The sequence below is a fragment of the Colwellia sp. C2M11 genome, assembly GCF_018860915.1.
Taxonomy (GTDB): domain Bacteria; phylum Pseudomonadota; class Gammaproteobacteria; order Enterobacterales; family Alteromonadaceae; genus Colwellia.
This window is the reverse complement of the sequence record NZ_JAHKQD010000018.1, coordinates 57,672-160,298: the sequence shown is the minus strand read 5'-3', so window position 1 is coordinate 160,298 and position 102,627 is coordinate 57,672. Positions and strand designations below refer to the sequence as shown.

Annotated in this window: 80 protein-coding genes; 28 read left to right on the top strand and 52 right to left on the bottom strand. The window is 35.3% G+C overall.

The window, feature by feature from the left end:
• Window positions 1-215: 215 nt before the first annotated feature.
• From KO509_RS06655 to KO509_RS06645, 3 genes are all read right to left on the bottom strand, one after another.
• The gene (locus KO509_RS06655; protein ID WP_215972504.1) at window positions 216-1,433 is read right to left on the bottom strand and encodes a hypothetical protein; all 1,218 of its coding nucleotides are present in this window, start codon (window positions 1,431-1,433) and stop codon (window positions 216-218) included.
• Window positions 1,434-1,577: 144 nt separating this feature from the next.
• Window positions 1,578-3,266: a DUF262 domain-containing protein gene (locus KO509_RS06650; protein WP_215972503.1), complete on the bottom strand. Its 1,689-nt coding sequence runs from the start codon at window positions 3,264-3,266 to the stop codon at window positions 1,578-1,580.
• Window positions 3,267-3,533: 267 nt separating this feature from the next.
• The gene (locus tag KO509_RS06645) at window positions 3,534-4,475 is read right to left on the bottom strand and encodes a nuclease-related domain-containing protein (protein ID WP_215972502.1); all 942 of its coding nucleotides are present in this window, start codon (window positions 4,473-4,475) and stop codon (window positions 3,534-3,536) included.
• A 481-nt stretch (window positions 4,476-4,956) separates the two neighbouring features.
• Between KO509_RS06645 and KO509_RS06640 the strand changes: the two genes are divergently transcribed.
• A complete protein-coding gene (locus KO509_RS06640; RefSeq protein WP_215972501.1) occupies window positions 4,957-5,673 on the top strand; it encodes a PEP-CTERM sorting domain-containing protein in 717 nt (238 codons plus the stop codon).
• Window positions 5,674-6,124: 451 nt separating this feature from the next.
• On the opposite strand, the gene KO509_RS06635 is transcribed toward KO509_RS06640, so the two are convergent.
• From KO509_RS06635 to KO509_RS06620, 4 genes are all read right to left on the bottom strand, one after another.
• Complete coding sequence (locus KO509_RS06635; RefSeq protein WP_215972500.1) at window positions 6,125-7,405, bottom strand: cystathionine gamma-synthase family protein; 1,281 nt, start codon at window positions 7,403-7,405, stop codon at window positions 6,125-6,127.
• Between the two features lie 263 nt (window positions 7,406-7,668).
• Window positions 7,669-8,184, bottom strand: a complete 516-nt coding sequence (locus KO509_RS06630; protein ID WP_215972499.1) for a hypothetical protein — start codon at window positions 8,182-8,184, stop codon at window positions 7,669-7,671.
• 201 nt (window positions 8,185-8,385) lie between these two features.
• Window positions 8,386-10,206, bottom strand: a complete 1,821-nt coding sequence (locus KO509_RS06625) for a bifunctional diguanylate cyclase/phosphodiesterase (protein ID WP_215972498.1) — start codon at window positions 10,204-10,206, stop codon at window positions 8,386-8,388.
• Between the two features lie 25 nt (window positions 10,207-10,231).
• Window positions 10,232-11,368, bottom strand: a complete 1,137-nt coding sequence (locus KO509_RS06620; RefSeq protein WP_215972497.1) for an FIST C-terminal domain-containing protein — start codon at window positions 11,366-11,368, stop codon at window positions 10,232-10,234.
• A gap of 265 nt (window positions 11,369-11,633) precedes the next feature.
• Here KO509_RS06620 and KO509_RS06615 point away from each other — a divergent pair, with 265 nt between their 5' ends.
• Window positions 11,634-12,800: a GGDEF domain-containing protein gene (locus KO509_RS06615; protein ID WP_252727425.1), complete on the top strand. Its 1,167-nt coding sequence runs from the start codon at window positions 11,634-11,636 to the stop codon at window positions 12,798-12,800.
• Between the two features lie 144 nt (window positions 12,801-12,944).
• Entirely contained in the window at window positions 12,945-13,625 is a 681-nt protein-coding gene (locus tag KO509_RS06610; protein ID WP_215972495.1) for a phosphoglycolate phosphatase, read from the top strand.
• A gap of 125 nt (window positions 13,626-13,750) precedes the next feature.
• Here the strand turns inward: KO509_RS06610 and KO509_RS06605 are convergent, their stop codons facing one another.
• Entirely contained in the window at window positions 13,751-15,256 is a 1,506-nt protein-coding gene (locus KO509_RS06605) for an FAD-dependent oxidoreductase (protein ID WP_215972494.1), read from the bottom strand.
• A gap of 561 nt (window positions 15,257-15,817) precedes the next feature.
• On the opposite strand from KO509_RS06605, the gene KO509_RS06600 reads away from it, so the two are divergent.
• The gene (locus KO509_RS06600; protein WP_215972493.1) at window positions 15,818-17,614 is read left to right on the top strand and encodes a DUF885 domain-containing protein; all 1,797 of its coding nucleotides are present in this window, start codon (window positions 15,818-15,820) and stop codon (window positions 17,612-17,614) included.
• 228 nt (window positions 17,615-17,842) lie between these two features.
• On the opposite strand, the gene KO509_RS06595 is transcribed toward KO509_RS06600, so the two are convergent.
• Window positions 17,843-18,415, bottom strand: coding sequence for a DNA-J related domain-containing protein (locus KO509_RS06595; protein ID WP_215972492.1), 573 nt, complete (start codon window positions 18,413-18,415; stop codon window positions 17,843-17,845).
• Between the two features lie 224 nt (window positions 18,416-18,639).
• Here KO509_RS06595 and KO509_RS06590 point away from each other — a divergent pair, with 224 nt between their 5' ends.
• Window positions 18,640-19,344: a PEP-CTERM sorting domain-containing protein gene (locus tag KO509_RS06590; RefSeq protein ID WP_252727424.1), complete on the top strand. Its 705-nt coding sequence runs from the start codon at window positions 18,640-18,642 to the stop codon at window positions 19,342-19,344.
• Between the two features lie 153 nt (window positions 19,345-19,497).
• Here KO509_RS06590 and KO509_RS06585 read toward each other — a convergent pair whose 3' ends face one another.
• The gene (locus KO509_RS06585) at window positions 19,498-22,875 is read right to left on the bottom strand and encodes a tetratricopeptide repeat protein (RefSeq protein WP_215972491.1); all 3,378 of its coding nucleotides are present in this window, start codon (window positions 22,873-22,875) and stop codon (window positions 19,498-19,500) included.
• Between the two features lie 298 nt (window positions 22,876-23,173).
• Here KO509_RS06585 and KO509_RS06580 point away from each other — a divergent pair, with 298 nt between their 5' ends.
• Window positions 23,174-23,827, top strand: a complete 654-nt coding sequence (locus KO509_RS06580) for a hypothetical protein (protein WP_215972490.1) — start codon at window positions 23,174-23,176, stop codon at window positions 23,825-23,827.
• Window positions 23,828-23,847: 20 nt separating this feature from the next.
• On the opposite strand, the gene KO509_RS06575 is transcribed toward KO509_RS06580, so the two are convergent.
• The 8 genes from KO509_RS06575 to KO509_RS06540 form a co-directional block, all read right to left on the bottom strand.
• Window positions 23,848-24,303 carry a hypothetical protein gene (locus tag KO509_RS06575; protein WP_215972489.1) on the bottom strand — a complete coding sequence of 152 codons (456 nt, stop codon included), beginning with the start codon at window positions 24,301-24,303 and terminating at the stop codon, window positions 23,848-23,850.
• 126 nt (window positions 24,304-24,429) lie between these two features.
• Window positions 24,430-25,449: an NAD(P)/FAD-dependent oxidoreductase gene (locus KO509_RS06570; protein ID WP_215972488.1), complete on the bottom strand. Its 1,020-nt coding sequence runs from the start codon at window positions 25,447-25,449 to the stop codon at window positions 24,430-24,432.
• Window positions 25,450-25,843: 394 nt separating this feature from the next.
• Window positions 25,844-26,449, bottom strand: a complete 606-nt coding sequence (locus tag KO509_RS06565) for a DUF1294 domain-containing protein (protein WP_215972487.1) — start codon at window positions 26,447-26,449, stop codon at window positions 25,844-25,846.
• A 108-nt stretch (window positions 26,450-26,557) separates the two neighbouring features.
• A complete protein-coding gene (locus tag KO509_RS06560; RefSeq protein WP_159820768.1) occupies window positions 26,558-27,325 on the bottom strand; it encodes a YchF/TatD family DNA exonuclease in 768 nt (255 codons plus the stop codon).
• Window positions 27,326-27,431: 106 nt separating this feature from the next.
• Window positions 27,432-27,758, bottom strand: coding sequence for a PilZ domain-containing protein (locus KO509_RS06555; RefSeq protein ID WP_215972486.1), 327 nt, complete (start codon window positions 27,756-27,758; stop codon window positions 27,432-27,434).
• A 10-nt stretch (window positions 27,759-27,768) separates the two neighbouring features.
• The gene (locus tag KO509_RS06550; protein ID WP_215972485.1) at window positions 27,769-28,731 is read right to left on the bottom strand and encodes a DNA polymerase III subunit delta'; all 963 of its coding nucleotides are present in this window, start codon (window positions 28,729-28,731) and stop codon (window positions 27,769-27,771) included.
• 1 nt (window position 28,732) lies between these two features.
• The gene (gene tmk, locus KO509_RS06545) at window positions 28,733-29,380 is read right to left on the bottom strand and encodes a dTMP kinase (protein WP_215972484.1); all 648 of its coding nucleotides are present in this window, start codon (window positions 29,378-29,380) and stop codon (window positions 28,733-28,735) included.
• A 193-nt stretch (window positions 29,381-29,573) separates the two neighbouring features.
• Window positions 29,574-30,599, bottom strand: coding sequence for a CNNM domain-containing protein (locus tag KO509_RS06540; RefSeq protein ID WP_215972483.1), 1,026 nt, complete (start codon window positions 30,597-30,599; stop codon window positions 29,574-29,576).
• A gap of 323 nt (window positions 30,600-30,922) precedes the next feature.
• Here KO509_RS06540 and KO509_RS06535 point away from each other — a divergent pair, with 323 nt between their 5' ends.
• The 4 genes from KO509_RS06535 to KO509_RS06520 all read left to right on the top strand — a co-directional run bounded on the left by KO509_RS06535 (window position 30,923) and on the right by KO509_RS06520 (window position 38,346).
• A complete protein-coding gene (locus KO509_RS06535; protein WP_215972482.1) occupies window positions 30,923-31,708 on the top strand; it encodes a hypothetical protein in 786 nt (261 codons plus the stop codon).
• 7 nt (window positions 31,709-31,715) lie between these two features.
• Window positions 31,716-32,585: a mechanosensitive ion channel family protein gene (locus KO509_RS06530; RefSeq protein ID WP_215972481.1), complete on the top strand. Its 870-nt coding sequence runs from the start codon at window positions 31,716-31,718 to the stop codon at window positions 32,583-32,585.
• Between the two features lie 206 nt (window positions 32,586-32,791).
• The gene (locus KO509_RS06525) at window positions 32,792-34,630 is read left to right on the top strand and encodes an autotransporter assembly complex family protein (RefSeq protein WP_215972480.1); all 1,839 of its coding nucleotides are present in this window, start codon (window positions 32,792-32,794) and stop codon (window positions 34,628-34,630) included.
• The gene (locus KO509_RS06520) at window positions 34,627-38,346 is read left to right on the top strand and encodes a translocation/assembly module TamB domain-containing protein (RefSeq protein WP_215972479.1); all 3,720 of its coding nucleotides are present in this window, start codon (window positions 34,627-34,629) and stop codon (window positions 38,344-38,346) included. The genes KO509_RS06525 and KO509_RS06520 overlap by 4 nt, the downstream gene beginning before the upstream one ends.
• Before the next feature lie 201 nt (window positions 38,347-38,547).
• On the opposite strand, the gene mltG is transcribed toward KO509_RS06520, so the two are convergent.
• The 9 genes from mltG to yceD form a co-directional block, all read right to left on the bottom strand.
• The gene (gene mltG / locus KO509_RS06515) at window positions 38,548-39,552 is read right to left on the bottom strand and encodes an endolytic transglycosylase MltG (protein ID WP_215972478.1); all 1,005 of its coding nucleotides are present in this window, start codon (window positions 39,550-39,552) and stop codon (window positions 38,548-38,550) included.
• An 18-nt stretch (window positions 39,553-39,570) separates the two neighbouring features.
• Complete coding sequence (gene pabC / locus KO509_RS06510; protein WP_215972477.1) at window positions 39,571-40,383, bottom strand: aminodeoxychorismate lyase; 813 nt, start codon at window positions 40,381-40,383, stop codon at window positions 39,571-39,573.
• Between the two features lie 128 nt (window positions 40,384-40,511).
• A complete protein-coding gene (fabF, locus tag KO509_RS06505) occupies window positions 40,512-41,747 on the bottom strand; it encodes a beta-ketoacyl-ACP synthase II (protein WP_215972476.1) in 1,236 nt (411 codons plus the stop codon).
• Between the two features lie 120 nt (window positions 41,748-41,867).
• Complete coding sequence (gene acpP, locus KO509_RS06500; protein ID WP_159820781.1) at window positions 41,868-42,101, bottom strand: acyl carrier protein; 234 nt, start codon at window positions 42,099-42,101, stop codon at window positions 41,868-41,870.
• A gap of 163 nt (window positions 42,102-42,264) precedes the next feature.
• Window positions 42,265-42,999 carry a 3-oxoacyl-ACP reductase FabG gene (gene fabG, locus KO509_RS06495; RefSeq protein ID WP_215972475.1) on the bottom strand — a complete coding sequence of 245 codons (735 nt, stop codon included), beginning with the start codon at window positions 42,997-42,999 and terminating at the stop codon, window positions 42,265-42,267.
• 34 nt (window positions 43,000-43,033) lie between these two features.
• Entirely contained in the window at window positions 43,034-44,002 is a 969-nt protein-coding gene (gene fabD / locus KO509_RS06490) for an ACP S-malonyltransferase (RefSeq protein ID WP_215972474.1), read from the bottom strand.
• Window positions 44,003-44,054: 52 nt separating this feature from the next.
• The gene (plsX, locus tag KO509_RS06485) at window positions 44,055-45,104 is read right to left on the bottom strand and encodes a phosphate acyltransferase PlsX (protein WP_289847526.1); all 1,050 of its coding nucleotides are present in this window, start codon (window positions 45,102-45,104) and stop codon (window positions 44,055-44,057) included.
• 44 nt (window positions 45,105-45,148) lie between these two features.
• The gene (rpmF, locus tag KO509_RS06480; protein ID WP_215972473.1) at window positions 45,149-45,319 is read right to left on the bottom strand and encodes a 50S ribosomal protein L32; all 171 of its coding nucleotides are present in this window, start codon (window positions 45,317-45,319) and stop codon (window positions 45,149-45,151) included.
• 48 nt (window positions 45,320-45,367) lie between these two features.
• Window positions 45,368-45,880 (bottom strand): 23S rRNA accumulation protein YceD, encoded by a 513-nt coding sequence (yceD, locus tag KO509_RS06475; protein ID WP_215972472.1) that lies wholly within the window; start codon window positions 45,878-45,880, stop codon window positions 45,368-45,370.
• 157 nt (window positions 45,881-46,037) lie between these two features.
• Between yceD and KO509_RS06470 the strand changes: the two genes are divergently transcribed.
• From KO509_RS06470 to KO509_RS06460, 3 genes are all read left to right on the top strand, one after another.
• A complete protein-coding gene (locus tag KO509_RS06470) occupies window positions 46,038-46,637 on the top strand; it encodes a nucleoside triphosphate pyrophosphatase (RefSeq protein ID WP_215972471.1) in 600 nt (199 codons plus the stop codon).
• Window positions 46,638-46,971: 334 nt separating this feature from the next.
• Window positions 46,972-47,550, top strand: coding sequence for a YceI family protein (locus KO509_RS06465; protein ID WP_215972470.1), 579 nt, complete (start codon window positions 46,972-46,974; stop codon window positions 47,548-47,550).
• Between the two features lie 51 nt (window positions 47,551-47,601).
• Window positions 47,602-47,973 carry a hypothetical protein gene (locus KO509_RS06460; RefSeq protein ID WP_215972469.1) on the top strand — a complete coding sequence of 124 codons (372 nt, stop codon included), beginning with the start codon at window positions 47,602-47,604 and terminating at the stop codon, window positions 47,971-47,973.
• A gap of 67 nt (window positions 47,974-48,040) precedes the next feature.
• Here KO509_RS06460 and KO509_RS06455 read toward each other — a convergent pair whose 3' ends face one another.
• Complete coding sequence (locus tag KO509_RS06455) at window positions 48,041-48,688, bottom strand: HAD-IA family hydrolase (RefSeq protein WP_215972468.1); 648 nt, start codon at window positions 48,686-48,688, stop codon at window positions 48,041-48,043.
• Between the two features lie 25 nt (window positions 48,689-48,713).
• Window positions 48,714-49,724, bottom strand: coding sequence for a 23S rRNA pseudouridine(955/2504/2580) synthase RluC (gene rluC / locus KO509_RS06450; protein ID WP_215972467.1), 1,011 nt, complete (start codon window positions 49,722-49,724; stop codon window positions 48,714-48,716).
• Between the two features lie 728 nt (window positions 49,725-50,452).
• Here rluC and rne point away from each other — a divergent pair.
• Window positions 50,453-53,728 carry a ribonuclease E gene (rne, locus tag KO509_RS06445; RefSeq protein WP_215972466.1) on the top strand — a complete coding sequence of 1,092 codons (3,276 nt, stop codon included), beginning with the start codon at window positions 50,453-50,455 and terminating at the stop codon, window positions 53,726-53,728.
• A 329-nt stretch (window positions 53,729-54,057) separates the two neighbouring features.
• Here rne and KO509_RS06440 read toward each other — a convergent pair whose 3' ends face one another.
• Window positions 54,058-55,212 carry a PLP-dependent aminotransferase family protein gene (locus KO509_RS06440; protein WP_215972465.1) on the bottom strand — a complete coding sequence of 385 codons (1,155 nt, stop codon included), beginning with the start codon at window positions 55,210-55,212 and terminating at the stop codon, window positions 54,058-54,060.
• A gap of 110 nt (window positions 55,213-55,322) precedes the next feature.
• Between KO509_RS06440 and KO509_RS06435 the strand changes: the two genes are divergently transcribed.
• Window positions 55,323-56,207, top strand: a complete 885-nt coding sequence (locus tag KO509_RS06435; protein WP_252727423.1) for a GyrI-like domain-containing protein — start codon at window positions 55,323-55,325, stop codon at window positions 56,205-56,207.
• A 32-nt stretch (window positions 56,208-56,239) separates the two neighbouring features.
• Here KO509_RS06435 and KO509_RS06430 read toward each other — a convergent pair whose 3' ends face one another.
• Window positions 56,240-56,863: a LysE family translocator gene (locus KO509_RS06430; protein WP_215972464.1), complete on the bottom strand. Its 624-nt coding sequence runs from the start codon at window positions 56,861-56,863 to the stop codon at window positions 56,240-56,242.
• Between the two features lie 262 nt (window positions 56,864-57,125).
• Here KO509_RS06430 and KO509_RS06425 point away from each other — a divergent pair, with 262 nt between their 5' ends.
• A complete protein-coding gene (locus tag KO509_RS06425) occupies window positions 57,126-58,835 on the top strand; it encodes a proline--tRNA ligase (protein ID WP_215972463.1) in 1,710 nt (569 codons plus the stop codon).
• A gap of 206 nt (window positions 58,836-59,041) precedes the next feature.
• Window positions 59,042-60,259: a pyridoxal phosphate-dependent aminotransferase gene (locus tag KO509_RS06420; protein WP_215972462.1), complete on the top strand. Its 1,218-nt coding sequence runs from the start codon at window positions 59,042-59,044 to the stop codon at window positions 60,257-60,259.
• A 58-nt stretch (window positions 60,260-60,317) separates the two neighbouring features.
• Here the strand turns inward: KO509_RS06420 and yfbR are convergent, their stop codons facing one another.
• The 3 genes from yfbR to KO509_RS06405 all read right to left on the bottom strand — a co-directional run bounded on the left by yfbR (window position 60,318) and on the right by KO509_RS06405 (window position 63,172).
• Entirely contained in the window at window positions 60,318-60,932 is a 615-nt protein-coding gene (yfbR, locus tag KO509_RS06415; protein WP_215972461.1) for a 5'-deoxynucleotidase, read from the bottom strand.
• Window positions 60,933-60,944: 12 nt separating this feature from the next.
• Entirely contained in the window at window positions 60,945-62,486 is a 1,542-nt protein-coding gene (locus tag KO509_RS06410; protein WP_215972460.1) for a response regulator, read from the bottom strand.
• Between the two features lie 122 nt (window positions 62,487-62,608).
• Window positions 62,609-63,172, bottom strand: coding sequence for a DUF4136 domain-containing protein (locus KO509_RS06405; protein ID WP_215972459.1), 564 nt, complete (start codon window positions 63,170-63,172; stop codon window positions 62,609-62,611).
• Between the two features lie 511 nt (window positions 63,173-63,683).
• Here KO509_RS06405 and KO509_RS06400 point away from each other — a divergent pair.
• From KO509_RS06400 to KO509_RS06390, 3 genes are all read left to right on the top strand, one after another.
• Complete coding sequence (locus KO509_RS06400; RefSeq protein ID WP_215972458.1) at window positions 63,684-65,411, top strand: acetolactate synthase 3 large subunit; 1,728 nt, start codon at window positions 63,684-63,686, stop codon at window positions 65,409-65,411.
• 85 nt (window positions 65,412-65,496) lie between these two features.
• Window positions 65,497-65,994: an acetolactate synthase small subunit gene (gene ilvN, locus KO509_RS06395; protein ID WP_215972457.1), complete on the top strand. Its 498-nt coding sequence runs from the start codon at window positions 65,497-65,499 to the stop codon at window positions 65,992-65,994.
• A gap of 88 nt (window positions 65,995-66,082) precedes the next feature.
• Entirely contained in the window at window positions 66,083-66,292 is a 210-nt protein-coding gene (locus KO509_RS06390; protein WP_215972456.1) for a DUF1653 domain-containing protein, read from the top strand.
• A 39-nt stretch (window positions 66,293-66,331) separates the two neighbouring features.
• Here the strand turns inward: KO509_RS06390 and KO509_RS06385 are convergent, their stop codons facing one another.
• The 7 genes from KO509_RS06385 to KO509_RS06355 form a co-directional block, all read right to left on the bottom strand.
• Window positions 66,332-66,601: an acylphosphatase gene (locus KO509_RS06385; protein WP_215972455.1), complete on the bottom strand. Its 270-nt coding sequence runs from the start codon at window positions 66,599-66,601 to the stop codon at window positions 66,332-66,334.
• Window positions 66,602-66,692: 91 nt separating this feature from the next.
• Entirely contained in the window at window positions 66,693-67,547 is an 855-nt protein-coding gene (locus KO509_RS06380; protein ID WP_215972454.1) for a LytTR family DNA-binding domain-containing protein, read from the bottom strand.
• Window positions 67,548-67,591: 44 nt separating this feature from the next.
• Window positions 67,592-68,656 (bottom strand): histidine kinase, encoded by a 1,065-nt coding sequence (locus KO509_RS06375; protein WP_215972453.1) that lies wholly within the window; start codon window positions 68,654-68,656, stop codon window positions 67,592-67,594.
• Window positions 68,657-68,777: 121 nt separating this feature from the next.
• A complete protein-coding gene (locus KO509_RS06370; protein WP_215972452.1) occupies window positions 68,778-69,128 on the bottom strand; it encodes an HIT domain-containing protein in 351 nt (116 codons plus the stop codon).
• 205 nt (window positions 69,129-69,333) lie between these two features.
• Window positions 69,334-70,635 (bottom strand): thymidine phosphorylase, encoded by a 1,302-nt coding sequence (gene deoA / locus KO509_RS06365; protein ID WP_215972451.1) that lies wholly within the window; start codon window positions 70,633-70,635, stop codon window positions 69,334-69,336.
• A 56-nt stretch (window positions 70,636-70,691) separates the two neighbouring features.
• Window positions 70,692-71,192, bottom strand: a complete 501-nt coding sequence (locus KO509_RS06360; RefSeq protein ID WP_354668414.1) for a cytidine deaminase — start codon at window positions 71,190-71,192, stop codon at window positions 70,692-70,694.
• A gap of 130 nt (window positions 71,193-71,322) precedes the next feature.
• On the bottom strand, window positions 71,323-74,442 hold the full coding sequence (locus tag KO509_RS06355) for a TonB-dependent receptor (protein ID WP_215972449.1): 3,120 nt from the start codon (window positions 74,440-74,442) through the stop codon (window positions 71,323-71,325).
• A gap of 482 nt (window positions 74,443-74,924) precedes the next feature.
• On the opposite strand from KO509_RS06355, the gene KO509_RS06350 reads away from it, so the two are divergent.
• The 3 genes from KO509_RS06350 to KO509_RS06340 all read left to right on the top strand — a co-directional run bounded on the left by KO509_RS06350 (window position 74,925) and on the right by KO509_RS06340 (window position 78,248).
• On the top strand, window positions 74,925-75,548 hold the full coding sequence (locus KO509_RS06350) for a TetR/AcrR family transcriptional regulator (RefSeq protein ID WP_215972448.1): 624 nt from the start codon (window positions 74,925-74,927) through the stop codon (window positions 75,546-75,548).
• 77 nt (window positions 75,549-75,625) lie between these two features.
• Window positions 75,626-76,786: an endonuclease/exonuclease/phosphatase family protein gene (locus KO509_RS06345; RefSeq protein WP_215972508.1), complete on the top strand. Its 1,161-nt coding sequence runs from the start codon at window positions 75,626-75,628 to the stop codon at window positions 76,784-76,786.
• A gap of 22 nt (window positions 76,787-76,808) precedes the next feature.
• Window positions 76,809-78,248: an alkaline phosphatase gene (locus tag KO509_RS06340; protein ID WP_215972447.1), complete on the top strand. Its 1,440-nt coding sequence runs from the start codon at window positions 76,809-76,811 to the stop codon at window positions 78,246-78,248.
• Window positions 78,249-78,334: 86 nt separating this feature from the next.
• Here the strand turns inward: KO509_RS06340 and KO509_RS06335 are convergent, their stop codons facing one another.
• From KO509_RS06335 to KO509_RS06325, 3 genes are all read right to left on the bottom strand, one after another.
• A complete protein-coding gene (locus KO509_RS06335; RefSeq protein ID WP_215972446.1) occupies window positions 78,335-79,507 on the bottom strand; it encodes a cystathionine beta-lyase in 1,173 nt (390 codons plus the stop codon).
• A 220-nt stretch (window positions 79,508-79,727) separates the two neighbouring features.
• Window positions 79,728-80,288, bottom strand: a complete 561-nt coding sequence (locus KO509_RS06330) for a hypothetical protein (protein ID WP_215972445.1) — start codon at window positions 80,286-80,288, stop codon at window positions 79,728-79,730.
• A gap of 215 nt (window positions 80,289-80,503) precedes the next feature.
• Window positions 80,504-82,954: a DNA polymerase II gene (locus KO509_RS06325; protein WP_215972444.1), complete on the bottom strand. Its 2,451-nt coding sequence runs from the start codon at window positions 82,952-82,954 to the stop codon at window positions 80,504-80,506.
• Between the two features lie 90 nt (window positions 82,955-83,044).
• Here KO509_RS06325 and dinG point away from each other — a divergent pair, with 90 nt between their 5' ends.
• Window positions 83,045-85,174, top strand: a complete 2,130-nt coding sequence (dinG, locus tag KO509_RS06320) for an ATP-dependent DNA helicase DinG (protein ID WP_215972443.1) — start codon at window positions 83,045-83,047, stop codon at window positions 85,172-85,174.
• A 20-nt stretch (window positions 85,175-85,194) separates the two neighbouring features.
• On the opposite strand, the gene KO509_RS06315 is transcribed toward dinG, so the two are convergent.
• The 3 genes from KO509_RS06315 to KO509_RS06305 form a co-directional block, all read right to left on the bottom strand.
• Window positions 85,195-86,382 (bottom strand): YbfB/YjiJ family MFS transporter, encoded by a 1,188-nt coding sequence (locus tag KO509_RS06315; RefSeq protein ID WP_215972442.1) that lies wholly within the window; start codon window positions 86,380-86,382, stop codon window positions 85,195-85,197.
• A gap of 561 nt (window positions 86,383-86,943) precedes the next feature.
• Window positions 86,944-87,564: a PEP-CTERM sorting domain-containing protein gene (locus KO509_RS06310; protein WP_215972441.1), complete on the bottom strand. Its 621-nt coding sequence runs from the start codon at window positions 87,562-87,564 to the stop codon at window positions 86,944-86,946.
• 146 nt (window positions 87,565-87,710) lie between these two features.
• Window positions 87,711-88,349, bottom strand: coding sequence for a PEP-CTERM sorting domain-containing protein (locus tag KO509_RS06305; RefSeq protein WP_215972440.1), 639 nt, complete (start codon window positions 88,347-88,349; stop codon window positions 87,711-87,713).
• A 671-nt stretch (window positions 88,350-89,020) separates the two neighbouring features.
• Here KO509_RS06305 and KO509_RS06300 point away from each other — a divergent pair.
• Window positions 89,021-89,218 carry a hypothetical protein gene (locus tag KO509_RS06300; RefSeq protein WP_215972439.1) on the top strand — a complete coding sequence of 66 codons (198 nt, stop codon included), beginning with the start codon at window positions 89,021-89,023 and terminating at the stop codon, window positions 89,216-89,218.
• A 262-nt stretch (window positions 89,219-89,480) separates the two neighbouring features.
• Here KO509_RS06300 and KO509_RS06295 read toward each other — a convergent pair whose 3' ends face one another.
• Window positions 89,481-90,476: a helix-turn-helix transcriptional regulator gene (locus KO509_RS06295; RefSeq protein ID WP_215972438.1), complete on the bottom strand. Its 996-nt coding sequence runs from the start codon at window positions 90,474-90,476 to the stop codon at window positions 89,481-89,483.
• Between the two features lie 126 nt (window positions 90,477-90,602).
• Between KO509_RS06295 and KO509_RS06290 the strand changes: the two genes are divergently transcribed.
• A complete protein-coding gene (locus KO509_RS06290) occupies window positions 90,603-92,264 on the top strand; it encodes an FAD-dependent oxidoreductase (RefSeq protein WP_252727422.1) in 1,662 nt (553 codons plus the stop codon).
• Window positions 92,264-94,000 (top strand): thiamine pyrophosphate-binding protein, encoded by a 1,737-nt coding sequence (locus KO509_RS06285; protein WP_215972437.1) that lies wholly within the window; start codon window positions 92,264-92,266, stop codon window positions 93,998-94,000. Before KO509_RS06290 ends, KO509_RS06285 begins: the two co-directional genes overlap by 1 nt.
• Here the strand turns inward: KO509_RS06285 and KO509_RS06280 are convergent, their stop codons facing one another.
• Window positions 94,001-96,025: a tetratricopeptide repeat-containing sulfotransferase family protein gene (locus tag KO509_RS06280; protein WP_215972436.1), complete on the bottom strand. Its 2,025-nt coding sequence runs from the start codon at window positions 96,023-96,025 to the stop codon at window positions 94,001-94,003.
• Between the two features lie 165 nt (window positions 96,026-96,190).
• Window positions 96,191-98,842, bottom strand: coding sequence for a TonB-dependent receptor (locus KO509_RS06275; RefSeq protein ID WP_215972435.1), 2,652 nt, complete (start codon window positions 98,840-98,842; stop codon window positions 96,191-96,193).
• A gap of 228 nt (window positions 98,843-99,070) precedes the next feature.
• On the opposite strand from KO509_RS06275, the gene betT reads away from it, so the two are divergent.
• A complete protein-coding gene (gene betT / locus KO509_RS06270) occupies window positions 99,071-101,020 on the top strand; it encodes a choline BCCT transporter BetT (RefSeq protein WP_215972434.1) in 1,950 nt (649 codons plus the stop codon).
• 2 nt (window positions 101,021-101,022) lie between these two features.
• Here the strand turns inward: betT and KO509_RS06265 are convergent, their stop codons facing one another.
• Window positions 101,023-101,520 carry a MarR family transcriptional regulator gene (locus tag KO509_RS06265; protein WP_215972433.1) on the bottom strand — a complete coding sequence of 166 codons (498 nt, stop codon included), beginning with the start codon at window positions 101,518-101,520 and terminating at the stop codon, window positions 101,023-101,025.
• A gap of 158 nt (window positions 101,521-101,678) precedes the next feature.
• Entirely contained in the window at window positions 101,679-102,551 is an 873-nt protein-coding gene (gene pdsO, locus KO509_RS06260) for a sortase-associated OmpA-like protein PdsO (RefSeq protein ID WP_215972432.1), read from the bottom strand.
• Between the last annotated feature and the right edge of the window lie 76 nt (window positions 102,552-102,627).

The window sequence follows — 102,627 nt, the reverse complement described above, 5'->3', positions numbered from 1 at the left end:
GGCCATGATATTTTGCTATCGGTGAATAATATCTATTAGATCACAGCGAGGAACTTGCTTCAAGCTTAAAAAACAAACAATTGAGGAAATATAAAAAAAGACGTAAATACGTCTTTTTGGAGAAATTCTACAGCCTCAACGCCGCAAATCACCGGCAGCAAAAGCAGTGCGAAACGGCGCTTTTTTCTGTCCGAGTGCATTTGCCTTGTTAGCCGTCATTGCGTGAACATCTCCGAGACACCAAGATCGTGAATCAAAACCTGACCAGAGACTATTTCATGGCGAATGACTCGCTGCTCTCGAATCGCTGGCTTTTCACGAAATTCTGCAAATCTATCATTACTGACTATAAAGGTAGTCTTATCAGTTCCGGCGAGATCAAGAACCGTTTCATCCGCCTTAACGCTAGTCGCAACGACATGTACTTGAATATCGTTACCTAACACATCCCTTATATCGGAATCACTACTACCAAGTGCCCGGCGAATTGAAGCGTCGAATACCAATACAACCTCATATTCATTAGCAAGAATTGGCACTAATGATTTCAAGGCGGCAAGCCCTATGAAAATGTTTCCTTGGTAGCTTAGATTGTTACCATCGAGTATAAGCTTTTTAATATTTCTAGCTGCTTTGTCTGCTACAGTTTTCGCCCGCTTCTGTAACTTTTCGAGATCACGTCCGAGGCGACGAATTTCGGAGTCCTTCTGTGAAATCACCTTCTTTGGACTGCCTGTTCCGAATTTCTCCTCACTCTTTTGATGCGCCATAGCCCGTTCATACGAATTGTCTGCATTCGATAATTCTTCATCCAAACTTTGAGCCTGACGCCTGATAGAAGCAGCTTCGGATTTTTTTTGCTCCGTATCGTGAATTTGTGCGACTATCGGCGCTAGCGCATCATCTACTTGATGTTTTCTGTCAGAAATTCGTTCAACTTCCCTCTTCTGCTGAGATAGTTCATTAGCGAGTATCATACGATCCTTGCTTTTGGTGTCGAAATTGAAGTCTTTGTATCTCTCAATTTCTGCAATCTTGGCACTCATTCGTTGTTTTATGTTTTGTAGCTGTCCTTGTGCTTTTGAGGAGTTCTTGTTTACTTCTTTCAGTGACCTTTCCAATACTGATGCGCGACCACGAAGATCCCGCTGTTGTGAATCAAACCAATTTTTAGGATTCCAAAGGCTATTAATTGATTCGGACAGTTTATTAATGTTTGCTTCGATCTGTTGGACCTCGCCGCGTAAATGTGTGCAGCTTAGAGACTGCTTCTCCAGTTTATTTTGAAGTTCATTGCGACTATCGGTTAAAACTGTTAGATCTGTGCCTCCATACCAATCAATCTCATTTTTAACGGCATTGAGGATGGAGCCTAGCTCTAACTCTCTAGCTTTGGCACTCTCGAGTTGTTTGTCAAATGGGTTGAATGTCATATTGTTTATCTTGAGTCCATTTTTTGTGAAGCTGTAAAGGCTAACGCTTTACTAAGCGGCAATAAAATAGCTGGCTAAAATTAGCGAGGAACGAGCAAAAGCCAGCTGTTTTTTGTCCGTTTAAGCAACTTGTTAGTTTTTACTTTACGCGTAAGGTAGATGCCATATTGCTTTAGCTTGTTTTGCTAAATATTTTTGTCTGGCTTTAAGATTTTCTTGATTCCACTTTTGAAACCCAAATCTTTTCGTTAATTCATATCTACTTGTTTTATAGACTTCAGATTTATGCTCAAAGTTTTTGTTGCCGATAACCCGATTCTTATCTGGCTCTAGTAATGTGAAGTTGCCAAGCCTATAAATAAAACTTTCTTCAATGTCTTTAGGGAAGTTTTCATTCCATTCAGAAGACGGATTTTCAGGTAATACATGCTCAAGTGAGCCATTATCATACTCAAAATCAAATGAATGCTCAGATAAATGATTTTCGATGCTATAAACTATATATCTAGCTAATTTCGCCGATCTTTTAGTTCTAATTGATTTGGATTCAAAATTACGTTCGAAATCTTCATCGCTGACATAAAGTGGTTGTAATATAAGAAATATGTCTCTTGCCGTTTTGGCAGCTCCTGCATTCATTGCTTTACATGCCTCATTATATTTAGACTCTAGCGCATTTGGGTTTAACCCTGAGACAACCATGTATCTAAACGAAATTACAGAGCAAATCCTTAAAGTAGCGATCCAATCATCATGTTCTAAATACAAATAAGCATTAATTAACAATGGATAACATTGCGTAACGTTAAATAAGCTTAATTCTCTAATATGCCTTTTAACTTTTTCTTCGCCTTCCCATAATTGATGAGTTGAGTCACTTAAAGCGGCGTAAACCTCTGAAACTTCGCTCATACTATTTAACAAGTCAAAAGCTGTACTAGGTGTATTGATGTGTCTTTTGACGGTTTTAAACAACTCTTTTTCTTGAATCAAACCATTTTGCATCATCCAGTAATGGCGCAAAAACTTCGGGAAGCCCGAATATGAAACGTGATTTATCGTTACATCCCAAATATTTTTAACATGACTTTTATCTGTCTCATCAACTATGGAAAATAGATAGTTCTTCAATAAATCAGTAACTGATAAATCTAAACCTCGATCATTAAGTGTTTCGAAAATAAGGTAAGCACTTAAATCATCAGTTGCAGTAATCTGGATAAACAACAAGCTATCAGAAATATACTCAACAAAAGAAATTAATGAAGAAACATCTTCATCCATAAAAATTTCTTCTTTGATCAATTCTTTATAATAATTAAAACAATCGAAAAGTAATTTATTACTTTTAATGGTTGATTTGATATTTACGGGTTTTCTAAAATTGGTAAGGTAAGTCGAAAAGAAAGGATTATTACTTTCGTTTAATTCAATTTTATTTTCGTAATTTAATGAAGACAGTGATTTTTTACCAATGAAGTCAGTTATTAATAGCTCAATTCTCTTTTCATTGTTTTCAACATCTATTTCTCGTTTAACTAAATCATTCAATGTATCAACGACAGCTAATACCAATATAGTAAGAGTTGTTAATCGTTGCTGACCGTCGATGATATCATATTGTTTTTTGTGTTTAGATACTAAAACAACAGATCCCATGTAATGTTTAGAGTCATTTTTCCTGTTAGTTTCTATATCTAACCACAGATCATTCCAATGCGTTTTATTCCAAGAATAGTCTCTTTGATAAAGGGGAACTTTGAATTTATTATCACCTTTGATGATCCCACCAAAAGTATCAGTCTCTGCATTTAAAAAATTTTCTGCTGACAATGCCAACTCTCCTTGTAAAAACTAACAGTATATTATCCATAATTCACGATAGTAACGGATTATGAAATAAAAAATAACAAAACAGTAATAATTAAATTATTACTTGTCAAAATTATACAGGACAGTCACTCAAATTTGAACAACACTGGCATTTCAACTCATGCTTTATAAGCGAGTGTCCTCATTAAACTTGCCTATGTTAATTAAAGCCCGCGACAATACACACTGGTTTATGCCCTCAGATAAAAAAGGCTATAGGCACATAAATTATATAAGTATTGTTAGTTGCTCACAGTCACTACAAACAAGCGTATAGGTTTCTTTCTTTTTAGATACTTTTGTATTTTTACTTCCACAACTCACACAAGGTATTTTCATTGCGGTATTGGTTTCACATTTATTACATTTGATAAAATAACCATATTTACCATACTGCGGTGAATAATCAGATTTTTCACCACAAGACTTACATTGTAAAATGCTATCAACATTAATTTTAGTTTTTATCTTTACTGGCTCTTGTACTACTGCTTGTTTTATTATCGATTTAGCATATTTAGTATCGGCAAGTTGAGCCATAAGAAATGATGTGATTGATTTTAACTCTTCGTCACTGAAACTCGGTCGTGTATCAAAAGGATTAAGCTTGGTAATGACATGGGTTTTCAATTTCATTAGCTCGCTGAGCTTATCAATCAAGAACTCTGTTTTAACTAGCTGCTTTGATACTTTATTAGGCATTGAATCACGGTCGATAATAGCGTTACTTGATACAGCACAAACATTACTCCAGCAACGCATTCCAAATGATTGTTGCTTAATACCTAGTACTTTCCCCAAAATACTTTCTCGATTAGCATGAAGCATTTCTCGAAGCAGTTTTTGTTGTAATTCTACTTGTTTAATTGGTGAAGCCATACCAGACCATTTATTCCTTAAGCTACGAGTCCATTCACCTAAGCCATTAACTTTCACTTCACCTGTAATACTTTTAGATTCAATTAAAACAAAGCCATATGTGTAAACAATTAAATGGTCTATTTGGGCTGTTTCATCATTATAAGTAAACTTGAAATCATTGATAACATACACTTGTTGGTGCTCTTTAAAAGCACGCCTTAAAAAGAAAGCGACATCCTGTTCTTGTTTCTGGCCAGCTTTTGCTATTGGAGATACAGCATTTTGAAGAGTTTTATCTTTTAGAATCATACAACAACATCGTCCATGAACATCGAATCATAATTAACATAAATCATACCGTAAATAATTACCATTATTAAGACCTATCATCGACTAAAACCGCTTTATAGGCAGTAAAGTACACTTATCAACAATATAAATAATTAAGCTATATTGCAAAAGTTTAGACAAAGGACCTGTCTATTACATTATTGGACAAGACATAATTAGCTGATAACTACCTTCTTATAGCCGTTATAAACAGTACATGAGCTTGCCAAATGATAACATTACTTTGCCTATAAATTTCATCTCGAACTTACAGCTAATGAATAGAATCAATAAAAAGTAAATATAAAACACATCTGTCAGATTGCTTTACAGCCAATAAATAACTCATTACCAAGACACAAACAAAAACACATAACACACTGAATAAAAACATAATTCACACAGTGGCTTGACTATTGCTTAACACTGACAAAATAACTGATTACTCTTTGGAAACCTTGTGAATTTTATTAAAACTACGCTTGTATCAACTTTGTTAGCAATTTCGCCCGTAACGTTAGCGGGACTTATAGATTTTGAAGATTATGCTTCAGGTACGATTATTGATAATGAATATTATGTATCAGATGGCATTACTTTTAACGGCATAAACATTGCCAAAAACTCGGAGAACCTTGCTGTTTTATTTGATACAAATAACTATACCGGTGGCGACAGAGACCTTGCAGCGCCTTTTTTTAACAATGAAAATTTAGGCGAAATAAGTCCTGGTAATGTGTTAATTATTCATGAACACCCTGACGAATGTGATGCATTTACTTGTGTTGATCCTGATGACGAAGGTAGTCGACCAGCAGCATATTTCAGTATTAATTTCTCTGAAGCTGTGACATTAAATAGTATTGATTTTTTTGATGTTGAAAGTGAAGAGTATGGTACAAGTGAAAATAACTTAATTTCTTTCTTTGACAGTAACAATGTCGAAATTCTTCCAAATACTTTTTACACACCTAATACAGGTGGCGATAACCAATGGGCAAGACTCGACTTTGGTGTGTCTGGAGTCTCATCAATAAAAATTAGCCTTTATGGTTCAGGCGCAATAGACAATATAAACTATACAAAGGTGCCAGAGCCAACCACACTCGCGATATTTGCATTAGGTATTATAGGTTTAGCATCACGTCGCTCTTTGTTAGCAAAGAATAAACTGTAATCTAACTATTGCGAAATACTATAAAGCACCACTTATCTTTAAAAAGTCACTGGTGCTTTTTTATTGCCTGTAATTCACCACACAATAATCTAATCAGTTGTTCTAACCACTTAGCCAAAAGTAATTTGTGCTTATTTTAAGTCAACCAATAAGGCATTAGATAAAAGTAACAATACTCACTGATTCATATCCTAAGATAAAAAATGTTACCACTATATTCGTTACAATTATAATGGACAGTCACTCAAATTTGAACAACACTGGCATTTCAACTAATGCTTTATAAGCAAGTGTCCCCGTTAAATTAGTAGGATTTTTAGTGCTGCTTTTAGTCACGTATGGTGGTTAGATTAAAAGGTCGGTGATATTCAAGAATGAAAACACTATTCATTTATCACTGACCTCTTTCTTATGTTAATAACTACCTGAATTAACACCGTATATCAAGCTGTTACAACTCGCTCATTGCCTGTGCTAAATCGGCAATAATATCAGCAGGCTCTTCAATTCCTATTGAAATCCTAATTAACCCATCGGTAACACCAATTAATTCTCGACGTGCCTTTGGTACACCTGAATGAGTCATCGCAGCAGGATGCTGTGCTAAGCTTTCAGTTCCTCCTAGACTAACCGCAAGTTTAACTAATTTTAGTTTATTCAATACGTTAAATGCAGATTTTTCACCACCTTTAATTTCAAAAGAAAACGTTGAGCCCGCGCCCGTACATTGTTTTTTATAGATTTGATATTGTGGATCACCTTCGGTTAATAATCCTGGGTAATCAATTCGTGTTACTTGTTTATGCGTATTTAAATAATCAACCACTTGTTTTGCACCAATGGCTGATGCTTGCATACGAATTTTTAATGTTTCTAAAGAACGTAATATCAACCAAGCTGTATGTGAATCCATGGTTGTGCCGATGCAATTTCTGATTTTTCTGATTTTGGCGATCAAATCTTTATTACCTGAACAACTACCACCAATAAGATCGGAATGACCGCCAACATACTTGGTTAACGAATAGAGACATAAATCAGCACCATGCTTTAACGGTTGTTGCCATAATGGTCCTAGCATAGTGTTATCTATTGCCAATATCGGTCTAACGAGTTGTTTTTCAGATATTTCATCAATAAGATGACGACACTTAATTAAATCAACAAGGTTGTTTGTTGGGTTATCAGGAGTTTCAAGCATAACCACAGAAATGTTCCCCATTTCACTGGCGGTCTTTAATGCTTCTTCCAGCCCTTTAGTGCCTTCACTCGATATAAAACCGACCGCTTTAATATTCATTTGCGTTAACATACCGTTAATCAAGGTATCTGTGCCACCATAAATAGGTTCAGAATAAACAATGACATCGCCAGGTTTAGAAAGTGCTAACAGCGTTGTTGAGATAGCTGACATACCACTACCGGTTACTATACAGTCTTGTGCATTATCCCAGATGGCAATACGATTTTCTGCAATTTCAATGGTTGGATTATTGAATCGTGAATAGACTAAGCCGGCTTTTTCGCCTTCCTCAAGTTGGATACGCCCAGAAGACACATCAAATAGATGCTTACCTTGCTCTGCTGATTCAAAGACAAACGTTGATGTTTGAAAATTAGGACATTTAATTGCACCTTCCGATAGCTTTGGATCATATCCATAGCCCATCATTAACGATTCAGGTTGCAGTTTATGCTCACCTATTGCGGTTTTTTTGTAATTAGTTGGCATGTTTAATTCTCAGTTAACTAAAGTCTATTGTCGGTACTGGTATTCCGGTACTGGTATTATAGAGAGCGTTTATCTCTATTCTATCTATTGATTTATCATTTAAAATATCTACATTAATACTTATAATTATTGGTATTTATGACCTTTAAGAAGGATATGTATATTCATTTATACCCCACCCTTCTATTAATTGAAGTCAATATTAATTTTACTGAGTAAGTTTACATATCACTACTTAAAATCCATCAACAGTAATGTCAATTTCATCGTTCAGCCTGCTTTATAAAGTTTTTTCTATCGGCAGCTGTTGCGCTCTCATTACACTCACCATGTATAGTGTAAATTGACTTGTTAAGTGTACGATTCAGTTCAAAAAATCCTTTTCGGCAGTAACCATTTTCTTCAAGTTTTTCAACTAAACGAGTTTCAAGTTCATTGGTCATTTGACTGTCTCGTTTGTTACTTTTATTCGAGCTTTTTGATTTTTGTTTATTAGGTCGCTCGCCGCCTTTATCTCCCCTTTTGCCTTTTCCCTTTTCTTTGACTTGCTTGTGTGATTTACCCTCGTTGCTATCGTCTTGTGGCGTAGTCTTGTATACAAAAATTAATGAAAAAGAAAACATTTTTGTATCATCTACAATATTACTTCTAAACACTTCTGTTATCTTATTGTCATATTTACTACTGCAACCAGATAAAATAAATAAAGTTATTAAAAAAACGACAATCGAATTTTTTAATGAAGTAGCATGTAGAAAGTTAGCGTGAATAAAGGTCATATAATGTAATCATAATAAAAAGAAGAGTAGATAAATATAATACTCCTTATTTAGTAAAGAAACGTAAAGCGGGTTATTTAATTAAACAACTAGCCAATTAACACTAACTAGCATGTCGGCTATATCAATACCTTAATACCTGAACAGTCAAAAAGAGAAAACTTGATTCTAAGGTAAAGTGAGCTTAGCTTTAATGTTATCTTATTTTTGTGCATCGAATAACTGGCAGAATTCTTCAAAAGGTAACGCTTTATTAAAAAAGTACCCTTGATATTGATAACAGCCGAGTTTTTTCAAACAATTTAATTCTTCTAGGGTTTCAACGCCTTCGGCTAAAACAGCCATATTCAGCGCCTTCCCCAAACTGATAATCATATTAACAATCGCTAGGCTTTCATCACTTTCTTCTATGCTGGACACGAAAGATCGATCTATTTTTAATATACTTGCGGGTATAAGCTTTAAGTAAGTTAAAGACGAATAACCCGTGCCAAAATCATCAATACCACACGCGACTCCTTTGGCTTTTAAAGATGCAATCAATTCAATGGAATCAGTAATATTTTCTATTAATAAGCTCTCTGTTAATTCCAAAGCTAAACGATTAGCCGAAATATTGTTTTGCTCAATAGCCGTCATGATTTTACTTTGAAAATTGTTTTCTATTAATTGTTTAGCGCTGACATTAATAGAGATTGCACCAAAACTATGAGGTACCCCACGTTGTTCTAGTTTTTTAATATCACGACATGCTTGTTCAAGCACCCATTGACCAATATATAAAATTAAATCACTTTCTTCAGCGATAGGAATATAGATAGCAGGGGATTCAATACCATGTTCTGGGTGATTCCAACGTAATAATGCTTCTGCCCCAATAATTTCATTATGATGGTTAAATTGAGGCTGGTAATACAATTCAAACTCTTTTGCTGTTAATCCTTTTTTCATATCGTCGACATAAGCAAGTCGTTTGTTTATTTTGTCTGACATTGCAGGTTGATATTGCTTGCCTTGCAAATTCTTTTCACGTTTTGCTTCATACATGGCAATATCAGCAAATTTAATTAGGCTACTAGCAGTACTCTTTTGTAATGGAAAAAACACATAGCCAATACTACAATTAAGCTTATATGAATTATCTTTAATAATGAAAGGTTCATCTATCACTTGATTAATTTCTTTAATAAATAAATTAGCTACCTTTTGATAATTTTGATCTAGCCCCTGCAAAATAATGACGAACTCATCCCCACCAAAACGTCCAACATGAACATTTTCATTACTTAAAGAATTAAGTCTATTTGCTAAGGTTAGTAGTATGAGGTCGCCAATACTATGCCCCATAGCATCATTAATAGGCTTAAACTTATTTAAATCAATAAATATAGTACAACCATACTCTGCTTTGATACTGGTCTGCTCAATAGCATTTTTAAGTAGTTTCTTAATATGTTGTCGATTGAATAAGCCAGTTAAGCCATCATGTTGTGATTGAAAAGCAAGTTTTTCTTCAATAAGCTGTCTAGAGTGTATTTCTTTCACCAAAGAATCATGTATTAAGGACGCATAACAACTTGTCGCTAATTTATTTAAAATAGGAGATAACGCCTTTTGAACATCCATAGCAAGAATATAATGCGTTTCAAAAACTAAAAAACCATGTCCAGGTACGATAAAACCATATAATTGATGGCCATTATCGTATTCCATTGCTATCGTCTCTTGCTGCTTATTTAATTGTTTAACAAAGTTTGATAATTTCAAGCAGTCTTGCCATGGTTTACCTGAATTGATTTTTGGGATACTTAATAAATTACGATAATCACTTTCTGCTATTGTTTCTATTTTCCTCGGAGCGCCATTTTCATCGCAATAAACATAAAAGTGAGTACTGGTTAAATTTAAACGGCTAAAGCACACTTTTAAAAATACTTTTACCATGGCTTTTAAGTCAAGTTTATTGCCAATAGCCATGGCGAGTTCATGTTGCAACGAAATAAGTGATAAGGCTTTATTCATAAATTACCTATTTATTAGCTATTTATTACCAGGTACTAATGACAATTGATCGGTTAAGAAGACTAAGCGCACCACTTTGACCGTTAGCAATTTCGCCAATGGAGAGTACACCAAATAATTCAGAAGATTTATTGTGTTTACTAATGACTTGTAGCTCCTGATTATACCTATCTTCCATATATAACACTCTACTTACACAGTCGAACATCATTGATGCTTGTTGGCTAACATTGATGTTTGAAAAAACTTCAATTGCGGCTTCTTCAGCTGCATTAATTAAGTTATCTTCACTGCCATGAAGTAAATATACCATAGAGTTAATAGCTATTTTACCAACACATTGTAAGTGACCATTAATCGCTAAAACAGGATCGCGAACAATTAAATTATTATTGATATCTTCAATACCTAATGGAAAGTGTTTGGTAATATCGTGAAAGTTACCGCTATCAAACTTGTAATGACTATTAATTTCTATAGCTTGGGCATAAACGTCAAATGCTGCTTGATAATTTAAGCTTAGTACTGTTTGTTCGTGTACCTCCGAGGCTAAAAAAGGCCCTTCCAATATTTGCCAACCATGAGCAATACTTGTCGTTATTTTAGAAGGTAAGGAAACGAGCAATACTGAATTACTATAGATACCGTTATTGGTAATAACACTTGGCCGTTGAACGAAATCTAAATAGCCCGCTCCACCTCCAGCAATAGAAATAGTATGATCGAGACAATCAAAAAGGCAATCAATGAAATCTTCGATATTAGTCATTAAGCCATCATAAAACATTAAGAAATCATCTTGATGATTAAGATTTTCATTTTTTTCTAATACTCTATTGATCTGTTCTTCTAATTCATCTTCATCACTGACTTGATCTAAGTCAGAAAAAAGTGACGTTTGATAAACCTCTTTAAAACCTATAATTAAAGCTCCTTGTTTATACAAAGCAGTTTGGTGAGTAATCATAGGATACATTCCGCCAAAAACGGGTAACGAACAACCTGTTAACAATAACGTCAGTGCTTTTTCGTTGTATTCATTTTGGCTACAAATTAGCAGCATTAAGCTTTTTGCTCCTTTACCCTGAGCTAGCTGTAAACCTTTATTTAAATCATCAAGTGCTACACTTTCAATATACAAAGTGAATAATTCTTTATTCATATACTGGTATCCATCTGCATCTACCCATTTTTTTGTTATCAAAAATGCTTTTATTATATAAAAGTAGCGCTAATGCATAAAATTGTCTAGCTAATAGTAATCTCAAAACCTAGCCCCCCTTTTTTATTTCGCCTTAAAATAACCGACTTCAGAGCGTGTATTTTTTTTATCGAATCTAAAACTAGAAAAGCAATTAGTATATCAATACAATGGTGACTTTATTTAAGTAGAAGTTTTGGAGTATCAGTTGGTTAAGTTAAAAGGGATGAAGTCTACATTTTTATGTTTAATGGCAGTTACAGGCTTATTCTCATTATTAATTCACTTTCAAATACAGTGGCAAAGTCAATTAACGTTAATCAATTATTTGGTTTATCCATTACTGATCGTTACTGCTATCTTTGCAACCCAATTTAATCGCAGTAGAATTGCTATTTTATGCGGCTTATGGCTAGTATTTTTAGTTACTACAAACTCCCCATCTATTAACACCAAACCTTTAATGCTAAATACACAATGGCTACTTTTATATGGCGCTAGTTTATTTATGCTATTGGCTTTAATAAAAGATCGCGCCCTTTTATCTGTTCATATCATCAGTAGGCTTATATTTATTGGTTTGTGTGGCGTAATCACCTTTTTTTGGCTACAGCTGAGCCAAAGTTTACATAGCTTAATACCACAAACGCCATTATGGACATCAGTTTTACCTTACGTTCCTATTATCATACCACTTGGCTTGTTGGGCCTTTTATTGGTATGGCGTAGTATTAGTAATCACGATTTAACACTCACAGCGCTACTGATTACCTTTATTGTTTGGTGTCTAAATCAGCTAAATATTATTGCTTTACCTTGGACGCTTATTGCCATAGTGATGTCTGCACTATATTTACTTGCCGTTAGCACTGACTCGTACTATTTAGCTTACCGCGATGATTTAACTGGATTACCTACTCGTCGTGCATTAAACCAACTCGCCTTATCACTGGGGCGTAAATACACAGTGGCTATGCTTGATATTGATCATTTTAAAAAATTTAATGATACCTACGGACATGACATTGGTGATGAAGTGCTAAAACTGGTAGCAACAAGAATGGCTGAAATGCGTAGTAGTGGTAAAATTTATCGCTATGGCGGCGAAGAATTTACTGTTGTTTTTCCAAGAAAAACAGCCGAGCAAGCTATTCCTGAGCTAGACAAACTACGTCAAAGTATTGCTAATTACGACATGGTGATTCGTAGCGATAAACGAACAGATAAAAAGAGTAGGAACACCAAAAAGAATAATAACAAAACGGTCAATGTTGCAGTATCAATTGGTGTAGCACAAAGAGAGCCAAAACAAAGTTTTGAGCAAGCATTAAAAAATGCTGATTTAGCACTATATCGCGCTAAAAAGAAAGGGCGAAATAATGTCAGTCAGTAGCATTATAACTTTTCTACTTAAGCTCGTGTAATACTAGCTTTAACATAAAGTTTTCAAACACTGTTATATTTTTCATATACGATGAAGCCTCAATGATATAATCGTGTAAATAAACACTAAATTAAAATGTTAATTGAGATCTTCATGAGTATAAAACAAAAACAGGTATTACTTTTCGATCTTGACGGCACATTGGTTGATAGCGCGCCCGATATTGCTCTGGCAGTTAATAGCACCCTAAAAGATCTAAATAAACCGGCATTTGATGAAAATACTATTCGTCAGTGGGTAGGTAATGGCGCTAAAGCATTAATAGAGCGTGCGTTATCTGGCTCAACCAATATTAATAAAGAACTCGATCGCACAGTAGTTGAAGATACTTTAGCTATTTTCTTAAGGCATTATCAACAATGTATATGTGTCAATTCTGTTTTATATTATGGTGTTAAAGAAGGTTTGCTTACTTTAAAAAAAGCGGGTTTTCGTTTAGGGATAATCACCAATAAACCTGAAAAGTTAATTCAGCCAATACTCTCAGGCTTAGGTATTGGTGATATGTTCGAAATATTGATTGGTGGCGACACCTTACCAGAAAAGAAACCTAACCCTGCACCACTTTTATTAGCCTTAAAGCAGCTTGATGTTACCGCAGACCAGTGCTTAATGATTGGTGATTCTAAAAATGATATTCTAGCCGCAAAAGCAGCTAACATAGACAGTGTTGGTTTTACTTATGGTTATAATTACGGTGAAGATATCGCACAATATAATCCACAATGGTGTTTTAATACTTTCCCTGAATTCACTTCAGCAGCTTTTGATTAAGCAATATAAGCTAAGTGTTAATTGCGTCATACTAATTAAAACTTAGATTCAAATAACAAACTGACTTACGCTAAGCGCCAAATCGCCAAATCGCCAAATCGCCAAATCGCCAAATCAATTATAGATTAAAGATTCTTCGCTAACGCCACAGGATAATCTCGCTGCTGTGCTAACGCTATAGCTCGCTCTGTTACTTCAGTTTCAGAGCATTTCAAGCTAACAGGAAAGTAATGTTCTGTTAAATAGTTTATGCCTATTTTTGCTAATTTCTCATCTGCATACATTAATTGCTCAGCAATAAGTCCACAATCAATAAAATTCTTTAAGATCGCATCGGCGGCGTCTAAAGCTGAAGAGGCTTTCACTATTTCAGCACGAGCGTAATGTTGACCATAAAAAGATACATCTGCAGTCCGTAAATTAGCATCTTCGCCTGGAATTTGTTGTGCCCCAAAAAGTGGTTTTGCCGCCACAGTCGCTGAACTAAATTCTGGCAGAAACTGCGCCATATGTTCAATTGAACCTAGCGTTCTGTTTTGAATTAATTGCTCAGGCCACTGTTTATCAATTTTTTCTATAAAGCGTTTGGCTAATTTAGGCTGAGCACTATTAACCGAGCTAGCCACTAAACCTTGATCAAAAAGTGTGATGTCTTGCGTCATGCCATGTAATTGAAAATATCCGTCTGGGTAAGGCGTTAATTGTGCCATACCTTGCGGCGTTCCCCGCTCACCATAAAAGACAATTTCAGGCCATATACCATGACATTGCGGCCAATGTGCAACATAAGCGGCTTTAAATTCAACCATGCGCTTACGTTTGGCACTTACCATGTCATCAATTTCACCGGTTTTGAAACCGCAGGCATTAATGACATAATCATAATTTTTATGCTGAACAATATCACTGCCATGTTGCTTTGTTGATACCTGCCAACCTGGTTTATCTGTTTGTTGAGTGAGCCCAACAACTTGATTATTTGTTTGCAGGTGACACGTAGGTAAACGCTCTATAGCTAAACTAACAATGGCTGCAAAACGAAATGCGGACAAGCCATATTCTTGTACTAACAACACCGGAAACTTAAGCTTGTTTAAATCAACGTTTTGCGCAAATGAAATTAACCAATCACTCGCATCTGCCGCTTTTTCTGGTATTGCTTTTCGCTGTAATACCTCAAGCTCAGCACGAGAATAAAAGCGAAAATAATCCGCTGGTTTACCCAATACTTGATTACGATTGTCTTTATTAACTAATTCTTGATATTTAGCACGCAATTTTTCTAAACGGGGTAATAAGTCTTCTGGCTCACCATTGTCTGTTTTAGGTAACGCAATCACCGTGGGGCGAATATTGACACTGTGAGGGTAAACTTTAACCGTATCAATTGATTGCTGCAATAAAACCAAACACTGCTCATCACTGATTTCACGATATAGGTTGCCACCCGCATGTAAATGACAAATAGGAGGGCCGTTAACCAAACTCGGTCCTTTTTCTATCAAGGTAGTATCTAAACCTAATTCAGCAAAACGTAATGCAATAGTCGATCCTGCAACGCCGCCGCCAATAATGGCAATTTTAATTTTAGAGTTGGATAAAGGTTGCTGAGTAATTAAAGGTTTATGCATATTTTCGGGTAATGTTATATCAAGTGAGTTAATTCAACTTGAACTTGCAGCTTTATCGATAAATTAACTTATCGTTTAATAAGTAACCTGAGTTCGGTTTAATAAATTAAAAACATCTTAAACCGAGTTCAGGATAAGTAATATCAACGTGATAAATAATATTTTACTACCTTTATAGCAAAGTTAAGGTCTTTGCAAAGGATCTACTAAATTAGGCGAGATTATACAGTAATGTTGTTAAGGGTGGTACTTATCACGTTTGTTTAATCACTACCCTACCGCTCTTTAATCCTATGTCTAATAAGTCATATTATTACGACAGATAAAAATAAAGCTCAAGTAGGTAGATCAACTTACCTATAAACAATACAATCTATTAATAAAGAGTCATTAGCTAAAAAGATTAAGCTAATTGGTCTGGCTAACAAGAACGACTAGCGTCATTGTTAAAGACCTAAAATGTAAGCCTCTCTTCATAGTAAATATGCTCAAATAGTATTGTTAATCTCGATTACTTTAATTACCTTAAAATATTTATACCTGCAAAAAATTAGGAAAACAATGAAATACAATAACGTAACTAAAAATTATAAAATCCGAAGTTTGCTTACCTGTCTCTGGCTTTTTGTTTATAGCAGCTGTTCCTTTGCTAATGAACAAGTAACTATTAATGCCAATGAAAAACTAACTGAAATAATTAATGAAAGGTGGGATTATTCTTTAAAGGAGAATCCATTATCAGCGACTCGTTCTGGATTAAGTGAATATAATCATTTACTTCCTCGTGTATCACCAAAAGATAACAATAATCGCCTTGTCGCAGAACAGGAATTTCTTAGCCGATTATCGAGCATAGACATTGAACAACTTACTGAAGAAAATCGAATCAACCATCAGTTATTAAAATGGGTGATTGAAGATGCCATTAGTCGTTATCAGTTAAACTTATCTCGTATCCCATTAAATACTTTTAGTAGCTTTTTTCTATCGGTTCTTAGTATGGGTAATGGCTTAGTAATGAGTAATGCTAAAGACTATCAAGACTATATTGCTCGATTAAATGAAATTCCAAGATATTTCCATGAAAACATCGATAATATGCGCACCGGCATTGAAACCAATTTTACCCTACCAAAAATAGTTATTGAAGGCATCCTTCCTACTGTTAAAGCGCAAATTTATAAAGATCCGACGAAAAGCAGTTTATATAAACCGTTTTTAAAGATGAATAATACGCTTTCAGAAGAAACAAAAACACAACTTAGAGCAAGCGCCAAACAAGCAATCGCAAAATCGGCGATACCGGCGTTTGAAACATTTGCTGAATTTTTTGGTGGTGAATACTTAAAAGCAGCGCCTGAAAACCTTGGCGCAGAACAAATGAATAATGGCAAAGCCTATTATGCTCACCAAATTAAAACCTACACCACATTAACAGACATTACGGCACAAGAAATACATCAAATAGGGCTTAACGAAGTAAAGCGTATTCGTGAAGAAATGGACCAAATCATCAAGGACCTTAACTTCAAAGGCTCTTTTGAAGAGTTTACTCAATTTCTTCGAACTGATCCGCAATTCTATGCTAAATCTGCGAAAGACTTATTAAAAGAAGCTTCTTATGTTGCCAAACGTATTGATTATGTGATGCCTGAGTTCTTTGGGAAACTACCACGTTTACCCTACGGCGTAGTACCGGTACCTAAAGAGATAGCGCCCAATTATACAACTGCTTCATATAATGGTGCAGTAGTTGGTGGTAATCGTGGCGGCGCATACTGGTTAAATACTTATCAACTGGATCAACGCCCTTTATACGAACTTACCGCACTTACATTACATGAAGCGGTACCAGGTCATCATCATCAGTCAGCTATTTCAAGTGAACTAAAAAATGTACCTAAATTTCGTTTAGGGCTTTATTTTAGTGCATATGGTGAAGGTTGGGGATTATATTCAGAAAAGTTAGGTGTTGAAATGGGCGTTTACGACACACCCTATGATCATTTTGGCCGCTTAAGTTACGAAATGTGGCGAGCCTGTCGTTTGGTTATTGATACAGGCATACATTCTCAAGGTTGGAGTAGACAGCAAGGTATCGATTTTCTTGCCAGTAACACTTCGTTATCTGAAGCGAATGTAAGAGCTGAAGTAGATCGCTATATATCGTGGCCTGGACAAGCACTTTCATATAAATTAGGCGAGATTGCTATTTGGAAGCTTAGAAATAAAGCAGAAACAGCACTAGGCGAAAAATTTAACCTTCCTGATTTTCATGATGCTTTACTAGGTAATGGTGCATTACCACTAACCATGGTTGAAGCTGAAATTAACCGATTTATAGCAGCTAGTAAGTGAGTTGATTTCAAATTAAATAAGTTAAATTCTACTACGTTAACGTTGATAAAATTTAATTGGAAAAATTAGGTAGTAAAAATAAAATATCATAAACTGCTCAGCAAACGGTTGTGCAGTTTATGCGTGATAACGATTAAAAAACACACTTATTGATTATCTTAAAATGCCCTGAAAACCTTGTTGTTACATAAAGTTTACTCGTTGCAGAGTCCTTTTTAAATGTAGCATTCAACTTCGATAACTAACGCTTAATATTTCATAAGCTTTACGAATTTCAATAAAATCTTCTGGACAGCCTCCTTTATCTGGGTGGCTCATAGTGACTTTGCTTTTGTAAGCCTGACGAATATCCAGCCAATTTACATCTTTCTCTAGGCCTAATATAGTCAACGCTGCATCAACTTTATCCACAGCACGATACTTTTGCCAAAAGCTTACAAAGAGTGCATCAATATCGTCAGCAGTGATGTTATTCAAATTAGACCAGTCTAAATAATAGTAAGCTAGATCACTATCTCGTGTGGTTAAGCTATGTTCATTTGCTGCGTTTTTAGCAATAAGACAAATTTCTAATGGAAAAATAGTGAGTAAGAAACCTTCCGTTTGAATATCACGTTGAATTTGATATAAGGCGTTCATAACAAAAAAGTTCTTCTGAAAAAGAATAACTTGAGGGTCTTCTTCTTTACCAATAAGGGAAATAAGATCATCTTTACAAAGGTTAACTAAATCAATTAATGAGCATGCACTATGTTGTTTTTTTAAATATTCTAAAATAGGAATAATCAAAGGATTGGTCATTAATTTAGCTTCCTTTAAATGAGTTTCTGAAATGCAAAACCATTGCACTATGTTTGATAGCAATTTGTTAATAAACACGATTGAATAAATGTCAGATTACTTTACACTTTTAATTTTTCCCTTCATCTAAGAAAGTAATTAACTGATAAATAAAAGTTTTAATTTTTGGTATATAACCTGCTTAAATTATGGAGGAACATTAAAAATTACTAAAGGATAATAAAATGAATATAAACTTTTTTAAAGCAACTATTGTTACCTTAGCATTAACTGTAAGTAGTTTTGCAAATTCATCTCTAATTACTCATGAATTTAATGATGGAGACTCTTTAGCTGCTTGGTCTGTAGATCGTACAGCGCCTGATGGATTTGAAATTATAAATAATGAACTTGTTATGTCATTAACAGGGCCAGTTCACCCTACAAATACTTTTTATGATACGCACGGCATGAATCTTGATATTGGTCAATCAAACTATGTATCTATTGATGTTTTCATTGATAAGGATTGGATTAACGCTGAGCGATATGGTGGTGTGTGGGCTGAATCTTTTAACGCAGCTGATGTCACTACAGGTTGGCCTATTGTTGAATTTAGTGGGATAAGCGGAGTACAAGCTTGGGATAATGGTGGTTGGCAAGCATTTACAACTAACTTTATTACTGGCGAATTTAATAACTTTAAACTTCAAGTAACTTCTAATGGTGTAGAGTACTCATTAAACGATACTGTTTTTTATACTGATACTGTTGTAGATACCCAATATTTTGGCAAAGTATTTTTGAATGCTAAATATGAAGGAAATGATTTTTCAGTAAGATATGACAACTTAGTTTATGGAACGGTTAACGTTCCAGAGCCTTCAACCTTTGCTATTTTCGCATTAGGTATTTTGGGCTTAGCGTCACGTAAATTTAACAAGCAATAAGCTGATCGGTTATACACGCTTACATTCAAGTAAATGAATAGACTAAAAAGCACCATTTTTTGGTGCTTTTTATTTACTTTAATTTAACGAGTTCATTATGCCTGTATGAATTACGTACTAAAAACAACGCAACAGGACCTTTTTATAAGACTATTATTGTAAAGATGCTAACACTTTTTGATAAAAAAGCTCCTTATCATTATTACTTGTTTGAGTAAAATGAATAATGAATGCGTTCAATGTTTTAATAAGCTCTTCATCCGTAATATTTTTGTTTTCTTTCATTATTGTTAAGCATCGTGTTAAATAGATTTCAGCTTTGTCACTGTCGCCTGTTAATAAATAGAACCGTGCTAAACCAATTAAAGGACCTCTTAGCTCAGGGTGGTGCTCACCTAAGACCTCAATCTTAAAGTTAAGCCCTTCCTGATATAAGCTTAGTGCTTTATCCAACTGATTACTATCGAGATAAAGATTAGCAAGCTCCTGTGATGCAGTTAACGTGGTTGGGTGCTTTATACCTAATTTGGAGGTTAATTTTTTTACCGTATCTTCAATTAAAGGTCGTGCTTCGTCATAGCTTGCATTCAAGCGTAATAAACGTGAAAATTTCATTTGCGTTTGTAAGGTTTCAATATGGCTTTGACCTAGAATATCTTGTCTTAATTGCAATGTTTTTCTAAATAACCGTTCAGCCTCTGCTACTTTACCTAAACCACGGTAACTATCAGCAAGGTTATGCATTGATCTTAATACCGTAATATGACGTTCTCCAAAGACCACTGATGCATGCTGAATATGTGCTTTAATCATAGGCACTGCTAATTGATATTGCCCCATAGCTTCATATAATGAACCTAAGCTACTGGAACATACTAATGTTAATGGATCATATTCACCTAAAAGAACTCGACTATTTTCAATACACAAGTTGTACATCTTTTTAGCTTCTTCGTAGTCTCCTAGCCAGTAAGCTATCGTGCCCAATTGATTTAATGAACGAATGCTATCTTTATTTTTATTACCAAAAAGGTTTTTTCGTTTTTCATAAACTTGTGTATATATTATTTTTGCTTTCTCTAGCGATCCCGTATCCTGATAAAAACCACCTAAATTACTTAAATAACCAAGGTATATACTACTTTTTTCACCATACAGCTCTTTACTTAGCGTGATAGACTCTTTAATTAATGGTAATTGAATGTTGAATTCAAATTTATTACCATAAAAACGAATGTACTGATTTAAAAAATTTAAATACTCTTTAGTTTGCTTTAATTGAGTGTCGTTATAGAATATTGACGCTGTAGTTAAATGCTTTTCTGCTGCGTCGAGTAACCCTAAATCTATATAAATACCAGCAATGACTGTTTGAATAGTCGCGTCAATTTCAGGGTGTTTTTTTAAAGCATTATCAGCAGTAATATTTTCACTGGCTTTTACCAGAATATCTTTAACTAATACTTCTTTACCCTTTGCTTTTTGGGGTTGGATTTCCTTAAACATATTAGTTAAAAATGTGGCTATTGCATCAGCTTTTTTACTTTGATATAAAGCGACATCACGTTCATAACCAACCTGCCTTGATTGATACCACGTTAAAAGACTAAAACCAATCATGACTAAGACAAACAGAGTAATGAAATTATTTTTTCTGTTTTCGTGCCGCTTAGATTTGGAAATAAACTCGATTTCATTAGCATTTAGATGAATACCAGAGCGTTTACTTAATTCAATATCGTCTAAAATCTTTTGCTTTGAATTGAGTAGAGTGTCTGTAGACTTATTACTTTCTAACCAATATAAACAATCATCCGCCAATTGTTCACGCTTATAAATTGCTTCACTATTTTCATTAACCCATTTGCTAATTCTATGCCAATGCTTTAATAAGGCTTCATGAGCAATAGTGATAAATTGTACTTCACTATTTATTTTTTCATTTTTAGCTTTTGAAGGAAAGTAACGCTGCTCCCCTGTTGATGTCTGAAGTATTGTTACGAAAAGATGCGCATCAAGAAAGCTTTGAATAAATTGTTTTTCGGCTGGATCAACAAAAATAGCTATTGGTGCTTTTCGTGCCGTAATACTCTGTTTATTACGGTAGTCTATTTTGACTAAAGCGTGCATTATACTATCCCAGCATTTTTGCGCAGATGGTGATAAAAGATTAAAGGTGATTTCTGCTTGCTGAGCTATCGCCCCTTCCATTCCCCCCATATCATGATAAACGCTAAGCAGTAATTTGTTATCTTTACTACGTTGCTGGTATAGCAAGTCAAGTGTGTACTCTAACAGTGGTAAAGCATCGTGGTTTTTAACCGCTGCGGCCAGTAATATCTCATCCAATTGTTCGCCGCTTATTTCATCTTTTTCAAATGTTAAGCCTGCAGCTATGGCTGGATTACGTATCATCCTTGTAATTTCAATGGGGCTGGCGGCTTGTAAGTCGTATTGACGCCCATTATCTTTTAAATCAGGAAAACCATTAACGTCGATACATTCTGCATAAAAATCATTTCGTAACATGGCAATGCATAATAAATTTTCGCATTGTGCTAACTGCTTTATACAAAGAACCAGGTTTTCTTTCAAACGCGTATCTAAATTATCATCCAGTAAAAATTGTTCAAACTGATCAATAACCAATAATTGGTAATTTTTTACTTTATTTGGACCGTCAATGTTTTCTGTTAATTCGCCAGTGTGTACTAGGCCGTTTTGAACGAGACTTTTTGTATATAATCCTGACGTTAGTTTGCGTGGTGTTTGTTCTACTTCCTTTATAAAGTTCGTCAATTCAATATCAGGCTTTAATAGAGATAATGTACTTAAAGCATTGATAATTGTAGCCGTAGGTGATTCATGAATACTTTGGTTGGGCGTTATAATATGATGTTGTTTTACGCGCAATTGAGCAAAGCCAGTTTCGCTGTTCAAATAAGGTAATACCCCTGCTCGAATCAATGACGATTTACCACTACCACTTTTCCCCAATAATAATAAAAAATGACAACGGCGTTCAATACAATGCTTTAAACTTTGAATAACTTCCGCAATCGCTTTTGTTCTGCCAAAGTAGATAGGCGTATGACTTTCATCAAACGTATTCAAACCCATATATGGTGAACCATGGGTCCATTGTGTAAGACTCTGCCGTGGAGCAAAGTGTGATGCTTCATTTTTAAAAACAACATCACTAATAATTCGATAACCGCGTCGATATATAGTTTCAATATATATCGGCTGCTTAGCATTACAACCTAACTTTTTTCTTAGACCCGCAATACATTTTTGGACAGGAGCATCGCCATAGAAAGTACCTGACCAACAAGCGATTAACAACTGTTCTGCGCTAATAGTTTGACCCGCGTTTTGACATAGATAAATGAGTACATCCATCATTTTAGGCTCAATGGTAAAACTATTATCTTTACTTATGAGTTGATTTGAACCGCTATCTACGGCCCATTCACCTAAGGTAAAAGAGTATTGTTTATCGGTTGCATTTAACTGATCTTTGCTTGCCATTCTAGTACCAGTAACTTAATAAGCCTTATCTATTGATATAAAGCTTATAGTATCAACAACGTCTTTACCATAAACATTACATAAAAAATAAAAACCAAAAACAACACCCTAAACCATTGATAATAAATAAATTTAATTAAAACCATCATGGTAAGGAAATCGTAAGGTTCTCTATATTCGCTTTATTGCAATATGGTAAGGAAGTCGTAAGTACTTTTACATAATAATTAGTAATAATAGTTCAGATGCAGGGGGAAGTATAAATTAACAAAGAACAAATCCATAAAGGAGAAAGGCAATGAAAACTATATTTGGTCTACTATTAATATCTGTTTTTTTATTGGTGGGTACAGTAACTAATGCTAACAACTTTAATATAAAAGTTAACACAAACGTTAATAATAAAAACTTGATTGATGTTTGGAATAATGACTTTTCTCAAAAAGCTTTTTTTAATGAGAAAAATAATACCACCTACTTAACTATTTATAATCAGCAAAATGAACGCGTCGCTGAACACCTTATACCAAGAGCAAAAAAACTGAAGAATATTACTTGGTCTACAAACAACAAATACCTAACCTTTACCGAAAATGATCAAAATTTATGGGTGTATAGCATTGAACACAATGCGAGTAAATTAATTGAAAACAACGTTATTAATACCAAAGAAAATAAATTTAGTGTGCAATGGTCGCCAAATAGTGAATGGATTCAATATTTATCGCATGTAAACTCTCGAAATAAAGCAAAAATCTATTCATTAAAACGCCATCGCTCTTTTATCTTACCTATAAATTCAAGCCAAATATCATCTATAAACTGGCAAGATTATGACAATAAACTCATCATCAATTCCCCGTTTATGGAGCCAGAAAAACCTGAACAGATGATTATTTATGGAATTAAGTTGGTATTACAAGCTGACTCTCAGGTTGCACGCTTACACTAATTTATAAAACCAGTATTTATTTAGATATCATCCATACGATTAGCAGCATGTATAATTTGTTGAGATTTTGCCGATTGGAGTTCAATTAAATTTTCAAGGTGCGTTTTCACTGTTTCACTTGGCATTAGTGCCTTGATAACGTTTAACCACTCGTTTAGCTGAACTCTTATTTGTGTCGTTACATCGAGTACAGTAGTAATGTTAACATCCGAATTTTCTTTAAAACTGATAATGCTTTCTGAGACCTTATGTTCAATATCTTCATCAATCCACGTACTAAGAACACCAATAGCTTCATCGCTAATTAACTTTTGAATATCAAGAATATTTTCTGCTTGCTTTTCAATAATGTAATGAAGAAAAATACGTGTTCGTTCATCCTTTGTGTTTTCTAAAAAATGGGCATATAAATCATTTAATTCTTGGTTTATTTCCACTACGTGCTGATAAATGTCTTTTAATTGATGATATCTCATTATGTTTCCTTAAATTTATAATAAATGGTATCGCTTTTGATAGTCATGTTTGAATTTACAATACCATGTTAACTATTGAAGTAACTATCAATCTCAATATTAAAAAAATATGTCACAACACTTACTTTAAGAGTTAAGCAATTTTTGTAAAATAGGACTTGTGGTTGTATACAGTGTCGCAACACGTTTTGTAGTATCCATTGACTGCTTAATAGCAAAAGCGGCTAATGCTGATTCATGAAAGCCACTTAAAATTAAATTTCTTTTACCTGGATAATAATTTATATCGCCGACAGCATATATACCCGTAATAGACGTTTGAAACTTTTCCGTATCTACACAAATTTGATGACGGTTCATTTCAAGATTCCAGTTAGCTATGGGACCAATTTTGGGTGATAAACCAAACATAACAAGTAAAGAATCAACATCAACGGTTCTTTTTATACCTGAAGATTGAATTATAAGCTTACTTAGTGAGTCTCCCTCTTTTTTATAATCAACCACTTGTCCACATAAAAATTGCATTTCATAATTTGTGCATAACTGCTCCATTTTATTAATACTCGCTTCTGAGGCTCTAAAATTAGTACTTCGATGAATCATCAAAACACTTTGTGCTATAGGTTGTAATGTCAGTGCCCAATCAAATGCACTATCACCACCACCTAATACCACAACATTTTTATCTTTAAAGGCATTTTTATCTTTTACTCTATAAAAAAGTTGGCGATCTTCAAATGCCTCAATCCCCTTAACTTTTAAACGAACAGGTTCGAAAGCACCACTGCCTGCGGCAATAATTACTGCTCTACATTCGATTAAAATATCTCTATCCGTTTTAACAAAAAACAAATCATCTCTTTCTTTATGTATCTCTATAACCTTTTGAGATAACAAATATTCTGGATTAAATGGTGAGGCTTGCTTTTCTAACGCCTCAATTATCGACTGCGCGGAAGCGACAGGAATAGCGGGAATATCATAAATAGGTTTGTCTGGGTAAAGTTGTGAACACTGGCCTCCTATTTCAGGAACGCTATCAACAACAATAGCTTTCAGACCTTGTAAACCTAATTCAAATATTTGAAATATTCCTACAGGGCCGGCACCAATAATAACAACATCTGTCTTTAAGTTTTCCATATTGAGTATTCCTAATATCTACGAATCTTTCAAGTTAAACTAAGCAAGAACAAGGCGGTAAATTTTTCTTTAAGCTATCTCTAAATTATTTAATAAAAGCAGTGTCATTGGTTCCATAAACTATATCATGAAGCCCATTATTGTATAACCCTAGTATCTTCATTGTTTATAGCGAAAAATACTCAGTATTTTGATAAAACGTTTGTAAAACAAAAGTCTTAAGGAAGTGGTTTTTCTTTAAAATATAATAACTTAGTAAAGAGAACTATTGACGTTTCAAAGCATTCGCACCTAGTTATTTTAATGTTAGGGTTGATAGCTTTAGCTTCACCTAAATTTAAAAACAGTACGTTAATCTGTTTACTCGTTTACATTCATGATTTTACTCATACTATTAGTCTAGAATTTGTAACACCGTCTGCCCTTTTGGTGTAAAAAGCCACACTAATACAGCTAAATTTACAAATACCGTCAGCCAAAAAATTCTTCTAAATTCTTTCTTTTGAGATTTATGCCTTAATACTTGCTGTGCTATAGCGGCGCCTGGCCAACCACCAATCAAGGCAAGCATATGTAAAGAGCTTTCTGGTGTTCGCCAAACCTTGCGCTTTGCTTTTGACTTATCTGATGCATAAACTAAAAAGGTAATAGCACTAGCGCCTACATATAGGAATATAAGCTTCTGAGGAAAGTATTCGAACAGATAAAATATTATAATCGAGGTAATAAAAACAACCGACAAATAAATTGAAAAACGATTCATTTTTTTGGCTGCCTTTACCTTTAATTTTTCACCCGAAAATGTCGCTTGATCTGCACAAATTCGGCCTTGCCTATCTTTTGATAAAGAAAAGGTAATAACATCATTTATTTGAGGTGTTCGATGTCGGTTGATTAACGCCTTTTTATGAATAAAAACCTGTTCACCACCACCATTAGGCGCGATAAAACCAAAAGCCTTGTCTTCATTCCATTTAATTAACTTACCTTTTGAGCGCATGCTCAACTCCTTATTAATCACTACACTATGCGATAATTTACCAGCGTTTGATAATTAATAAAGAGCTTTTCATTTTAAAAAAGGTCTTCGAAAATTGGTTTTTATAAGTTATAGCTTAAAAAGGCGATTAAAGTTGTCGGTTGATAATTTAGCAATAGTTTCAACCGATTGACCACGAATACTTGCTAAGTGTTTAGCGACTTCTACTACATACGCTGGTTGATTCTCTTTACCTCGATGTGGCACAGGGGCAAGGTATGGTGAATCTGTTTCAATCAAAAATCTATCATCAGGCACAAGTTTAGCAACTTCTCTTAGTTCATTCGCATTTTTAAATGTAACAATACCGGAGAATGAAATATAAAAACCTAGTTCAATTGCTTGCTTAGCCATATCCCAAGACTCTGTAAAACAATGTAAAATACCGCCAACTTCTGCTGCATTTTCAGAGCGTAATAAATCTAAGGTATCTTGCTGAGCAGCGCGTGTGTGTATAATTAAAGGTTTATTCAGCTCTTTAGCAACAATGATATGTTTTTTAAACGAGTCTAGTTGTACCGCTTTAGTTTCTGGCGCGTAGTGATAGTCTAACCCTGTTTCACCCACCGCAATAACAGCAGGGTCGCTGGCTAAGGTGCGTAACTCATCAATATTGACTTCATCTTCTTGATTTAATGGGTGCATACCACACGTAAGCATTACATTATCAAAGCCTTTAGTTTGTTCAGCCATGGCAGGAAAGTCTTTCAAAGTAACACTAACACACAAAAGCTTATCTACTTTTACATCTTTTGCTGCCTGTACTACATTCGCTAAACTGTCACCATGAAGCGATAAATTTAAACGGTCTAAATGGCAATGTGAATCTATAAACAATGGAAAACTCCGATAATACTAAATTGATTAGGTTGGTGTAACTTACTAAAAAAAAAGCCCTAATAATAACTAAAGGGCTTAGTAACAAATTGATAAAATTATGCTATTACATGGTTAATGTTGCTTCTGACGAACTTAGCTGTCGTGCAATTGCTTTTTCAATTTGAAAACGTACTTTGTCAGGATCATCCCTAAAGCTTACCCCAATTCCTGCAGGTGTTCCGTTTTGTGCTCCTGTTGGTGTTAACCAGCACACTTCACCGGTAATTAATGAAGGCTCTAAAGAGTCAGGTAATAATATATTTAGCTCAACCTCGGCACCTAAATCATAAGGCTCTACAGTACGAACAAACAAACCACCTTCTTTTAAAAAGGGCATATAAGAAATATATAAATCGTGTTCTGATTGAAATTCAATATTAATTGGGATCAAAATCGATATCCTACTCGTTAACTTTCGCTTGCTCAAGCACGTCACTTATCGCCATGATAAGTTTTTCATAAACAAACTGTTTGTTTGCTTGAGTATATGATTTTATTACTTTACACCCATTTATGATGACTTTGTAGAGGTTATTCAAAACTTCAGGGTCTAATGTTAATTTATTCGAAGGCTCGGTCGTAAGAATGAACTGATCACGATATAAATTCACAGTAATTTGCTCTAACCAACGCAAACCATGTTCATTACTTTGTAGCTGTGCAAGTAATTGAGGTTCTACTTGCTGCCCATCAAGAAAATTTACATAACATGTTTTGAACTGTTGAAAAGCATCATTAATAACCGTATTTGTTAACTCAGGTAACTGAGTTAAATTGATAAATGGACTGTTCAGTTCAGTATTAGCGTCAATACTAACTCCTTGCTCTGACATACTTTGCAGTAAAGCTTGCCCCACTTTCGGTCTAATATTAATAACTCTACATCGACTAATAATGGTTGGTAGCAGCATTTCAATGTCATTCGTTAATAAAATAATAACGCTATTATCACTGGGCTCTTCAAGAGTTTTTAACAAGGCATTTGCGGCAGCTTGAGTCATTGTTTGTGCATGTTCAATTAAAACCGTTTTAAATTTCCCCAAATGAGCTGTTTGTTGTAAAAAGCGATTAGCATTACGAACGTCATCTACACCTAAATTACTTTTTTCTGCAATAAGCGCTAGGTGATCTGGGTATGTTTTACTTTTTAATAATAAACATGACTTACATTGACCACAGCTAACTAACACCTCGGTTTGATTAACCGTTTGCGGTTGCTTACAGCTTAGTAAATGCAATAACCACTGCGCAAACTCAAGTTTACCTGAGCCGGTCACACCATTAATTAAAATGGCATGAGGCAAAATATTACGACGGAACTGATTGCTAAATATTTGTTGGTGAGAAAGTAGCCATGGTTTCATATTAAGAGTGCTTTTCTTGTTGCTGACTAAGCAAAACATCAATGATGTTGATTACATCTGATAATACTTTTTCTTTTGATTGAGCCGCATCAACCACTTCAAACTTTTCTGGTGATTGCTCTGCTTGCTTTAAATAACCATTGCGAGCACGAATTAAAAAGTCAGCCTTTTCATCTTCTAAGCGGTCAAGCCCTTCTCCACGACTCTGCACTCTTTTCAAGCCTTCAGCAGGGTCTAAGTCTAAAATAATATTCATATCAGGGCTAAAACCATTTAATGCTAAATCATTTATTTTGGTAATAGTATCAATATCAATGCCTCTCGCATAATGCTGAAAGCTAAAGGTAGCCGCATCGAATCGATCAGAGATAACAACTTTGCCTGCCGATAACGCCGGTATTATTTTTTCTTGAATATGCTGTGCGCGACCAGCACCAAATAGCATTAATTCGGTCATGAAAGACATTTCAGGTGTTTTAGGATCTAAAATAACGTCTCTAATTTTTTCACCTATCGGTGTTCCTCCCGGCTCTCTGGTAAGTAAAACATCAACACCCTTTGAAATGAGGTATTTTTCAATGCTTTGTATAACGGTAGTTTTACCTGCGCCATTACTACCATCAAAAACAACCATAAAACCTTTTTTCATATAATTTCTCTATGTTTCAACTAAAATATTCAAGGAGTATATTCAAAATGAATAGTTCCTATTGAATACGTATCTTGTTGACTTTAATTGGTTACAGTAACCTTATTCGCTGTATTTTCTCAAATTCACCGAGTAAATACAAACAACGGGTAGCTATACTAACACTCAACAATTTAATAAATTATGAACTTAGCTACCTAGTGCTCGGTAACATTCCTTTAAGCAGTAAGCCAAAAATATCTGCTCCGGTGATAATGCGTTTACTTTCGCCCCAAATAAGTAAAACATCATAATCTATAACGCCATCAAAGTTTTTATCGGTCGATCTATTAATTTTCATTTGCAGCATTGCTTCATTTAATGGGGTTGTTTCATCGGTGATAACAACAGGACGATGACAATAGTTATAAGGGTCAAAGTTATCTGTTTGATATAATGCAGCCCTTGATAAACCGTCGGCATCTAATATTAATAATGGATAACCTTCTAAATTAGTTAGAATGACCCAACTATGATTTGTTTCGTTAACTTGCATCAGAAAAGGATCATCTGGGCTTTGTTTTATTGGCGGTATCATGGGTAAATCTAACTTAGTTGGTAAAGCGATGATTGACTTAGGATCAATAATTTCACCTTCTTCTGTTACATGTATTTCATCTAAAGCAAAAAAGTTTAATGCACCGATTCCTTCTACTTGATTAAGATCGGCTTCTTCGGCTGTAATATGTTGACGTATGATATTTCTAAGTTCGCTTTCTTCTAAGTAGGTTATACCTTCTTTTCCTAACCAAGCATCAAGAATCAGTGCAGTAGGTTTAGCAACAGGATAAAAAACAAACTGATAAAAACGAATAACTGGCGCTAAAATACTGCCCATTTTTAAAGCATTACGTGAAAAGTATGCTTGTGGAGTAATTTCACCAATAATGGTAATCGCGATAGTTGAAAATAAAAAAGCACTAACGCCGGTTAACACTGAATCTGACAACATAGTTAATAAAACATTAATACCAACATTACCCCATAAAATGGTAGATAAAAGAAAATTGGAATCATCTCTAAGCTTTAAAACTTTTTCAGCAGCTTTGTTACCTTTTTTAACTTCAACTTCTAAATGAAGCCGACTGATAGAGAAAAATGCAAGGTTTAAGCCTGAAAAAACAGCTGAATGTGTGATACAAATTGCGATAGCACACCAAGTAATAATGTCAGTTGACATATCAGATCCCTAAAATTAATTTTAAAGCATGTATTAATGCGAAATATTAACTGAACCTGCTTAGATCACAACTAATCATTTGCTATTTACTGCTTTATATTGCTTATAATGTTGTATATTTACTTCATCATTATGTTATACAGCAATGAATAATACTGACCTATTTATAATAAATGATTTTTACTTGTTTCTTTAATATAAGTTGCGGATACGATGGCGATTCTTTCTCTTGGTATTACCATTTTCATTTAAAATACGATAATGAAGACCATTAAAGATGACTTGGCGTTTTATTTTTTAAATTACGATCTAATGAGTGAGCTATGAAGAACAATAATTGGTGGGGGGAATTTACTTTTGCCCTACAAGAGCAGAAGTGTTGGAGCGTAGGTGAGCGAGCAATTGTCCTTAGGCGTGAAGCAGCTGAATGGAATACCTGGAATATTGAAAGCGAAGAGGAAGATAACGATATTGTCGTGTCTGACGGTGCGTGTGTTAATGTAGACAATTTGACAATCACCGGTCGATTTTTAGAAAAAAACACCTCAGAAAAAATAAAGGTATCTCCTTTATTAGCAGACCGCACCGTTATTGCTCGCCCTTCATCCCCGTTAACACTTCTTGCAGGAGAAAAAATTCAATTATTTATTAGTACGCCTATTTGGTTTTACGCTGAAACATTTCCAAACGGAAAATGTTTGGTAGATTTACCTTTTTGGCGACCATCAGACTCATGGTTTGGCAGCTCTACTATTGATGGACAACTATGCTATGCAAAATATACTTCGGCAAAAACTAAAATTGAAGAGCTAGAGCTCCATCCACATAAAGCGACAACGCCCATTATGGTTATTAATAGCCACAATAAAGAATTAACAATTAATAGAATTAATGTGCCGGTAAATCATTTGAATTTGTACCATGATGATAAAAACCGACTGTGGACATCTCGAATCACCATTGAAATAGCAGACGACTCAGCGGATATTGAATTAATTATTGATAAAAATGTTTCTGCTGAATTCGAACCTCTTACGTTTATCAGTAGTCCACGAATATCTTCAGAGCATGGAAGATTAATCCGCAGAATTAGTAACTTATTTGGGTAAACAGTTTATGGAAGTCATTAGCGAATTTTTTAATATGTTTGAATCATCTCATTGGTACGCCTTAATACAGGCATTAATTTTATTTGTTGTCGGTTACTTTGTTGCTAAAGCATTAAGTAGTGCAGCTGAAAAACTTGCCGCAAAAAAAATGACAACACATGGTCTTTTTTTATTAAAAAGAACCATTTTTTATACTGTATTAATATTGTTCCTATTGTCTGCTTTAAAACATATTGGTATCGATCTAACAATCTTACTTGGCGCAGCAGGAATTTTCACTGTTGCTGTTGGTTTTGCCTCACAAACATCTGCTTCAAATTTGATAAGTGGCTTGTTTTTAATGATAGAAAGACCTTTCTCTATTGGTGACGTTATTAAGGTCGATGGTTATACCGGTGAAGTTATTTCTATTGATTTATTATCAGTAAAATTAAGAACATTTGATAACTTGTTTGTTCGAATACCTAATGAGAGTATGATTAAAAGTGCCGTCACAACCTTGACTAAGTTTCCTATAAGAAGAGCTGACTTAAAATTAGGAATTGCCTATAAAGAAGACATTGAAAGAGTTAGACGTGTTTTATTAAACATTGCTGAAAAAAATGTTATTTGTTTAGAAGAGCCTGCACCTTTATTTATTTTAACTGGTTTTGGAGAATCATCTGTTGATATTCAATTTTCAGTTTGGTCAAAAAGAGAAAACTACCTCACACTTAAAAATGAAATGTATCAAAATATTAAAAAAACGTTTGATGAACAAGGTATTGAAATACCCTTTCCTCACGTTAGCTTATACGCTGGTATGCAAAGCAAACCTTTCGATATTGTTTTAGCACCCCCAAAAAAAGGCGCTGAAGATAGCGTAAACAAAGAATAATCGTTAATTAACCATTTGAATAACGGCTAAAATAAGTATTTAAACCGTTCGATTATTCGCTAATTAGTTTCATAAAGCACTTGATGAACTTGTCATACAAGAAAAGATATAAACATTTTTTGTAATGAAAGTTAGCATGGTGATATTGCATTTGCTGTTATGCTATGTGCTTCTTTAATAATTAAAATGTTTATTGAATCGTTAAAATGCAATACATAGTTCAAAGCGCAATACAAAGCGTAGCTCCAAAAGTACGACAAAAAACATTGCAAAAAATTAGCAAGCTTAATCTAGTGAAAAAAACTACGTCTTTGTTTTTTGCACTATGCTTAATTTCGCCCTACGCCTTATCAAATACGCTTTTAGTTGAACTCCCAGATAAACTACCTCGTGAAGTTGTGCAAAATATCCATGCCTATTTAGGCAAATTACCCAAAGAGAGTAATGAGCGAGCTGCATTTATATTTACTGCGAAAAAAAAGGTTACCAATGCACTCAATGCTTTAGGGTATTACCGTGCAGTAGTAACCAATGTAATTAATAAAGCTACCGACAAAGATGTTTGGACACTAACTTTTAATATCGTGTTAAATGAACCAACACGAATAAAAAAATTACAGCTTAATATTGTTGGTGATGCAAATAAAGATTCCGCTTTTTCAGCAATAGTTAACAATATTCCGATACTAACCGGGGATGTGCTGCATCATGGAAAATACGAAAAATTTAAAGAAGACTTAACCTCGCTTGGATTAGAGCGTGGCTATTTCGATATTAAATTTACTAAGTCGACTATCGCAATACATCAAGATTTACAAACAGCGGATATTATTCTTAATTTAGATAGTGGTGTCCGTTATCAGTTTGGTGAAGTAAAGTTTACCCCATTCGAGCTAAACTCTGATGTTTTAGCGCCATTAATTCCTTTTAAGAAAGAAGATTATTACCAACAAGATTTATTGCAAAATTTACAAAATGAACTCGATGAAACTCAATATTTTAGTAATGTAATTGTTTGGCCTAATACCGAAAAAATTATTGATCATACTTTACCCATTGATATTTCATTAGAGCCAGCAACACGACATCAATTCGATTTAGGCCTAGGTTATTCAACAGATACAAAAGAAAACTTTTCTTTTGTATGGAAAACTCCCTTGGTTAACCGTTATGGACATCGACAAGAAACGAAGTTGTCTTATTCAAAAATAAATCCGACAGGATATTTTATTTACGGTATTCCTTTATCGCACCCTAATAATGATGTTTTACAATTAAAAGCCTTACTAGAAGAAAATGATTTCGCAGACTTAACAAGTAAATTCCTTTCTTTCCAAGTGGGTCGTGTTTACCTAAAAGATAGCATGTTGCGCCAGCCTTACCTTAGACACCTTTCTGAAGACTGGAGTACCGATGGTATAGATGATGATGCTAAATATTATATTCCTGGTTTTACTTGGTCTGATAAAGAATGGCAAGGCTCAGTTTTAGATCCAAGTACTGGTTTCCGCCAATATTATAATATAGAGGGAAGCTATGATAAGTTGGACTCTAAAACTTCATTTTTGCGCTTTAATGCACGTTGGAAATATATATCATCGATAGCACCAAAACATCGTATTGTGACCCGAGCTGAAATTGGCTATGCCATTGTTAAAGATGATATAGAAGCAGAGCTTTCACCGTCACTGCGTTTTTATGCTGGTGGCGATCAAAGTATTAGAGGTTTCGGTTATCAATCGGTTGGCCCTAAAATAACGCTTACCCAAGGAGATAACACTGAAGAAGAGATCGTTGTTGGCGGAACGAATATGGTTGTTGCTAGTGTAGAGTATCAATACTACTTTACCCCCGAATGGCGAGGTGCACTGTTCACCGATGGCGGTAGTGTGAATAATAAAGACAAATTAGACTTTGTTTATTCTATTGGAACGGGCATTCATTATATTTCTCCTATTGGCCCCATCCGATTTGCCCTAGGTTATCCATTAAGTGAAGATGAGTCGTCATGGCGCATTCACTTTAGCATTGGCGCAGAACTATGATTTATAAACGTGTTAGCTTCTACTTGACTACAATATTTACGGGAATACTCTGTTTATTCGCCATATTACTTTCAACACCTTGGGGAACTCAACTAACCCTTTATTTTGTTGGCGATATTTCTCCTATACAAGTTAAATATCGCAGCGGTGCATTTTTAAAAGATTTACAGTTAAGCCACTTAGCCATTAACAATGAGCAAATGGAGGTTAATGCAACAGACATACGTTTAACATTAAATTTACGCTGTCTTTGGAAAAAACAAGTATGCATTGATGAACTGAGTCTTGCGTCTGTGCAAGTACTTTTAAATGAAAATAGCGCCACGTCGTCAGATCAACTTATGGCAGAAATTATTATTCCGCCTATTTTCACCTTACCTTTTTCCATTAAAGTGAAACAGTTCAATTTAGCAAGAGCTCAAATAGAAAATCCAAACCTACAGGTAAAGTTAACTGATTTCTCGAGTATTTTAGAAATCAATGACGCGGCGCTAACAATAGAAAAATTCAGCCTGGCTGCTGCACATATAACCTTAGTTAGATCAGATACTGTTCCAGCTAATACCACTAAAACAGCTTGGCCTTTGGCTTCGTTACCAAAGGTATATTTACCTTTCAAATTTAATGTAAAGTCATTTACCGTTAAAGAGCTTATTGTTAATGAGTTAATAACTACTGGTGATGAGGAAACGTTAGTACATATAGAAGATGCAGTAGCACGCTTATCTTGGTTTAAAACAAAACTCACTATTGACACACTGTCATCAAACATTCAAAAAATGGGATCTTTTTCTTTAAAAGGTAAGCTTGATTTTGTTCCACCTTATAATGTTGATATAACAGTGGAAAACACAATTAAGGACAACGAAATAGTACCTGAGTTAAATGATTCTAGACAACAAACGTTACTCCAAGGAAACCTATCTCATTTAGCTATAACAGTAAGTAGCGAAGGAACCTTAGCATTAACCGCTGATGCAAAAATAGATCTAACCGATGCTAACTTACCTTATGAATTAACCACCCAGGTAATGCAATATACGTTACCTAGTGATATTACCCAAGTCATTACTCCTGCAATGTTTGTATTGCAAAGTCAAGGTGATCTTAATCAACAGACAATCGAATTTAACAGTGAATTCAGTGGGTTTGGTTATCAAAATGTCGCCGTTGAATTAAGTGCAAACTTGCAAAAAGATCTGCTTAAGATAAATACTTTTTATCTAAAAGATTTCAACGCAGATAATGAACTAAATTTAGTAGGCGAATTACAGTTAGGAGACAAATTATCTTGGGATATCAACCTTGATACCTCAGGCTTTACTTTGCCCAATATCGACAAACGTTTATCCGGACGTATACAGGGTAATATTGCCAGTAAAGGTTTTTGGCATGGTGATGAATGGGCATTAAGTTTAGTAAATTCCAAGCTTACAGGACAAATTAATAATATAAAGCTTTTGGCTGAAGCTAACATTGAACTTAACCATCAAGGTAAATTAGCACCAAGTAAGGTGTTTATTGATTATGGTGATATCGCACTTAACCTTAACGGCTATAGCGATGAAAATTGGCACGTTAATGGACGAGTAAATGTTGACAGTGCCAACTTATGGTTAAAAGATATTGAAAGTAGCTTACGTTCAACAATTGATATTTCGGGACCTATTCAAGATCCTGAAATAACTTTACAAGGTGAGATTGAAAAACTCGTTATGGCAAACTTTTCAAGTGATGCCATTCATTTTAATGCCGCCTATCGCCCTTTGAATAATCATGAACATAAAGTGGCGTTTACCAGTATGCTAATGAACCTAAATCAACACACAATTAAAGAGGTGAGCTTTTCAAGTAATGGTGACTTAGCACAACAACAAATTAATTTAGCCTGGCTTGGCGATTCATCACTTAATTTATCACTCGACAGTCAATATTCCCCTACAGATGAGCAATTAACGATACAAGCAGCTAATACTACTTTTTCTTTAGGTGAACAAGTGTTCAAATCAAGTCAGCCTATTCATCTGCTTTATAATAATAAACTAAATACACTAGCCATTAATCAGCATTGTTGGTTAGGAAGTTTGTCGCAATTATGTTTAAACGATAATACTGTTTTAAATTTGACTAAGGGAGATTTGACGGTAGCACTTCAGTTAGATACCGCACTGTTAAAACCTTTTATACCTGAAGAATTTCGCTTTGATAATACCATAAATGGCAATATTTCTATTGGCTGGCAACCAGATGCTACCCCATCTATTGATGCACAATTACTGATCAACGCCGGATTACTACAAATAAATAAAGAAAATGAATTACATAAGTTGCTCGAATGGGAACAAGGCCAATTAAACTTACAAATGAACGACAACAGTATAAAAGGAAACATGACCTTGTCGACCGCTGTTGATAATACTGAATTATTAAATGCAAGTACGTCCATTTCGTTAACTGATAACAGTATTAAAGATAGCCATATTACCATTAATAATTTTAACCTTTCGCCAATACAAGTTTTTGTTCCCGAGCTCTCTTCATTAGACGGAATATTAAATACCAATATCACGGTTAATGGGATGTTAGATAAACCCATTATAAATGGCGAAATGAAATTAACCGATGGAAAAATAAAAGTTGCAAGCAATATGAATACGCTAGAAAACATTAATATGGCTTTTGACTTCAAAGGACAACAAGCCATTGTTTCAGGTGGTGTTGATGTTAATAAAGTAACTGCAAACCTTACCGGTGATGCTGATTGGCAAAATGAATTACAAGGTAACTTTAATCTTGCTGGCGAAGCCATAAGCTTTTCTGTTCCCCCAGATCTAGCATTAACTATTTCCCCTCACCTTAATGCACAAATAAATGCCTCAGAGCTTAAGTTATCGGGTCGCATAGAAGTGCTTAAAGGAAAGTTAGCCATCAACAAGTTGCCTCAAGGCAGTGTTAGCTTAAGCAAAGATGTCATTATTGTTAATGATGATGGTGAACAAGTCACCCTTGAGAAACCTTTTAATATTTTAACCAATGTTCGTGTTGTTATCGCTGACGCTTTCCAAATTGAAGGGCAAGGGTTTGTGGGACGCCTCGGTGGCGAATTACAAGTAAGTCAGCAACCGCAACAACCTTTACAGTTATTTGGTAGTTTAAAAATTCCAGAAGGCCGTTATCGAGCTTATGGACAAGACTTATCAATCACAAAAGGGAATATATCTTTTAATGGCCCGGCCAATACGCCTTATGTCTCAATGCAAGCGACACGTAGTATTGAAAAAGAAGACATCATTGTTGGCATTGACGCTAAAGGTTTAGCGAATAGTTTACATATTACACTGTTTTCAAAACCTACTATGCAGCAATCAGAAGCCTTATCATATTTAGTTAGAGGCCGAGGCTTAGATGCTAAAACGAATAATAGTAATGCTGCAATAGGTGTGGCCTTAGGAACGGCAATAACAAACTTTTCGGGAGTACTAACTCAAATAGAAAAGCTACCCTTGCTCAATAAACTTGAAATTGACGGAGACGATGAACAAGCTTCTATTGCCGGATATTTAGGTGATCAAGTTTATGTGAAATACGGCGTAGGCGTAACTGAACCAATTAAAGAGCTGACGGTTAGGTTTTATATCTATAGTCGTTTATGGGTTGAAGCGGTTTCTGGTTTAGAAAACTCGGCGAATATTTACTATTCATTTGATATAAAGTAAATCGGATGTCGTTAACTGACGGGAGTACCCCACAAAAAATGACATTAATAAGCATATTCTTGCCAATTGACGTCTGTTAAATGCATTTTTGATGAACGGACAGGTAATTATCCTTCGAATAAACTATGCCATAAGCAACGTAATAAGCAATATAGTAAAGAAAAGCTGTTACAGGCTCAAAATTACGCTTATTTTTTGCGCTTACTGTTTTGCTCTTAGCTGTTTCAAATAATCTCTAACGGCACTATTATGCTCCGCTAGCGTTCGGCTAAAAACATGTTTTCCATTCCCTTCGCTAACAAAGTAGTAATAATCACTCTCTTGGGGATTAAGTGCTGCTTTAATAGCTGATAACCCCGGCATTGCTATAGGACTTGGTGGTAAACCATTTATACGATAAGTGTTATAAGCTGTTTTCTCTCTTAAATGCGCCTTAGTAATGTCTCCCTTATAACGTTCACCTAAGCCATAAATAACCGTAGGATCGGTTTGTAATCGCATTTTTTTCGCTAACCGATTCATAAAGACCGAGGCGATCAAAGGCTGTTCCGGTATATGACTGGTCTCTTTTTCAATAATTGATGCCATAATTAAGGCTTCATATGGCGATTCATAAGGTAAACCGACTGCACGCGCTTGCCAAAGCTTGCTTAAGGTGTTTTGCATCGACGCATGAGCACGTTTTAAAATCTGAAGATCTTCTGTACCTTTAGTAAAAGCATAAGTTTCAGGGAGAAACCACCCTTCAGGATTAGCTTGTTCTATATTTAATCGTTGCGATATTTGTTCAATACTTAATGACTCTACAGTATGCATTAACTCTGAATGATTACCTAATTGAGTCAATAGCTCTTTAAACGTTGTGCCTTCAACAATAGTGAATTTAAATTGATGCTCGTTTGCACTAGTGATTAATGTCAGAATATTTTGCAAACTTGAGTTAGGCAAAATTTGATAAGTGCCAACTTTTATAATGGTTTTGTGAGGTTGTAAACGTGCGTAGACTCTAAGCCAAAAACGATTATCTATCCAACCTTTGCTCTCTAATGCCTTTGAAAATGAAGCAACAGAACTACCTTGTTCAATAGTAATTAATTGATGCTGTGTAATTGGTAAAGGCTTATTCATTTCTTTTTCTAATAAAAGAAAAAAGCCAAGAATAAATATAATCGCGCTACCAATACAAACATAAAGTATTTTTTTCATTAAAAACCTATTAATAATTTATTGCTCACGGTTAATACCATTACGGATAGTTAGTGCTATTGCTAAGGGTAAGTCTAATGATAATACCTGCCCGTTATAATTATTCACAGGCATGACGCCCATAACACAATTACACACAAATATTGCCTGTGCTTGAGCAACCTCCTCTAGAGAAATAGCTTTAATAATGGTTTCAGGGTAATGGCGCAATATAGTTTGACGCATAATACCATTTACACCACTTTGACTAACGTCTGGCGTATATAATGTGTCATTTAAGAAAATAAATAGATTAGCACTAGTTGCTTCTATCACGTCATTATTTATATTTGTCACCACCAAGTCATCCACATTACTCAAAGATAACTCTTGCCTTAATAAAACTTGTTCGAGACGGTTTAAATGCTTCAAACCACCTAACATAGGATTAATACCTATTTGTTGCTTACTGAGCCCTAAATTAATGCCGCTATGAATCAAATTATCATAATGTATCGGATAATCATGGATCATAATGATCAGATCATGATGATTGTTTGATGAGCGCGCATAACCTCGCCCACCACTACTTGCTGCAATAATAACTTTGAGCACAGCTAATGGATAGTTTTTTGCTATAGCAGCTAATTGTTGTGTTAATTCGTCTGATGAAGGAGATGAGAACCCCAGTTTTTCACAACCAGAAGTTAAACGTTCTACATGCTGTGTTAAGTATTCTACTTTACCATGAATGACTTTTGCCGTAGTAAACAGGCCATCCCCATAAGCAAGACCACGACTTTCAATATCAATATGATTTTGTTGTATTCCATTAACTAAACATAATTTCATTGTCGGTTCACTATATAGATAAAACAGGTTAAAACTAAATTAAAAAAGCCTGAGAACTTACACATATATGCTAAGTATTCAGGCTTAATAAATTGATTTCAAGCTTTAGTTACAAGTCACTTCAATTATTATATTTTTTTAAATATTAATGACCCGTTTGTACCACCAAAACCAAATGAATTACACAAAACATAATCTAAATTAATATCACGAGCTGAGCCGCGAATATAATCTAAATCACAACCTTCACCTGGATTATCTAAATTAATTGTTGGAGGAACACAAGAGCTCGCTAATGCTTGAATACTAAAGATACTTTCAACGGCACCAGCAGCACCTAATAAATGCCCAGTCATCGATTTAGTTGATCCCATTAATACATTATATGCATCGGCACCAAAAATTGATTTTACGGCATTAGTTTCAGCGATATCACCTGCAGGCGTTGAAGTACCATGCGCATTAATATAACCAATTTGATTAGCATTTATTTTAGCGTCATTTAAGGCATTTTCCATCGCACGTGCTGCACCAGCACCATCTGCTGGAGGTGATGTCATATGATAAGCATCACCACTCATACCAAAACCAACTAACTCAGCATAAATTTTTGCGCCACGTGCTTTGGCATGTTCATATTCTTCAACAACAACAACACCGGCACCATCACCTAAAACAAAACCATCACGATCTTTATCCCAAGGACGTGAAGCCGATTGAGGGTCATCATTACGTCTAGATAAAGCACGTGCTGCACCAAAACCGCCCATTCCTAATGTGGTAGATGCTTTTTCGGCACCACCAGCCACCATAACATCAGCATCACCGTATGCAATCATGCGAGCTGCATGACCAATATTGTGCACGCCACTAGTACAGGCTGTAGTAATAGAAATATTAGGTCCTTGCAAACCAAACATGATAGATAAATTACCTGAAATCATGTTAATGATTGTAGAAGGCACAAAAAACGGCGAAAGTCTTTTCGGACTACCTGTTTTTACCATTTTTTCATGATTTTGTTCTATTAGGCCTAACCCGCCAATACCAGAGCCAATAGCCACACCGATACGAGGTGAGTTTTGTTCATTAACTTCAATGCCAGAATCTTGGATTGCTTGAACGCCTGCGGCAACACCATATTGAATAAAAAGATCCATTTTTTTGGCTTCTTTTTTTTCCATATAGTTTTGCGCGTCAAAATCGTTAACTAAACCTGCAAACTTAGTTGAATACTCAGTTGTATCGAAATGATCAATATTACGAATACCACTTTTACCAAGTAATAAGTTTTCCCAGGTTTGTTCAGGGGTATTGCCTAGTGGGCTAAGCATACCAAGACCGGTAACAACAACACGTCTCATTGTGTTCTACCTCTTAATTATGAAATAGGAGATACAAAAAAAGCGGTCACTTAAATGATAAGTATACCGCCTTTTTTTCAATTACATTTTTACAATTAACTAGTAATAACTAGTTAGCAATTACTGATTAGCGTTAACGTAATCGATTGCCGCTTGAACAGTAGTGATTTTTTCAGCTTCTTCGTCAGGAATTTCAGTATCAAATTCTTCTTCCAACGCCATAACTAATTCTACTGTGTCTAATGAATCAGCACCTAAATCATCAACGAAAGATGAATCAGTTTTAACTTCTGCTTCACTAACACCTAGTTGTTCAATAGTGATTTTTTTAACGCGTTCTTCGATAGTACTCATTTTTTTTCCTTTACTTACTGAAAGTGTAATTTATCAAATTGCGTGTAGTGTATTCGCCAAAGCCCTGCCATGCAAGCCTATAGCTTTATTTTTTTAGGTGGTCGAACCTGTTTACTACACTAAAATAGTGATACGAAACAATGTAGCCCTTTATATTTAAGGGTTACACCATATACATACCACCGTTAACATGAATCGTTTCGCCAGTGATATATGCGGCTGTATCTGACGCTAAAAAGGCGACAGTGCTCGCAATTTCTTCAGGTTTACCTAAACGATTAGCTGGAACTTGTGAGAAAATCCCCTCTTTTTGTTCATCAGTTAACGTTTGTGTCATATCTGTATCGATAAAACCTGGCGCAATAGTATTAACTGTTATGCCACGAGAAGCAACCTCACGTGCCAAAGACTTAGTAAAACCTAATAAACCCGCTTTAGCTGTTGCGTAGTTTACTTGCCCTGCATTACCCATTGAGCCCACTACAGAGCCAATATTAATAATTCGGCCATTACGTTTTTTCATCATAGGACGAATCGCGGCTTTACTTACCTTAAACACAGAAGTTAAGTTAGTATCAATTATATCTTGCCATTCATCATCTTTCATACGCATAAATAGATTATCGCGCGTGATACCGGCATTATTAACTAAAATATCAATACTACCATGTGCGTCTTTAATCGCTGAAAATAGTTCGGTAATAGAATCATCACTCGTCACATTTAATACGAGGCCATTGCCCTCACCTAAATATTCTGAAATTCTTTCTGCGCCATGTTCTGACGTCGCTGTTCCTACAACCGTAGCCCCTAACGCTTGTAATTGTGTCGCTATTGCTTTGCCAATACCACGACTAGCACCTGTAACAAGGGCTATTTTACCTGTTAATGAAAACATAATATTTCCTATTTGTTTTTTATTTTTATTAAATCTATTTAGCTTGCGTCAATTCTTTTGCTTTAACTAATGAGTCTTCTGTATTAAAAGAAACGCAGTTAATCGATTTATTGATACGTTTAACCAATCCTTGTAATACTTTTCCTGGACCTACTTCAATCATTTGAGTAACGCCCATCTCGCCAATTTTTGTTACTGTTTCACTCCAGCGTACAGGACTATATAGCTGTTTAACTAAAGCTGACTTAATAGCTTCACCACTTGTTTCAATAGCAACATCAACGTTATTAACAACATTAATTGATGGTGTTTTAAAGATAATACCTTCAAGATCGGCAGCTAACTTAACCGCAGCATCAGCCATTAGTGCACAATGAGATGGTACACTTACTGGTAGAGGTAAAACGCGTTTAGCACCTGCTACTTTACACAGTTCACCCGCACGTTCAACAGCATCTTTATGACCCGCGATAACAACTTGACCAGGTGAATTAAAATTAACAGCTGCGACAACTTCTTTAACTTCATGTGAGTCTTGTGCTTGTGCACAAGCATCAATAATCGCTTGATCATCTAATCCAATCACTGCTGCCATTGCACCAACACCCGCCGGAACACAAGTTTGCATATATTCGCCACGTTTTTCGACTAACTTAACACCATCAGTTAACGAAATAACATCTGCACATACTAAAGCTGAGTATTCGCCTAAGCTGTGACCTGCTAAAACAGCAGGTAAAATATCAGATTCGGCTTGCCAAACACGCCACAACGCAACACTCGCAGTTAATAAGGCAGGTTGTGTGAAATTTGTTTGATTAAGTTGTTCTGCTGGTCCTTGCGCAACTAATTGCCACAAGTCATAACCTAGTGCGTCAGATGCTTCTTTAAAAGTATTTTGAACAATATCATTGTCACTAAAGTCACTTAACATAGCAACGGCTTGAGAGCCTTGCCCTGGGAATACGAAGGCTAATTCACCTTGTAAGGATATATTTTGCATTTTTATTTGTTACTCTTATGTTTATAAACAATATAGACAATATAATAAAATATTATTGAGGAGACAGACCTTGCTCTAAAGAGCATTTAATTTTCTCAGGTACTTGACGCTCAACTTCTTTAACAGCTTCCATTATAGCGGAGAAAAAAGCGCCTGAATTTGCATTGCCATGGCTTTTTACAACGATACCGCGCAATCCTATCAAACTTGCACCGTTATACTGGTCGGGGTTCATTGACTTAAATAATTTTTTTAAACTAGGTTTAACAATAAAAGCTAACATTTTTACTAAAATGTTCTGTTGGAAGAGTGTTTTTGATCTTTTATACACTAAACGAGCAACACCTTCACAGGTTTTTAGTGCTACATTACCAACAAAGCCATCACAAACAATAACGTCAGCTTTATTAGAGAAAATATCTCCTCCCTCAATAAAACCAATATAATTGATATCTTTATTGTCAGATAATTCAAGTGCAGCTTGCTTAATATGGTCACTGCCTTTAATTGATTCTTCCCCCATATTGAGTAATGCTATACGAGGTTTATCAATACCATCAACTTGCTGGGCCATAACAGAACCCATAATTCCAAATTGGTAGAGTACATGTGAATCACAAAAAACATTCGCACCTAAATCAAGCATAAATACGTGTTTGTCATCATCATGTGTAGGTAAAGAAGAAATTAAGGCTGGACGTTCAACACCAGGTAATGTTTTTAAAACAAAATGTGCCATGGAAAATAAAGCACCTGTATTACCTGCACTAACACATGCTTGGGCTTTACCATCATGAACAAGATCTAATGCTTTACGCATAGATGAATCTTTTTTTGTTCGAAGAGCAAAGGCTGGTTTTTCATCCATTTCAACAACTTCTGAGGTCGGGAAAATAGATAACTGTTGATGTTGAGCTAATGCTTCTTTGGAAATATTTAATCGTGCAAGTTCTGATGTAATGATCTGTTCATCACCACAAAGAATTAGATGCAAGTTAGGCAGATGATTAATTGCCATTATTGCTGAAGGAATTGTTATAGAGGGGCCTTTATCGCCCCCCATAACATCTAACGCTAAGGTTAGTATTTCTTGACTATTCAAGCGAAAATTAATTAGCTATAAATAGGGTATTAAAGTAAATTCGCTTAGTTAGCGATTACTTTAACGCCTTTGTAAAAGCCATCAGCTGTTACATGGTGACGACGATGTGTTTCACCTGATACTGGATCTACTGATAAATTCTCTGCTGTTAAAGCATCATGTGAACGGCGCATGCCACGTCTTGAACGAGACTTTTTGCTTTTTTGAACTGCCATGAGTTACTCCTAAATCGGGTTATTAGTTAAATTGCTAAATGCGTTTAACTATTTAAATTGTTTTAATACGTCAAATGGGTTCGGCTTCTCAAGCTCTTCCGGCAATTCACCCCAAACCGTATCAGCATCAGCTGAACAGTCTTCAATGTTATGCCTTGGAATAAATGGAATAGAAAGTAAAAACTCTTCTTCCACTAGCTCTCGTAAGTTTACTTCACCATCTTCATTTAATTCTATTACATCATAATATGATGGAATATTTTCAGCTGCTTCTTCATTTTTTGCTGGACTAAAAATAAAATCTACTTTTAATTCCATATCAAAAAGCTCATTACACCGCTGACAAGTTAATGCAACTAATGCCGATGCTGTGCCTGACATTACTGTTAAACCACGTTCATCCACATCAAACTTAACACTAACTTGAGCATACTCACTGCGCATTTCGCTGACAGCAAGAAGCCTAGTCATTTCCGACACGTTAAATATACCTTCACACACAAGCCTGCGCTGTGCACTTCGGGATGGACTAATTGTAATCGGAAGCTTAAGATTCTGCATAAGTCGCGCATAATAAAGCTCCAAGAGGCAACTGTCAAAAGAAAATTAGCTTATTTTGTTTAAAAACGATAGATTGACCCAATAATAACAGTAATATGATAATTATTGTTTAATTGTTCATCAAAATTGATCAATTCCCACATTTTTAAGGATCTTCATGAAAACCTTAGTTTTAGGCTCTACCTCCCCTTTTCGTAAAAGTATTTTAGAAAAACTCAACTTAGCTTTTGAATGTGCTAAACCTGATGTGGATGAAACAGCTTTAGCCAATGAAGCACCTCAAGCGTTAGTTGAGCGTTTAGCAATTGCAAAAGCAAAAGCCGTAGCAAGTGAATTTTCTAATGCACTTATTATAGGTTCAGATCAAGTCGCAGTTTGTGACGGTGAAATTTTAGGTAAACCTCATACCTTTGAAAATGGTATAAAGCAGCTGACTAAGTTTAGTAATAAAAGTGTCACCTTTTATACTGGTTTATGTGTCTATGATAGTGCAAGTAATACTAGTACTTCATTAGTTGAACCTTTTATAGTGCATTTTAATGAATTGTCGCGCTCAGAAATAGAAAGCTATTTAAAAGCAGAACAACCTTACAATTGTGCAGGTAGTTTTAAAAGTGAAGGTCTAGGTATTTGTTTATTCAAAAAACTTGAAGGTGATGATCCTAATACGCTTATTGGTTTACCGTTAATTAAATTAGTTAGCTTACTTAAAGAGCATGGCTTAGATACCTTAGCGCAACAAAACCCAACGTGCTAACAACCGCTAGCAAATGCTTAATAAAAGCCGTAACCGGACGCTGTGTAAGCGTCTGGTCAATATCACTCTTTATAGACAATAAATAACCTGAACTATTGTTCTACTATTACATTTATTTTAGACTTTAGACTATTGAATAATTATTATTCAATAGTGATTTTGTTATTATATTCTTGATTTCACATAATCGCCTTGACTGTTAATCCTTTAATATAGGAAAACAGTTGGCATTTGTTCTTTCGTCGCTTATTGTGAACAATTATATTTACCCTATTAATAGGATAAGTAGATCGACTAATAAAAGTCATTGTATTGAAAGTCCAAAGGAATAAAAATGTTAAAAAAATATGTATTTTTACTATCTACGTTACTCTTGTCTTCAAACGCGATAGCTCAATGGGAGCTAGTGAATGATAAATCAACCATTAACTATGTTTCAACTAAAGCATCAAAAGTAGGAGAGGTAAATAGCTTTAAAAAGCTTAATGGTACGCTCAAAGATACAGGAGAATTATCTTTAGCTATTGACTTAAGTAGTGTTGAAACCAATATTGCTATTCGTAATGAACGTGTTAAAACTATGCTTTTTGACGTTGCTTCATTTTCAAACGCAAATATTAGCGCGAATTTAGATCCAAAGTTATTCAGCGAGCTCACTGTTGGTGAGTCATATCAAAGTACAATTAGTTTCAATTTATCTTTACATGGCGTATCACAACAAATAACAACAGATATACAAGTAGTTAAATTAGCTAAGAATGACATATTAGCCTTTTCATTAAGCCCAATCATTATTAATGCTAATAAGTATAATTTAGTCGCTGGTATTGAAAAGTTGCGTGAAGTTGCCAATCTTCCGTCAATCAGCCCTGTTGTTCCAGTGTCATTCAGTTTAGTATTTAAACAGCAATAAATTTAAAACTACAAATCTCTTCACGATTTTACAGCGATAATAAGGATACATATGAGCCAAATTAAAGGATTTGCTTTATCAATTATTCTGGTTATCGCTTTATTTTTAATTTCTGCAATATCTGCTGGTATTGTTGCTGATCTTATCGGCGTTTGGAAAAAGCCTATAATAGGTGCTTTTGCTGCTTTTTGTGTTGTTATGTGTGGTTATATAACAGCACCAAGTTACAAAAGAGAAGCTGCCCTTATTTGGTTCATTGTAGGCGCTATTGCAGCTTGGTTCTTATCAGGAGATTCTTTTTATCCAGAAGATCATGAACATGAATATCAGCTTACAATCATTCCTATTATCGCAACGTATCTCAGTGGTATATTTGCTCTATTGATATGCTTGGTTTGGCATAAACAGCGCGATAATCAATAAGTAGTATTTGAGAACTTTACAGATGCTGTCATTTAAACGTATTTTAAATAACCAAGTAACTCAACAACTAGACTAGCAACGCCTTTAACTCACTTAACGAGTCAACGATAACTTTAGGTGAATACTTTTCAAGTGTTGGCTTATCATGAACACCAAAACTTACTCCAATACTATCAATGCCTGCATTTTTTGCCATTTTTAAATCATAGCTTGTATCACCAATCATTAACGCTTCATGTGAAGATATACCTAATTCAGATAAAATACTAAGCAGCATTGTAGGATCCGGTTTTGATGGCATTTCATCAGCACAACGAGTTGTATGAAACAGATTCGTTGTGTTACTCAAACTTAAGACGCTTGCTAAACCTGCTCTACCTTTTCCTGTTGCAACAGCTAGTAACTTATTGTGCTGTTTTAAAGTAACAAGTAATTCCATCGCATCATTAAATAAAGGCGATGGTGTAGTATTAACTTCAAGGTATTGATATTTGTACTGTACTGACATGGCTTCTATTTGTTCAGCTGTTATGTCAGTAAATAACCGGTCGAATACTACAGGCAAGCTTAACCCAATAATGTCTTTTACTTCATTATTGGTTGGTGTAACTAAACCAACAGTGTCGGCGGCTGATTGCATTGACGATACAATACGATCAACCGAATTCATCAATGTGCCATCCCAGTCAAAAATAATTAACTTATAATTTTTCATAAATACGTTCTAATTTAGTTGTTTGTTATTCTCTAACTAATTTAGTCAGTAATTTTTCCAAACTTGGCTCAAGCGGCGCTTCTATTGTTATACGCTCTTCTGTTTTTGGGTGAGTAAATTCAATGCTCGCGGCATGTAAAAACAAACGTTTTAAACCTTTGCTTTTCATCTCAGCATCAAAACCTTCATGACCATACTTTGCATCCATAGCGATAGAATGACCACTCACTTGACAATGCACACGAATTTGATGGGTTCTACCGGTTACAGGAAAAGCACGAACTAAGGTTGCACCGCGATAACGTTCTAATACTTTATATCGTGTTTCTGACTCTTTACCATTGATATTATCAGTAATTACTACGCGCTCTCCGGATTTAAGATCATTCTTTCTTAATCCCTCAGTAACACGGGTTAATTTAGTTGGCCAATGACCTTTCACCAAAGCATGATAAAATTTCTGAACATTTTTACTGCGTAGTTGTTCATGTAAGTGACGTAATGCCGAACGTTTTTTAGCAACCACCAAACAACCTGACGTATCTCTATCAAGTCGATGTACTAACTCTAACATACGAGCATCAGGGCGAAGAGAACGAAGCGCTTCAATTAAGCCAAAACTTAAACCACTACCGCCATGAACAGCCATTCCTGACGGTTTATTAATAACAATTAATCGGTCGTCTTCAAATAATATTTGTTTTTCAAGGTTAGCAACAATACTTAGACCTGTAGATACAGCATCTGCTTTTTCTGATACACGAATTGGCGCAATTCGTACAACATCATCAACCAATAACTTATAAACCGGTTTAATACGTTTTTTATTTACACGTATTTCACCTTTACGCATTAAACGATATAAATGACTTTTAGGAACACCTTTTAAGGTTCTTAATAAAAAATTATCAATACGCTGACCGGCATCTTCACCATCAATAGTTATATATTGTACTTGTGGTTTATCGTCAGCTTGATTTTCATCACCCTTTGATTTTTTTATCTCTGCTTTTTGTACTAGTGGTTTTTGTGACATGGCTTGCGTTTAATTAACTTAGATTCTTAATGACACGCAGTTTAACATACTTTTTTTACTGCATTTTGACATTTAATCTGTTTTTTTATTGGCTTATCATACTTTATAAGGGATAATGACGAGGTTAATACTTAACAACGTTATTTACTGGGTAAATTTCTAAATAAAAACTTACCTACACAGTGAATAAAAAAGTATTATATTTGAAGCTTTACAGAGAGATGTAAGAGGCAAACTGCGGCCACATTAGTATGCATAACCGATAAAAAGGTAATTGACACATTAATAGTACGGCCTATTGTACAATTAACGCGTGTAACTTGTTAATCATGACATAAACAGTTTTATCACTAAAAGATACTAGTCCAGCTCCATAAAGCAATTTATTTAAATTAACTTATTTTGCAAAAAAGTTTTAATTTAATAATTAAATGCGCAACAAAGAAGTGTAAAACATCACTAAGCAAATTTTTATTATTTAATTGCAAATATAAGTGCGCACAGCACATTCGCTGAGCACATAAAGAAACAAGAACGCTATGATACTTGAATAAGTCAGGTCATAGCCAATAGAAACAATCAAAATTTATAACAGCTTATCGTGGTTTGATGACACGTTAGGATTGACACCCGTGAGGTTGACAAAATGCTGTTACATCACTACAGATTGCACTACTTTGTGTACTAAGCACTAGTGTGCTGTGACTTAAAATTGAGTCACACAAACTATGAAACGTATGTTAATAAACGCTACCCAATCGGAAGAATTGCGTGTAGCACTCGTTGATGGACAAAAACTTTACGATTTAGATATCGAAAGTCCTGGCCATGAACAAAAAAAATCAAATATTTATAAAGCAAAAATCACACGTATTGAACCTTCTTTAGAAGCCGCTTTTGTTGACTATGGTGCTGATCGCCATGGTTTCTTACCAATGAAAGAAATCGCGCGTGAATACTTCCCTAAAGGTTATACATTCCAAGGTCGTCCAAGCATCAAAGATGTATTACACGAAGGCCAAGAAGTAATTGTTCAAATCGACAAAGAAGAACGTGGTCAAAAAGGCGCTGCGTTAACTACTTTTATCAGCTTAGCCGGTAGTTATTTAGTATTAATGCCAAATAATCCTCGTGCTGGTGGTATTTCACGTCGTATTGAAGGTGATGAACGTACTGATTTAAAAACCTCACTAAGTAAACTTGACCTACCTAAAGGCATGGGACTTATTGTTCGTACTGCCGGTGTTGGTAAAGCTTATGAAGAATTAGAATGGGATTTAAGCGTTTTATTACATCATTGGAAAGCAATCAGTGATGCAGCTGAAAGTCGTAAAGCACCTTTTTTAATTCATCAAGAAACCAACCTTATTTTACGCGCTATTCGCGATTATTTACGCCGTGACATTGGCGAAGTTTTAATTGATCGCCCAAAAACATTCGAAAGTGTTAAAAAGCATATTGAAATAGTACGCCCTGATTTCTTGAGTAAAATTAAGCTTTATACCAGTGATGTTCCTCTATTCACGCATTATCAAATTGAAACGCAAATTGAAACGGCATTTCAACGTGAAGTACGCTTACCTTCAGGTGGTTCAATCGTAATTGATCCAACAGAAGCTATGACTTCTATCGATATTAACTCTGCTCGCGCAACTAAAGGCAGCGATATCGAAGAAACAGCATTTAATACCAACTTAGAAGCAGCAGAAGAAATAGCCCGTCAATTACGTTTACGTGATTTAGGTGGTTTAGTTGTTATCGATTTTATCGATATGACCCCTGTTCGCCATCAACGTGAAGTTGAAAACCGTATGCGTGACTCTGTTCGTCAAGACAGAGCACGTATTCAATTAGGCCGAATTTCTCGTTTTGGTTTATTAGAAATGTCGCGTCAACGCTTGCGCCCTTCTATTGGTGAAACTAGCCAAGGTGTATGTCCTCGTTGTAGTGGTACTGGCCAAGTGCGTGGCGTTGAATCACTTGCTTTGTCTGTACTTCGTTTAATGGAAGAAGAAGCCATTAAAGAAAATACACTACACGTTCAAGCACAAGTACCTGTGCCTGTTGCTACTTACTTACTTAATGAAAAGCGCCGTTCAGTAATGCATATTGAAAAGCATCATGGCGTACGTGTTTTAATCATCCCTAACCCTCATATGGATACACCACAATATGAAGTTTTACGTGTTAAAAATGATGAAACAGTTAGTGAAGCTAGTTATGACATTTCGATTAAACAAGCAGAGCTTGAAGAAGCGAAAATGCCTAAGTTTGATAAAGTAGCGGTTAAACGTGATGAACCATTAATTCAAGCGATGGGCCAAGGAATGACAGCACCTAATGTTGCTCCTGTTGCGGAACCAGCGAAAGCACCAGTATCGAATAAAGCGGCTATTTCTGAAAGTAAACCTACAGGCTTTTTTACTTGGTTAAAAGGTTTGTTTACCTCAGAAGAAGTAGTTAAAGAAGAGAAAAAACCGGAAAGTAAACCTAAGCCTGAGAACAATAATCAACAACGTAATCGTCAAGGTCAACGCCGTGGTAATAACCGTAATGGTAACCGTGGTAACAACCGTAATGATGAACGTACTAATGATCGCAACCAAAATCGTAATGCAAAAGTAAATGATAAGTCTACTAATGCACGTAATGAACGCGATGATACGAAGAAAAATACACCTAATAAAGCTAAAGCGCATAATAAAAAACCTGAACATGATAAAAATAAACCAGTAAAAGAAGAAGTTGTTGCTGAGCGCCGTCAACGCAGAACTAACCGTAAAAAAGTACGTGTAAATAAGGCAAAGGTAGAGCAAGCCACGACTTCAGCTCAAGTTGCAATACCTGAACAAAAAGAAGCGGTTAATAAACCCAAAAAACCAGCTAAAAATACGACTACAGAAACAGTTAGCACTACGGTTACTACTGAAAAAGCAGCTGAAACTGATAAACAAGTGACACCGGTAACAACAGAAGAAACGAAAGGAAACAATGAAGAGCGTTCTCGTAATAGACGTTCTCCAAGACACTTACGTTCTAATGGTCAACGTAGACGCCGTGACAAGAAACCAGAGGATGAAGTAGTACAAGGTTCGGCTGAAAATGCACCAGCTACCGATACACCAGCGGAAAATAATGAAGCAATTGAAGCGCGTTACCCGAAAGGTGAAACACCTGTAGCAAAAGCAACAGCAGAAACTGTTAGTGAAGCTACTACAACTGAAAAGCCAAAAGCTACAGTCAAAAAAGAAAGTAATACCGCTAAAAAAGTTGAGACTGAAGCACCAACGCCTGAAGTTACTTCTGAACCTGTTATTGCTGAATCGACTACTGCCGAGCCAGTTATTTCTGAGCCTGCTAATGCTGAGCCGGTTGTTTCTGATGCTACACCAGCTATTACTGAAGAAAAACACCAAGATTTACCATTAACTGAGGTTAAAGTTGAATCAAGCGTTAACAACGAAACTGCACCAACTAAAGCAGCAACAGCTAACGATAGCGATAGCGATAGCGAAAAACCTGTTGATACTTCAACTGAGGTAGTAGAGCCAGTTAAAAAGGCTGTTCAACCTCAAAAACCTATCGTCAATGAGGTTATCGTTGACACTGTTTCAGTAGATGAAACAACTGATAAGGTTGCTGATAATGGTGTTACTAATAATAGTAATGATGTGCAGGTAGAAACTACTGATAAAGTTGAAGCTGAGCAAGAAGCACCAAAAGCAGAGACTAAAGTTAAATCGAAAAAAGTTGAGGCTAAGGTTACCAAAAAAGCCCCAAATAAAGACAAGAAATTAGCAAGACAAGTGAAAAAAGCTAACCGCTTATCTGGTCGTGCTTCTTCACCAATGACAAAAACTGAAACGATAACAACTATTCACGAGATTCCAACTAGCTTTATGGCTAATGAAGACCGTGTAGCACATAAAGTTTCAGGACGTACTGCAATTTCTGCCGATGTAACAAGTAGAAGCTCTGCACCAGCGACAAAACCAACGTTATAAGCTTTAAAAGCTTATAAGCAAAAAGCCAGTTGTTATTATTAACAACTGGCTTTTTTAATTCTAAAATTTAGCTTGTTTTGAAATCAGTTTACATAGCTAGGACTTATGATGAAAAAGTGAAAAACGTTAGTTAACCTGAGCTCGGCTTAATATATTCTTCTCTAACAGCTACTTTTACTTGCTTCATCGTTAAATTGACTTGTAATAGATTAGCTATTGACGCGAAATTTTCCTTGAAGAAAAAACAACTATCAAGCTAGAGCATAAGTTAAATTTTATTAGTCTTTATTTCAATGAATTAAAAACACCTTAAACCGAGCTCAGGTGAGTTAATCACAATGCTGTTTGATCACTTCAGCTAACCGCTCAACAGCTGAAGCTAGCTCTTCTTCACTCGCGTTAGTAAAGTTTAATCGTAAAGCGGGAGTCACACATGTTCTATCATTATAAAATACAGAGCTTGGTACTACAGCTACACCATGCTCCAATGCCGACTTAGCTAAAGCATCTACATCACATTTAGGTAGTGATAGCCATATAAACATCCCTCCATCAACTTCATTTACCTGACAAAGCGGCACTAAATGCAATGAGATATTTTTAAATAATGCCTTGTAACGCCTATAATAAAGTTGTCTTAACTCTTCTAAATGTTGTTCAAATCCATCATGTTGTAACAAGTCTAGTAATACTGCTTGCATTGGAATACTTGAGTGTAAGTCAGATGCTTGTTTAACAATATTCAAAGTATTAATCCAGTCAGCTCGACCAGTAACCAAACCTAATCTAATGCCTGGTGTTGCTATTTTCGAGTATGAGCGTAGTACCAATGAATTATCAGGACAAAAGCTTGATACTAAGGGTAAAGCTTCTCCCTTAAAACGAAGCTCTCTATAAGGTACATCTTCAATAAATGCCACCTTATATTTATTACACAACGCTGCAACTTTTTGGCGTACAGCTAAGGACCAACATACACCCGTTGGATTATGGAAGTCAGGTACTGCATAAAAAAGAGTAACATCATTAGTTGAGAAACAAATTTCTAATTCGTCTAAATCGGGTCCGTCAAAGCTTTGTGAAACACTTTTAATGTTAGCTTGAGTCAAACCAAATACTTGAATAGCCCCTAAATAACTCGGCGCTTCCATCACTATGATGTCGCCAGGATTAATAAATGCTCGTGCGATAAGATCTAACCCTTGCTGTGAGCCCGTACAAACAATTCCATCATGTGATTGAGGTAATTGATAACGTTCCTTTAAATATGTCAATAATGGAGCATAACCTGCCGTATTACCATATTGAAACAACTCAGTTCTATTAGGTAAATTAACTAATGCATTTGTCATTAGTGCCAATGGAAATTTATCATTTGCGGGTAAGCCTCCAGCCAAAGATATAACACCTGGCGCACTGGCAGCAGCTAAGATTTCACGGATATAAGAAGGTTGAATATTTTGTAACGATTTTGCTAGTTTCATGGTAAGTACAGTTTTTTATTAATGACTTGTAGAATACGATAACTTGAGATTTTTTACTTGTCCGTTTATGCTGTTATGTATGTCCATTTATGCTATAAATTTCAAAGATAATGCAAACTAACCAACAAATTTCACGCATTAACGACGTATTATATTTTATCCATCAAGATATAAGTCAAACATTACTCGCAAAAGATCTTGCCGCAATTGCCGCTTATTCAGAGCAACACTTTCATCGACTATTCAAAACGATTGTCGGAGAACCTGTACATCATTATATTCGCCGAATTAGAATTGAATTTGCAGCTAACCAGTTAATGTTTGACGCAACAACTTCTGTGTTAAACATCGCCATAAAATCTGGATTTTCATCCGTATCATCATTTAGCCGTGCTTTTAAAACAATATTTGCAATGTCACCAGGTGAATGGCGTAATAAAGATCGTCAACATCAAGATAAACCCTTTTTAGCTGATAAAGAAGTTGCTAAGTACTATCAACAACTTAATACAATGACTGTACCTAAATGTGAATTAATAAACCTTCCCCAGAGACATGTCGCTTATGTCCGTCATCAAGGGTATGATCGTTCTATAGCTAATGCTTGGCAAAAACTAAATGCATGGGCCAGCATTCAACAACGCGACTTTTCACAACAATACGGTTTGCATCATTCAAATCCTGCCTGGGTAGCCCTTGATAAGTGTCGTTATGTTGCATGTTTAGGTATTGATCGACCTATTCAACGCAGAGGATTAATCAATAGTATGACAATACCTGGAGGCTTACATGCTGTATTTAAGTTACAAGGAAAATATGGCGAGCTATTACCACAATTAAGTAATATTTTAGAATATTGGCTGCCCTCTTCAGGATTTAAAATGTTATCAACACCTGCTTACGTTCATTATCGAAAAAATCACTTTTTAACTGAAGATGAACGGTTTGACTTAGATTTTTGTTTACCTATATATTTAGGTGATAACGAGGGTTAAAAGTTATCACAACGAATAATAACATTTACAAACTAGCTTGCTGCTAACCATAAAGCAACAAGGATCATTAAAGTACCCGATAGCCGATTCAAATACTTTACATTATTTTGTTCCGTGAATACCTTACCTATGGTTTTTCCTCCTGCTGCATATAACATCATGCAGGTAAACTCTGAGACTAATATGATGGTAATTAACACTGATAATTGAGGAGCAAGCGCATATTGCGTATTAATAAAAGGCGGTAATAAAGAAATCATAAATGCCCAACCTTTAGGGTTAGCTATTGCCGTTATAAACCCTTGATAGAATAAGCTCCCCTTATTGGTATTGACGGTTGAACTATTATTAATTGAAATTGCTAATTTACCTTTTGAGCGCCACATATTTATACCGATATAAAACAAATACCCCGCACCAATAAATTTTAAAATATCAAATATCTGTGGTAATTCAAGCATAATGGCTGACACACCAATAACTGATGATACAGCCACAATGGCTACGCCAATTAACTCACCCCACATCATCCATAACGTTTTTCTAATACCAATAGACATACCCAGCACCATAGCTAAAGTCATACACATACCGGGTGTAATTGAGACAATAAAAAAGGTCGGAATAAATAAGCTAACTAAAGTAAAGTCTAACAAGCAGCACGCTCAACATAATAATGACAATAATAACGACTTTATCAATAAACCTTACCTTTCACAATTAGCTTATTTACAATAATTACTAATTAAAAATCAACGTCTTATTACTTGAAGAATTACTTACTTTTAGATTTGCAAATAAATTGTAAATTATTTCTGTTTCAACGCTTATCTCCCTGCTAGAATAGCGGCAATTTTATTTGTCATCATGTAACGTACTACAATTTCGTTTACATGATTTTTTCGGAAATACTTAGTAATGCGTACCAGTCAATACTTACTGTCTACTTTAAAAGAAACTCCTGCTAGTGCAGAAGTAATAAGCCACCAATTAATGCTACGCGCTGGGCTGGTAAGAAATCTTGCCTCAGGTCTATACACATGGTTACCAACAGGTTTACGTGTATTAAAAAAAGTTGAAAATATTGTTCGTGAAGAAATGCAACGCACGAATGCTAATGAAATATTAATGCCTATGGTTCAGCCTGCTGATTTATGGGAAGAATCGGGTCGTTGGGATGATTATGGCCCAGAATTATTACGATTAAATGATCGTCATAAACGTCCTTTCGTTTTAGGCCCAACTCATGAAGAAGTGATAACGAAGTTAGTCGCTAATGTAGTAAGTAGTTATAAACAACTACCACTTTCATTATTTCAAATTCAAACCAAATTTCGCGATGAAATTAGACCTAGATTCGGTGTAATGCGTAGTCGTGAATTTTTAATGAAAGATGCCTATTCATTTCATTTAGAGGACGATTGTTTAGAAAAAACATATAAAACAATGTTTGATGCATATTGTCGTATATTTGATCGCTTAGGACTAAACTATCGCCCCGTTTTAGCTGATAGTGGTTCAATTGGTGGTGACGCAAGCCATGAATTCCATGTGTTAGCAGAATCAGGTGAAGATGATATCGCTTTCAGTGATGTTAGCGACTTTGCTGCGAATGTTGAAAAAGCTGAAGCTTTAGCACCAACTGAGCAACGAGCAGAGCCTACGCAAGATTTAACTAAAGTTGCTACACCCAATGTGGCCAGTATCGAAGATGTTACTGACTTTTTAAAAGTAGATATCAAAAATACAGTTAAAACATTGCTTGTTTGTGGTGTTGAGAATGAAGATGGTACAACACCTATTATTGCCCTTGTCTTACGTGGTGATCATCAACTCAATGAAATTAAAGCAGAAAACTTACCACAAGTAGCAACACCATTAGCATTTGCAACCGATGATCAAATAATGTCTGCTGCAAATTGTAAAGCAGGCTCTATAGGCCCTGTTGGGCTAGATGTTAAAGTGATTGTCGATAGAACTGCGGCACAATTAAGTGACTTTATTTGTGGTGCTAATGAAAATGATATGCACTTTACCGGTGTAAACTGGGAAAGAGATTGTTCAGACATTGAAATTGCAGACTTACGTAATGTTGTTGAAGGTGATCCAAGCCCTTGTGGGCAAGGAAAAATAATTATCAAACGTGGTATTGAAGTTGGTCATATTTTCCAATTAGGCACCAAATACGCTAAAGCAATGAACTGTACCGTATTAAATGAAGGTGGAAAAAACCAAACGTTAACCATGGGTTGTTATGGTATCGGTATTTCTCGTATTGTGGCTGCTGCAATAGAGCAAAATCATGATGAATATGGCATTAAATGGCCTGAAGCTATTGCCCCATTCCAAGCTGCGATTGTGCCAATGAATATGGCAAAATCAGCACGCGTAAAAGAAACGGCTGAAGCGTTATATGAAACATTAAAACAAAACAATATTGATGTTTTGTTTGATGATAGAAAAGAACGTCCAGGTGTTATGTTTGCTGATCATGAATTAATGGGGACACCATATTTATTGATTGTTGGCGAACGCAACCTCGATGCTCAACAAGTCGAATTGAAAAACCGCATTACAGGTGAAAAATCACTGATTGCTATTGATGATGTTATGTCACTTTTTAGTTAAACGTTAGTTATCATTGTGATGTGAATAAAAAGGAGCTTAGGCTCCTTTTTTGTTATGTTAATACCAATAAAATTGCTTTTTATACTGTTTTATACAAAACAATCACAAATTATCATTAAAAACTTACTCTTAGCTATTTCAATGCGTAGCATTTTTAGCAACAATGGACTATACCTTAACCCCTATACAAAAGAAGTACCCTTGCCATGAAAGCTATTATCAAGTCATCTAAATTAAACAATGTTTGTTATGAAATTAGAGGGCAAATAGCAGCCGAAGCGCGTCGCTTAGAAGATGAAGGCCATAAGATTCTCAAATTGAATATCGGTAACCCTGCCCCATTCGGTTTCGAAGCACCTGATGATATATTAAAAGACGTGATCTATAATTTACCTAGCTCTCAAGGATACAGTGAATCAAAGGGAATATACTCTGCTCGTGTTGCTGTTATGCAATATTTTCAACAACAAGGCATTAAAGATGTCAGAGTAGATGATATTTTTATTGGTAACGGTGTTAGCGAGCTTATTGTCATGGCAATGCAAGGCTTGTTAAATAATGGCGATGAAGTCTTAATTCCAGCTCCTGACTACCCATTATGGACAGCAGCAGTGGCTTTATCAGGCGGTACTCCTAAGCATTATATTTGTGATGATGAAAATTTTTGGTATCCAGATATCGAAGATATGGAAAGTAAAATCACAGATAAAACTAAAGCCATTGTCTTAATTAATCCTAATAATCCAACCGGCTCTGTATACCCTGCGGAAGTACTTCAAGGCATTATAGCGCTTGCCAGAAAGCATAGTTTGATTATTTTTAGCGATGAAATTTACGATAAAATATTATACGACCAAGCTAAACATATTCCTACCGCATCACTTGCACAAGATGTGTTGATCATCACCATGGGTGGCTTATCTAAAAATTACCGTATTGCCGGTTTTAGAGCAGGTTGGATGGTTGTTTCTGGTCCTAAAATACATGCTGAAGATTATCTAGAAGGCCTTGATATATTAGCGTCAATGCGATTATGTGCCAATGTGCCGTGCCAACATGCTATTCAAACAGCTTTAGGTGGTTATCAAAGTATTAATGAGTTAATCACCGGAGATGGACGCTTATTAAAGCAACGTAATATTGCTGCAAAAATGATTAATGATATTGATGGTTTATCATGTCACCCTGCGATGGGCGCTTTATATCTTTTCGTGAAAGTAGATGCTGAGAAATTTAACATCACTAACGATGAAAAAATGATTTTAGATCTACTTAAACAAGAAAAAATTCTACTCGTTCATGGTAGTGCTTTTAATATTGAAGCTAATAACTATTTCAGATTAGTATTTTTGCCACATGTAGATGAATTAGTGCCAGCATTAGTAAAACTTAAAAATTTCTTTGCCACTTACCAGCAAGTATAGGGCATAGACTAAGGTAAGCGAAGGTTAACCTTACCTCGCTTACCTTAAAACTTGCTAACTAATCTGGACGAGAAAGTTCATCTAATGTCTGCATACAAGCAGGGAATTGAGATTGGAAATATTCTTTAACTTCTGGCCATTGTTCGCAATGCTTGCTTACTCTACCTTCTAACAGTTTAGCCGCGTCGATAAATTCTCTATTACCCACATTTACTTCTGATAAACTATAATGATATGCAGCTAAATCATCTGCCGATTTAACAATAGCTTTCGTCTGCTTATCTACATTTGCTTGAATCACCAACGGCGCCATAGCTTGGTGTAAATATTCAGGCAATCCTTGGTATACCATAGAGTGCTCAACTTCACTTTCTATTTGCTTTATTTGCTTGGTTAATTCAGGATTATAATATTTTAATGGACTAGGAATATCCCCCACGCCTCCAGATTCACTGGCTTCATGATACAGTGCAGCTAAAGCTATTGCAGAAGGGTCATAAGTTCGTTTAAATTTTATTTTGCCAATTAAAGCAATTTGATGACTAATTAACGCGACTTCAAATGAGTGTTGTGCACAGGTTTCTGGCTCTCTTGAGGCCATTAATGGCCAACGTATTATTTTTCTTAGTCTTAACATCCACGCGCTAAAACTACCTTTTTTGTGGTGAAACATACAATCCTTTAACTAATTATTAGAAAATTTTTCTCTAATTGCAGTGAATTCATCAAAATTTTCAACAATTAAATCAACCAGCGAAGCATCAAACTTCTTATTTTTTTCTGAAATAATAAAGTCTTTTATTCTCTCATCTGACCATGGCTCTTTATAACACCGTTGCGAGCCTAATGCATCAAACACATCTACAACTGCCATAATTCTAGACTCTATAGGAATGCTCTCTCCTTTTAACCCATCTGGAAAACCAGAGCCATCCCAGTTTTCGTGGTGATAATGCGCCAGCCTCGAGGCTAATTTAGACAAGTTTGCAGTAGATTGTTGTAACATATCGCCGCCAATTTGGGTATGGGCTTTCATTATCTCCCATTCCTCATGGGATAAATTTTTAGTTTTAAGTAATATATCTTCTGGCACTGCAATTTTTCCTAAATCATGCAATGGCGCAGCTAAATATAATGCTTTAACAAAAGAATCTTCTAACCCCGCTTTTTTTGCTAATAATTCACAAAGCGATGCCACCCGTTTTACATGTGAGCCGGTTTCTTGACTTCGAGCCTCAACTGCTTCACTAATAATGAACAGTAGCTCTTGTTGTGATTTTTCTATTTCTTTTTGTTTGCTTAAACTTTCTAAGATTAACGCGACATTATTCGCAAATAATTCTGCCAAATTTACATTAAAGTGCTCTTTGTCATTTTCAAACTCGATATACAAAACAGACGCAGCATTACCCGGTGACTGATAATAGCCAACAAAGCAATTTTCATTGCTGTAATGGCTTCTATCTTGAAAGACCTTTTTAATTTTTTCTTTGACATCATCTGGTATATTTGAAGACTCTAGAGAATCAGACTTACTGACATATCGACCAGTACAAGCAAGTATTAAACTCGAAGATTGCAGATCAAAATCAATTTGCGTTCGAGCAATGTATAAAGCAGAGCTATCAACATTCATTAACGATAATAAATGACTTAATGCCGCAGAGCCAAAAGCCTTCAATTGATCTTTCTTAAGTAAATCATGCGTCGCTTCAAGTAACTTTTTAAATGCATCTAAGCTACGTTGAATAGTCATAATATCTCGGTATGCTCGAATACTAGCATACACTGTGGTGATCATTTTATTAGAAGTAAAATCTGTCTTTTCTTTATAATCATTAATATCATATTCTTTAATGACTTTTGCTTCTGGGGCAGTTCCCGCTTGCCCTGTTCTAAGCACTAAGCGTATAGCTTGATTCTTTAGCTCCCTTCTTATCCATTGTACTAAATCTAAACCAGCGTGATCGGTTTCCATCACAACATCAACAAATGCCATACAAAAATCATTATCTGCTAATAATGTTTCTTTCGCTTCCTCCATAGAGTAAACCGACACTATTTCTAATTGGCGATTTTCAATTTCAATTTCATTTAACACCAGCTTAGTAACTTGGTGGACAGAATCATCATCATCAACAACCAAAATGCGCCATTTTTTATTGCATTTATGTCCACTTGCACTTTTACTTGCTTCTGATTCTTCTTTAAAAATAAAATCATTCATAGGGTTAATTTTTCATTTTCCGTTTAGCCTTATTAATCAGTGTAATGCACAAAATAAAAAAAGCATTAAAAATATACAAAAAAAGCGGCAAAAGCCGCTTTTAATTTAAAAACAAAAAGTTATTAATGAAATTGTGCCACTACATCATTGACAACTTCTTGGATATTATCTAAATGTATTTCATCATTGGTGATGCGTTTGGTTGCCCAGCCATGCCATACCGGTTGGTGTAATTTAACATCATATACATCAATACCTAATTTACCTTCAGTATATTGGCGAGCTATCGTTCTATATTCATCTGATCTAAACATACTGCCATAATAACCAGGCCACCAGCCAAAACGAGTACGATAAATTGCTGGGTAATTCATTATTTTAATCTTATCTCTATTACCTACAGTATAAGAAACGGTAAAGTCTGCTTTTTCGGCATCTTCAATCAATTGATAACCTTTCGCAATAAACGCTTTTTCAATCGCTTCATCTACACGAAGTTTCATTACTGGGTTAAAATCTTCACTTGCTGCCATGACTTTCTGTGATGTTAGCCAAGCAAAAGTTTTATAGTCTGCGGTATCAATATTTTCATTCTTATCAGAACCCACTTTTACTTTATAATTACTTGCACAGCTTGCAACAAGTAAAACTAATACAGTAACTAAGGTTACTTTTATAGCCTTCATATTTACCACCTTTTGCTTATTTCAATCAAAGTATAACTACAACATTTAGCACTATTTTAAATACTAACGTAAATACCAAAATACTACTGCTTATTAAATGTAACATTGCGTTAACTATAAAACATTACAAGAGACTAAAACAATCAAATTAAAGAGCGAATATATAATATTTCTTATATTTCAAGTAATTTATAATCGAATATTAAAAAAATATTAAGAAACACTATGCATTATTGTAATTAAAGGTTGACAGACTTTACTAAACCCTTTAAAAATAGAGCCAAGTATTATCTTTTTATAAAAATTAAATTTATCTAAGCATGTATTCAATTAATCAAAACAATAAATTAAATGTCGTCCTCGTGGTCGTAGTGATAGTTAAATCACTCCGAGGATTAGGTTGTTTTAAAAATTAGTTTTTAATTAAAGCAGATATACAAATAAATAACCAAACCCTCGCTCTATTTTAGACCGAGGGTTTTTTATGTATTAATCATTAATAGGTATCAATATGACAACAGAACTTTTTACTGGTGCAGAAATGGTAGTAAAAGCATTATCAGCACTAAAGGTTAAATATATTTTTGGCTATCCTGGAGGTTCAGTTTTAGATCTTTATGATGCTATTTTCCAACAAGATGAAATTGAACATATTTTAGTTCGCCATGAGCAAGCTGCAACTCATATGGCTGATGGTTACACTAGAGCGACCGGAGAAGTAGGTGTGGTTTTGGCAACATCAGGTCCAGGTGCTACAAACTGTGTTACAGGAATAGCGACAGCCTACATGGATTCAATTCCAATGGTAGTACTGGCAGGCCAAGTGCCAACAACCTTAATTGGTAATGATGCTTTTCAAGAAACTGATATTGTTGGTTGTACACGCCCTATCATTAAACATAGTTTTAATTGTCGTGATTTAGCCGATATACCTAATGTTATTGCTAAAGCATTTTATATCGCCAGCACAGGTCGACCTGGACCAGTCGTAGTTGAATTACCAAAAGACTTGCTAATACCACAAAATAAAGCCCCTTTTGCTATTGAAACCAACCCGACAATACGCTCTTATAATCCGAATATTAAAGGCCATCCAAAACAAATTCGTAAAGCAGCTAAAGCAATCAGTGAAGCGAAAAAATTAGTGGTTTATTCTGGTGGTGGTGTAGTTATTGCCAATGCTTCGGAACTATTAACAACACTAGTGGAAACATTAAAAGCCCCCGTAACGAATACCCTAATGGGTCTTGGTGGTATATCAGGAACTCATGACAACTTTATTGGCATGTTAGGTATGCATGGTAGCTTAGAAGCAAATAAAGCAATGGCTAATGCTGATGTTATTCTTGCCCTTGGAGTTCGCTTTGACGATAGGGTAACGAATAATGTTGAAAAGTTCTGCCCTAATGCAAATATTATTCATGTCGATATCGATCCAACGTCAATCTCAAAAACTATCAATGCACATATTCCAGTCGTCGGTTTAGTTGATATTGTTATGCAACAATTGCTTGATGAACTTAGCGCAATTAATTTCATACCTGATGAAATAGCTTTAAAAGATTGGTGGCACCAAATCAATACATGGCGCGATGTAAAAAGTGTGAGCTACAAACAAGTTGAAGGTGAAAAAATCAAGCCTCAACGTGTGATAGAAGCTATGTATCGAATTACGAATGGTGAAGCTTATGTGGCTTCAGATGTTGGTCAGCATCAAATGTTTGCAGCCCAATACTATCCGTTTGATAAACCTCGTCAATGGATAAACTCAGGTGGCGCAGGAACTATGGGGTTTGGTCTACCCGCAGCCATGGGAGCTAAGCTTGCCTTTCCTGATAAACATGTTATTTGCATTACCGGTGACGGATCAATTCAAATGAATATTCAAGAGCTATCAACCTGTAAACAATACAATCTACCAGTAGTGATAATTACGTTAAATAACCGATCTCTGGGTATGGTACGCCAATGGCAAGATATGGTTTATGATGGCAGACATGCCTCATCTTACATGGAATCACTACCTGATTTCATAAAAGTTGCAGAGGCTTACGGCCATGTAGGTATTCAAATTGATACTTTAGATGAATTAGAGCCAAAACTAAAAGAAGCCTTTAGTATTAAAAATCAATTAGTGTTTGTCGACGTGTTAGTTGATGAAAAAGAACATGTGTATCCTATGCATATTCGCCAAGGTGGTATTGATGATATGTGGATCTCTAAAGGAGTTAAAGCCTAATGAAATATTTATCAAAATGTAAAAATAACACAAATAATATTGATGACATGTGGGCTGATATAACCACTAAAGGAGATAAGGCATAATGCGACATATTTTAGCCATTTTACTGGAAAATGAAGCCGGTGCTCTATCACGTATCGTAGGGCTTTTTTCTCAACGCGCTTTTAATATAGAGAGCTTAACTGTTGCTCCAACGGATGATAACAGCTTATCTCGAATCACCATTTCAACCATAGGTGATGACAAAGTTTTAGAGCAAATTGTTAAGCAAGTAAATAAGTTAGTTGACGTTATTAAAATATCTGAGCTAATTGATAGAAAACATGTAGAACGGGAATTACTACTGGTTAAAGTTGCGGCTGTAAATGACAAAGCACGCACAGAAGTTAAACGAGTTACAGATATTTTTCGGGGTTCTATTATCGATATTGGTAAACAGGTTTATACAATAGAATTAACAGGGAATAGTGATAAACTTAATGCCTTTATTGAAGTATTAAGTAATGAAACAGAAATCATAGAATCAGCGCGTTCAGGTTGTGTTGGCATGGCACGTGGCGATAAGTCTTTACGAATATAACATTAGCTTAATCTCCTTAAAAATAAGATGTTGTAAAGTATATTTACTTTACAACATTATTTTAACTTTACATTATTGGAAATATTTAATGATTAAATTAGGAAAATATCAACACTTTAAAGGGAATTATTATCAAGTACTTCACCTTGCAAAACATAGTGAAACAGAAGAATATTTGGTTGTTTATCACCCCTTCGACAACGTAGATGATATTTGGGTTCGCCCTTTAGCAATGTTCAACGAAACGATTGTTAGAGATGGAAAAAAAATACAGCGCTTCAAATATATAGAAGAATGATGACTATCTATTGAAAGTGTAGATTACACTTAGCAGCTATTAGCTGATAGAAAAAAAATTATGCTCTTGCCAATCGACTTGTTTGTGTTGAATTTTGGTAACCTCTGCTAGTGTAGGACCAGTTTCTAACCACACTAGCATTTTTTGGACATCAACATCTTTCCCCGAAAGAAAGACTTCTACGTCACCATCAGCTAAGTTTCGAGCATAACCACTAAGTCCATATTCAATTGCCTTTTGTTGACTTGATACCCGAAAGTAGACCCCTTGGACTTTCCCTGATATATGACTAATGTAACTAACATTCATTATGTAGACTCTTTTAATTATATTATTGATACTTACATAAACTAAAGTATAGACGCTAATTTTAAATTAAAAATTAAACTAGACAATAAAATTAGCTATTTATAGCTTGTTTAACTTTTTCTTTATAGCTGCGACTTACCTTTAATTCTTTGCCATTTTTCAATACCAACAAATACTCACCACTTGCTTGGCTACAAAATTTTTCCACATAATCTTTATTAACAATGGTAGAACGATGGTTTCTAATAAACACTTTAGGATCAAGGTGCTCTTCAAGTTGTTTCATTGTTTTTCTTAAGATATGTGTGTTTTCTTGTGGGATATCTTGCGACTGTTGCTGCATAGTATTAGTGGTATGAACACACATATAATCTCCTGCAGCATCGATCCAAATAATATCTTTGACTGGGACTCTGGTCACTTCACCAACATCTTTAATCGCTAATATATCGGAATAATTAGACAAGCTAACAGGCTGATTATTAGTAAGCTCGGTTAAAATCTGTTGGTAATCATTACCGGTAACATCACTGACTAATCGAATCAATTTAGACTTATGCTCTGCATCGGTACTTGATCTGAAGTGTTGTCTAATTTTGTCGAGTGTCTGAGCAAGACGATCTTCATTGGTTGGCTTTAAAATATAATCGAGCGCCAATACTTCAAAAGCTTTAATCGCATACTGATCAAACGCTGTGGCAAACACCACCATTGGCATTTTCAACCCTTGCTTTTCAATTTCATCAATAACCTGAAAGCCAGTTAATCCAGGCATTTGAATATCAAGAAACATTAAGTCGACCTGACATTCTTTTATTGTTTCAATAGCTTCTCTACCATTACTGCATTGTTTAATGATATGGATATCGTTAAAGCTCTGTAGACGTATACTTAGTCCCTTTCGAGCAAGTGGCTCATCATCTACAATAATTGTGCGAAAAATCATAACTCAACCCTGATAATGTGTTGTAAATGGTTTTATTGAACACATTATAATAATTCAAACGGCATACGAATACTTACTTTAACACCAGAAGGAATATTATTAGCAACAACAAGCGAATAATTGTTACCATATAGAGCATTTAAACGTTCACGAGTATTCACTAACCCGACCCCATTTTCTCTATATAAATTACCATCAACTATCTCTGCACCAGGCCCATCATCCGCTAGCTCTATCATTAAATCGTTTGCAAATTTATTTACCGTAATTGTAATACTACCGCCTCGTTCTTGCGTGGCTACTGCATGCTTAATTGCGTTCTCAGCAATCGGTTGTAAAATCATGCTAGGTACTAATGCCTTTTCGCAATTTTCATTGATAGAAATATGAACTTGCAACCGTTCTTCAAAACGGACTTTCTCTATATCCAAATATAGCTCTAGTGCTTGAATTTCACTGTTTAGGCTAACTTTTTTCATCGGATCTTTATCAAGAGAATAACGTAAAAATTCACTTAATCTAGTAACCATGCCATTAGCCGTAGCATTATCCTTTAACAGTATGAGGGTTGAAATAGCATTAAGTGTATTAAATAAAAAGTGCGGATTAAGCTGATATCGCAACATTTTTAACTGAGCTTGATGGGCAACTGAATTTGCTTTTAATACATTTTGCTTTTCAACTTGTAACATTTGATAATACTTAGTACCAAAGTACAAAACACTCCAACTGAGAATAATATAAAATGACCAAACACTTGATTGGGTATACATCAATATAAAATCCGGCTTATAACCATGTTTATATATTTCCCAATAATTTAGGTTTTTAACGACTTGCCATAAAACACCGGTGATGTAAGAAGAAAAAATCACCACCAGCGCTATTTTAAATGGCGGAAGATTCCAAACTCTACGATATATATAGCGAAGAGGAACAGAAAGCAACCAGCCAGCATAAGCATTTAAAAAAATAATAACGACAAATATATCGCGCAAATCATGAAGCAAGGACCCCAAATAATGCACTAAAGCAAAGCCAAACCAACCTGCAGAATGTACAAGCCAGAATAGGCGATTTCGATTTTCGAGCAATGCTTTCCAATTCACATAAAATCCTAGAAAGTATAATATCTACATATACCTTAATTATGCGGTAGCCAACAATTAAGTGCACTGTCTTTAATCTTACCAATATAACTACTTATCGTTTTTCCCACTTAAAAGAGAATCAAAGCGCTAACATTTCACCTAAACGTTGACCTCCAAGTAAATGCATATGAATATGATAGACTTCTTGTCCACCATCTTTATTACAATTTACAATCAAGCGATAACCACTTTCATCAACCCCTTCTTGTTTAGCTAACTTTCTAGCAACAGTGAACATACGTCCCATGGTTAACTCATCAGCGTCAGTAACATCATTAGTGGTCGGGATATGCTTATTAGGTACAATTAAAATATGAGTACTTACGCGCGGGGCAATATCTCTAAAAGCGCTTACTAATTCATCTTGGTAAAGTAATGGGGTTGGGATTTCTTGTCTAATAATTTTAGAAAAAATAGTTTCATCTGTCATAGTGGTCTCTACAATATAAGTTACTTTATGATTTCTTTCTATTTTACGTTAAAACAAAGTTCGGTAAACAACTAAATTATCCTTCATAAAAAACATCGGTAAAAGATAAAAATTTTACCCTGATTGCTTACACTCACTGTTCTTTATACAATTTATTTCTACTCAAACGGCAGAGTAGAAATAAAAGTAAATGGTGATTTAAACATTAATAAATAATTTGTGCTTCATCTACTGGCGTATCTGAAAAACTTACTGCATCTGTATATTGTTTACTAGCAAGTTCAGCGCTATCGAGAGAGCTTGCATGCACCCTTGCAATAACATCACCTCGGTTTACACGTGTGCCAATAGGTAAAATACGATCAAAACCAACACTATGGTCAATTTTTTGATCATTACTAATACGCCCACCACCTAAACCAACAACAGAAAAACCAATGTCACGCGTTTGCATTGCTTTAATATATCCATTGCAAGGCGATAATATTTCAATGATATGCTCTGCTTTATTCATTGAACGCCAAGGCTGCTCAAGTAGATCTGTTGGTCCACCTAAAGCACTGATCATTTTAGCAAAAATTTCAGCCGCTTTACCTGAATCTAATGCATTGTCTATTTTTACTTGTGCTTCATCATCACTCTTAGCAAGTTTACTATTGATTAACATCGCTTTAGCTAAAGTTACAACCACTTGATGAAGCCTTGGCTCACGAAGCTTACCCGTTAAATATTTTACGGTTTCATACATTTCTAACGCATTACCCGCAGTATTACCAAGCACTTGATTCATATCAGTAATAATAGCTTGAGTGTTCACCCCTGCACCGTTAGAAACACTGGTAATACTATCTGCCAACGCTTTTGCTTGACTTAAATCTTCCATTTGAGCGCCATTGCCCATTTTTATATCCATGACTAACACATCAAGGCCCGCAGCAAGTTTTTTAGATAAAATAGACGCCGTGATAAGAGGAATAGACGCCACTGTTGCAGTAACATCTCTAATAGCATATAAACGTCTGTCTGCTGGTGCTAAATCAGGAGTTTGAGCAATGATAGCGACACCGAGATCAGCAACAATGCGTTTAAAATCAGATAAATTAGGCTGAACATTAAAACCCGCTATACTTTCAAGCTTATCTGCAGTGCCTCCAGTATGGCCAAGCCCTCGCCCTGATATCATTGGAACATAACCACCACAAGCAGCAACAATAGCTGCAAGCATAAAGCTAACTTTGTCACCAACCCCGCCAGTCGAATGTTTATCAATAACAGGTCCGTCTAAATGCTGCCAAGATAATACCTCCCCTGAATGCATCATGGCTTTTGTTAATTCTACAGTTTCTTGTGGTACTAAGCCTTTTTGAAAAATTGCCATTGCCATTGCGCCAACTTGCGCATCATTAAAATTATTAGATACTAAGCCATCAACAAAAAATTTAATTTCATCTTGTTTAAGTACTTTACCATCTCGCTTTTTAGCGATAATTTCTTGGGGTAATAACATTGTTTAATCCTTTCTGTCTTTTTTAATTATTATTTTAATTCGTTGTTATATGTTTACTAAGTTTTATTGATAAGGTTGTAGGGAGTAAATGCATCTGGCAATAACTCTGCCACCGTCCAGTGCTGCTGTTGATTCAAATGGTTAGCTGCCATAATTAGCGCATCTTGAGGGAAAAATTCAGCAATTACTTGTCGGCAAGCACCACACGGCGGCGTCAATATTTCTTGCTCGGTATAAACAACCAATGCCGTGAACTCAACAGTTTTATTACTTGGATTATGAATAACACCTTGAGCAATACAATTACGTTCAGCGCAAACAGTTAACCCGTAAGATGCATTTTCAACATTACAGCCTTGCACTATTTTAGTATCTGTCGTTAACGCGGCAGCACCTACTCTAAACTCACTATAAGGTGCATAAGCTTGCTGGTAAGCTTGCTTTGCATTGTCGACAAGGTTTTGCCAAACACTAGCATCAATATTGTTACTCATTAATTTACTCACTTTTTCTAGCTTAAGAATATTACTTGACCATACGGTCAAGTATTTAGATATACTAACATCAATTATTAAATTTAGTAGTAAATATTTTTCTAAAAATATAATTAAAATAACTAAAATTTAGACATAAAAAAACCGTGCGATAAAGCACGGTTTTTAAAATGACTTTTTTATAAACTAATGATTAGAAATCGTAACTAACACCGATACGAATTTCCCATAATGATGCATCAGTTTGTCTACTTTTGTAACTAGGAGAAGTAAACTTATTATATGAATATTGACCGTCATCAGTAATTGAAGCTTCTACAGCACCTTGTAAGAAGTTACCTTCTTTAAGTACACCCCAATCATCATTTAAGAAGTTACCAACGTTTTCTATTACAAAGTAAGCACTTGCTTTATGATCTTCAGTGAAACCAGGAATTTCTTGCTCTACACGAACATCAAACTTAGTCCACCAACCACCGTCAAGGCTATTACGCTCCATGATTTCACCGCGAGTTAGACCTTCAGAAGCAATAAAGTTGTTAAATGCATCTAAATCAAAATCAGCACCATAAATAACTTTACTATCACTTTCTGTTGGAACATATAATAACTGGCGATTAGAGTCGTTATAACCAAATCCACTTGAGTTATTAGAGAAGTTATAATCATAACCATGAGTTTGCATCGCTTGACCGAACAAACTAAAGTTTGTGTCTAAGCCATCAAAGAATTCATGAGAGTAATGTACATTTAATGTAAATCTATGTGGAACTTCGTAATTTGAAGTTGCAACGCCTGGAGACTGTGGATCAGAAACTGCAATGCCATGGTAGTTAGAAAAGGCAACTGAACTAGTCATTGGGTGAACATCTTTAGCTTCTGTAAACGCATAAGAAGCTGTCATTGATAACCCATTTTCATACTCTTTACTAACACCGAAAGATACAACAGTTGTTTCGCCATCTTGACCACTAACATTTGTTAAGAAGAAGTCATTATCAAAACCACGAGAACTTTCATAGATGCGTCTGCCATCAGGAGCGACATCAGTTACTACTGCTGCTAAATCATTTACAATCGCAGAGTTTTCTTTGTCTGTGTATAAGTAATCTGCTGTGATTACATATTCTGATTCAGTAACATAAGTAAGACCTAATGAATATTTCCATTCTGAAGGAATTTCAAAACCAGGATCAGTTGAGTTTGTGCTTGAATCTGCAGTTCCTGTGCTCACATTGTTAATTGATTGAACAGGAATATCATACCCTGCTTGTCCAGTACCATCAAAAGCAATAGCATCAGGACCCAAAATATATGCATCTCTTACAGAGCTATCTTGAATATTACGAACACCATCATTTGAATAACTATTAGAAATCCAAACGTTTGGATTACCACCAGAGTAAAGACCAGCACCGGCACGAACTTCTAATTGATCATTAACAACCCAATTCAAACCTAAACGTGGTTGAAGTAAATCAATACCATCTAAGTTTTGAGCGTTTGAAAAACCATAACGTGATTCGAAGTTAGGGTTGTAATTTGGTTTATCATCACTTGTATACCAATCATAACGAAGACCAGCAGTGATGGTGACATCATATGACTCTAACTCAAACTTATCTTGAAAGTATACCGTATTTAATGCATAGCTAAATTCACCAGCAGCATCAGCAGGATTAAGTGAAGCCGCATTACCATAGTAAACATCATCAGCTAAACCATTTTCAAAGTCGGTAACATTATTAAAACGCGTTTCAGTTTGAGAATGTTGAACAAATAAATTGAAAACATCAAGCTCTTCTCTTTCAAAGCCAAAATATAACTCATGTTCATCTAGATAATAAGTACCGGCAATTTTTAATGATAGCGTATCGTAGTTCAATTCATTTGATTGACGAGAATCATCTGGCCCTAAATAAACATCAACGCCTCCAGAACCAACATCTTCAATTCTAAACTCACCAAAACCACTTGATTCATCTAAAGACGTTTGACGATTATCTAATTTAGAATAACCTAAACGAAACTCAGTAGAAAAGTTATCTGTCCAATCTGAATATAAAGATGAAACATAAGACGTAAATTCTGCACCACGTTCATAAAAATGGTTAGATAATGATAGTCGTGTAGAACCTTCGTCAGATTGACCAATTTCATAACCATCATTGTAGTTATAAACAAAGTTTAAACGATGTTGCTCATTAATGTTCCAATCTAACTTAACTAAGATTTTTTCATCATCAACTGGAATACTAGGTACCATTGTACCTGGATCATAATTATAATTATCTTTTGATATTTGAATAATGTTATCAATATCACTTTGTGAAATAGCGCCATTATCAAATGCAGTATATTGCATGATTTGAGAGCCATCTAACTTTTCATAAGCAGCAAAGAAGAATAATTCATCTTCTATTAATGGGAAGCCAACATTAAAACCATAACGTTTTTCGTTATAACTACCTGTATCAATAGAATCGCCTTCTAAACTATCACCTTTTAACGAGTCGCTTGTGTAATCAACAAAAACACTACCATGTAGCTCATTACCACCAGATTTAGTTACAGCATTAATGTTACAAGAGGTAAAGCCACCATATTGAACATCAAAAGGTGCTAGCTCAACAGAAACTTGATCAATTGCATCATATGAAAATGGAATACGAACTGTTGGATAACCATTGCCATTCAAACCAAAGTTATCATTCATACGTGCGCCATCAACAGTTAGACTGTTAAAGCGTGGATTACCACCGGCACAAACAATTGCATTTGAGCTAGATTCATTAATATATACACGAGGATCAACACGAATAACGTCTTTCAGATCACGATCAACGCTTGGTGCTAGTTCAATATCTTGTAAATTAAAATTAGAAGCAGGACTAGTGCTACCATAATTACTATTAACTACACGTCCCGTTATCTCGATAGTTTCTATAGATTGTTGCGCTTCTAATGAAACACTAACAGGGTAAGTTTCACCTAAGGTTAAAAATACATTCGATAACTCAGTATCTTTAAAGCTATTTGAATCAATAATAATGTTATAAGGTCCGCCAACACGTAGACCCTTAGCAGAGAATTGACCTGATTCATTTACAACAGCTGTTTTCGTCGTTCCTGATGGTACATGTACAATCGTAATTTTTGTACCAGCAGCAGCATTGCCGTTAGGACCGACAATTTGACCTTTAATACCCGAAGAAGTTGTGTTTGCAGCAACATCTGTTGAAATAACAGAGGTTGACAAACCAAGCGCAACAACAAGGGCGCCCGCTATTCGAGAGATAGAGTGGGTTTTCATGTTAATATTCCTATGTGTTTTATGTATAAATTATTATTTTCTTCAGACAATACTCATCTAAAGTTTGTTTACCGTTTTTATCTGACCTAAAGCAATGTAGTCAATTTAACCAAAGTTTCATTACATTTTTATTACATACCTGTATAAATTAACTCAATTTCACTTAAAAAAAAAGCGTTATGATAAAAAACGAACCAAAAGGTCAGCTTTTTGCTTTTTATAGACAAGATCTATAGGATTAACAGATTATTTAGAAATAAATAAATAGACCAACAGGACAAGAAACTAAAAATAGTCAGAAATATAACCACTAAAAAAGTACATATTATTGGTATTGATTATGGTAGATGTAACCATAAAAATCCCCTTTAACTTCAGTGTAACCTTGCTATGATTTAATGGAAAAATGGTTAATAATCACCAGTAAAAGTTATGTAATCTCTTATGAAAAATAGTCAATATTAGTTAAAAATCAAATAAAAATGAATAAAAACTCTAAATCACAAAAAATACGAACAATCAGTACCGATAAAATACTGATTGCCGCTCAAGACGAATTTATATTACAAGGATATAAAGGAGCCACTGTGCAATCTATCGCAGATAACGCGGGGTTACCTAAAGCTAATGTTTTATATTACTTTAAAAATAAAGAAAATATATATCATGCTGTTTTAGAAAAAACCCTTAACATGTGGGATGAAGGCATCGGTGATATTTTACTCGAAGATGGTCCAAAGCTTGCGATAGAAAAATTTATTCGGGCTAAAGTTGCTATGTCTTTCAATAACCCAAAAGCGTCTAAGATTTATGCGATGGAAATTATTCAAGGTGCTCAACACCTAAAAGATTTTGCCCGCACCTACCTTCGTCAATGGGTGAGAGAGAAAGCAAAAATATTTCAGCACTGGATTGATAACGGTGAAATGCATGCAGTAGACCCAGTCAACTTAATATTGCTTATTTGGTCGTCAACTCAACACTATGCTGATTTTGACAATCAAATATTAACCATTATGAATCGTGCTGATTATGAGAGCGATGATATTGAACATGTTACAAATTTTCTGACAGATATAATTTTACGAGGCTGTAAATTAAAATGATAAAAAACTTTTTTAAGTTAAATGGGTTAATACTATTTAGTGCTTTTCTATTAAATACAACTATTGCGAGTAAAGCTATGGCTGCAAATAACACACAACTAAATACAGAAGCAACAACTAAACTACGTATCGCAACCTTCAATGTCAGTATGGAAGCATTCAACTATGCAAAACCGTCACCGAATAGAACACCTAACGTAACAGGTGATGAACTTACGCAAGCGTTAAGAGGTAATAATCCACAAATTAAAAATATTGCTGAAATAATCCAACGTGTTAATCCTGATATCATTTTACTAAATGAATTTGATCATGTAGATAAAAATCATGAAAACATTCTTTATTTTATGAAGAACTATTTAGGTAATGGACAGAATAAACAAAACGAGATTCATTACCCTTACTTTTATCAAGGTACTGTTAATACCGGTGTAAAAGTAAACAAAAACACCAATAATGACAATAAAGATAATCAACCAACCACGAATAATTTACATGGTTATGGCTATTTTGAAGGTCATTATGGCATGGTATTATTATCAAAATACCCTATTGATGAAAAAGCAATTAGAACTTTCCAGCTCTTCAAATGGCGTGATATGCCAGGCGCTTTGAAGCCAATTGACCCAAGTACTAAAGAGCCTTGGTTTAGTGAAGATGTTTGGAGTAACTTAAGGTTATCATCAAAATCACATTGGGATATTCCAGTAAATATTAATGGCCAGACAGTGCATGTTCTAGCTAGCCACCCGACACCACCTGTGTTCGATGGCCCAGAGAATCGTAACGGTAAACGTAATCATGATGAAATTCGTTTTTGGTTTGATTACATTAATAACACACAAGCTAGCTACATCTATGATGATAATGGCAACAAAGGTGGATTATCCCCTAATCAACCTTTTGTTATAGTAGGCGATCAAAATGCCTCTAGTGTTGAAGGTGACGCAATTAATTCGAGTATTGAAGCGCTAATTACCGACAGTAAATTACAAGATCCTATGCCAACAAGCTTAGGTGGCCAGTTACATAAAAGTGATAATATAAATGCTAAATATCATACAGCATACTGGGGAATGCGAGCAGATTACGTTCTTCCTTCTGTAGTTGGCTTTACAATTAGAGATTCTGGCGTATTTTGGCCACAGAAAAATGACGAAGCTTTTCGATTAATCAAAGATAGACAAGCTTCATCAGATCATAGACTTGTCTGGGTTGACCTTGACTTAACTAAATAATTTTTTATAAACAGGAAAAAAGATGAAACTATTTTTATCCGCTATTTCACTGTCATTACTTTGTGTTTCTTGTGCGAACACGGCTCACGTTAATGACAATATAGCAGCGCAAGAGACAACGAACACACTAACAACGGTCATGCCAGCTAATTTACCCAAAAATATTATTATGGTGATTGGTGATGGTATGGGACCAGCTTACACAACTGCTTACCGCTATTTTAGTGACAACCCAAAAACAACAGTTGTAGAAGAAACAGTATTTGATCGCCACCTTAAAGGTTTATCAAGTACCTACCCTGCTCCGGTTTCTGGTGTAGTCACTGACTCCGCAGCAAGTGCAACGGCATTATCTACAGGCGTGAAAAGTTACAATGGTGCTATTGGTGTTGATGTAAATAAGAAAGAAATACAAACCGTATTAGAATGGGCAAAATTACAAGGTAAAAAGACAGGTGTAGTCGTAACGTCTCAAATTAATCATGCCACACCAGCTTCATATCTGGCACATAATGAAAGCCGTAGAAATTACAATGAAATTGCCGATAGCTATATCGACAATGGCATAAAAGCAGACCTTTATCTTGGTGGCGGTTGGAAGTACTTCATCCGCGAAGATAGAAACTTAGTTGATGAGTTTAAGCAATCGGGTTTTCATTATGTCGATAATTATCAAGATTTAAAGAGTTTTCCTAAAGATAAACCTGTTTTAGGTCTTTTTGCTGATGTTGGTTTACCTTGGGCATTGGATGATACCAATAAACATCGCTTATCAACTATGACTAAAGCAGGTATTCACCATTTAATTGACTTACAAGAAACTGATGATTTAGCTGATAATGGCTTTTTCATGCTCATTGAAGGCAGTCAAGTTGATTGGGCTGCTCATGGTAATGATATAAGCGATGCTATGGCTGAAATGGATGATTTAGCAAAAACAATTGAATATTTAGAGCACTTTGTTGAACATCACCCTGATACACTTGTGGTAGTAACTGCCGATCATAGTACAGGTGGTTTTACTATTGCTGCCAATGGTAAATATGAATGGAATGCTGAAACTTTACGCACAATGAAGCACTCTGTTAATTATATCGCTAAGCAATTAACAACCAATGAAATAAACGCAAAAATCACAACAGAATTATTTAATTTTGAATTATCTGAAGAAGAGCTGAGTTTACTTAATGATAGTAAAAATAACGCTACAATAGAAAAAACTGCGAATATGTATCAAAGTAAAACTACACCTGCAAGTGAATTAGCATTAATAAAAAGTGTTAAGAAGGTGATGGATATGCGTAGTAATAGTGGTTGGACTACTGGTGGTCATACGGCCATCGATGTACCTGTATTTTCTTTTGGACAACACAGTGAGTTATTTAAAGGTCTACAAGACAACACCGATATAGCGAAAAAAATATTCATGTTGTTAGGTAAGGATAACTCAAAGATTAACTAACAGATTTATTAAGTTAAATCATTGATGCTCGTTATAAACCTATAACGAGCATCAATCAATGCGACTTTACAATAATGTGCTTATGGCTAAAATTTGGCATTAAAACGAGCAAAACCCTGCTCTAAATCAGCAATTAAATCATCGACATCTTCTAGACCAATATGCAAACGAATTAACGGAAACTCTGCCGTCCACTTAGTTGCACTTCGAATTGAATCAATACTCGTAATACCTAAAATAAGTGATTCGAACCCTCCCCATGAATAACCCATTTTAAAATGCGATAAGCCATCAAGAAATGCCGTAAGTGCTTCTCTATTGCCACAGTTTAAGGTAAAAGAAAATAAACCATTAGAGCCGGTGAAGTCACGTTTAAAAAACTCATGTCCTGGACAAGACTCAAAAGCAGGATGTAAAATAGTATCAACCTCTGGTCGCTCTTTTAACCAGCTAGCTACTGTTAACGCACTCTTTTCATGTTGCTTTAAACGTACACCAATCGTTCTAATACCACGTAACGCAAGATATAAATCATCTGGTGAGGTGCATTGCCCCATTAAATAACTATTATCGCGTAATTGTGGCCAATATTTTTCTGTTGCTGTCGCGGTGCCTAACATAACGTCAGAGTGTCCAACAATATATTTAGTGGCTGCTTGTATACTAATATCAACACCGTAATCAAAGGGCTTAAAATTAATACCTGCGCCCCAAGTATTATCAAGCATTACAATACAATCATGTTGATGTGCTATTTTGGCAATGGTTGGTACATCTTGTACTTCCATCGTAATTGAACCCGGAGACTCTAAGAAAACAATACGTGTATTGGGCTTTATTAATGCTTCAATACCAGCACCAATAAGTGGGTCATAATAAGTTGTTTCTACACCCATTTTAGCTAAAATTTTATCGCAATAGTCACGTGTTGGCTCATAAGCACTATCAACCATTAAAATATGATCGCCACTTTCTACAAAAGAGATTATTGCATTGGTTATCGCTGCCGTACCTGATGGATAAAGTGCACAACCTGCACCACCTTCTAATTCAGTCATTGCATCACTAAAAGCAAACGCTGTTGTTGTGCCTCTTCTACCATATACCATGGTTTGATTATTACGATTCTTTAAAGCATCATTCATTTCAGCCACAGTTTCAAACACAACAGTTGAAGCCCGTGTAACGCTTGGATTAACTACACCATTTGTCCATTTTGCTTTGCGACCTGCAGTAACAATTTTAGTATCTTGTTTCATTTAAATCTGACCTTTAGGTTTAATTACTTCAAATAGCTATCTAGCCATCTAAACTTATTTGTATTTATACAGGGAAATGAAAGAAAATTCACCTGTTATCTGTTAAGTTTTAAAACTGATAACTAATAAGAGAGAACTGAAATAGATATCTAGAACAACTCATTAGGTTAATCGTTAATAATAAAATTATTGAGATAAGTTTTAGGTTACTTCTATTTTGTTAGGATTGATACAGAACAGCATCCACTTTATTACTTGCCTTTAATTTATTATTTTCTTCATTTAAAATAATATTATCTGCCATTAGCTCTTCTAATTGGCTTTGTAGCTGAATAACTTTACTCGTAGTCGCGATTTTCTCTTGTTTATACTGTTTTTCTCTTTCTAGCGATTCTGAAAGTTTTAGTTGAGCACTTTCAAGTGTTACCATTAGCTTTTTAATGTTCACGTCGTTGTCATGCTTGGCGCTATTACTATTTTGTAATAACGTAAATTCTTCACTATTGTCATCATCCGCTAAAATTTGTGTTAAATAATCAAATCTATAAATAATAAGTGTCAGCATTATCGTTAAAAATAAAACAACTATATATTGATTGGCACTAACAGAGTCAAGGGCAGATTGTAGCCTTACGTACAGCCCCCCATTAGTCATCACCAGTGAACTAATAAACTCATTATGCCAAACAAACCAAATGACAATATACGACATAAGAAAATGAAAAGACGGTTTTAAATTTAAGATGATTCTAAGAAACAATTTTGTTTTATCTGACAACATAAAATTCCCTTTTATATACTTAAGCTCAGCTTAATAAATGTTCATTAAATCATGCCAGTTTTAAAATGGACAAGCAACCAGCATGCACCTAAGTAACTTGCTTAGTAATAAAGAGCTTAAAATAATTGCAGTATAAAAAGGCAGAGTACACAAGTGGTAAAATAAAAATAGCGGCTAAAATATCAAATCAGTATGAAATAACGAACAACAATCGATTAAAATAAATTAATTTGCTTACTAACAATCTCATCAAAAGATTTCCCGAGAAAAGGTAAAACATCATCGGCTATTGGCTTAATCTGTTTATCGATATAATGCTCATAATCTAAATTCCCTTTCGATAACTCTATTGGCATTACACCATTTAAGGTCATCACATATTCAATAATACTTCTTTTTCTATACTTAGGTGATTGACCTGAGTCTATTGAAGCTTTATTAGCAATTAAACATGCCTTAATATGAGGTGGCGTATTAACATAATCGTTAAGATCTCTTCTTATTTTTTTCATATAAACTAGATTATTATCATGCTTTCCAGCCCTTATCTCGCTCAATAGAGTACAAATGTACTCATCTATAGGTAAATCATCAAATACTCGTCTGAACAATTCTTGCTGGAACACTTTACTCGCTTGAGTCCAGTCACTTCTAACCGTTTCTAGTCCTTTAAAAATTAATTTTCCATCACTTAACCCAACATACCTTTTTTTCGTACCAACCTTTTGTCCTTTAATTGCTTCCTGTCCACGAATTGTTGGCATTAAAAATTTGGTGAAGTGTGTTTCAAATTCAATTTCTAAATCACAAGGTAAGTCAAAAACTGCTTTTATATAATGTTGCCACTTTGCATTAATAAAGCCTTGTAAATCTCGACCTAAACTTTTACATTCAGCAGCAGCTCTATCATCACCAACATGCACAAAGATTGAATCGGTATCACCGTAAATAACACGAAAACCATGTTCTTCAATCCAGTGAGTTGTCTTTTTTAAAATTTCATGACTACGTTTAGTAATAGAGCCAGAAAGCCTAGGATCAAAAAAACGACACCCCGTTGAGCCTAAAACACCATAAAAACTGTTCATGATAATTTTAATTGCTTGTGACAATGCCGCATTTTTCTGCAATTTCGCCTTATCTCGCTCTAACCAAAGTGAAGTGATTATATCGGGTAAAAAATGTTTATCGCGCGAAAAATACGCGCCATCAAACCCCTCTACCACTTTTTTATTTTGAACGGGTAACGTGGTATTAGCCTCTTCTTTTTCGACAACTAATAAGCCTTCAACTAATCCCATAGGATCTATCTTAAAACTTCGAATAATACTCGGATATAGTGATTTAAAATCGAGCACTAACACATTGCTATACAGACCAGGTATTGAATCCATAACATAGCCACCGGGAGATATTAAGCCAGAAACACCGTCTCCCATATTAGGCGCGACATAACCACTACGGTGAAGTTTAGGTAAGTAAAGGTTAGTAAAAGCGGCAACAGAGCCACCTATTCTGTCAATTGCTAATCCGGTTAATTGCGCACGCAATTGGGCAAATTCTAATAATTGAGTTTTTTCAAAAATTAGCCATACTAATCGGCAATCTTCAAGGTTATAAGCCGCCAATGCTGGTTTATTATTTAAAAAATTATCGGTGATTTCATCAACTCTATTTTCAACATTATCAACTTTTTTCCCTATACCTAATAACGTATTGGCAACGTTGTCTAGGGAAAAACTAGGAAAGCTATAGGTTGCTGTTTTTAGTAAATCAATACCGTCAAGCACGACTCTGCCAGCAATTTCAATAAACTGCTGATCAGTATTATTACTATTAGTTCGCCAGCGAGGTTCACTACCATCACGTCCAATGGAAAATTTTACTTGATGAAGATCGCAACGTTTTTGTAATAAACGAAAGTCAAAATTAATCACATTCCAACCAATAAAAATATCAGCATCAATAATGTCTACTTGCTTAATGAGTTCAATGAGTAACTCTTTTTCATTGGCAACCCAAACAATATAAGATTCGGCATCATACTGAGGATCACCTATCATTAAAACACGCTTCAATTCTTCATTATTATTAGCATAAAGACCAATTGAATAAAGCTCTCCTGCCATAGAACATTCAATATCAAGTGATAACATACTCAAATGAATTGCTAACGGCTGCGCTGATTTTTTACACTTAACTTTAAGAGGATTAAGATAAGTGTTATGTGTTTCGTAATTCATGCTATTACGGCTAAATAAAAAATCTATATCAGCAGTAATAAATCGCTCCATTAAATAACGATCATCAGGACGTATATCATCTTCATAACACTTAATTTTTTTTGCTCTAAGACATTCTCGCGCACGATAAAACTGCGATAAATTAGCAAAATAAAATCCATGAACATATAGTTGAGTAAAGGTTTTTAATTCTAACAGCTGCTGCTTAACAAGCGATATTCCTTGGTGTTGTAATATAGCCTCTGCTTGCTTTGCCTGCGGTTGCTCAACAAAAAAAACGGCTAATTCATTATAAATAACAAGTTTTTGTGCTCCTTTTTCAGTTTTTAACCACAATGTTATCTGTAAATCGTTACCTTTATCTTGCACTTGGCGACTAAGTAAAAAGCCCTGTTGTATTTGTTGTGGCAGATTAGTTTGCATATTTTTTAAAATTAAATAGAGAGAAAAAACAAAGCCTGTTAATATATACAGCAGTGTACTTTATAATCTTACCTTTGGAAACTGCCTTAAATGCTAACTGACAAGTTAAAACTCATAATCCGTCAATCATATAAAGCAATTGGTGAGAATTTAAGTAACTTTAACCCTAGAAAGCAACAAACGTTTTTGATTGCTGAAATAGCAAAAACCTTAGCCGGTGAATACAGTAAAGATAGAAAAATTATCGCGATAGAAGCTGGCACGGGTACAGGTAAATCTCTTGCTTATAGTTTAGGTGCTATTCCTTTAGCCTTAGCGCGTGACAAAAAAGTTTGTATTTCTACTGCAACCGTAGCATTACAAGAGCAACTGGTTGATAAAGACTTACCTTTTTTAAAAAAATATGCCGGCTTAAAATTTGATTTTGCCTTAGTTAAAGGCCGACAACGTTATGTATGCAGACAAAAACTAACACAAGCTGTCGCGACTGATTCCCCTCAAGCAGGTTTTACTTTTGCTGAAAAACCACAAGCGAGCGATATTCGTACATTAAATGCTATGCATAAGGCATTAACTGACGGCTCTTGGCACGGTGACATAGATTCATGGAAAAGCCCTATCCCGCACCATATTTGGTCTCAAGTACAAAGTGATAAACATAGTTGTTTAAAAACGTTATCAGAACATCATCACTGCCCATTTCATAAAGCTCGAGAAACAATGGAACAGGCTCACGTGTTAGTCGTCAATCATAGCTTATTGTTAGCGGACCTTGAATTAGGTGGCGGTAAAATATTATCCCCTCCCGATGAAACTTTTTATATTATTGATGAAGCGCACCATTTACCTAAAGTGACCCGAGACCATTCGAGTGCAAGCGTTACCTTACGTGGTGCTATTGATTGGCTAACTAAGTTAAGGGAGACGGGTGATAAAATGGCGAAGTTGATTAAATCTCAACGTGCTATTTCTCCGGCATTAAAGCTTAGCGATGACTGCCAAGATTTATTAATAGAAATGCAGAAAGTACTTACGTTTGTTGATAATAATGCAAAAACCTATTTTCTAGAAAATAATGCAACAGACAATAGCAACAATTTCAAAAACAATGACGATAAGGTTTACCGCTTCGACAATGGCATAATTCCTAAATCATTAAAAAATTGGGCTGAAGATTGTAATGAATTAAGCAAAAAATCATTAAGCCACTTAAACAAACTTTATAATGCCTTAATTGAAGCAGTAAAAGATGGTGATTGCCAAATGTATCTTGCTGAGCCTGTTTTAAGTGAGGCTGGCTTTATGATACAAAGGTTAGAAAATTTACAGTCGCTTTGGCACATGTACGCTAAAACAGACAGTGATAAAGCGGCACCAATGGCAAGGTGGATTCAAATTCAAGATCCTGTTAAAGCTAGTGCTCGACAAGACTATTTATTGTGTGCTTCGCCAATAGAAGTCGGATTTACGTTAGAAGATAAACTTTGGAGTCAATGTGAAGGCGCGGTATTATGCTCAGCGACATTACTTGCCTTAAATTCCTTTGATAACTTTCGTTTTCAAGCTGGTTTAAGAAACGATGATGGTAGCCAGTATCAACAGGTAACGTCACCATTTGATTATCAAAATAATGCTCAACTGGTTGTTGCAAAAATGACGAACGAACCAAGTGCCATGCAATTCACCGACGAACTGATAGATAAACTACCTAAGTATTTAGAGCAAGGTAGTGCCAGCTTAGTACTTTTTTCTTCTTATTGGCAAATGGAAAAAGTTGCACAAGCGTTACGAGAAAAAAATCAACTTGATATTGCGGTACAGGGAGAGCATTCTCGCCAACATATCATTGAAAAACATAAGAAGAATTGTGACAACAATAAAACCAGTATTATTTTTGGCACACAAAGCTTTTCTGAAGGTTTAGATTTACCTGGTAATTACTTAAACAATTTAATTATCACAAAGCTGCCTTTTTCTGTACCAACCTCTCCCGTTGAACAAGCTCAAGCCGAATATATTACGGCAAAAGGAGGTAATCCTTTTATGTCATTATCAGTACCTGACACCTCTAAAAAACTTGTACAAGCCTGTGGGCGATTATTGCGTAATGAAAAAGACGAAGGCGTAATCACTTTGATGGATAAACGGGTAGTAACTAAAAGATACGGTAAGCAATTACTTGACTCTTTACCACCATTTGAACGTGTAATTGAAAGATAGAAAACACCATAGTAAAGATACTATTGAGCAGTATCTTTAGCTTCTTTATAATTAATTTTTGCATAAGTTAATAGTAAAATACCCATAGTAACAATGGCCGCGGTTAAATATAACGCCTCATTATAATTACCAAATTGTTTTATTAATGCAACTGAATATAATGGACCTAAAATTTGCCCTATGCCATAAGCAGATGTAATTGCTCCCATAATAAACACAGGATTTTTCTTAGAAAGTTGACCACCAAAATTCATAAATAAAGACACTAATCCGATAAAGGTAGCACCAAAAAGCAAACCACTAATAAGGTTCATTACAATATTGCTAGAAAGGGTAGGAATTATAATACCAACAATCTGTAATAGCATAGCAACAATCATAATATTAATGCTGCCCAAACGGTGTGCTAAACGCATCCATATAATACATGATGGAACACCAGCAATACCTACTGCTAACCAGACATATCCACCATAGCCGTCTAGCCCTTGTAACGAATTGACAATGTCGGGTAGAAAAGTTGCTTGTACAACCATACCAATACCTTCGGTAAAATAAGCCAATATTAAAATGATCACCATCGGAGAAAATAACGACTTATCAAATTTGTGTTTAACCACTTCATTGTTAGGCTGTTTATCAAACCGTAAAACATAAGCGGAATAACACGATAACAATGCTCCTAATATCGCTAAGATGATCCATGCATCTTGCCAATTTCCGCCAGCATAAAATACGCCCCTCATAACCAGATCAGTAATGAGTATTGAAAAGCCTAAACCACTAAAGTGTATCCCCATCGCTTTGGTTTTATTTACCGACTTTAGCTTTAACATGACAACGGCCGATCCTACAACCAAGGCCATTGCTGCTCCAAACCCAGCAAATAGCCTTGCAATAAACCAGATTGTACTATTGTCAGTAACGCCTAAAATAAAAGAGGAGATGACACAAATAAACAGTCCAAACCTGAAGTATTTAACTTTAGAATGAATATCTTTAATAAAAACAGAGAAAATAGAGCCAGTTAAATAGCCGACATAGTTGATGGAAGCCAGCACGCCAGCATAGGCAATAGTAATACTATCTTCTAACATTGCAGGTAGCAGCGAAGTAAACACAAAACGAGCCACGCCAACGCCTACAATAAGCGCAAATATACCTGCTAATAAAATAGCACTGTTACTCTCTCGATTAAATATAAGCATACTTCCCCATATATTTTTTTACGGTATATTACAGTCTATAACCAATTAAGTTGCATAAAGAAATCATTAATAATGATAAGTGGTATATAAAATACAAATTTAATCGATAAATTAGATAAGCGAGATAAAATAGTTAACATATTTCAATTAACGTATTTCATTGATGAATTTGTATCTTTCTAGTTTATTTTTAGATTGTTGCAATAAATTAATATTATTGACAACACTTTCCTCAATTCTTCGATTATTAACTTTCTACGAAAAAAGATAACAACCATAAATTCACCTAAAATTTAACGTGAAAGTTTAACGTGGACAGAAAATTTAACATGATTTAACGTGGATATGATTTAACGTGGACACCCACCTTTATTTATAAACAAAATTAAAGCAGGTGGAAGATAAAATCGCTAGGCGAGGGCTAATTTTTCAAAACTAATATAGCGGTCTATATTAGTTTTGAAGGCCAATAATACCAACTTACTTACGCGATCAACCTCACTGGTTATTGGTTATTGGTTATTGGTTATTGGTTATTGATTTTAAACAAGCAATATTTATTTAAGACTCCTTATTGCAACGACGCAATGTCAAACCTATTAACCCTAATGCAAAAATAGTCAGTGTCGTTGGCTCTGTTACCGCTTGCAACGGCTTAGGGCTGCTCCATACTGCGTAAGTTGAGGAGTTAGAAATACCGGTATTTAAACCTATACCCACTGTAAAAGGACTCGTTGTGTCCCAATTAGGATTGCTATTATTTAATGCCATTACGCCAAAGAGTGTGTTATTTGTATTACTTTTGTATGGCGTGATTACAAAACAATCATTGTAGGTATTACTACTGCAACCAAAAGTTAAATCAGGTAACGAATCAAATAAACCATCAACTGAATCTACAAAGACATCATTTAATAATGCCAATGATGCGACTTTACTTTCTTCTTCGGTTTGCCAGAAAAAATCGCTCTGTTCATCACATCCGCTAAACAAGTCAGGACAAGTGCCATCAACAAAGCTTACATCATAAAGCTTACCGTTGATGTTTATATTAGAAGCACCTAATAACTTACCGCTGGTCAGATCTATATTCAACATGAGCGTCGCATTGGCCAAGTTAAATAAACTACAGGCCGATATGAGCAAAGATAATATCATTACTTTAAAATATACTTTTTCCATTTTATTTTTTCCTTATGAACTTAACTCAATGTAACTTGGATGAATTTAACTTAGACACCCATTTTTATTTATAATCAAAATGGGTGTCTAAGTTAGTTAGGCTAAACGGATGAAGTAATTACTATATTCAGCACTAACGGTAGTGCTTAGATGCTTATTTTATGACGAGATACCAATAACATTATACCGAATGCTAAAATGGCAAATGTTGATGGTTCAGGTACCTCGTGTATTATCGGATCAGCGATTGAATCATCAATAATCTCAACCCAATTAGGAGAGCTACCAAAATCTTTTGAACCATGTGCCCCGCCACCACCGCCACTACCGCCACCAGTGTCAGGTGCAGTGTCTCTGCAGTTTATACTGCCGGTTATTGCACCAAATACACAACCTGTTTCCCATGCGGTTACTAATGGATCACTGAAACTGAGCGATTCAAAGAAAAACTTACCTGCTGTAATTTCAAAATCATTGTTAATAAGACTACCTGAAAGACTATCGATACTATTAATATCAGTAACTGAAAATCCACTGAATAAATCGGTATCGAAGTATTCGAAAGAAACAAAATTAGTGAGTAAAATGGCATCGCCCCAAGTATAATCGACTAACTCTAATATCGCCTCAGCGGTTCCATATGAACCATCAGCGTTTGCATAGCAATCTTGGCATTGCCCAGTAAAATAATATGAGGTGATAATTCCGGCATTAGCAAATGGCACAATAATCATGAGTATGATTACGGCATAAATTTTACTCAAATAATTTTTAATATTTTGCATGAAACTCTCTTTTAATGATTAATTAATTTTTTAATTGTAATCATTATCCTCAAATATTTTATTTAGTCCTTACGCTTTCCTTACCATTATCAATAAATCATATAGTCATCTGATATATATACTAATATTAAATAAAAAAATTAAAAGTTTGTCGTGTTCTGAATCCGTTTTTTAAATTTTTTCGTTATTTTATCTTTTGAAACGAAAAGATTTACGTGAGTCTTTGAGCTATAACTCAAGCACGGCGAGCACAATGGGAAACACAAGGAAATTAAGTAAACTAATGAGTTACTTTCTAGCGGTAGTCATCAATAAAATCCTTTTTTTGATAGGTCCTCTAATCCTAATTGAGAGGTTTAACGTTTCAAATAAAGATGGATGTTCAAATTAACTTTACCACTGTGCGTTTAAAAAAGATGATTGCTTATTACGTAAAAATTAGGTGTAATGGCTGAATAATAAACGCTGAGTGATGCAGGGATAGTTTAAAAGTGATAGGTAACCCCATTAAATTGGCTTGATGTAACTAACGTTATAAAAAGCAAATCCCCATAGCATAAACAACACCAACTCTGACACACCGAGCAGGTAACGCCTCAGTCCAACAAGCGATTATGCAACACAAACTGCGTGTCGCATAAATAATAAATTGTTAGGTGTAAGGGATTTATATGCCGGATTCAACTAAATTAGCCAAATTCGTAAACGCTCTTGCTATTCTTTTATCAATATTTTCTATAGTGGATATTGCTTACTACGCAGTTACATTAAATTTAGGTTTTCCAATTATCAAAAGTTTAGGTACTCTTTCTATATCAGCTTTTCTATATTTATCTATTAATAAGCCTGAAATTTTTAATAAAAGTTAACAAAACTAACAAAGACGCTAGCTTATAAAGTATCTTAAAATAAAAAATTTGAGCAACTATCCCTGTTAATTGTTAATTTGAAAAGTCCTTGCTATTCGCTAGTAGTTAGCGTTTTATAAAACTCATTAAATGGTGATCTTCCTACAGAGGACTTTCTCCTCATTAGTTCATGCCCATGCTAAGTTTAGTAGCGTAGTTAATTTGGCCACCTACTTAGCAATGCTGTTGTGCATTTCATATCAACACAGTCACCCTTTTATATTTATGTTAACAACTTAAATAACTCACTTTTACTGCCAATATTCAGTTTTTGATAAATGCGGTAAAGGTGGTTTGACACCGTTGACGGAGAAAGCCCTAACTCTTTTGCTGCTTCTTTAAACGTTAATCCTTTCGCGAGTATTTGTACAACTTCATGTTCTCTAATCGATAAACTATCTAAAGGGCCTTGTGGCCAAATTTCAACAATGATTAAATCATTAAAGGGTTGGAGTTCAACTTGCAGTCCATCTACCGCATAACTTTTTCTAGCTAGATCTAAAGCGAAAGGTAATTTCAGTAAACTGCTCTCCAATTCAGTTTTGTTAGCATAATTCTCTTCAAGTAAATCAATAAAACTACTTTGTACTTGATGAAAGTAACCTTGTTTATCACAAATCGCTTTATGACTATTAGAATGTAATTTACTGTTAGTTATTGTCGTTTGGTTATCATCAGTACGTGCAAGTTGTAAGAAAAGTGCATGTCTCGCTGCGGTGAGTAAATGATATAGCGCTTGTTTTTGTATTTGTTTATCTTGATCAGAAAAAGGCTTGTTACGCTTAAATCGATATAAGCTTAACAACGTAAATAACCCTGTTCGGTCATCAAGGTGAATTGATGATAAAACTCTTTCTATATTGTGTGGTTTAAAGCAAGTTAGATAAATTTCAGAACGATAAAAGTCTTCATCAGCCATTAAATCACGCATATCTATTGGTGAGCCTAAATTCTCAAACAGACTATTTACCAGAGGGTTTATTGACAAATTATCAAGTAAACACTGCGCTAATGATTCAGGTACATTTATCAAGGTATGATTATGAAAACGAACCGTTTGTTGATGTCCGTTACTCCAAATAGCTCCGTCAAAACTAATTAAGTGTTGTAGCTTTGATAATGCCCAATCACGATATTCAGATAAATCAATTTTACTGGTGCCTAAATAAAGATCACTAATAAACCGGTTCAATTTATCTTGTTCAATAATAGCAGTCACAAGTAAAGAGCCTGATACACGTTAGCGATTTTTTTATCGAGTCGATTCATTGGGTAATTTTTACTATAGCGTTAAAAAAATGACGAGCTATGATAATGCTATGGCAACCAAAGTGATGCAAGAAATATGTCTAATGACAAGAACAAAAATACAGATGGCATGAATAGTAATAACAGCAAAGCAACTTACGACACTATTATAATTGGCGCAGGTATTGCTGGCCTAACCGCAGCACTCGAATTAGCAAAAGCCGATAAACAAGTACTGATACTTGATGCACAAGATGAAACAAAAGTTGGTGGCTTAGCAAGGAGTGCATTTGGCGGTATGGCGTTGATAGGCACGCCAGAACAAAAACGAAGTAATATTATCGACTCACCAGCCATAGCATTAAAAGATTGGCATGATTTTGCTCATTTCTCCCAAGATGATATTTTCCCAAAACAATGGGCGAAGCTTTATGTGGAAAGCAGTTATCAAGATATTTACCACTATGTTAAAGATCTCGGTGTTAAGTTTTTACCGGCAGTAAATTGGGTTGAACGAGGCTTATACTCAGGCGGTAACTCAGTACCTCGTTACCATGTAATTTGGGGAACATCACTAGAGCTTGTTAATAAAATGCTGCTTGCGATTGCTCCCTTTAAAAATAAAAACATTCACTTTAATTTTAATTGCAAAGTTAACAAACTTATTAAGTCTGATGAAGCGGTTATTGGCTGCCAAGACACTAACAGTAACCTGTACTTTGCTGATAACACTATCGTAGCAAGCGGTGGTTTTACCGGTAATTTAGCAAAAGTAAAAGAACATTGGCCTAAACACTTTGCACCAGCACCTGAAAACCTATTAAACGGCACTCACCCCAGTTGTGATGGCGCCATGCATGACGAAGTTAATAGTATCGGCGGAAATCTTACCCATTTAGATAAAATGTGGAATTATGCTGCCGGCATCCCTCACCCTAAAGCAACATTTAACCAACAAGGTTTAAGTTTAATTCCTTGTAAATCGGCTCTTTGGCTTGATAGCAACGGAAAACGAATTGGTCCAGCCCCTATGGTAACAGGATTCGATACTCATGAATTATGTCGGCGTATGAGTGAACAAAAAGACGGCTATGCATGGCAAGTACTTAATTGGAAAATAGCCAGTAAAGAGTTTGCTGTTTCAGGCGCAGAGCATAATCCAATGATCCGTGATAAAAAATTATTTACTATGCTAAAAGAAACTTTATTAGGGAATCATCGACTAGTAAAACAGATGCAAGAAGAGTGTGACCACTTTATCGTTGCGAATACTGTTAGTGAATTAACTAATAAAATGAATGCATTAACTCAAAAAAAACGTGTTAATAACGAAGTTTTACAACAAACATTAGACGATTACGATGCCATTTTATCTCGACCTTCATCACAATGGAATGATGATCAAATAAGACGAATAGAACATGCTAGAAAATGGAAAGCAGATAAATTAAGAACATGTAAACCACATCCTATTCAAGACGAAAAACACGGCCCTCTCATTGCTATTAAAGTAGCACTGATCAGTCGAAAAAGTTTAGGGGGTATTCAAACAAATCTAAACTCTCAAGTAGTCAACCAACATGCCCAACCAATAACCGGTTTATATGCTATTGGCGAAGCATCTGGATTTGGTGGTGGCGGCTCAAATGGTGAAAAATCTTTAGAAGGTACTTTTTTAGCCGGTTGCATACTAACCGCTCAGCAAGCCGCAAAAAATATCAATAACTTAACGAGTATAAACACACAGGGAACCAAATAATGAAAAAAACAGCTGCATGGTTAACACGATACGCGTTAGAGCAAATTGGCGTAAAATATACTTTTGGTATTCCTGGGGTTCACAATACTGAACTTTACGATGAATTAAATAATTCTGATCTAATTACACCCAACCTAGTCATGCACGAAGGTCATGGTGGTTTTATGGCTGATGCGATTAGTAGAGTCACTGATTCCATTGGCACATTAGTTATCGTTCCTGCTGCCGGCGTTACCCACGCAGCAAGTGGAATTGCTGAAGCTTATCTTGATGGTATACCTATGCTTGTTATTACTGGCGGTATTCGTAACGACTCCAAATTTGATTATCAACTCCATGAACTAGACCAACTTAAACTTGTTGCAGGATTTACCAAAGCAGCGTTTAAAATCAACAACCATGATGAAGTTATCAACACTATCTATAAAGCTTATGATATCGCGACCTCAGGAGAGCCTGGTCCGGTATTTATCGAAATCCCTGTAAACTTACAACTTGATAAAGCAGCAATTAATGCATTACCAACTTACGTTAAGCCCGAACAAGCAGCTTTATCAGCGAGTATGCTAACGCAAATTGAAAATGCAGCTCAGATGCTAATGAAAGCGAAAAATCCTGCTATCTTTGTGGGCTGGGGCGCGGCTCATGCGAGTAGTACCTTAATTGAGATTAGTGAAGTGATTGGCAGCCCTGTTGCGACGACTATGCAAGGAATCAGTGTATTTCCGGCAAACCATCCGTTACATACAGGGTTTTGTTTTGGCCCTGCCGCTGTCCCTGCGGCTCAAAATGCATTTGATAATGCTGATTGTGTGCTAGCTATTGGTACGCGTTTCGGAGAAATAGCGACCGGCAGCTTTGGTGGTCAATTACCGCAAAATTTAATTCATATCGATATCAACCCTGATGTTTTCGATGCCAATTATAAAAGTGCAATTGCTATTGAAGGTGATGCTAAACAAATTTGTCAACAACTGCTTAGCACGCTAAAAACTTTAGGAGTAACTACAGATTTTTCTGAGACAGCTAAAAAAATTGCGGCGGATAAAAAATCTTATCGTGAAACATGGTATCAACATGACTCAAAAGAGAAGGTAAATCCAGCTCTATATTTTGACGAGCTTAGAGCACAACTTAGTGATGATGCTCATATTGTTGTGGACGATGGCAATCATACATTTTTAACAGCTGAGCTGATGCCTATTCACCAAGCCTATGGTTTTATTTCACCTACAGATTTCAACTGTATGGGTTATGCCACGCCAGCAGCTATTGCGGTAAAAATGGCTAAGCCACAACAAGAAGTGCACGCTATTGTTGGCGACGGTGCTTTTATGATGACGGCAACTGAATTAGCGACTGCAGTTAGCCAAAACTTAGGGCTTGTTATTGGTGTATTTAACGATGGAGAGCTATCTCAAATAGCACAAGCACAGCAAATTCCTTACAACCGAAAAACATGTACAGTATTACCACAAACTAAACTTAAAGGCTTAGCGATGGCAACGGGTGCTGAATATGTACGTATTGAGAATAATAATGAGATTAAAACGGGGTTAACGAAGGCAAGAGCGTTAGCCCAGAATAACAAAACGGTTATTCTTGATATAAATATTGATTATTCTAAAGCAACCGCTTTTACCGAAGGCGCCGTTAAAACCAACTTAACACGTATGCCTCTACCAACCAAAGTACGTATGGTTGGTCGCGCCTTGGTTAGAAAAGTAACCGGATAGCTACTCTTTGCTATGTTCAATATTTAGCACCTTTTTTAAAGGGTCTAAATATTGTTCAAAATGCTTCCATTGTTCGGTAGCGCTTTTATATATCGGCTGTCGAACTTGTTCCGAGCTGGGTGTTTTAATATTACGTTTAGTTTTATGAAAATCAATACATGACTGTTCAAATGGTAGGCCACAAAAATCAAGTATTCGGTGCACCTGTTTATCTAAATCATCAACAACATCTTCATGGTGAACCGTTAAAACAAAATCAGGTAATACTTCATGCCAATGGTTCATTAACTTTAAATAAGCTTGATAGTAACGACCAATATCTTCTAACTTGTAACTAAAATCTTGCCCTTCAGCAAATAATTGCTTAAATCCGCTAAAACAACAAGCCATTGGCGAGCGTCTAGCATCAATAATTTTCGCATTTGGCAGTATTAATCGGATCAAGCCGATATGAAGAAAATTATTAGGCATTTTATCAATAAATAATGGCGCTTGTTCACGGTAGACACGCGTTTCATCAATAAATTGCTGTCCAAAACGTTTAAAGTAATCGGGGTTAATCTCATGTAAATTTTTAGGATATTGATTTTCTTTATTTGTATCTACGTTTGAATTACGCCCTCTTAACCGAGAAGCTAGACCTAAGATATTATGCAGTTCCATGGTGCCATCTACTTGGCTATGCGAAGCAAGTATTTGTTCAAGCAAAGTAGAGCCTGCCCTTGGCAAACCGACAATAAAAATAGGATCGGGTGAAGCTAAGCCTAAATGACCTCGTTTTTCAAATAATTCTGCAGTGCAGTATTTTATTTGTTCTTCGACTTGTTGTTCTATTTTACTGATATCAAAACCATTTATTTCATTCTGAAGTTTATTGCCTTGTTGATAATATTGAAAGGCTTGTTGGTATTGAGCTCTATCTTCAAAAGCTTTACCTGTAGCGAAGCTCAATTGAATTTCATCTACTATTGGTAAGTTTTTCTTATCTTGTTGCGCTTGCATTTGGGCTATTTCATCATCGCTAAAGCGATAGGTTTTTGTATTCGCTAAACTCCAAAAGGCATCTCCATAACTTGGATTTATTTGATAGGCTTTTTGGTAAGCTAAAACCGCTTGCTTTATTTCACCTTTAGCTTTGAGTGCGTGGCCTAATTGTAAATGAAATCCTGCTATGTTATTTCCTTGTGAAATAGATTGCGAGATAGCTTGCTCAAAAAGAACAATAGCTTCTTCTATTTTACCCAACCCAGTTAACACATTAGCTTTGGCAACTTTAAAAGTAATATTATTGGGCTGAGCATTGAGTAATGTCTCAACTTGCTGTTCAGCCGCTTTATATTTACCTAAGCGAATAAGTAAATTGAGGTACTGAGAACGCGCATAAAGGTGAGTTGGCTCTAGCTCAAGCGCACTAGCGAGAAGAAATTCAGCATCATCATAGACTTTAAGCTCCATCCCTATTTCAGCTAACAAACACATTCCATCAATATGACGCTTATTGTTCTGTAAAAAATGTCGGCAAATCTGCTCTGCTTTTAATAATTTACCTTCATGCATTAATTCAGTTACCGCAAGTAAAGCTGGCGGTAATTTTTTTAATTTTTCTAATTGATTTGCTGTTTTTTGAACATTGTCTTGTTGTCCTGCATCTCGGTACAGTTCAATCAATTCTTGCCAACTTGCCACTAAACTAGGATTAAGTTTCACAGCATGTTCAAAGGAGCTCATCGCACTTTTAGACTCTCCTAAAGCAAGATTGATAAAACCTTTTTCTTGATTCGCTCGACTGTGATGATCATCAAGCTTAAGTAACGTATTAATACTTGTTAATGCTTGAGCATAGTTTTTTGCATAACGCTGTGCAACAGCAATTAAATACCATAGCTCAACTTGTTGTGCTTTTTCTGTCGTTTTTGTTTGGAGTTTTTTACTTGCTAAAATAGCATCATTGAATTTTGCTGTTTGGATCAATTGTTGAATTGATTTTAATTGTGTTTCAAATGATTGAGGCGATGTGGTGTCCAATGACTTAGCTCCGTGAAATATAAGGCTTAATAGCAATTCAATTAATTACTTTGTACTTTATCAATAAAAAACCGCTTGAGACAAATATCAAGCGGCTTTAGTACACTTAATTAAGTATCAGTTTTATGACTTTTACTTAACTTTATTTTCTACTTATCTTTTTATTTAATAGAAATCATACGAAAATCTAAAGCCAATAGTACGAGGTCTATTAGAGACCACTTTAGGCGTAAACTGCTGAGTATCAATATACAATACTGCACTCTCATCCGTTACATTATCGATAAATATTTCTGCTTTCCATTCATCATTAGTAACACCAAAGCTTAAATTAGCCAAAACATAACTATCTTGTATGTAACGACCACCGGCAAAGGTTTCACCATTTCGGTCTTGATAATTAACACCTGAGAAAACATCGGCTTCTTTTTGTATACTTAAACCTGACCCCGTACCGTAAATCAAATTAGTAGCGTCTTCTACCACATAAGCATCCATAGACATACCAGCAAGTCTATCGCCAGTGTAACTTATCGAGCCGTTAATATAACCTGTCATATCATTAGCAATTGAATAAAAATATTGTGCTTGTAAATTACCTGAGAACTCGGCGGAATAAGGTAATTGACTGCCAACCGCTGGAGCAATACCGGCAAGTTGACTATTAACAGATGTTAGCTCACTATCAATAAAGCTAAAGGCACCGGATATAATTAAGTTATCTGTTGCTGCCCATGTAAAGTCACCATCAATACCTCTTATTTCTGCTTCACCAACATTGTCGGTAAACACTAAGAAACTAATGTTAGTAGGGTCATAACGCGATGTTTGTAAATCAGATATCTCTGAATAATAAGCTGTAGCATTAAAACGTAGTGATTGATCAAATAATGTTGATTTAAAACCAATTTCAAAGTTATCCAAACTATCCGTTGTTGAGTACACTGGAATACGGAAGCCATCAAAAGCGCCTTCTTGACTTGTCGCTGCTCCGCCGCCTACTCGGTTAGTCACTGGAGGTCTAAAGCCTTCTGAATATGAAGCAAATACCATCACTTCATCTGATATTTTCCAATCAATTGAAGCTTTTATAATGGTATCATCTACAGTTAGTGTACCGTCATCGTCAAGTAAGCTAGTGTCTAATTGACCGCTAGCAATAGCTGCTTGTATAGCAGCAGCTTCTTCTGCGCCGAAAAACTCAGTTAAGGCTTCATCGCTACCATCACCAAAGGCTCTTAATCGACCACTAACATCATCCCCGGTAGTCGCGCCTTTATAAATATCATCTATTTGATACCAACGGGCACCAAAACTTGCTGTAACCGTATCAGTTATATCAAATTCTAATTGACCAAAGACAGCAATTTGGTCAATAGTATGAGTAACATCATTGACAAAACTTACTTCTGAAGGAAAAGGTCCTCCATTACTATTAGTGCCTTCAGAGCCTGCAAGCGTTCTTGCCATATCAGGGAATTTATCTGTACTCGCTATTTTGAATTGACCCACAGTTGATAATTCTTGAGAATCATAAAAAACACCAGCAGTAACACGCCAGCGGTTTTCAGCAGCGGTGCTAAATCTAAGTTCATGCGTAATTCGTGAGGTACTAGTTTCTTCTTTATAGTATTTAGTTGGGTCAAGACATTCTTGTTCTGATTCAACTATGCCTGCATAATTACAAACGTAGTAAGCAGAGAATGAACCACCATTAGTATAACCAGTGTAATCAATCGTTGAATTGATATCTCTATCTAGATAACCACCCGTATAAACAATGTCAAGATTCTGAAGACGACCTTCAAGGGTCCAGGTTGTAAGACCAAAATCATCATTATTGTTTTCTGGGATAAAACGATTCGTTGAAGTTTCACCTTCCAAGTTAGGATCGTAAGCAAAAACACCTTCAGTATCGAGTGACTGCTGAGTATGTTGAACTAAAAGGTTCCATTCATCATTAATAATGTAAGATAAGCCAAAACGTGCACCAGCGTAATCCGCAGTATTAAAGTCATCCTCTACTAAAGCAGCATTTTGTGGAGCGATAACAGGCACGTCTTGAGGATTTGTTAAAACACCACCAGAAATTCTGCTAATAACTTCAGCACTACCAGTATAGCCACCTTCACCAGGAGTGTTGAGTATATTGTCTATCCAACCACCTTGATGATCATTATACGTTGCAACACGTATAGCTAATGAATCTGTTAACGACATATTAAAGTAGGCTTCAACAGAGTTACTCATATCACCGCCTGACGTAGAGCCAGTGCTCGTATCAAAACCAGCAGAAAAACCATCATGGCTAGGTTTGTTAGTGATTATACGTACTGTACCTGATTGAGAGCTAGCCCCAAAAAGCGTGCCTTGAGGGCCAGGTAAAACTTCCACACGCTCAACATCACTCGCATAAACATCTAAATTACGACCTTGCATTGATACAGGTTGTTCATCTAAATAAAAAGCAACTGAAGGCTGTAATGCTTGCACTGATGAAACTGAAATATTTGTTTGTGTCGTTGCAGCGCCACGAATATATATTTCATTTTGCCCAGGGCCTGTCCCCTGAAAAACAACATTAGGTAAAAACTCTACATATTGGTCAAAGTTTGATACACCTAGTTTTTCTAAACTATCACCTGTTAAGGCTGTAACAGTAACAGGTACTTCTTGAATAGACTCTGCTCGTTTAGTTGATGTGACTTCAATAACTTCAATTTTTGATTTTTCTTGTGTTTTTACTTCTTCAGCATAGAGAGAGCCAGAAGCTGCTATCGCTGTTAACACTGCCGCATGCAGCTTTGTTAATTTCATATTATTATCCCTTTAGTATTGTGATTCTATTTTTTAATTATGTTTCGAGTTGATATTATTAGTGTACTAATTAAATTTTTATGAGCGCTAGCTTAACAAAATAAGCGTTCTTTTTCAAAGACGCATATAATGTTAAACTTTATGGAGAAGTTATATATAATGTATGATTATCTACAGCGTGACTAAGATAAAAATAATATCAATACAAATTAAATCAGAGGAATTAAATTGCCTACTACAGTTCAGGGCCACTTAAATAAGAAAGTATTTGTTGGGGCTTCGTCAGTGATCATTGCCCTTTTACTTTATACCGCTTTGCTTCCTAAACAAGCACAAAACTTATTTACACTTATACAAGCGAGCATTATCGATAACGGAAGTTGGTTTTATGTACTTACCGTTGCTTTTATTTTCTTTTTTGTTGTCTTTTTAGGCTTCTCTCGTTATGGAGATATTCGTTTAGGGCCTGATCATGCTACCCCCGATTACTCTATAACCACCTGGCTTTCTATGCTTTTTGCTGCAGGTATGGGCATTGGTTTAATGTTTTTTGGTGTCGCTGAACCATTAATGCATTATTTATCGCCGCCAACAGCTGAAACAGGTTCAATTGAAGCCGTTCGTGAAGCAATGAAAATGACATTCTTCCATTGGGGACTTCACGCTTGGGCAATTTATGCTGTTGTAGCATTAGTATTAGCCTATTTTAGTTATCGTCATAATTTACCGCTAACTTTACGCTCTGCTTTATACCCTTTAATTGGCGATAGAATTTATCAATGGCCAGGGCATTTAGTGGATATTTTTGCCGTTGTTGGTACCGTGTTCGGCGTTGCTACTTCGCTCGGCTTAGGCGCTTCTCAAGTTAACTCTGGTTTTAGTTATTTATTTAATATTGATATATCGCTCACAAACCAAATAATTATTATGTTCGCTATAACTGGATTAGCTGTTATCTCTGTAGCAACGGGGCTAGATAAAGGTATAAAGATCCTATCCGAAACCAACATGATTCTGGCCGTAATATTATTATTATTAGTTTTTATTCTAGGCCCAACCGTGTTTTTATTGCAGGCATATTTGCAAAACATGGGCGACTATTTGGCTGATATAGTACACAACACTTTTAATTTATTTGCTTATAAAAAGACGAACTGGATTGGCGGTTGGACTATTTTTTATTGGGGATGGTGGCTTGCTTGGGCGCCATTTGTTGGCTTATTTATTGCCCGAATTTCTCGTGGACGTACCATTAGAGAATTTATTATCGGCGTAATGCTGATACCAACAGTATTTACCTTATTTTGGATGACTATTTTTGGTAACAGTGCGATTGATTTAGTTCATGATCAAGGAGTTGTCGCCTTAGGCGAAATGGTAAGTAAAGATTCTTCTGTAGCTTTGTTTGTATTTCTTGAAAATTTCCCTCTAAGCCAAGTACTTTCTTTTTTTAGTGTTTTAATGATCATAATATTTTTTGTTACCTCATGCGACTCTGGTGCCATGGTGGTTGATATGCTTTGTTCTTATGGCAAAAACAATACACCTCTTTGGCAGCGTATTTATTGGGCTGTAGGGATTGGTGTAGTTGCCAGTATACTTTTACTCGTTGGAGGACTAAATGCACTACAAACAATGACCATTGCCAGCGCATTACCTTTTTCTGTGGTGTTATTATTAGCCATTTTCGGTTTAATCAAATCATTAAGGATTGAAGCCTTTAAGCAAGATAGTCAACTAATTTCAGCCATCCCTCATACAAATAATGAAAATAACGATAGCTGGCAATTACGTTTAAAAAACATTGTCGATTTTCCAAATAAAACCAATGTAAATAAATTTATTAGTCAAACGGTTAAACCTGCATTTGATTTAGTCGCTAAAGAGCTACAAACAAATCAAATACAAGTAGATATATCTAATGATGATGGCCTGACATTAATTGTTAATCATGGTGAAGAGCAGGAGTTTATTTACCGTGTACTTGCACGCAAATATGCGCAACCTGACTTTATCAACGAAGCCGATGATGATGAACAAAGTTATTACCGTGCAGAAGTTCACTTAAGTGAAGGTGGGCAAGATTATGATATTATGGGTTGGTCTAAAACCTCAGTGATCAATAACATTATTGATCAATATCATAAACATTTGCACTTTTTACATTTATTACGTTAGTCCTATGAAACGTCAGTTTTGTTAGCAATACTGGCGTTCATTGCATTTAGCTCTAATACGGGCGCAGCATCAATTTCATTAGCATCCATCATTTCAGCAAGGCGCTCAAGTGAAGATAATAATTGTGACTGTTCCCAACCAGCTAAACTCGAAAATTTTTCAATAAAATGCTCTTGAAGTGCTTGTGGTGCATTAAGTAAAAGTGCTTTGCCTTGATCCGTTAAATACAAACCAACTTTACGTTTATCTTGTGTATCTCTAACTCTTGAAACAAGATTTTTATTTTCTAAACGGTCAAGAATATTAGTTACCGTTGCCGCACTTAAGTTAACACTTTTGGCAACTTGACTAGAGTTTACCCCTGACATTTTATCAATTTCTAACATAATTAATAATTGTGGGCTGGTTAAACCTGAGGTTTTACTCAAGTGCTTGGAATGTAAATCTATCGCTCTAATCACTTTTCTTAAAGCAATTAATAATTCTTGGTGCTTTTCCATGACAAACTACTTTTACTTAAATTTCTGTTAGTTTAATCAAAATTAAAAGTAGTGCCTAGACATATTATGAAATAGACACCTTTATCAAGTAAAAACATAGTTTTTCTATTCATTACACAAAATATAGCTAACTATGATGGCTAAGTTAACTCTAATAATTAGTGATTATTTGCCATCTGGTTATGCTCTAACATTGATGGTTTATATAATTTGAGCAATACTCGGCGATCATAAAAACTCATTTTTTGTTCGTTATTTGCGACAACAGGTGACTTTTCTCCAAAAGCAAAAGTGGCAATTTGTTGCTCATCAACACCTTGTGCCATTAACAGTGTTTTTACTGAATTAACCCTAGCTTTCGACAATGCTTGATTATGTGCTTCTTCCCCCGTTAAATCGGTATAGCCTGACAAATCAATTTTCATGCTTGGAGAGTTATTTAATATGCTTGCTAGTGCAGCTACTTGCTCTTGGTAGTGGGCAGCAATATCACTTGAACCTGTCGAAAATTGTAGGCTCATTAATAGTTTATCGGCTTGTAACTGACCTTCTTGTTTTTGTTGATTTTCAAGTGCAGCTAACTGGTATTGATAAGATTCTTCTACGTGCTGCAATTTTTCTTGATATTGTTGTTCGGCCTGTTTACTCGATAATTGATAAGTTTGCTTTTCTTGTAATAGGGTTGCAGTTAGTGCTTCATTTTCATCGTTTGCATTCATTAGTTTCGCAATTAAAGTGCCACCTAAACCTGCAATAAAAGCACCTACAGGTCCAGCAGCAATACCACCAATTAAAGCTCCAGTACCAAAGCCGATGTTTTCATTATTCGTTTTTGATTGTTGCTTTTCAGTTAATGTTAATTGTTTATCAATATCATTTTCAAATGCTGAAACAGAGGTGCTGGTAATCACAGTAACAAGCATTGTTGAAAGTAATATTTTTGTATAATTACGTGAGGAATTATATTTTAAGTGTGTTGTTTGTTGCTCTTTTAGTTGCTCTTTTAACATAGTAGATTGCATCTTGGTCATCATATTTTCCTTTTTTATATCAGTTTTAATTAAGTAAAGTTTGCTTGTTGTTGGTTGACGTAAGCTATTAAAACGT

What these genes read in the sequence shown, in the direction of transcription:
- rpmF (WP_215972473.1), bottom strand. Translation starts at nt 45,319, where the DNA reads ATGGCAGTTCAAAAAAGCAAAAAGTCTCGTTCAAGACGTGGCATGCGC.
- KO509_RS06520 (WP_215972479.1), top strand. Translation starts at nt 34,627, where the DNA reads ATGATTTATAAACGTGTTAGCTTCTACTTGACTACAATATTTACGGGA.
- KO509_RS06645 (WP_215972502.1), bottom strand. Translation starts at nt 4,475, where the DNA reads ATGATTCTAAAAGATAAAACTCTTCAAAATGCTGTATCTCCAATAGCA.
- KO509_RS06630 (WP_215972499.1), bottom strand. Translation starts at nt 8,184, where the DNA reads ATGACCTTTATTCACGCTAACTTTCTACATGCTACTTCATTAAAAAAT.
- KO509_RS06595 (WP_215972492.1), bottom strand. Translation starts at nt 18,415, where the DNA reads ATGACCAATCCTTTGATTATTCCTATTTTAGAATATTTAAAAAAACAA.
- KO509_RS06590 (WP_252727424.1), top strand. Translation starts at nt 18,640, where the DNA reads ATGAATATAAACTTTTTTAAAGCAACTATTGTTACCTTAGCATTAACT.
- KO509_RS06455 (WP_215972468.1), bottom strand. Translation starts at nt 48,688, where the DNA reads ATGAAAAATTATAAGTTAATTATTTTTGACTGGGATGGCACATTGATG.
- KO509_RS06655 (WP_215972504.1), bottom strand. Translation starts at nt 1,433, where the DNA reads ATGACATTCAACCCATTTGACAAACAACTCGAGAGTGCCAAAGCTAGA.
- pabC (WP_215972477.1), bottom strand. Translation starts at nt 40,383, where the DNA reads ATGAAATTATGTTTAGTTAATGGAATACAACAAAATCATATTGATATT.
- yceD (WP_215972472.1), bottom strand. Translation starts at nt 45,880, where the DNA reads ATGCAGAATCTTAAGCTTCCGATTACAATTAGTCCATCCCGAAGTGCA.
- KO509_RS06305 (WP_215972440.1), bottom strand. Translation starts at nt 88,349, where the DNA reads ATGCAAAATATTAAAAATTATTTGAGTAAAATTTATGCCGTAATCATA.
- KO509_RS06420 (WP_215972462.1), top strand. Translation starts at nt 59,042, where the DNA reads ATGAAAGCTATTATCAAGTCATCTAAATTAAACAATGTTTGTTATGAA.
- KO509_RS06265 (WP_215972433.1), bottom strand. Translation starts at nt 101,520, where the DNA reads ATGGAAAAGCACCAAGAATTATTAATTGCTTTAAGAAAAGTGATTAGA.
- yfbR (WP_215972461.1), bottom strand. Translation starts at nt 60,932, where the DNA reads ATGTTTCACCACAAAAAAGGTAGTTTTAGCGCGTGGATGTTAAGACTA.
- KO509_RS06345 (WP_215972508.1), top strand. Translation starts at nt 75,626, where the DNA reads ATGGCTGCAAATAACACACAACTAAATACAGAAGCAACAACTAAACTA.
- rluC (WP_215972467.1), bottom strand. Translation starts at nt 49,724, where the DNA reads ATGTCACAAAAACCACTAGTACAAAAAGCAGAGATAAAAAAATCAAAG.
- KO509_RS06300 (WP_215972439.1), top strand. Translation starts at nt 89,021, where the DNA reads ATGCCGGATTCAACTAAATTAGCCAAATTCGTAAACGCTCTTGCTATT.
- KO509_RS06330 (WP_215972445.1), bottom strand. Translation starts at nt 80,288, where the DNA reads ATGTTGTCAGATAAAACAAAATTGTTTCTTAGAATCATCTTAAATTTA.
- KO509_RS06380 (WP_215972454.1), bottom strand. Translation starts at nt 67,547, where the DNA reads ATGATTTTTCGCACAATTATTGTAGATGATGAGCCACTTGCTCGAAAG.
- KO509_RS06350 (WP_215972448.1), top strand. Translation starts at nt 74,925, where the DNA reads ATGAATAAAAACTCTAAATCACAAAAAATACGAACAATCAGTACCGAT.
- KO509_RS06635 (WP_215972500.1), bottom strand. Translation starts at nt 7,405, where the DNA reads ATGCCAACTAATTACAAAAAAACCGCAATAGGTGAGCATAAACTGCAA.
- KO509_RS06355 (WP_215972449.1), bottom strand. Translation starts at nt 74,442, where the DNA reads ATGAAAACCCACTCTATCTCTCGAATAGCGGGCGCCCTTGTTGTTGCG.
- KO509_RS06390 (WP_215972456.1), top strand. Translation starts at nt 66,083, where the DNA reads ATGATTAAATTAGGAAAATATCAACACTTTAAAGGGAATTATTATCAA.
- KO509_RS06410 (WP_215972460.1), bottom strand. Translation starts at nt 62,486, where the DNA reads ATGAATGATTTTATTTTTAAAGAAGAATCAGAAGCAAGTAAAAGTGCA.
- KO509_RS06425 (WP_215972463.1), top strand. Translation starts at nt 57,126, where the DNA reads ATGCGTACCAGTCAATACTTACTGTCTACTTTAAAAGAAACTCCTGCT.
- ilvN (WP_215972457.1), top strand. Translation starts at nt 65,497, where the DNA reads ATGCGACATATTTTAGCCATTTTACTGGAAAATGAAGCCGGTGCTCTA.
- rne (WP_215972466.1), top strand. Translation starts at nt 50,453, where the DNA reads ATGAAACGTATGTTAATAAACGCTACCCAATCGGAAGAATTGCGTGTA.
- KO509_RS06550 (WP_215972485.1), bottom strand. Translation starts at nt 28,731, where the DNA reads ATGAAACCATGGCTACTTTCTCACCAACAAATATTTAGCAATCAGTTC.
- KO509_RS06290 (WP_252727422.1), top strand. Translation starts at nt 90,603, where the DNA reads ATGTCTAATGACAAGAACAAAAATACAGATGGCATGAATAGTAATAAC.
- dinG (WP_215972443.1), top strand. Translation starts at nt 83,045, where the DNA reads ATGCTAACTGACAAGTTAAAACTCATAATCCGTCAATCATATAAAGCA.
- KO509_RS06400 (WP_215972458.1), top strand. Translation starts at nt 63,684, where the DNA reads ATGACAACAGAACTTTTTACTGGTGCAGAAATGGTAGTAAAAGCATTA.
- mltG (WP_215972478.1), bottom strand. Translation starts at nt 39,552, where the DNA reads ATGAAAAAAATACTTTATGTTTGTATTGGTAGCGCGATTATATTTATT.
- KO509_RS06600 (WP_215972493.1), top strand. Translation starts at nt 15,818, where the DNA reads ATGAAATACAATAACGTAACTAAAAATTATAAAATCCGAAGTTTGCTT.
- KO509_RS06340 (WP_215972447.1), top strand. Translation starts at nt 76,809, where the DNA reads ATGAAACTATTTTTATCCGCTATTTCACTGTCATTACTTTGTGTTTCT.
- KO509_RS06585 (WP_215972491.1), bottom strand. Translation starts at nt 22,875, where the DNA reads ATGGCAAGCAAAGATCAGTTAAATGCAACCGATAAACAATACTCTTTT.
- KO509_RS06535 (WP_215972482.1), top strand. Translation starts at nt 30,923, where the DNA reads ATGAAGAACAATAATTGGTGGGGGGAATTTACTTTTGCCCTACAAGAG.
- pdsO (WP_215972432.1), bottom strand. Translation starts at nt 102,551, where the DNA reads ATGACCAAGATGCAATCTACTATGTTAAAAGAGCAACTAAAAGAGCAA.
- KO509_RS06610 (WP_215972495.1), top strand. Translation starts at nt 12,945, where the DNA reads ATGAGTATAAAACAAAAACAGGTATTACTTTTCGATCTTGACGGCACA.
- KO509_RS06275 (WP_215972435.1), bottom strand. Translation starts at nt 98,842, where the DNA reads ATGAAATTAACAAAGCTGCATGCGGCAGTGTTAACAGCGATAGCAGCT.
- KO509_RS06625 (WP_215972498.1), bottom strand. Translation starts at nt 10,206, where the DNA reads ATGAATAAAGCCTTATCACTTATTTCGTTGCAACATGAACTCGCCATG.
- KO509_RS06285 (WP_215972437.1), top strand. Translation starts at nt 92,264, where the DNA reads ATGAAAAAAACAGCTGCATGGTTAACACGATACGCGTTAGAGCAAATT.
- KO509_RS06405 (WP_215972459.1), bottom strand. Translation starts at nt 63,172, where the DNA reads ATGAAGGCTATAAAAGTAACCTTAGTTACTGTATTAGTTTTACTTGTT.
- KO509_RS06465 (WP_215972470.1), top strand. Translation starts at nt 46,972, where the DNA reads ATGTTAAAAAAATATGTATTTTTACTATCTACGTTACTCTTGTCTTCA.
- KO509_RS06335 (WP_215972446.1), bottom strand. Translation starts at nt 79,507, where the DNA reads ATGAAACAAGATACTAAAATTGTTACTGCAGGTCGCAAAGCAAAATGG.
- KO509_RS06440 (WP_215972465.1), bottom strand. Translation starts at nt 55,212, where the DNA reads ATGAAACTAGCAAAATCGTTACAAAATATTCAACCTTCTTATATCCGT.
- fabF (WP_215972476.1), bottom strand. Translation starts at nt 41,747, where the DNA reads ATGAGACGTGTTGTTGTTACCGGTCTTGGTATGCTTAGCCCACTAGGC.
- KO509_RS06435 (WP_252727423.1), top strand. Translation starts at nt 55,323, where the DNA reads ATGCAAACTAACCAACAAATTTCACGCATTAACGACGTATTATATTTT.
- KO509_RS06575 (WP_215972489.1), bottom strand. Translation starts at nt 24,303, where the DNA reads ATGAGATATCATCAATTAAAAGACATTTATCAGCACGTAGTGGAAATA.
- KO509_RS06460 (WP_215972469.1), top strand. Translation starts at nt 47,602, where the DNA reads ATGAGCCAAATTAAAGGATTTGCTTTATCAATTATTCTGGTTATCGCT.
- fabG (WP_215972475.1), bottom strand. Translation starts at nt 42,999, where the DNA reads ATGTTTTCATTAACAGGTAAAATAGCCCTTGTTACAGGTGCTAGTCGT.
- KO509_RS06385 (WP_215972455.1), bottom strand. Translation starts at nt 66,601, where the DNA reads ATGAATGTTAGTTACATTAGTCATATATCAGGGAAAGTCCAAGGGGTC.
- KO509_RS06325 (WP_215972444.1), bottom strand. Translation starts at nt 82,954, where the DNA reads ATGCAAACTAATCTGCCACAACAAATACAACAGGGCTTTTTACTTAGT.
- KO509_RS06470 (WP_215972471.1), top strand. Translation starts at nt 46,038, where the DNA reads ATGAAAACCTTAGTTTTAGGCTCTACCTCCCCTTTTCGTAAAAGTATT.
- deoA (WP_215972451.1), bottom strand. Translation starts at nt 70,635, where the DNA reads ATGTTATTACCCCAAGAAATTATCGCTAAAAAGCGAGATGGTAAAGTA.
- KO509_RS06525 (WP_215972480.1), top strand. Translation starts at nt 32,792, where the DNA reads ATGCAATACATAGTTCAAAGCGCAATACAAAGCGTAGCTCCAAAAGTA.
- acpP (WP_159820781.1), bottom strand. Translation starts at nt 42,101, where the DNA reads ATGAGTACTATCGAAGAACGCGTTAAAAAAATCACTATTGAACAACTA.
- KO509_RS06540 (WP_215972483.1), bottom strand. Translation starts at nt 30,599, where the DNA reads ATGTCAACTGACATTATTACTTGGTGTGCTATCGCAATTTGTATCACA.
- KO509_RS06565 (WP_215972487.1), bottom strand. Translation starts at nt 26,449, where the DNA reads ATGCGCTCAAAAGGTAAGTTAATTAAATGGAATGAAGACAAGGCTTTT.
- tmk (WP_215972484.1), bottom strand. Translation starts at nt 29,380, where the DNA reads ATGAAAAAAGGTTTTATGGTTGTTTTTGATGGTAGTAATGGCGCAGGT.
- KO509_RS06620 (WP_215972497.1), bottom strand. Translation starts at nt 11,368, where the DNA reads ATGAATAAAGAATTATTCACTTTGTATATTGAAAGTGTAGCACTTGAT.
- fabD (WP_215972474.1), bottom strand. Translation starts at nt 44,002, where the DNA reads ATGCAAAATATATCCTTACAAGGTGAATTAGCCTTCGTATTCCCAGGG.
- KO509_RS06370 (WP_215972452.1), bottom strand. Translation starts at nt 69,128, where the DNA reads ATGACAGATGAAACTATTTTTTCTAAAATTATTAGACAAGAAATCCCA.
- KO509_RS06310 (WP_215972441.1), bottom strand. Translation starts at nt 87,564, where the DNA reads ATGGAAAAAGTATATTTTAAAGTAATGATATTATCTTTGCTCATATCG.
- KO509_RS06315 (WP_215972442.1), bottom strand. Translation starts at nt 86,382, where the DNA reads ATGCTTATATTTAATCGAGAGAGTAACAGTGCTATTTTATTAGCAGGT.
- KO509_RS06580 (WP_215972490.1), top strand. Translation starts at nt 23,174, where the DNA reads ATGAAAACTATATTTGGTCTACTATTAATATCTGTTTTTTTATTGGTG.
- KO509_RS06615 (WP_252727425.1), top strand. Translation starts at nt 11,634, where the DNA reads ATGAAGTCTACATTTTTATGTTTAATGGCAGTTACAGGCTTATTCTCA.
- KO509_RS06530 (WP_215972481.1), top strand. Translation starts at nt 31,716, where the DNA reads ATGGAAGTCATTAGCGAATTTTTTAATATGTTTGAATCATCTCATTGG.
- KO509_RS06570 (WP_215972488.1), bottom strand. Translation starts at nt 25,449, where the DNA reads ATGGAAAACTTAAAGACAGATGTTGTTATTATTGGTGCCGGCCCTGTA.
- KO509_RS06605 (WP_215972494.1), bottom strand. Translation starts at nt 15,256, where the DNA reads ATGCATAAACCTTTAATTACTCAGCAACCTTTATCCAACTCTAAAATT.